A 115,343-nucleotide genomic window follows, 5' to 3' on the forward strand; every position below is an offset into this window, starting at 1 on the left:
TAGGCAGTACCCCTATGCTTACACCATAGGATCGGAGCGTGCGGTTTTGCGCTTTTATATTATGGATGTTAAAAAAGAGGAAAAAGATAAAAAGTGTAAAAAGGGGTTTCCACATCAGCCTATTTTTTTATCTGCGTTTAGTTTTTTCATGAGCATAGAGTAATCAATAAAATAAAGGACCCTTACTGAGATACTGTTGCTTTGAGGCAGATTACCCAGAGTTTCCACGTTCTTTAAATACCCGGGCCTTACAAACTCCTCATCACTGGCAATGTTATTTTTCCAGACAATGCTAATTTCACTGGCAGGGGCAAAGGTATAACTATAGACCATGTCAATATTAAAAGCATTGTAATTTCTATCTTCATTGCCAGAATAATCACTGTCTAAAAGCTGGCCTTCTTCACCCAGGGTATAAAACTCTTCGTATTCTGCAGCCGACCAGTAATGTCTCATTCTGAAGGTTAAGCCCATCTTATTATTAAAGGTATATTTGGTATTAAAGATATTATTGATGGTGTTGATATCACGTTTTCCAAAAGTGATCAGATCATCTTCATGATCGGCATAGCCGATATTACTTTGACTGTTACTCAGGCTGAGATAGGTAGAAAAAGCAAGTTTATTATTGATTCTGATACTAGGACTCAGGCTCAAATACAGACTTTCTTGATCTTCAAAATCGTAATCGGTATAACTTACCGAACTTCCGATCACAAAACGATTTCGGTTATCTGATCTCAGGTAAAATCTAAGCTGATTATATGAAGGCTCCACAATATAGCGGCCGTCCACACGAGGCTCAAAATAATCATAACGCTTGGTAGGAGCAGCTGCATAATTGAAACTGAAATCCATAAAGTTGCTTAATGTGCCTCGTACCCGGGCTTCCATATTAAAATTTGTGAATACGGAAGGCTCATATAATCTGCTGTAGGTAAAATCCAGGTCTGTATATAAGTCAAGGAACTGCCAAAACGGCTCGTATATGTTATAGCCTATATTTGCAGAAGTACGTATCTCATTATTGGCCCTTAAAAAGCCCAGGTCATTTGGGTCAAAAGTGTCGCTCTCAACATAATTCGTCAGACTTGCACGTAGGTTACCGCCGGTTTTAGCAACAGATAATGAATAGGAGTGACCAAATTCATTACGTCCATCATCCAGTCCATACTTCTGGCTAATGGCTCCTCTTCCGTATACAGCATAGCGATTTCCCTTGTTGGCAAGGCGAAAAGCTGTACCAGTTAGATTGGCATCATAATATGCTCCCTGACGAATCACATTGGTGTTCACAAAGCTTATGTAAGAATTATTTTTTAGATTCTGGTCCAGTGCAATCACATTATAATTGGTCAAGGGATCAGAAAGGACTTTTCTGCTCTCTCCTGTTTCATTGTCTTTGATAACCGCATGCATTTCGCGGGTAAGCCCATTAAATACGCCTAAGCCCAGACCTTTACTTGTACGGCCGGAGATTTTGGTAGCATTGATCAAAGAACTTTCCTGAGGGTTACTGAGCACCTCTTCGTTTTTACCTAAATCGTCATCAACATTATCATACAGCAAGGGCTTGCCCCCAACCCTTCTGGAATAGAAATATCCCCCTTTTTCAAATAGCTCAGTGCCTTCTTTAAAGAATTGTCGGTTTTCGTTAAACTGAACTTCAAAGGGAGATAGGTTTAATACTTTATTATCTGAAACAACCTGACCAAAGTCTGGGACCAGTATCATATCCAGGGTGAAAGCATCATTGATACCGTAACGAAGGTCCATTCCTCCATTAATACGTTTATTTAGTTGCGAGGGATTTTCAGCGTCGCCGGTATAGTGATCTACATATGTTGAAAGATAGGGAGATACTGACAAACGTATAGGAGACTTGATATTGGTGATACCACTAAGGCGGCCAAATTGGTTCACAAATCCGTTGACTTGCGGGTCAATTTTATTCCAGTAATTGTGTTCGTTTTTACGACGGATCGTACGACGAAAATTGACCCCCCACTCTTGAATGGGGGTTTTTGGAAAACGCAGTGCGGAAAGAGGAATTTCCATTTCTACGTACCAGTTAGTTTCATCTATGCTTACTGCGCTCAACCAACCTGCGTTCCAGCTTCTATCTGAGCCCATAGCTGTCCAGCGACGGTCAAACTGGACCCCGGCAGCTGATACGATAAACTCAAATGCGTTAATATCATCATCATAAGTATCAAAATACACTCCAAAAACATCTGAAAAACCGCTATAATCACGGCTGGTAAATTCCCGCATGATACTGTCGGCAGATACATCGTACAATACAGCACCTATGTAAATAGATGAATTATCATATAGTACACTTACCTCAGTAGGAGCAGAAGGGGCTTTTCCCGGATTAGGGCTTCGTTGAGTAAATCCACTTGCCGGACAAAGCACATGCTGCCAAACTTCATCATCCAGTATTCCGTCAATTTTTGGAGAACTATTAATACGTGTAGCGAAAAAGTCTTTAGGGAAATCATCGTTAGCGTACACGTTAACTCCAAAAAGCATAAAAAACGAAAAAGCCAATAAGGCAATGAATGTCTTTGACATGTGTTTTTATTACAACAAGGTTTACAACAAAGAAGGTAGAACGTGAAATTAAGCAGCTAATTTAGTCGCTGAACTCAACCATTGAGTTTATGCATAGATAAAGTAACTGCTTTGCATCCCAAGAAAGTAAAAAATCAGCTTTACTTCTATTGACAATAAAATATAATATTACACCCGTTATGTTGAAAATAATATTGACAAGTTGATGTAATATTGATTTCTAATTAAGAAATTTGCATGAATATAGTTTTTTTTGCAATTCCATGAAAGAAACGTCCTTAATATTATCAGTCGTTCTAAGCTTATCTTTTTTCACTCAGGCACAAACACTTAAAGTCGTGGACATTACTACTTCCCAAGGGATTCCAGAGGTTGTGGTATACTCATCTGACAGGACATTTTTTCTTCAAACTAATACCTCCGGAGAAGTGTATTTGGCTAATTTTACCAATTCGGATTCATTGTATTTTCAACATCCTGCATACCAAGATCTTGCACTGACCTTGGAGCGTATAAGAAAAGCAGACTTCGTGGTAAGTATGCGTGAGAAAGTGATTCAGATGGAAGAAGCAGTTATCACTGTAAACCGTTGGGAGCAGAAGAAAGCAGAAATTCCTCATCAAATCGTTTCCATGAAACCCTCTGATATAGCGTTTGAAAATCCTCAGACGGCCGCCGATTTATTAGACAGAACCGGGCAGGTGTTTGTACAGAAAAGTCAGTTGGGAGGTGGAAGCCCCATGCTCAGAGGTTTTGCTGCCAATGCTGTACTGATTGTAGTGGATGGTGTAAGGATGAATAACGCTATTTTTAGAGGTGGAAATTTGCAGAATGTCATCAATATTGATCCGACTATCATTGAAGAAGCCGAAGTAGTGTTTGGTCCCGGTTCGGTAATATACGGAAGCGATGCTCTGGGAGGAGTGATGGACTTTCATACGCGCACTCCTGCTTACGCAAGCAGCGATTCATTTGAAACAGAGACTTCAGCAATGGTAAGATACGCTTCTGCCAACCAAGAGAAAACGGGTCATATCGATGTTAGCCTCAAAGGCAAGCGGCTAAGTTCGTTAACGTCTTTTTCTTACAGTGACTTCGATGATTTACGTGCGGGCAGCCAGCATTCAGAGCAGTATCCTGATTTTGGAAAACGTTACAATTATGTAGTCCGTGCTCGGGGAGAAGATTCATTAGTGAATAATCCCGATGTAAATGTACAGGTCCCCTCTGCTTACAGGCAGCTTAATCTGATGCAGAAATTGCGTTACCGGCTGACAGATAAAATTGATTTGGTTTATGGTTTGATTTACAGCACTACATCAGACATTCCGCGCTATGATCGCCTGATCGTATATGATGAAAATGGCTTACCTGAAGATGCTGAATGGTATTATGGGCCGCAAAAATGGGCGATGCATTCTATAAAAGCCCGCCTTTATGATAAGAACCCTTTTTTTGATGAAGCCAAGCTTACCCTGGCTTACCAGGGGTTTGAAGAAAGCCGTAACGACAGAGGTTTTCAGCGTAGCGAGCTAAGACGCAGAGTGGAAAATGTAAATGCTTACACTTTAAATTTTGATGCTGATAAAGTATTCAACCAGTTTCATCATCTTTTTTATGGGATAGAAGTTGTTCATAATACAGTGGCATCTGAGGCATTGCGTGAAAATCTGAATACAGGAGCCCTTGAACCAAGTTCAACCCGCTATCCGGATGGCGGAAGCGACTATTCTACTGCTGCATTCTACCTTAACCACAAATGGAATTTTAATAAAAGGTTCACTTTAAACACAGGCTTGAGGTATAGTGGTGTGTGTTTAACATCGCGCTTCACCGATAGTTCTTTTTATAAGTTTCCCTACGATGAAATTAACTTAAAAACTGGTGCAATGAGTGGAAGTGCCGGTCTGGTTTTTCGTCCTGCTGAAGGTTGGCAGTTGAATTTTCTTCTATCCTCAGGTTTTCGTGCGCCTAATCTAGACGATGTAGGTAAAGTTTTTGACTCAGAGCCAGGAAATGTGGTGGTCCCGAATCCAAACCTTGGGCCGGAGTATAGTTATAATGTAGAAATAGGAGCCAGTAAAAGTGTGGAGAATAAGTTCAGGGTAGAAGGAGTCGTGTATTATTCCTCACTTAGGGATGCGATGGTGCGAAGAAACTTTAGTTTTAATGGTATGGATAGTATTGTCTATGATGGAGAAATGAGCCGTGTGCAGGCGATAGTCAATGCCGGTGAAGCTTATGTGTTTGGCTTTAGCATGAATGCTACTTACTCTATTCTGTCAGAACTTGCGTTATACGCTACACTAACGTATACAACAGGCAGAGATTTAGAAGAAGATGCTGCTTTAAGACATGCTGCACCTACCTTCGGAAGTACTGCAATAAAATACCAAAGCGGTAAATTCATAGGAGAATTTAACATCCGATATAATGGAGCAATTGTTTACCAGGACTTAGCACCTTCTGAGCAGAATAAACCCTATTTATATACAGAAGAGGGAGCATTATCATGGTACACACTGAATCTGACTACCAGCTATCAGCTTAACCAATACATTCAGATCAGTGGCGGATTAGAAAATATTCTGGACAAACATTATTGGCCTTATTCTTCGGGTATCGGGGCTCCAGGGAGAAACTTTGTTGTATCCTTGAGGACTATGTTTTGATCATAGTCCTCAGTGATTAGTACTTTAGGTGAAATTTTAAACCTGCATAAAAGTTACGATCAGGAGCGGGTTGATAATAACGCCCCCCAAATGCGTTAAGGTCATTCCCTAAGCTGTATTTTTCGTCAAGGAGGTTATTTATACCTCCGAAAATTTCAATATCCAGATCATCTGAAAGGGTAGCGCGATAACCCGCTTTGAGCAAAATCAACTGATAAGCATCAGCATAAACGGTGTTGGCATCATTGAGGGGGATCTCATCCGTGAAATTGAATGATCCATTGAGATATAGCCCGAAATTCGTTTTAAGTGTGGTAGCGAAGACCAGAATATTAGGGGCAACCCCCGTTAGGTCATTTCCGGAGTAATCTTGCAGTTCCTCGCCTTCAAACTTAGTATAGTTTTTAAAAACAAAATCATGCAGTGTATATGAAAGCTGAAACTCCAGATCGCTGACAAAACCAGACTGCTGTTGCAGTGCAAAATAAGTAAATGCTGTTTCCAGGCCTCGCTGGTCGGTTGAGCCGGTATTGGTAAACAAGACAGTACCTCGCTCGGATTGCTGCTGTACAATGGTTTCGTCTAGCTGAAAGTAAAAAGCGCTAATGTCAAAATTGAGCTTACCATTTAATGTATTACCTCTCAACCCTACTTCATAGTTTACGCCTTCTTCGGGATTTAGGCCTAAATTAATGCTTCCTTCATTGGTACGCACATCTTCAATGGTGGGAGGGGAGAATCCATAGCTGATGCTGGCATGAGCAGCTACGCTATTAAATTGCTTTGCTACGCCAATACGAGGAACCCACACCGGGTCAAATTCTTTGATCACTCTGTAAGCTGAATCTAAATTGTTATCTACCAATCGGTTAATGTCATAGTTCAGATGGTTGCGACTTACGCCTAAGGTCAGGAAGAAATCTTTGGGTAACTCAAACTCAGCTCTTCCGAACACAAGTGACTGACGGCTTCTGAGTTCGTCGTCGAAGTTGAGGGCGCCGGGATCACCGTAGTCATTTTCAAAATTTCTGGCCACATTGGTACCTGCCTGAATTTCTCCACCCAGCGTAAAGCGCGTTTCCTGACCGAAGACCTGGGTAAGATAATCAAAACGGGTACGTCCGCCACCAGCCATGCGGCTATCGCGCTTATAGTCCAGGTTAAAAGGGTTCTCAAAAAAGCTGAAATCCCCGTATATTGTAGTCAGGTTACTCAGCTTATCATTCCACTGATAGTCGTGGCTCAGGCCAAAAAGCAGGTATTCCTGATCAATGCCTGCCTCTGCTTCTTCACTACCCAGCACAAACTGATTTCCGGGGCGTGCCTGTCTGGGGTTTTCATTATACTGCTCTAGCGTAAGACCTCCAGGTATTTCATAAAAAAGGTTGGAATAAAGAAAGTTGGCTGATACTTCTCTTCTTTCAGATAGGTCAAATTTACCATGCAATTCAATGACATCCCTATCCAGCGCGGTGTGATCCCGATAGCCATCAGCTTCCTGATGTGCATATTTGAAGGTATAGGTGCCATTATCCGTAACCTGATTGACAGTAGTGGCATAGCGTTGCAAACCATAAGAACCGAGCACAGCCTCTGCGCCTATGTAGTCGTGTGCTTGTTGGGGGCTTTCACTTTGAATATTAATTATCCCCCCGGTACCTGCTCCGTATATACTTCCTGCCGGTCCTTTGATGAGCTCGATTTTACCCATATTAATAATATCCAACAGGTTGAAATTGGTACTGCCTGAAGGTTCGGTGAAAGGAATGTTGTTCCAGTATACTTTGATGTTTCTTACACCAAAAGGTGCTCTCAGCGTGCTTCCACGAACGGCAATGCGGTAACTGCCGGGAGAGCGTTCTTCCATACGTACCCCGGGAATAAGATTGATGGAAGGTAATGCTGAAGTCTGATCAAAGGCAGTGATCTGCTGAGAGGTAATCAGGGCTACTGCACCCGGTGTCTGAAGGAGTTTACGGTTGGCATCATACCCAATAACAGTGATTTCATTCAGTAATTTAGTCTCTACACTGTCTTCTTCTTGCGCAAGAACAAAAGGGATATAAGTAAATGAAATCAGAAAAAGGGTAAAAAAAACTTTCATGCTATGTTTTATAAAAATTAAAGCATGAAAGTAAGGTAATGATTAGAGAATTGGTAGTATGTCATATAAATTATTTGTTAATCTACTTTCCAGGAAATAGCCACTTCCTGTTTCCCAAACTCTTTGGCTTCTTCTACATTATTTCCCATGTAGATATCAATACGCTTGGTCCAGCGTTTGTTCATTTTATCTAAAACTCTATAAGTACCGGGAAAACCTTCTATTTTGACTTTGGTGTTATGTTCAAACCCTTCTTCCTCCAACAAATCACGAGAGACAGCGATAGCTTTCATTCCAGGCTTGAGTTGATCGCCCCAGGCAGCGGTGACAGGGTCGCCTTTTTTGGTTTGAGCCTCAACAGAATTATAGGCGGTAGCCGTAACTTCTACCGTTTTGGTTTCTGCACAGGAAACCAGAAAAACCAAAGCGATGAAGATGACAAAATTATGTTGTCTGGTAAAATATTTCATAGGTTTTATAAGATTGGTGTGTCGATACAACTACAAAACCCTTCTATTTGTTCAAAAAAGCGTTTTTTGTATCCCCCCCTGCATGATCCTGGGCGGCCTGAGATTCATTTTTAGCCTTTTGTTGAGATGGTCAACTAGATAAATGGCTAAGTCAATACAAAGGGTGTCTTCCGGTTGGTGAACGATGAAGTAAAGCTCTTGTAAGCCTTGCTCAACCCAATTACCAATACAACTTACCCATTGGTCAATTCTTTGATAATCAGTAGGGTGTAATGCATTGCCTACAAAGCGTACCATAAGTTTAGGATTCGTAAGCTGCATATGAATCACATCTCTTCTGCCTGCCGTATCAGTGATCACTGTGCTCATATTATTTTCTTCCAGGAGGTCAAAAGCTCTTTCTCTGATTCTACTGTTTTCAAACCAGGCCGGATGCCGCAGTTCTATAGCCAAAGGAATTTCACCGGGCCAATTGGAGAGATAGTCAAAAAGAGCTTTCCCATCATGTCGGGGTTCAAGTGTTGGGGGGAGCTGTAAAAAAGCTAAGCCTAACTGATCCTCAAAAGCGCGTAGCGCCTCCAGAAACAAATGGGTAGCGCGAATACCTTCACCAAAATCGCTACTGTGACTGATGACTTGCGGTAGCTTAGGACAAAATTTAAAATGAACAGGCGTTTTTTCCTTCCATTGCTCCACCATGTCTGTCGTCGGGATACGATAATGGGTAGTATTCATCTCAATGGTACTGAACTGCCGCGCATATTGATACAAATAATCTTTGGAAGTCGTACCCTTTGGATACAGTTTGCCCACCAGTTTTCTTTCTCCCCAGCGGGCCATGCCAATGTATATTTTTGTTTGAGATTGTGCTGCGGACTCTGTAAGTATCCGCTGCGTGCGATCCGCATCCTCGGGCAAGCTAAAGTCCACCCGGCTGATATCGCTAAGTTTTCCGAACTCCATACTGATCAAAGATAGTCATAATGATATTACTTGAATATAGCGCTTCTTGTTGTGAATAAACATCAAAGGCAGTAGTTTTACGCCTACTGCCTATGCGCTACTTTTTTATATGTACACTGCATTTTTTGCTCCTTAGCAAGCTACAGGCCCAGACGGCACAACCTTATGCTTTTGATTTTCTAAACTTCTCACCCTCAGCCAGAATTACAGCGCTGGGAGGTGTGCAGGCAGTATCAGCCAGAGATTCAAGTATCATTTCTCCCTCATTATGGTTCACCAATCCGGCAGTAAGTGAACCTTCCTTTGACCGACAATTGAGCCTTGGCTATCAGCCCTATTACGCAGATGTGGATTATGCAACACTTTCCTATAATCATAGAATAGGTGAGCAGGGCGCATGGGGACTGGGCATACAATACCTGAAATATGGAGAGTTTGATAGCTATGATATAACAGGATTACCAACAGGAACTTATCATGCACAGGAGTATGCTATTTATTTTAACCGTAGCCATCAATCAGGTCCTTTTCGCTTCGGAATCAACGCCAAGTTTATGACTTCTAACTTTGGGGCTTATGGGGCCTCAGCCCTTCTATTTGACGCTGGCGGAATGTTTATACATCCGAATTATGATTTTGTGATCGGCCTCGCTATCAATAATCTGGGGCTTTTGCTTAATGACTACACTTCAATGAGGCAAAGCAGAATGCCCACCGATCTTAAAATCAGCCTGGCTATCAAGCCGGAACACATGCCTTTCCGGTTTTATCTGACCGGCTTTCACCTGATCAATCATTATGGTGCCTACTACAGTCAGGATAACAATGAAAAGCCGGGATACGTTAACAAAATATTAAGACATTTGAGCTTTGGTGGTGAGCTTTTGCTAAGTAAAAGCTTTCATGTACAGGTGGGTTATAACCATCTTAAAAGAAATACGCTACAATTAGAACAATTAACCGGCGGAGCAGGATTATCATTTGGATTTGCGCTTCGCCTGCGTTTTATACAGCTTGAATACGCACGAGCTTTTTACCATGTTGGGGGAGGGTTTAATCACTTTACTTTAAACATGAATCTTAATAGACTAAATTTTAAACGAAACTAGTATATACATATCCATGATAGAAGCAAATTTGACTCCGAGACAGATTGTCGCTGAACTTGACAAATATATTATCGGTCAGCAGGATGCTAAAAAAAATGTGGCGATCGCCCTGCGTAACCGTTGGCGCAGAATGAATGTGAAGGATGAAATGCAGAAGGAGATTGTCCCTAACAACATCCTGATGATTGGTACTACAGGAGTAGGTAAAACAGAGATCGCCCGCCGCCTGGCCAAAATCGCAGACGCTCCGTTCACAAAGGTGGAAGCCTCTAAGTTTACTGAAGTGGGCTATGTAGGTCGTGATGTGGAAAGCATGGTGCGTGACCTGGTGGAGCAATCCGTGAATCTGGTAAAATCCCGAAAAAAAGAAGATGTACAGGAAAAAGCAGCTGAAGCAGTAGAAGAAATTATACTGGATGCGCTTATCCCACCTGTAAAAGGAAATACGCCTAAGTCTACTGCAGCTCGTATTGGTTTTGAGAAAGAAGAAAACGAAGAGAACCTGAGCGATGCTGAATTAAACCACAGGACCCGTGAGCGTTTCCGGGAAAAAATTAAAAACGGAGATATTGACGATCGTAAGATAGAAATCAATGTGAAGCAAAGTTCCTCTCCCGGTGTAGGCATGATCGGCGGCGGCATGATGGATGAATCTTCCATGATGAACCTGCAGGAGATGCTCAGTGGTATGATGCCTAAAAAGAACAAAAAAAGAAAAGTTACCATAGGCGAAGCCAAAAAATTGTTGCTGGAAGAAGAAGCTTCTAAACTGATAGATATGGATGAAGTGAAGGAAGAAGCAATACACAAGGCTGAGAATACCGGTATTATTTTCGTGGATGAGATAGATAAGATCGCTGCCGGAGGTGGCGACCGTAAAGGCAGTGGTGGTGCTGACGTGAGTAGAGAAGGTGTGCAGCGAGACTTACTACCTATCGTAGAAGGTAGTGCGGTCAATACTAAATATGGTATTGTGCATACTGACCATATTTTGTTTATTGCTGCGGGCGCTTTTCATGTGGCCAAGCCTTCGGATCTGATTCCTGAGCTCCAGGGGCGTTTTCCCATTCGTGTTGAGCTAAGTGATCTGACTAGAGAAGATTTTGCCCAGATTCTTCGTGAACCTAAAAACGCGCTTACCAAGCAGTACGAAGCACTGTTCACTGCGGAGAATGTGGAACTTAAGTTTCAGGAAGACGCGCTGGATGAGATCGCTAACATTGCTTTTCAGATCAACTCTGAGATAGAAAATATTGGCGCCAGAAGGCTGCATACCGTGATGAGCCGTCTGCTCAACGATTTTCTCTTTGATGTGCCGGACAAGATTGAGCCTAATTCCAAGCTTATGGTCAATAAAGATATGGTAAGAGAAAGGCTGGAAAACCTGGTGCAAAACAAAGACCTGAGTCAATATATTTTATAAAGTAGACATTGGAGAGTGGTTGGTCAGGCTTTGAAAATTAGCAGCTAAATAATTTACCGCTGCCTGATCAACCACTGTTCATCAATCATTACCCAATTCTTACTCCCAAACAATCTAATCCCCGATTTCCATGCAACACTACTTCATCACTGGCACCAGCCGAGGCATAGGTAAGTCTTTAACGGAGAGAATTCTGCAGCAGCCCAACACTCAGGTACACGGTTTTTCTCGTCATCAGGAGGTTGAGCATGAGCGCTACCATCATCGGAAAGCTGATCTTGCGGGTATGGATTGGCTATTGAAGAATATTGATGGTTTTTTCCCCAACTTACCTTCAGCAGAGCGTATTGTGCTGATTAACAATGCCGGTATGCTGGGAGAAGTCAAATATGTGGGTGAACTGGAAAATCAGCAGTTTGTTGATCTTTTTAACCTCAATATTACCGCCCCGGCTATGCTTATGAATCAATTTATCAAAACCTACCGCAATCAGCCGGGCAAAAAATTAATTATCAATGTAAGCTCAGGAGCAGGTAAATATCCGGTAGATGGCTGGTCGGGCTATTGTGCTTCCAAAGCTGCGCTGGACATGCTGTCGCAGGTGACAAAAGCTGAACTTACCAAAAGGAACTTGAGTAAGGGCTTTAAAGTATATGCTCTGGCTCCAGGAGTCGTGGACACCGCCATGCAGGGCGAAATCCGTGAAGTCTCACAGGATAATTTCAGCAATATTGAAAAGTTTATCAATTACAAAAAAGAAGGCACCCTGGATGATGCCTCTTTTACTGCTGAAAAATTTATGGAGTTGATCAACAATACTGAACGCTTTGAAGAAGTGTTGCAGGACGTAAGACAATACTAACTATTGCTGCAGCGTATAACTGATCCCCATTTCAAGTCCTCTCAACTCTGCCAATCCCCTCAAGCGACCAATAGCAGTATAGCCAGGATTGGTTTTCTTATGTTGGTCATCCAGCATTTTATGTCCGTGATCGGGGCGCATGGGTATCTGATAATCTAATCTGCCATTTGCCTGGCGTTTACGAATCTCTTTCACTACTGCTTTCACTACCTGGTACATATTGGCACTGCCTTCCAGATGATTAGCCTCATAAAAGCTGCCATCAGGCTCACGCTGAACGCTACGCAGGTGCAAAAAGTGAATCTTGTCACCCAGTCTTTCCACCATTCCGGCAAGGTCATTACCTGGGTGAGCCCCGTAAGAACCAGTACAAAAGGTGAGGCCATTAGCAGCTGAGTCAACTGCCTCAAGTAAGGAAACAGCATCTGCTTCAGTGCTGACTACGCGGGGCAGGCCAAGCAAAGGACGGGGTGGATCATCAGGGTGGATGGCCATCTTTACACCGCTTTCTTCTGCTACAGGAATGATTTTTTTCAGGAAGTAGGCAAGGTTTTCTCTTAGCTTTCCTTCATCTATCGCTTTATACAGATCCAGTTGCTCCTGAAATTCTTCCAGGCTATAGTTTTTATCAGAACCGGGCAGGCCGGCAATGATACTTTGCTGCAACGTTAGCTTCTCCTGATCGCTTAATTTACTGAGGTAAGATTTGGCTTTTTCCTGAGTCTCTTGATCGTATTCCTTTTCAGCACCAGGACGTTTCAGTATGAGCAAATCAAATGCTGCAAAGGCAGTAGTATCAAAGCGAAGGGCAGTGGAACCATCTTCAATCAGAAATTCAAGGTTGGTTCTGGTCCAGTCCAGTACCGGCATAAAGTTATAGCAGATGGTAGGAATGCCACATTGACCAAGGTTGCTGATACACTGCTGAAACACCTCTATGTACTTGTCTCTACGGGGGCCAGCTGATTTGATTTCTTCAGCTACCGGCACACTCTCTACTACATTCCAGACCAGGCCTGCATCTTCAATGATTTTTTTTCTCTCCTGGATAGCTTCAACGGTCCATACCTGTCCTACGGGGATCTCGTGAAGGGCATTTACAATTCCTTTTGCACCCGCCTGTCTGATATCTGATAGGCTCACTGAGTCGTTGGGGCCATACCAGCGCCAACTTTGTTGCATACTCATAGAAAAAATAAGTTTGTAAGTAATATTGTCAAATATATGGGATTCTTACATAGTACCAATTCTGAACGAAAATTGAAAAAAAATTAGAGGAGGGTTCAAAAAGAAGATGTATGAAATGCTATATAAACAAAGTAAAATAAAGTATGAGAAAATTTATACCGTATAGGGTGTGCTAAAACGTAAATTTTATTTCCTGTTCCCTACACAAAAGCATAAAATTTTATTTTCATAACATCTTTTCCTCCATCTCGATAAGTGTAAGTCATTCATTATTACCTATCTAAAGAAATATTGCGTAACTTTCCGTAGATATTTCATCAACCTTCCGGACCAAAAGAATGCCCGATGGGCACAATCAATGAAGGTAAGTATCGTTATTGAGTAAATTTCCGTTTCAACCTTACAACTTTTTAGCGCGCTATGTGTCATCATTGCAAAGACCAACCAACTATGTATATGAAAGCAACACCCTTTGCACTTTTGATCCCCTTGCTTTTAATGTTTGCATGTGAAGGGGAGCAGGCTGTGCCCTCTAACACATTGGGCAGTGAGATCGAACTGAGCATGACGGAGTATATTGATGCGGATCAACGGTCGCTTTCATTTAAATTTTTGACCCTGAAAGATTTTCCCTGCATCAATTATCGTATCAAGCATGATATGGTGGTTGATCAACAGGCTATAAAGATAGTGCTGGAAGAAGTTGAAGTTTCAGATGTCTGTCTTGATGCTATCGGCCCAGCCTCAGCTTTTGTGGATCTGGGTATGTTGGATGAGAAAGAGTATGACCTGCAAATACAGATGGGATCATCTTTGATCAATCATGGTACATTGTCAGTCAGCAAAGACGCTTATGAGCTCAACCTGCTGGAAAGTGAAGGGATAGAGTTGGCTGTTCCTAAGCTGAATCGCATTCCTGCCCAGGCAGTCTGGGGTACAATCAAATATACTGACGAGGAAAGACATAAAAAAGTAGCAGCATACTTTGAAGAAGCGATGGATATTGCTGGAGCTACTGACAAGAAGTTTTCTGAAGGTGATTATGGCTATTTTAAAGTAAGCTCTGAAGGTAAAATCACCCAACCCATAGAAGGCAACGAAGCAGTAAAAGAGCAGGCTTTTCTCTTTGACTTTGCCGGTAAGACGGAAGATCTGTTGCAGGTACTCCAGCGGATTAACAGCAGGTACAATGATGTGCAGCTTCGCTTCTACAATGCACAGGGGGAAGAATTTCGTAACTGGAATCTAAACTAATCCCAACTTACCCGGATTACCTTGGCTGAGATTCCCTGCTTCTCAAAAAAGTGTAGCCAGTAGAGCTGTTGCGCAGAGAGCTGGTCGCTCGGTGACTTCACTTCTATAAAACTATACGACTGTTCATCCCAGACAAAAAGGTCGGGAAAACCTTTGGTATTTTCTTTTAAATTTTTTGCCATCTCCATGATCACACTGGAGATCTGCTCCGGCTCCAGGCAATGATAACATTGCTCTACCAGCGGTAGCAGGCTTTCGTGCCATCCCATGATTGGATTACTCATGCCTGACTTACTTTCGTAATGGTGCCGTACAATATTCAGAAAGCGTTTGGGATGAATTAATACCTCAAGACGTTGTGTGATGGCTTTACTTCTCTTTTCCAGAAAAAGGGGCGTATAAAAATCCGATGGAACAGTTTGTAAGGGGTGGTGAAAACGCTTCACTGTCCTGGTCAAAGATGATATCCCACAGCAGCAGGCCGAAGAACCCTCTCCAAAGGTAATTTTCAGTATGTACACCCATCTGCCCGTGCTCCTGCAAGTATTCCAGTACACCTTGTTCCACATAGTTTTTATGTTCTTCTGACAGGCTGATGCAGTGGCTGTTCTTAAGGTAGTCCGTAGCTTTTCGTGTCCTCTTCTTTTTTTGTATCCGGTTACAAAAATCTTCAGCAAAAAACAGTTCATCAGCATTGGCGGGCTGTTTTTGTATCTTTTGGCACTGTGCTAAGGCTTCATCCAACCGGCCCAGCTTATGTAACAATCGTACTCTGCGTTCTCTGGCAGGGGGGAGATCAGTATATTGGTACACATGATAAGCCAGTTCAGGAAATAACTGCTGCTCCAGCATTTTGCCCAGCCGTAAGCAGAGCTTATCAAAGTGTGCCAGGGCGGTTTCGCTGATGTTTTCTCTCTGGAGATCAAGCTGAGAAAACCACGCTATAGATCTGATCGGCACCGAGCAGTAGCTCATCCCGCATGTACTTAAACTCCCGGTACACTTTAGAAAGCTTGAGCTTATCCTCTGCCTCAATCCTGCTCTTAAATAAAGCCTTCATTTTAGCCTGATCGTAGGCTTCGGTTTTGATGTATCCGATGTCCCGCACCACAAACTGCGTCATATCGCCATCCAGATGGCCAAAGTAAAGAAATTTAAGCATTTCCAGCTCCTCCTCATGGCCTACTCTGACGATCATTTCCTTCTCTTTCAACACTTTTAGTAAGTCGGCAGCAGAAGTAAGCTGTATCATCGCTATGATAAGCTCCGGCTTTTTGAGTTTTTTGACCTGCTTGAGCTGCTCTTTTTCAAGTACTTGCTTGCATAGGTCGGTAAGTTCAGCTTTGGTATATGTATTCAAAACCCACGGCAGCTCTACGACATGCTTAGGGTGCAGCCGACTAAAGTATTTTCTTCTTAGCAGGAGCGCCAATGCTTTCTCCTGATCTTCTATTTCAGCATAAGCAATTTTTTCCATGCGAAAATAACAGCCTCTTCGGTTCACCAGGCGAATAAACAGGCATTGCGCATCTTCGGGTAGCTTATTGTACCTTCTGATAAAACTTTTTTCTCCCTTGCTCAGCAGTTCACCATACAGGTGTTGCACATGTTTCAGCATAGCACTGAAATAATCCAGGTAATATTTTTCCGGTAGCTCTATAGGGGGGGCTTTCATAACTGCTGCTTTGTATTTCCTTTGAGTCTCAGGTTCTCGTAGGCCTCCAGGTCACTCAGTTGTATGTTGAGCGCATTGACCGAAATCTGTATCTCACGAATGGATAAGGCCAATGAAGCCATCAAAAGTAGCAGGCTGACACCAAAAACAATCTTACCAATAAGATTTTCTCCCGCAAAAATCAGGAACATGCAGAAGACACAGAGGAAAAGGCTGCAAATTCCTAATGCCTGCATGTTGCGAATCAGTACCACACGTTTTCTAAGGTTCTCTATCTGTCCCATCAGAAGCTGGTCAGGCTCAGATTTGTACTCGGAGTGAAGCTTTCTGATCAGGCTGGCAGTGGTCAGAAACCTGTTGGTATAAGCCAGTAATAGTAATGAAATGGCCGGAAACAGTAGGGCAGGGGTAGTGAGGCTAATATCTGACATATGGAAGAAAAAGTTTTTCTCTTCAAAAAGTTTCTTGTATCCAAAATAAGTGTTTCATTTTGTAAAATGTGCGTTAAACCTTACAGATTATGAAAACACTTCTCCTGATCAGGCATGCCAAGTCCAGTTGGGACGATCCCACTCTGGATGATTTTGACCGACCGCTCAATAAAAGAGGAAAAAATGATGCACCTAAAATGGGTAAGCGCCTGAAAAAAAAGAAAATTCACCCTGATCTGATGGTTAGCAGTACTGCGAAAAGGGCTAAAAAGACTGCACTAGCCATAGCCGGTGCATTAGACTATCCTGAAAAACATATCCAATGGAGAGACGAGCTTTATCACGCTGCTCCGGAAACAGCTCTGAAGGTAATGCAGAGGATTGATAATAAAGTGGAGCAGCTATTTTTATTCGGACACAATCCCGGTCTGACAGATTTTGCCAATCTCCTGTGCTCCACCTACACAGATAACATTGTGACTACTGGCATTTATGCTTTGCAACTGGACATCACAAGCTGGCAGGATGCACAACTGAACCAAAAAGCAAAGTTACTTTTCTACGATTATCCTAAGAAGGGGTGAGATAATTAAAGGTACAGGTTCCACGATGGGCGTTTCCGTTGCACGCAAAAGAGCACCAGATACAGTAAAAAAACTGATGGACAATTCATAAGCAAATGAAAGTCATCTATAAAATTACTTATCCTAATGGTAAAATATATATTGGTCAGGATATAACGACTACCTTGAATTATTTCGGCAGTGCAAACAGCAAACTCATTGAGAAAGATTTTACTAAAGAAGAGATGCATGATTTTACCATTAGAAAAGAAATATTGTGGGAATCTGAAACTGCTTCAAACCAAGAAGTGAATCTGATGGAAGTAGGATTGATAAAAAAATATGAATCAAATAACCCCAGAATTGGATATAACCAATGGCCAAAATTTAAGATGAAAGAAGAGAAGTAACATTCCATTACCTCATGACTAAAAAACTCTTCTTGCACATGAGTTATAAATGTGTGAAAATCAAACTCTCTATTGCTGACCGCAACCTCAACGCAGTTGGGAAGCATCTTGTCAAGTCTTAGCAACTGATTCTCGGGTGCTTTCGGATATATTCAAGCCTAAGGCCTTATCCTGTCTCATAATTTATCTGCGAAGCGAGAAGGTATCCATGGCAGAGTTGAGAGAAGATGGCCCACCCTCTCCACATGGTTTTTTCTCCAGGGAAGGGCTGCTTTTTAGTAGGCGTAAACCCGGCCAGGGCAGCGATGATGATCAATGCCTGCTGTACACTGAGTTCTTTTCTGCCACTATGCTTTTCTAAGACTTCTATTTGTAGCGGTTCAAATATTTTCTCTGCAGCTAATTGGGCACTTTCTGCTGCCAGATGCTTAAGCCAGATCAATTGCCAGGCTACAATACAGAGCATAGCAATGGCATGAGATAGTCGTGTGAAAGTATCAAACTGTAGCTTTTCTATCTGCATACCACTCTTCAGCACCATATGCCAGCGTTCAATCACCCATCGTTTCCGGTAATAATCTATCATCAGCAAAGCAGCAGCTTGATCTTCTATATTGATGGTAGTGAGTAAATACCATAGCAGAGGCGGTTCGCTGCGCGGTTCTTCTCCTGCCGGAGTATGTGTTTCTTGAGCTACTACCACCCATAAGTCAATATCTTCTCCTTTTTTATAAGTAGGGACAGGGCATGTGATCTTACCCCAGCTTACCTGCAGCTTAGCATTACGCTCTTTTCTCTTGCTGGTCCTGGGCAGGTAAACTTCTACTTTAGTAGTATTGGGAAAAACCACTTCTTTAAGAAGCATCTTTTCTTGCTCATAATGCACCTTTCGGTTGAGATGATGTGCCCTGAAGAGTAATTCTACATGTTTGGAGCGGCGAGCAGTCATGTACTCATAAAAATCAGATTCTCTGTCGGAGATTACGATCACCTTCTTGGCTTTAGCTAAATGCTGATCCACCCACTGTAGGGCTTCTACCCACCGATAACTCTCTTTTTCTTCTAAAGGATAAAACTGCACCTGCTTTGTACGTCCTGTGGATTGGGGAGGCCACAGCTTTTGTCCTACCAGGCCCAAAGCCGTTCCCTGCTCACTCAGAGCCATGGCCGTATGCAGGCAAAGCCCTGGATTTACATGACTGCCGCCTAAGTCGCCCAGACCTTCAGTAGCGACATGACTGGCATAATTCAAGTCTGTTGTATCCTGACTCACCAAAACCACATCCTGGTCGGCACAGCGCTTGCTCGTTTGCCTATAGTGGCCGTAGCTGACGTCTACTTCCTGTTTGGAAAATATCCGCCAGGCTGATTTACGGAAATTCTCTCCTACTGCACTACTAAAGGAAAGCTCAGGGTTAGCTAAAAGACGATCAGCCATCAGTGACAAACTCTTTGCCTCGCGTTTATCTTCTACTGCACTTCCCATAAACTCTTGCATGCCCCAACTCTCTTCCATCTGTTTACCTCCCTTTTTTTTTCAACCTAATTTACAACTTTTATAAGACATGAATAGGCCTAAGGCTTGTACAGTCCAGGCAAATATAGCAGCTTCACAAGCTCAACGGAATGTAGCTTGTGGTTTTTTGCTAAATCAATTAGACACAGGTTACAAACGTACACCATACTAGTGAAAAGAGTCATCCCGGCCGGGTTGCAACCCCGGATGGCCTTTGTTTATATAATAGTACAACTCACTTCTTCTGCAAAGCTACAGCTTCATCATCCCGGCCTTCCTGATCCATGAGGTCGCGGTAGACCTGATACCTTTTAAAGATTTCATTCACGTAATTATACGGTTCTTCGCCCCGGCAGTAGCCATGCTTCACCACCGGGTCAGAATAATATTCTTTCTGTGCTTTGAGCAGAATATATTCATCCACATTGCCTGTCCATACATTCGGATCTTTGTCATGTTTTTTCGCCAATGCCCGGGCATCACTGATATGGCCGGGGCCGGCATTATAGGTAGCCAGCACAAACTTGATTCGCTCCAAAGAGTCTGGCACATCTGAGTACATTGAGGAGAGCTTTTCCAGATACTTGACACCAGCTTCAATGGATTCATCAGCCTTGTAAAGATTATAGTCCCCCAGCTCCCGGGCAGTAGCAGGCATCAGTTGCATCAACCCAATTGCCCCAGCCCATGACTCAGTTTCAGGGTCAAAATGTGATTCCTGATAGATTTGCGAAGCCAGTAGCTTCCAATCCCAGCCCAGTTGCTCAGCGGCCTGTTGTATTTCATTATCGTATTCAGATATTTTTCCTCCTGTGAGTGAGAAGTAGTCACTGCTTACCCGGGTACGGAAGCGTTTCTGGTTCTTGTAGTATTTATTATAGATTACATAGAAGTCGGTACCTTTTTTCTCCTCTTCCAGCCAGGCATTGATGGCTGCTTTCAGCTTGGGAGAAGTCTTACGGACCATCCAGGCCTGCCGTTGGGGAAAACTTAGCGCGGTTTCTACATCCAGGTCCCGGTAATAGGTCTGGTTTATTTTGGCAATATCCTCATCAGCTACGGTATAGTCAATCTCCCCTTCAGCTACTTTTTTAATGATTTCGCTGGTTTCCAGCTTACCATCCATAGGTTCTACCTGAATATCACCCCCCATTTCCTGAGAGAGGTTAATGAGCCGGCGGTAATAGGAGGTATTCTTCCTGACATAAACAGGCTTGCCGATTAAGTCTAAGGGGTCGCGGATAATCTGTTGCTCAATTTCATGCAACTTCATTTTCCGCCACCCTTGTGGTTTGCGTTGTACCAGCACCTGACGGGTTACTGAATAATAGTTAGTGAAATCAACATGTTTTTTACGGGATTTGGTAATACTAAGGCTATGGGCGACAAGGTCCCCCTCCCCGGAATTCAGCATTTCAATAAAGTTGTCCAGGTTATAAGCAATCTTTATTTCCAGTTCAAGCTCAAGGTAGGCTGCCAATCTTTCCAGCAGTTCATACTCATAACCCATAGGCTGTCCGCGGTAAATAAAATAGCTGGTAGGACTATAACTGGAAATAGCAATCAGTTTGCCTCTTTCTCTGATCTCTTCAAGGTCAAAATCAACAGGTTCACTGTAGGTGATGTTATCCTCTGCTTCTTCACTATTGATGTCTTCAGCATCCTGAAGGGAAGTGGTACAAGAAAAAAGTGATACTAGCAGGAATAGCGTAGCGTACTGCCATATTTTATGGGGGCTCATATGCCATAGTTTAGGTGAATCATAGGGCAAGAAAAGAGCTTTCTTTTCTCACGCAACCACCTGAATATAGCTAAATGAGGGCTCAAAAGCTAATACAAGCTTTTGAGCTAACGGGTCTGTACTACCCAGTAAATATATGAGCTGTAGATGAGCAGGAGTAGCAGTCCTTCCAGGCGGGTAATCCTGCGCTTGAAATGCATCATTGGAAAAATGATGACAGTTATGCCCAGCATCCATAGCATGTCTTCACTGACTATGGTTTCATTGACATCAATAGGTTGTATTACGCTGGTGATGCCCAATATAGACAGGATGTTGAAGATGTTTGACCCTAATAAGTTACCTATCGCGATATCGGTAGCCTTTCTGAAAGCAGCGACAGTGGCAGTGACTAGCTCAGGCAGGCTGGTCCCTAGTGCCAAAACAGTAACGCCAATCACGCGTTCACTCACACCAAATGAAATAGCAAGAGATTTGGCACCATCTACAAACCAGTCAGAACCAAATGCAAGTCCCAGTGTGCCTAAAATGATGAAAGCTACATCTAACCAAACATTCTTAGAAGGTTTTTCGGGCAGGTCAGCTTCTTCCAGTATCTCCGCTCCTTTGTGGTTTTCCCTCCTTGATTTAATAATAATCAGCGTGGTATAAATAGTAAGGCAGAGGACAAATATTGTACCTTCAATAGCAGAGATCAGATAATCATGTATAAGGAAATAAAGGAACAATGAACTACCGATGGTCATGGGCCAGTCAATCTTGATGCTATCTCGATGAACAGGAACGGGGAAGATAAGTGCAGTGCAGCCCAATACCAATGCCAGGTTACAGATATTAGAACCTACTACATTACCCATTGCCAGGTCAGGGCTTCCTTCCAGTGCGGACTGTACACTAATAAACAGTTCGGGGGCAGAGGTACCAAAGGCTACGATGGTGAGCCCCACCACTAGCGGAGAAATTTTTACCCTTAAAGCAACGCTGGAAGCACCTCTTACCAAAAGTTCTCCGCCGACAACCAAAACAATCAGCCCAACAGCTAATAAGAAAAAAGAATAAAGCATGTAAGCTTGATTAAAGTTTAGGACCGAAAGAAAGATCGCCTGCATCGCCCAGTCCCGGAACAATGAAGGCCATGTCATTTAGTTTTTGATCTATAGCCCCGGTCCAGATAGAAAAAGGGATTTTAAGGTTTTGGCGTAAGTAGTCTATACCTTCAGGACTGGCTATGGCTGATACAATGTGCAAATGCTTGGGCTGAGCTTGATCCCCAAGCTGCTTACTTACTTCAGTGATAGTACTTCCGCTGGCAAGCATGGGATCAATCACGATTACATCTTTCTGGTGTATATTGGGCATCGTAAAATATTTAAGAGCGATCTCAAAACTATGATCGTCATGATGATCACGAAAAGCTCCCACAAAGCCACTGTCAGCCTGATCAAAATAGTTGAGCACTCCCTGGTGAAGCGGTAATCCGGCTCTCAGGATCGTGATCAGAATTGGTTGTTCCTCCAAAAGATTTATATCAGTGGTATCCAGTGGAGTTTGAATGCTCTGTTTTTGATAGTGTAGCGTCTTAGATAATTCATAAGCAAGTAGCTCACCTATCCTTTCCAGATTCCTTCGGAAACGCAGCCTATCATCCTGAAATCCGGTTTGCCTTACCTCAGATAAAAAATGATTCGCTAGACTATTAACCGCGTTTAACTCAAAAAGAGTAGTTTCTTGCATAATTCAAGACTTTATGAAAGGGGGCAAATATAGCGCTTTTTAGAAAAGCATTAAAACATCTTGCTTGTAGTATTTGTATTATTAACAGTGAAATTAACATATATATATACTGCTAAACTATTGCTATTCATTCAAAAGTTTTGCAAATAGCGGCAATTAAAAAAATAGCTGTTTTTATCCTGAAAGCCTGTTTTTTTGTAAATTATCTTGTCAACATATCACTACGTTTCCCGTAAGATTGAATCAGTGCATTACAATAATGACTTTTGAGTGAGCAAAAGACTAAGGATTGAATGAGTTACATACAGTTTGATAAAAAACAATTGGTAAACCTCGCTTACTCCCTGAGTAAGGAGGTAGTACGTTCAAATAGATCAGGCGCATATGCATCAACTACTATAAGTGGTTGTAATACCCGCAGATATCATGGCCTGCTAGTTGCCCCCCAACAGAAAATTTCCGGAGTACATGTTATCATCTCAACCTTGGATGAAACAGTAGTATGCGGTAATGCTAGTTTTGACCTGGGAGTACATAAATACCCTGAAGTATATAGCCCCAAAGGGTATAAATACTTGCGAGACTTTGTTGCCCAACCTATACCCAAATCTACTTTCCGATTGGGCGAGGTTGTGCTTACCAAAGAGAAACTTCTGGTTGAACATGAAAACCGTTCGCTGGTACGATACGTGTTGGAAGAAGCCAAAGAACCGGTAAAACTAAGGCTGCGACCTTTTCTGGCCTTCAGAAATGTTCATAAACTGGCCAGTGCTAATGATGAAATTAATCAGGCCTATGAACATATTGCCCAAGGCATCAAATTATGTCTATACGATGGTTATGATGACCTGTATATGCAAACTTCAAAGGAGCCGGAGTTTGTAGCTAAGCCGGATTGGTACTATTCGGTAGAATATATAGAAGACATGGAGATGGGTATGGAATTCCAGGAAGACCTTTATGTTCCCGGTTATTTCGAGGTGACAATGCAAAAAGGAGAAACGGTGATCTTTACCGGCGGTCCTGACGAAGTGAAAACTGCCAATCTCCTTCGCATGTTCAATACTCAGACACGTAAAAGAACAGAAAGAAATTCTTTTGAAAACTGTCTGAAGGTGGCTGCAGCGCAATTTATTCTCACGAGTAAAGGGAAAGGAAAATCCAGAAAGAATGACCGTACCGATGTGATCGCAAGCTACCAGCTTTATCGCAGAGGAGGAAGGGATGCTTTCATCGCAATACCGGGTTTGACTGTTTCTGATGATGATAATAAAGCATTTAAGGCGCTCCTGGATACCATGCTGAAAGATCGTAAGGGCCCTTTCTTTCCCTTCTGGGAAGATACAGATTCGGAGGCTACGTATGAGGCTATGGATGCACCACTGTGGTTTTTCTGGGCCCTGCAACAGTATGTGAAACGTACTGGTGATCGTGCTGGGGTGTGGAAAGCTTACGGTAAAGATATGCGGGAAATATTGGAAGCTTACCGGGATGGTACTGATTTTAATATCAAGATGCAGTCTAATGGGCTGATTAGTGGGGGAGTAGCAGGCAAAGCACTTACCTGGATGAATGCGTTTTCTGGTAAAAAAGCAGTCACTCCACGTATCGGTATGCCCGTTGAGATCAACGCCTTGTGGTATAATGCCGTTGCTTTTACCCTTGACATTGCCGGTCCTCGCTCTACCGAAGGCAAAAAAGTGATTGCTGAATGGACAGGAGTACCTGAGAAGATCAAAGGATCCTTTGTAGAGACATTCTGGGATGAAAAAAAGGGATACCTAGCCGATGTAGTGAACGGAAAGGAAAAAGACTGGTCAATAAGGCCTAACCAGGTATTGGCGCTCTCATTGCCTTTTTCTGCTCTTTCTGAAGAGATGAAAGGCAGTGTTTTGAAAAAGATAGAGAGCGAACTGCTGACTCCTCGTGGTTTAAGAAGCCTTTCTATCAATGACAAACAATATCAGGGTAAGTTCTTTGGTGACTTGGAGCAGCGTAACAAAGCTTATCATCAGGGTATGGCATGGCCCTGGCTGGCTGGCCATTATGTAGAAGCACTCTTAGAACATAAAGGAAGAAAAGCTCTGCCCCAGGCTTATGAATTATACCAGGGATTTGAAAGTGTGATGCGTGAACATGGCTTAAGTACCATATCCGAGATTTATGAAGGCGAAGAACCTTATAAAGCCTGCGGTGCTGTATCCCAGGCCTGGAATGTGGCTGAGTTGATTCGTATGGACAAAATCATAAAGGATTTTGATGAAGTCACACAGCCACTCACCATCTGATGATATTGAATTCTTAATCCCGTCTTTTTAGGCGGGATTTTTTTATGCTTTTCCGTTGTTATTTTCTAATCCATCCAATAAATGGTTTAGACCAGCCTCATAAGATGCGGTTCCCTTTTGCTTTAATAATTATATAAAAGTGTATACATCTGAAACAATATTTCCTGTCCTTTTTTGTATTGTTACAAGAGAAAAGGTGCTGATATCCTAATCTTAACTTGATACGCATACCATTAGAAACAATAACCAAACTTTCCAAACATGATTGAAAATAATGCCCCCCAGTGGAAACGCTTGTATATTCAGTCAAAAGTACCGGCAGAATTAGAGCATCTAGAGGAATTGGCAAACAACCTATGGTGGTCGTGGAATCATGAAGCCATCAATCTTTTTGCTAATATTGATGAAAAGAAGTGGAAGGAAGTTGGATACAACCCCATAGCACTGTTAGATGTGCTGGATTATGATGCTTATCAGAGGCTTCTGGGTGATAAGGAATTTATGAAGAAGCTTGATGCTATATTTAGTCGCTTCAAAGGCTATATGAATACTCCTGCCAAGAAGCATCCGTCCATTGCGTATTTCTGTATGGAGTATGGATTACACGCTTCTTTCAAGCTTTATTCTGGTGGGCTAGGTGTGTTGGCAGGAGATTTTCTTAAGGAAGCTAGCGATGAAAATGTGAACATGGTGGGTATAGGGCTGCTCTATCGTTATGGGTATTTTGGCCAAAAGCTGACTATCCATGGAGAGCAGGTAGCGCAATACGAACCCCAAAGGTTTACTTATCTGCCCATAGAACCTGTACGTGATCAGGCAGATGAATGGGTAAAAGTACAAGTTCAGCTACCGGGGAGAATACTCTCAGCTAAAATCTGGAAAGCAAATGTCGGACGTATTTCCCTGTATCTTCTGGATACTGATATTGAGGAAAATTCCGAAGAAGATAAGTTTATTACCCATCAACTTTATGGCGGGAACCAGGAAAACCGCCTGAAACAAGAGATTTTACTGGGTTTAGGAGGTATTCGTCTGCTGGATAACTTGGAAATAAAGCCTGAAGTTTTTCACCTGAACGAAGGACATGCTGCTTTTATTGGCCTGGAAAGATTGAGAAAATATGTGCAGGAAGGACTTACCATAAATGATGCTACTGAGCTGATCCGCTCCTCTTCCTTATTTACTACCCACACTCCGGTACCTGCCGGTCATGATGCTTTTCCTGAAGGTATGATGTGGCAGTATTTTAACGATTTTGCCAGTTCCATGAGTTTATCGTGGGAAAAATTTATTGCCTTAGGCCGTGTTAATCCCACGAATAAAGAAGAGGTGTTTTCCATGAGCAATCTGGCTTCCAAGCTTTCACAGGAGGTAAATGGTGTGAGTAAAATTCATGGTGATGTTTCCCGAAAAATGTTCCAGCCTCTCTATCCGGGCTTTGAGCCGGATGAACTGCATCTGGATTATGTAACCAACAGTGTACATTATTATACCTGGACTGCCGAGGCATGGCAGAAGCTTTATGCCAAAACCTTCGGGAAGAGCTTTGAAAAAAAACAGTCTGATGTAAAACTATGGGAAAAGATAAAGCAAGTGCCTGATGAAGAGATTATCAGGATCAAAAAGCACCAGAAAAGTATATTGATCAAGACGGTAAAACAACGTCTGGAAAAAAGCATGCGCGCTCGTTACGAGAGTCCCAAAAAAATCGTGGAAACTCTAAACGCGTTTAATGAAAATACGTTGATCTTTGGTTTCGCCAGACGCTTTGCTACTTATAAAAGAGCTACCCTACTTTTCAGAAATCCGGAACGTCTTGCAAAAATCGTGAATAATCCGAAAGCTCCGGTGCAGTTTATCTTTGCGGGTAAAGCACACCCGGCTGATAGAGGCGGGCAGGATCTTATCCGTCAGATCTATGAGATTTCTGAGCGTCCTGAATTCCTGGGCAAGATCATCTTTCTGGAGGATTATGACATGGAAATTGCCCGTGCTTTGGTACAGGGAGTAGACGTATGGCTCAATACCCCTACACGGCCGTTGGAGGCTTCAGGTACCAGTGGAATGAAAGCTACCATGAATGGCGTCATCAATTTTAGTGTACTGGATGGATGGTGGGCTGAGGGATATCGTCCCGATGCCGGATGGGCTCTTCCTGAGATACGCACGTATGACAATCAGGATACCCAAAATGAGCTGGATGCTGAAACAATATACAGCATACTGGAAAATGAAATTATTGCTGAGTACTATCATAAATATGAAGCAGGCCTGTCAACAACATGGATTGAACGTATGAAAAACGCGATCGCTTATATCGCTCCACAGTTCACCATGAAGCGGATGATGGACGACTACCATGAAAAGTTTTACAAGAAACTTGCGGAAAGAAATAAGATGATGCATAAAAGTAATTACAAACATGCCAAAGAGCTGTCAGCATGGAAAGCAAAACTCCAGGGGAATTGGAAAGATATACAGGTAGTGGAAAGAGATATTTACAACTTCGCCAATGCACCTTTACCCCTGGGCGAAGATATTAAGGCAAGCATTGTGTTGGATATCGGAGAGTTGTCTCTTGAAGATGTTTCAGTAGAAATGCTGATTGCCAGAAGGGAAGACAATCGTATCAATATTATCTCTAAATATGAGATGGAAAAGCATAAAGTGAAGAAAGCAGATCTTGCTGAAAACGGAAATGGAGTAAGTGGAAATTTAGTGAAGTATAGCTGTAGCAAACAGGTTACCTTTGCCGGGGTATATGAATACGGCTTCAGGGTATTTCCATCCAATACATTACTGGCGCATCGTCAGGATTTTAGCCTGATCAGCTGGATATAAGCTTTATCAGTAGCTGCGATCAAAAAAGAAAAAGCCGCATTTTGTTAAAGAATGCGGCTTTTTTTATATCCTCTTAATGTTAAAGTGATTAAAAGTGAACGGCTACGCCTATAGTACCATAACCAAACGCTCCTCGTCCACCTTCAAAATAAGCACCGAATTTATCATTGAATTTGTATTTAAATCCTAATACCGGGCCAAAGACAAAGTCAGTGTCATTGGCATAATTATAACCACCAAATGCATCACCATCAAAGCTTTGGAATTCAAGTCCAACAATTAAAGTTACATAAAAGTCAAGTTTCTCCTCATCTAAATTAAGGTCTAAGGCCTCGTTTACTAAAGGAACATAGTGAAAAGAACCTCTGGCACCCACAGAGAGGAAGCTCCAATTGTAATCATAATTATTGGACCAGTTGTAACCCCAGCTAGCATATCCGATGTAAGGGCCAACGCTGAAATTTTCATGAATGCCAAATTCAAGGGCAGCATTAATTGGTGGTACATTAACAGACCTTGCTCCTACAAAACCGTAGCCATAGTATCCAAAACTAATCCCGGCAAGGAAGATTTTGTCACCTTCCTGGTAGGCAAGGCCATCATTGGTTTCTACCCTGACAGTATTCTGAGCCATAGCAGAAAAGCAGAATAAGGTAAATAAAGAGGTTAAAATGAATAGTTTTCTCATAGTTATGTTTGGTTAATTCTATGGTGAAAGTTAATGATTTTCTTATGAAATATCATCATTTCATTACACAGCAGCAAATATTTGCTGCTGTGTAATGAGCTATTTACAGATTAGTTTCTCCTAATTCGTTTTCCTCAAAAGTGTTTCCGGCATCTATTATCTCCTGTGTAGTTGTCAGTTGAGTATTAGCATCATCTGTGACAACTCCATTGTTCTCTATATAGATGCCATAGCCCAATAAACTGTTGGTAAACGAGCTGTTGGAAATTGCCACTTTCCCTCCATTTTCAATACCTACATTAGCTGCGTCCACACCAAAACCAAATCCAGCTGTTCCACCATAAGATACGCTTACAAAATCCAGCTTATTAGCAGAGGTATTGGTAAAGAATACTATGCCCAGCCATCCATCTGCCTGATCACGGGCAGTGAATGTAATGACGCTGTCAGCAGTACCCACTGCTTCCAGAGAGCCATCGCTACCGGAAACTTCTACCCGTACATCCTGATTAAACTCGAGGGTTGCACCTGGTTTAATTATCAGGTCATTGTCTATATCTAACTTGCCACTAACGTAATACGGTGTTTCATCAGCGAAGGCAGGCAGTGTTTGTGGGGCATCTCCCGAGGTTAGCGTTGAACCAAAGATCTCTACACTATTATCTCCATTTCCGCTGAAGGTAGATTGATGATCCAGTACGCCAGCCGTTGCGATAGGCAAGGCAATAGGAAAGCCACCGTTATCTGTAAAAGTATTAAGGCTGAATTGATCAATAACGCCCCCTTTTTCTACAAAAATACCATAGTCACTGACACTATTGCTAATGGTAGAGTTGGTGATTTTGATTTCTCCATTACCTTCAACTCCTATGTTGGCTGACTCAACACCAAAGCCAAAATTACGATTACCCCCGTATGAAATAGTTGTATAATCAATGGAGTTTCTACTGTTGGTAGTAAAGAAAATAATTCCTCCCCATCCATCAGCTTGCTCTCTGGCCGTAAGTACCACATTGCTGGCTTCAGTACCTTCAGAAGTGAGGTACCCATCACTGCTCACCTCTATATAGGCATCCGGATCACCCTCAATAGATACACCAGCCATGAGTTTAAGTCCTGAGTCTACATCAAGTTTTCCTGACAGAAAATATGGTGTGCCATTAGATAATGCAGGGACAAGCATTTCTTCATCTTCATTGAGTGTAGTACCTAAAATTTCTACGGTATTGTCTGTATTATCCGTAAAGGTTGAATTCTCATCCAGGTTGCCTACCTGATTAATCGGAAGTACAATGGGGTTTCCATCATTGTTTTCTAAAGCATTGTTACCTGATTCACGAAGTAGTCCGCCACTTTCTATAAAAACACCATGATTAAAGCTGTTGGATACTGTGGAGTTTGAAATTTTAAACCCTCCTGCAGACTCTACGCCGATGTTTGCAGCCAACACACCGAAGCCAAAATCATTTTGCCCACCATATGATATATTAGCATAATCAAATTCATTTTGAACATTTTCGTTAAAAAATATAATTCCATCCCATCCGTTTAATGAATCTTCAGCAGTTAGTACGACTAAACTGTCTTCCTTTCCAACTGCCACCAAAGCTCCGCTATTTCCGGTTATTGTTAATCCTCGGTTGGGCTCAAACATCACTTTTACGCCCGGTGCTATGGTTAACTCTTCTCTGACACTGATATCAGCGATTACATAATAATCGGGTAGAGCAGGATTTTCAAACACATTAGCCCAGGTAGTAGCAATGTCTATATTCTCTTCAATCACAACGGGGTTAGCTGTTGCCAGTAATGTTACGGTAGTAGAATTAGTATTTCCTTCAGGATCTTCCACCGTAAGCTGAACTGTGTATTCACCTACTAAATCAGTTGTAAAGTCTGCCATATCACCATCTTCATTAGGGGTAACAGTAGGAGTGCTTCCATCAGGGCTTTCAGTAACCGCCCAGGTGAATGTCAGGTTTTCAACATCTGTATCGGGGTCGGTGCTGCTGCTGCCATCAAGTAAGAATGCGGTGTTGATTGTAACCTCATTATTTTCATTGGTTTCACTAATCTCATCATTCTCTTCATCGCGTATGATTGCCACTGGTGGTTCTCCAGCAGCTTCTTCAGCTTCAATGATGAGCTCGTCAAAAACTGGATCATGCACATTGTCATTAACTGTAAGGCGAAGGGTATAATTGCCAACAACATCTGGTGTGAAAGTAGCTGCTAACGAAGAAGCGTTGCTTACTGAAGCAGAACTGCCCTGCGGTGCAGAAGTTACACTCCAGGTGGTGGTGAGCGCATCACCATCAGGGTCAGATGCCGTGCCATTAAGTTGTACCGAACTATTTACAGTTGCGGTAACATCCTGACCAGCATTAACAGTAGGAGGTTGACCAGGTAGTTCTTCATCGTCATCTTTACTACAAGCTGAAAATATCAACAGCAGAGAGAGTACTAGATAATTTAGGTTTTTGATATTCATCATGAGTGAATTATGTGATATAAATAATTTATTAGGTGCAATTCATTTCTTTATGCCTCAGAAAAAGCTTAGGTAAACAATTAAAAAAAACTTTTTTCCGCGTTTACCTTTTAAGCATTGAAATCATAAATAAGAAAACTCGGTTGGTTACTCTTGGCAAACAGATTTAAATAAGCTTTTATGAATACTGAGCAAATAGATTTGATTGATCGTTATTGTAGAGGTACATTAAGTGAGATAGACAGACGGGATTTTGAAGCAAAAATTAATCAAGACCCCAATCTCAAAAAACAAGTACTGCTACATGCCGATCTCATTGAAGGTATACAGCGACATTTTAATGGTGAGCTAAAGTCTATGCTCAAGCAGTCTGATAAACCTGACAACGAAAAAAAGAACAACAGAAAATACTTTTTTTATAGCCTTGCTGTGGCTGCCACAGTTTCTCTTTTTTTGGTTCTCGGGTATGTACTAATGAATAATGCTTCTCCTACCAGGCTCTACCAGGCACATTATCAGGCTTACCCTAATATTGTAAACCCAGTAGAACGTTCAGCTTCAGATGATAAAAAAAACTATTTGGATAATGCTATGCGGGCTTATGAGCAGGCTGATTACCAACAGGCGGCATCCTTATTTGAGCAATCTGAGGAGCCATTATCATATTCATATAAATTTTATCTGGCCATTAGCTATATAGAACTTTCCAGGCACCAGGATGCATTGCAGCTTTTACGAGAAGTACAAAATTCAGATGAAAAAGCTTATTACTACCCTTCTTTATGGTATCAGAGTATGTCCTTTCTTGCGCTTTCTGATGCAGAAAACACAAGAAAAATGCTGGAACAATTAAGCGAAAGCCCAGATAGCTACTACAGCAATAAAGCAGAGGAAGTACTGGATGAGCTATAAAAAAAGCGCATGGATAAATGCGCTTTTAAAGATTTTTTCTGGGCTGCTTAGCTTAAGGAAGAAGGACTTGATTAATCACATGAATTACGACCCCATTCTCAACCAGGTTATTGGCAGGGAACTGTAAGTTGGCATTGATTTCAGTAGCAGCATTATTGTCATTTAAGGTAATCGTGCCATTATCTCCCTCTAAGGTCACTGCCAGGTTTCCGTTTAAGGTAGTAAGCGTACCAGCCTCAAAATCAGGAGTAAATAGAATACCGTCAGTAACGACATGCTTCTGCAAAATAGAAGATAAAACTGAAGGGTCAATCCTGGCTGCCTCGGCTTCAACGCTGTCAATGGTAGTGATGATACCTGCACTTTCAAAAGCAGCATCTGTAGGCATAAAGATGGTACGGTTGCTGCCCACATCAAAGGAAGTTTCTTCTAAAGCCTTTCTAAAAATAGTAAAGGAAGAACCACTTAGCGCTTCCACATAGTCAACCATATCTGTCAGGGGAGCAGCCGGCTTCAATACACCGCCCAGATGAACTAATCGTCCATTATTTGCAGGATAGTTAAAATCAACTGTTACCCTGCCATTCAGATAAGTAGCGCCATCAGAAGTGTTGGATACATAGAGTGTTTGACCGCCTAAGGTAGTAATAGTTCTTCCGGCAGAAGCGAGGTCAACATTTCCGTCTAAAACATGGTAATTGGCTGTCTGAGAGACGTTTTCATTAGATACAAAGAAGAAGTCATCAAATGCAGAGTTAATAGGAGCCAGAACTGTATAAGGACTACTGCCGCTGAGCGTGCTCAATAAACCTGTGCTGTTAAATACGTTGTTAATCGTAGAAATTCCTCCATCAAGATTTTGTACACCAATAATGTCTCCCAATGTAGAGGTTAATCCTGCAAGGCTACCAAAAAGTGGTGCCAGGCTGGCTACTCCGGGAGGTAAAATTACTTGGTTAGTGATGTGCATATAGCCGTTAGAAGCAGCAACCGTATTGACAACGACAGTACGGAAAGGCTGTGTATCGGGATTGATCAGGGTGGAATCCCCTTCACTTTCAAAACTCATCTGAGAAACACTCAGGCTGGTAATGGTTGAATCCAGTTCATTTGAATTCAGTGCGATATTTGCCACCACATGATAAAGAATCACGTCAGACAGGATGTCACCTCTCAGCTCGGACATCGTCTGTAAGCCAAGTGTATTCAACAGATTGGCAAAGGCCTCATTATTTGGTGCAAATAGTGTGTATTCTCCCGTAGTGAGGCGTGTTGCTAATGGGTTGCTGGAACTTGGGGTGCCAATAAGTGCTGCAAGACTATCCAGTCCTTCGGTATTGCTCAACACTTCAATCAGGTTATCGTCAGGGCGTGGTGGCTCTCCGTCATCATCGTCCTTACAGCTACTGAAAATGATTGAAGAGCTTAGCAGGCATATGAAAAGGAAATGTAGCTTTCTAAGAGTAAAGGGATGTTTCATAGGGGTAAAAACTGGAGATGTGGGTGTTCAATAGATAAATTAACAAAGCTTAATATACACTTTTGTTATAATTTCTTATTCATTTGCTTCTTAATTTTCCCAAAAATTCACGTATTTGTCTGGAACTTTACAGCTTTACAGCCTGAAATTTTATTAATTCATGCCAAGGCAATAGAAGCTATGGAAATACGTAATATATACAGATTTACTGATAAATTGATCATTAACTTTTATATTATGATCAAGATTATAATTACACTGCACTATACTGACTAACCTCATTAGTAATTTACAGTAATCATGATTGCAAAGGCTTAAACCACAGTAATTTGAAAAGAAATTTACTACTCTTCATTGCCGTATGTTTAAATTTTTCTGCCTGGGCTCAAAGTAGAGTGATCAGCGGAAGAGTAAGTACTGAGGTAGACAATGATGCGCTGCCGGGTGTAAACATTATAGTACAAGGGAAAGGTACCGGAACTGTTACTGATATTGATGGGAACTACTCGCTAAATATTGAGGAAGGTGATGTAGTGCTGGTATTTTCCTATATCGGTTATCAGACCAAGGAAGTCAATGTCGGGAATTCCAATACCATCAATGTGATGTTGATAGAGGATAATGCGCAGCTTGACGAAGTGGTGGTTACCGGTTTTCAGGAAGTAGAAAGAAAGCTTTTTACCGGCTCCGCCAGCCGTATTGAAATGGCGGAAATCAGAAGTCCCGGTATGGTAGATGCCAGCCGAATGCTGGAAGGGCAGGTAGCCGGAGTGACGGTGGATAATGTCTCCGGTACCTTTGGTACCGCTCCCAAGATTCGTATTCGTGGCAATACTTCCATCAACGGGGACAACCAACCCCTTTGGGTAGTGGATGGAGTGATTCTGGAAGACCTTACCAATGTAAGCGCTGACGATATCATTACCGGAAACACCAATACGGTACTGGCCTCTTCTATTGCCGGGCTCAACCCAGATGATATTGCTTCCTTTGAAGTGCTGAAAGATGCATCTGCCACTGCCCTTTACGGAACCCGAGCTAAAAATGGAGTGATTGTCATTACAACCAAAAAGGGTAGAAGTGGGGCATTACGTGTCAATTATTCGGGAAACTACTCTTTCAGGCTAAGGCCCAGCTATAATCAGTTTGATATCCTCAACTCCGGGGATGAGATGTCTATCTACCGCGAGATGTACGAAAAAGGACTGGTAGACATCACCACTTCAGTGAGAGCACAAAATTATGGCCCATTAGGAAAAATGTTCTCCCTTATCTCCGAGCATGAAATCCCCTGGGGAATTAATGGCACCCTAAACGAAGAGTTTCTCAACCAGTACGAAAATGCCAATACCGACTGGTTTGATGTCCTCTACAAAGATGTCTCTTTACAGCAACAGCACTCCGTTAGCCTTACCTCAGGAACAGAGAATTACAATAGCTATTATTCGCTCAGCTATCTGAATGACAACGGGCAAACTGTAGCTGATAAAGTAAAGCGCTTTTCCGGAACGGCTCGCAACACCTTTTACTTCTCCGATCGTTTTACACTGGATACCAAGCTGAATGCCAGCTTCCGTCAGCAATCATTACCGGGAACTACCGACAGAGATTTTGATCCTATTACCGGTAGGTTTAAGCGTGATTTTGATATTAATCCCTTCAGTTATGCCATCAATACCAGCCGGTCCATACGGCCTTATGATAGCAATGGAGAACTGGAGTATTTTCGCAGAAATTATGCGCCATTTAATATTCTGGAAGAGCTAAGCCTCAATTATATTGACGTGCGGGTAGCAGATATCTCCGCACAGGCAGATTTTAATTTTAAGATTCTGGATAATCTGACTTTCCGCAGTACAATGCAGGGGAGATATGCCGCTACTAACAGAGAGCACATCATACACGAGTGGTCTAACCAGGCCGAAGCTTACAGAGCAGATGGCACCCAATATATTCAGGATGCCAATCCACTACTCTATCAGGATCCGGATGAACCCGGCTCTCAGCCCAAAGTAGTTTTGCCGGAAGGAGGTTTCAACTACCTGGACGAAAGTGATCTCCTGAACTTCTACATCAGAAATAGTGTGGAATGGTCAGAAACATTCGGTCAACTTCATCAGGTAAATGTTCTGGGAGGACAGGAAATTAAGTTTACCGATCGTTCTTCCCGTAGTGCCGATGGAATCGGAGTAGTTTATGAAAACGGGGGCGTGGTCAATACTGACCCTGATATCATAGAGTTTCTTAACCGACAGGGTGTAGATTTTTATTCCCTCTCGGAAGACCGTGAGCGTTTTGCCGGTTTGTTTCTTAATGCCGGATATTCATTCAATGATAAGTATGTGGTGAATGGTACAGTGAGGTATGATGGCTCTAACCGGCTGGGAAAGAGCCGATCTGCCCGATACTTACCTACCTGGAATGTGAGTGGAGCCTGGAATCTTGATCAGGAGCGCTTCCTCAATTTGCCTTCAGTAATCAGCTATTTAAAAATCAGAGGTACCTATGGTCTGTCAGCTAACCTTGGCCCTGATGTAAGTGCTTTGCTCAATCTACAGTCAGATGTCACGCTAAGGCCTACCGATAATGAATCTTACCTCTATATTGAAGATCTTGAGAATCAGGATCTTACCTGGGAGAAACTTAATGAACTTAATGTCGGTATGGATTTCGGTTTACTCAATGACCGTATTACCGGTACGATTGATTATTTCAAGAGAGATGCTTTTGATCTTATTGGCGTTTTGCAAACCAGTGGGGTAGGTGGAGTGGCATATAAGCTAGGTAACTTTGCCGACCTACAGGCCAATGGTTTTGAGTTTTCAATCAATACGCTGAACTACCAGGATCAGAATTTCTCCTGGTCTACCAACTTTAATATTGGCTATACCAAAGACATTGTTACACGTCTGGACTTCGGCCCTCGTATCGCAGATGCTATATCTGCCCAGGGTGCTCCCCTGCTTGATGGTCCAAGAAGAGGTATCTATTCCACTAAATTTGCCGGTCTGGATGCCAGAGGTATTCCTACCTTTTATGATCTTACCGGTGAGACTGTATATGACTATAATTTGCAGGAAAGAGACAGTCTTGAAAAGATACTACAGTACGAAGGGCCTTCCGAACCTCGGGGTGCAGGTGGACTGACCAATAATTTGCGATACAAGAATTTCTCACTGAACGTATTGTTTTCCTATAAGTTTGGGTATAAAATCAGGCTTAATGATGCTTTCTACCCTAACTATACTGATTTTAGCTCGTTTTCAAAAACTTTTGTTGACCGCTGGGTAGTACCTGGAGATGAAGAGTTCACCAATATTCCAGTTATTCTGGATCAGAGGATTGTGCAAGGCGATAATACTGCACAGTACAGAAATGCCTACGATTTATACAATAAGTCTACTGTAAGAGTAGCAGATGGCGGTTACGTACGCCTAAAAACGGTAAGGTTGACTTATAATCTTCCTCAATCACTGGCAGGCAAGATAGGAGCCAGGACTGCTACTTTGGGAGTGGAAGGGCAAAACCTATGGCTGGTGTATTCGGATGAAGCCCTGAATGGGCAGGATCCTGAGTTCTTCTCGGCAGGTGGAGTTGCTTTCCCTCAGCCACGCCAGGTTACTTTTACTTTAAATGTTGGATTTTAAAAAATGATCAGGGGCAATAAATATATGAAACAGCTTTTTGGGTTGATGGTACTTTTGTTAGCGGCTACTTCCTGTGATGACTATCTGGAAGAAACACCAGACAACAGAGTGGAACTCAATACTTTGGATAAAGCAGCACAATTACTTACCAATGCGTACTCTGAGGGAGGGTATAATTTTGTAGAGTGGATGGGTGACATGGTAACCTACACACGAGGTACCACCAAAGAAGACCAACATAACCAGGCATATCAGTGGCAGGAAGTTGATGAGCTTTTTCAGGATTCACCAACTTTTTACTGGAATGAAACTTATGAGGCTATCGCACATGCCAATGAAGTATTAGCGGTAATTGATGATCTGCCCGGTGATGATGACCAACGCAATGCAGTGAAAGGCGAGGCACTCCTGACACGTGCCTACGGACATTTTATGTTGGTTAATTTGTTTGCCAAACACTATGATGAGGCGTCAGCAGCCAATGACCGTGGCATCCCTTATGTTATGGAGCCCGAAACTGAATTCATTAAACAATATGAAAGACTAAGCGTAAAGGCAGTATATGACAGGGTAGAAGATGATTTACTGCAAGGTTTGGAACTATTAGACGGATCATTTTATGCCAACTCAGGAAAATATCATTTTACCAGAAATGCTGCACTGGCTTTTGCTTCCCGCTTTTACCTTTTCAAAGGGGACCTCAACAGTTGTATAGATTATAGTAGTCAGATGCTGGGAGCGAATCCTGATGTGTTTGTAAAAGACCTGGCGGCACTGCTGGAGGAAAGAGTAAATACTGAAGACTATGTCAGGTTATATACTTCTCCTAATGATCCCAGTAACCTGCTTCTGATGCGAAAAATCACCAACTTCCACCTCACAGTAGGGTACTGGCCGGATGACGAGGTTTACAGCGGAAGGATTTTTGGCAATAACCCCTTTGATGCTACTGATCTCAGGGAAGACCCCGCTTATGTAAGGGGAGATAATGGTCTAAGTGCTACCCGTTTTGAGTTCCTTTTTGAGAGAAGCAGCCTAACCTCAGGAGTAGGTTTTAACTATACCATTGTGCTTCCTTTTCGTGGTGAAGAAGTTCTATTGAACAGGGCAGAAAGTTATGCCAAACAGAACAGGGTGAATGAAGCTTTGGCAGACTTACAAACCCTCTGGAATAAAAGGTACGACAGTCCGGTATCGCTTACATTAGAGGAAGTACAACGGTATGTAGGTGAAGATGACCCACGCATCGCTTTGCTTATCTACATAGTAGAAATAGAAAGGCCTAAAGAATTTGTACATGAAGGCTTGCGCTGGTTTGATATCAAACGTTATGATATTCCTGTCACGCATGAATTAGAAAACGGCTCTACCATCACCCTGGAAGCTGAGGACAACCGAAGAGTATTACAGATACCGGAAGCGGCCCAGGACGTAGGTGGTTTAGCTCCCAACCCAAGATAATTTACAGGCATGAAAAGTATACAATATAAAGCGCTGATATTCTTGATGATGGTACTCGCTTCGGCTTGCTATCAGGAAGATCCGGTTGAGAAAGAAATCACCCAGGCAGAAGCCTCAACCGATCCCTTAGATCAGTTGATTCAGACCCGTTTTTTGGATGAGTATGGCGTTGCGGTTCGTTATCGCTATGTAGACCGCTATGTAGACCCTACCAAAAGGGTTACACCTCCGCGCAAGGAGTTGGTAGAACCGGTGCTGGACTTTCTTACCCGATTCTGGATTGAGCCTTATATTCAGGTAGAAAATGGGGAAGAATTTTTTAAGAACCATGTGCCTGCCGAGGTTATCCTGATAGGCTCTTTCATTTTTAATGATGATGGCACTGTGACATTGGGCACGGCAGATTCAGGAGCAAGGATCACTTTGACAGAAATTAATAATATTGATGAAGAAGATCCGGACTGGATTTTCCGGCAGTTAGGAACCATTTATCATGAGTTCGCCCACATCATTCACCAACGCTACAATCTTCCGGCAAATTTTCAGCAGATATCACCCCAGGGCTATACTTCACCCGGTTCCTGGTTTAACCTTACTGAAGATGAAGCCTTAAGACGTGGGTTTGTATCACCTTATGGAACCAGTTCGTTTAATGAAGATTATGCCGAAATAGTAGCTCATATTCTGTTTGAGCCTGACTTTTACGAACTTTATATCAACGAAGAAGAAGATTGTAGCGATATAGCATGTGTAGAGAGAAATGAAGGGAAAGCGTTGATTCGCAGTAAATACAATATGATTATAGATCATTATGAGCAGAGTACCGGGGTTGATCTTTTGGAGGTTAGGGAAATTATTCAAGCTAGACTTTAATATGAGGAGAATTTTATTGGCGATAGGCCTTACTAGCCTGCTGATGGCTTGTCAGAATGATGATAATGTATTTGATGAAAGTGCGGACGAGCGTGCTTCCATGGCAATTACAAATTTGAAATCTCAGCTGACCGCACCTGCCGAGGGTTGGCTGTTGCGTTACAGACCGGAGAATGAATCCGGAAGCTATTATGTGTTGCTAAATTTTGATGAAGAAAATAATGTGCGTATCAGGACGGATTTCGGTATTAATGATGGAGAGTTTTACGACCAGACCATTACCTACAGGATTGATAATTCACTCGGGCTTGAACTAATCTTTGAAAATTATTCATTCTTCAGTTTTCTCTTTGAACTTGACAATGCCTCTTTTCTGGCAGAGTATGAGTTCAATTATGTAAACGAAACCCCGGATGGAGCATTGGTTTTCAGAAGTAAGACAGACCCCTCATCTCCTACAACTTTGGTTTTTGAACCCGCCACCGGGAATGAAGAAGCTAATTTATTGGGCAAAGAATTATCCAATAACTTAAACATGCTTTCAGAAAATGCCTTAGCCAGATTTGCTACTTCTTACCGCCTCAGCTATTCTAACCGCGATATCGTAATCTATCTATCTTTTGAGAGCTTCCTGCGTACCATCAACTTTACTTTTGTATCCCCTGATGGTTCTGAGGAAGGGCAGGAGCTTGACTTTGCTACCTCTTATACAGTGGAGAATGATAAAATTATCTTGGACGAAGCTTTCTCAGGCAACTTCTTCGGACAGGAAATATCTATTCCCAGTATCAGTTTTGGTGAACTTAGCGATGTGGATTTGACAGTTTGCGGAGAAACTACTGAAATCAATGAATATAGCGCCTCTATCAATTCAGCACCTGCAGTTTTGGAAAATGCAATCTTCGACCCCAACGGAGCGAATTTGTTTGAAAAAGCTGAGTTTTTCTTTAGCGTTAATCAGAACATATTTGATGAGAGCGGCTCACTAGGGGCACAAATTGAAGAAGATGTTGAAGGGTCTCTGGCGATGATTTTATACTATGACCAAACACCATCTGACCCTTTTTACGCTTTAGGTTTTTTTATTGTAAATGAAAGTGGTACAGTAACTCGTGCGCTGAGAGAGTTTACGCCTACACTTGATGGCAATCAATTAAAACTGGAGTATGCAGATGATTTTACGGTATTACAAGACACTACTGGTACCTTCAATGAAGCGAATGTAGACAAATACCTGAATTGGTTCAATGAAGGTGAAGGTGTACGTATTTACAAAGTAGATGATAATGTTTACGAGCTTTATAATACCTGTAATGACATGAGTTTTGTCTTCCTGTATAACCAATAATTCTTTAAGGTAAATGTAACTGCTGAATACAAACAGCGGCAGGTATATGAGCTTCGTTCCCCCTTGGGCTTAGTTTTCCGGTATTTGCATCTCGCTCAAAAACCACCACATTATCATTGTCACGGTTAGCTACGAAAACAAATTCCCCCTGGCTATCCATACAAAAATTTCTGGGGTGTGCTCCCCCTGAACTTTCATGGCCTACATAAGATAATTTACCTGTGTCAGCATCAATCCCATAAATCGCAATACTGTCATGCCCCCGGTTTGAAGCATAAACAAATTTACCATCAGGAGAAACATGGATATCGGCGGTAGTATTTTGAACCTCAGTGCCTTCCGGCAAAGTAGGTACCCGGTCTGTTGCTTTTAGGGCGCCGGTTTTTTGATCCACTGTATAAGCCGCGATAGTAGAAGATAATTCTTCCATAGAAAACGCCAGTTTACCATTAGGATGAATTGTAAAGTGCCTCGGCCCGGCACCAGGCGTACTGGCAGCGTAGGGAGTTTTAGCAGGACTGAGCTTACCCGTTTTACGATCAGGCTGATAGATCATGATTTTGTCCATGCCCAGGTCAGAAACATAAAGCCAGTCCCCATTTTCTGAAGGAATAGCAGAATGCGTATGCGGCTCCTGCTGACGATTAGGGTTTACGCTGCTTCCCTCGTACTGAACCATATCGGTGGCCATTCCCAGGCTTCCGTCAGGGTTTATCGGGTAGACCGAAATGTTTCCTCCACCGTAATTGGAGACATACGCCAGTTTACCCATGGGGTCAATGCTTACATGACAAGGTCCTGCTCCGTGCGACGATTGTTCGTTTAGTTTGCTTAGCTCTCCACTCTCACTATTGATACGAAAAGCAGTGACCGTTCCGCTTTTATCATCTTCATTCATGCCCTCCCGATACACTGCGTAAAGAAATTTACCGTTAGGATGGATTGCCAGAAACGAGGGACTTTGTTTATCTGAAACAGTCTGTAATTCGTTGAACTGGGCAGTAGCTCTGTCAAATTCCAGTACGTAAATACCTTTGCTACCGCGATCAGAATAGGTGCCCACATAAAACAACTCCTTGTCAGAAGACTGGGAATTTGCGCTAAAGTGCAGCGTGAGTAGCGTACAGGTAATAAGGAAAAATGTGATTTTCATAGGTTGTGAAGTTGATTACCTCAAATTGCAAAGTAGAAGCAAATTTGACAAGCGTAAAGAAAAATAATAAGCTGGAAATTGAATGTTGATAACTGAAGGCTATAAACCAGACTACTGGCTACTGCCGAATAATATTGAACTCTACCCGGCGGTTGAGCTGTTTGTCTTTCTCAGTTTTTTCCTCTACAATGGGCTTGGTACTGCCATAACCGATTGCTTCTACCCGACTGGCATCTAGCTTACCGAATTCTACTAAATATTCTTTGATCGCATCAGCTCGTCTTTGTGAAAGGTCCAGGTTAAGGTCAGGATTGCCATCGGAGTCGGTATGCCCTTCTATTTTAAGCATAAAATCAGGGTTATCCAGCAGGAAGTCTATGATTTTGTCCAGGTCAGCGAACATAGAAGTTTTAAGCTCAGCCTTTCCATTGTCAAATTTCATGTTCTCAAATTTCAGGCGACTGCTGACTGAAGCTACTTCACGGTGAAACTCCTTATCACCGTTCAAAAAGAAGATTTCTTCAAGACGGAAAAATTCATCTCCCTGGATAATAATGAGGTAATTGTTCTCATTGATCAGCTCAAACTCAAAAGAGCCATCCGGTTTCAGAAACTTAGGAGCTACCTCAACCCCATTATCCAAATCTATGATAGACACAATACCATTAGAAAAGGGCTTACCGGTTTCCTCATTGCGCAGTGAGCCTTTAAGGTTAGTAGTAGCCAGAGGTTGGGCCTCCATAGGCAGGGGAAAGGAGTAAAGATCAAGATTTGCCATTTTATCTTCCACAGAGCGGGCATAATACAGGTTCTGTGATTGAGCATCTATGGTAAAATAAAACTCACTACCTTGTCCGTTGACCAGCGGCCCTATATTTTTTGGCTCTCCCCAGATATTATCCAGCCGGTTGGATTTATAGATATCAAATTCCCCAAAATTAAGGAGGTGGCCGTTAGAGCTGAAGTAAAACACATGATGTCCAGGGTGATAAAAAGGGCTAACTTCACTACCCCTTGTGTTGATAACAGGCCCCATATTCTGAGGAGCAGACCATATTCCGGTACCGGTTTTATGGGTAAAGTAAATATCTGTCATCCCAAAACCGCCAGGTCGGTCAGAGACAAAAAATAAAGTGTCACCACTATGTGAAAAGGAGGGGTGGGAGTCCCAGTAAATACTATTGATTGCTTTTCCAAGATTTTCTGCGGTACTCCAGCTACCGTCCTCCTGCATTTTGCTTATGTAGAGGTCGCAACTTCCTAGTCCATCCGGGGAGCTACAACGCGTAAAAACCAACCTGTCACCCTGGGGACTGATGGTTGCAGAACCTTCGTTATAAGGTGAGTTTACTGGCGTTAAAGGTTTGGCAGGCGTCCAGTAGCCGCTTTCATTGCGGCTAAACATCAGGTCTTCATTTTCTCTTTCACTCAATCCCTGTTTGATAGTATTCCTCTTGGAAGTAAAAAGCATCATAGCATTATCAGGGCTTAATGCCGGACCATAATCACCCGCATTGGAGTTGATCTCATTGCCCATATTGAGATACACACCCTGAGGGGGACGCAAAGTATCTATCTCCTTACGAAATTCTACTAGTTCATAGTAGTATTTTAGGGGTACATAATTTTCTTTGTTTTCTACAGGTAGCTGGTTTATCTCATCTTTTATCAGGCTCATGTCCATGCCGTCACGGTAATGCTTCAGTACCAGCTTATAGAGTTGAATGGCTGCCAGTGTGTCACCCTTCTTTGCTTCCAGTGATGCCAACTGCCAAAGTAGTTGATTGTCTTTAAAAAAATTTTCAACACCGAATTTGCTTACATATTCGTAGAGGATAGGGTACAGCGCTTCATCATTGTCAGAACCGCTATATTTTTTGATAGCCTGTAAATCCCGCTTATCTGAGTAATAAGGAGTTCGGTTGATATTGGGGAAGCGAATTAACTTACGAATTCTTTTTTGTTCAGCGATACTGCTGCTATCCTCCAGGCTAAGGCTTTCGCTTACTGCCCGGAGCTGTGCATGTGCTTTCACCACCGTAAAAGAAAGAAGCACTAAACAAATGAAAAGTCTTGACACCATCTAGCCTGCAAATTCTGACAACATGCCCTTAGTAACAATTAAAAGCGAAAATAATTTCAATTTGTAAGAATGCAGCATGTTTTCAAATTGAACTGCTTATTTATTATAGGTTAGATATGCCTAAACTACGGCTAAGCACTAAGTAATGGCATAGCGATTGCCATTTACTATACATAGTGGTATAGATAAAATAACTACATATAATATGCCAAAATGGCATAAAACGTGGGATATGAAAGATAATACTATGTTTGAATCAATATTATTGAATGAATTACATGAAGGAGAATCAAATGACCTTATTCATCTCGTTACCAGCGACGAGAATGAAGATGATGATATAAAAGAAATGCCGGAGGAACTACCCATCCTCCCTATACGCAATACTGTACTTTTTCCCGGGGTGGTTATTCCTATTACTGTGGGAAGAAAAAAATCTATAAAGCTTGTAAAAAATGCTTATGAGAAGGGTGACCGTGTGATAGGTGTGGTAGCACAAAAAGACAGTGATGCCGAAGAACCAGACTCTGAAGATATTTACAAAGTAGGTACAGTTGCTAAGATTATTAAGATGCTTGTATTACCTGACGGTAGTACCACCATCATCATCCAGGGCAAGGCACGATTTGAAATTACTTCTGTACTCAAAGAAGAACCCTACATTACCGCAAGCATTTCAGTCATTGAAGAGCACTTTCCTCCTCGTTCAGAAAAGAAGGTGGTTGCTACGGTACAGTCATTAAAAGAGGCGGCAACAAAAATTTTAAAGCTCAATCCTGAAATTCCCCAGGAAGCACAGGCAGCCCTGGACAATATTGAAAGTCCCAGCTTTTTAACGCATTTCCTGTCCTCTAACATCAGTGCGGATGTCGCTGATAAACAGAAATTACTGGAAACCAATGATGGTTTGAAGAGGGCAAAGCAGTTGCTGGAATACATGTACAAGGATATCCAGATGCTTGAGATACGGCATGAAATCCACAGTAAAGTACATTCTGACATTGATCAGCAGCAGCGCGATTACTTTCTGCGCCAGCAGATGAAAGTCCTGCAGGATGAACTGGGCGACGGAGGGCTGGATAAGGAAATGGAGAAAATGCGTGTGCGAGGCGAAAAGAAAAAATGGCCTGAATACGTTGCCAAGCATTTCAATAAAGAGCTGGATAAGCTTTCCCGCATGAATCCTATGGCTGCCGAATATCCGGTATCTTTCAATTATGTGGAGTTTTTGCTTGACCTGCCCTGGGAGCACTACTCTAAAGACAGCCTTGACCTGAAAAAAGCGAAGAAAATACTGGATAAAGATCACTATGGGCTGGAAAAAGTAAAAGAGAGGATCATAGAGTATCTGGCGGTACTGAAGCTTAGAAATAACATGAAAGGCCCGATACTTTGTCTTTATGGCCCTCCCGGTGTCGGTAAGACCTCACTGGGTAAATCTATCGCCAAGTCACTCAACCGAAAATACTGCCGCCTTTCACTGGGAGGAGTAAGCGATGAGGCTGAGATTCGTGGTCATCGTAAAACTTATGTGGGAGCGATGCCTGGCAAGATTATCAGTAATCTCAAAAAAGCAAAAACCGGCAATCCGGTATTTGTACTGGATGAAATTGACAAGGTAAATTCAGACTTCAGAGGCGACCCATCTTCAGCTTTGCTGGAAGTGCTGGACCCTGAGCAAAACGATACTTTCCTGGATAATTACCTGGAGGTAGAGTATGATTTATCAAACGTACTGTTTATCGCCACTGCCAACTCTCTGGATACAATCCACCACGCCCTGCGTGACCGGATGGAAATCATAGAGATTACGGGCTATACCATTGAAGAGAAGATAGAAATTGCTAAAAAGCACCTTGTGCCCAAGCAGCGCAAAGAGCATGGACTCAACGCCAAGCAGGTTACGTTTGACAGGAAGGCTCTTCAATCTATTATTGAGAATTATACGCGTGAGTCAGGTGTAAGGAGTCTGGAACGAAAGATCGCTACTGTGATCCGGAATATCACCAAATCCATTGCCCTGGAAGAGGAGCATTCTCCAAAAATCACTGCTGAGGCAGTAGAAAAGATCCTGGGTGCGCCGGTTTTTGATAAAGAAATCTATGAAGAAAACGAGCTGGCAGGTGTGGTCACAGGATTAGCCTGGACCCAGGCAGGGGGAGAAATTCTGTTCATAGAATCAAGCTTGAGCAGAGGTAAAGGTAAGCTAACCCTCTCCGGTCAGCTGGGTGATGTGATGAAGGAGTCTGCTATGACAGCGCTGTCATACCTGAAATCCAATGCTGAGCAGTTAGGAATTAATTATAAGGTGTTTGACAATTATGACTTACACTTACACATCCCGGCTGGTGCCGTACCCAAAGATGGTCCTTCAGCGGGTATCACGATGCTGACTGCCATGGCCTCAGTGTACACGCAGCGAAAGGTGAGAAACAAGATGGCTATGACCGGAGAAATCACCTTGCGAGGAAAAGTAATGCCGGTAGGTGGTATTAAGGAGAAAATTCTTGCCGCCCGTCGTGCAGGCGTTAAAGATATCATCCTTTGTGATAGAAACCGCAAGGATGTGGATGAAATAGGTGAGCAGTATACCAAACAGCTCAACATCCACTATGTGCGTACTGTGGATGATGTTTTGGAATTGGCACTGTTAAGCAAGAAAGTAAAAAATCCTATCCAGTTTGTAACCGAATAGGATTACACACTATACTGATTTTGTAAAGCGGAGGTTGAAAGCTTCCGCTTTTTTTATTTGTTTGCTTCTGCATTTAGGTAATACGCGCCTTCTATTACAATAGACTGACCTTCAAGAGATTCAGGGTTCATGATCTGAGTCAATTTATTGTATTCCGCTCCAGTTTGCACATGCCTTCTCACAAAAGCGTCGCCTTCATTAACATACACATAGTACTCATCATTATCTCTGATCAGAGCGGATTGAGGGAGAGCAGCCACACTATCCGCAGACAGGAAGATTTTGGCATTGGTGTACATGCCGGGTTTAAAGTAATCTTCAGGAGAGTTAATATCCACATGAACGCTAAAGGCACGATTTTCATCTTCCATTTTCTGGCCGATCAAAGAGACTTTCCCCTCAAAACTACGCCCGGCATTTTCGTTCAGGCTATAAAACACACTTTGCCCTATGCTTATCTTTGGGATATCTTTTTCAAACACATTGAGGTCAAGGTGCATGTGCGATTTATCAATCAGCTCATACATGTTTTCCTGGCTGCTCACAAATTTACCGCGGTTGATATTTACGGCTGTAATGTAGCCGCTGATGGGAGCATGTAAGGCAATACGGGAGCTGATGCCTTTTTTTTCAATATTTTCAGGACGAATACCAACATACTTTAGTTGTGCGGCAGTACCCATCAATTGAGCCTGTAGAGACTTGAAATTTGATGCTGATTCTTCCAGCCTTTTACGGGCAGAAGCATCTCCGCTGGAAAGTGTTTTTTGCCTTTCATATTCTTGCTCAGCGAAAGTTAGCTTGCTTTGGGTGTCCAGGTAAGCCTGCTGAAGCTTTATGTATTCAGGGTGACTTAGTACAGCCAACAGAGCTCCTTTTTTGACAAAATCTCCGGGAAGGAAATTCACTCTTTCTACGAAGCCACCTATTGGTGCGTTCACAGTGACGATGTTTTGTGGTGGAAGGGTAATTGTACCACTGCACTCTACAAAGTCTGAAACCATTTGCTTCTGTAACGGACCTAATTTGATCTCTGCCAGCGCTATCTGCTCGTCATTTAATTGGACACTACCGGATGTAAGCTCGGCAGGAGTGCCTACTTCGGCAGCTTCCTGGCTCTCTTGCGCCCTCTCCGAGCAGGAGAGAAAAAGAAAAGAGAGTGTGATTGCATATATTATTTTCATGGCAAGTTTCTTTATTGGTAAAACTCTAAATTGATGACAGCCTGATTGTACTCATTTAAGCTGCTGAGGTAATCTATTTTGATTTGTATAGCCGTGGTGATACTTTGCAGGTAACGGAAGTAATCAATCTCACCCTGGGCGAGCTGTAAATTGGCTGTATTTAAAATTATTTCTGCCTGTGGTAAAGCAGTTTCTGTATAGTAATTGAGTTGCTTTTCGGCCTGGCTTAACTGGAGGAGCAGCTTATCAATTTCCTGCGCTACATTGTACTGCATGTATTCCATACGGTTGAGTGCCTGTTGTTCCTGTATTTTGGCACGGCTGATTTTACTTTTCTGGGGGAAAAACCATACAGGAAAAGCGACGCCTACCTGCCAGCCTTGAAGGTTTTTAAGCCTTACTTCACTGTCACTGATGTTTTGCTTGAAGTAAGCCACCGAAAGTTCTGGGAAAAACATGCTGCTTTCCAGCTTGACCAATGACTGACTTAAGTTTAGCGTTTTCTGGCTCTTGTCTACCAACAAGGTATTGGTACTATTTGCTAATGACTCTGCCTGAAAGTCAATGGCTAGCAGTGTATCCCCATCAGGAGATATTTGTCCCAATTCAGAATGGTACATCAGTTGTTTAAGCGTATTCTCAGCGATTCGGACTTGGTCTTTTTGCTTTACCACAGCATTGCGGGCATTAGAGTACTGACTTTCGGACAAAGTTTTTTCCAGTAGGTCACTGTCACCACTTTCATAACGGAGCTGGACCTTCTGGCTGTAATCTGAGTACAGATTCAACTCCTCTAGTCTTTGTTGCAAAAGCTCATGCTCATACACCCACTTGTAGTAAGCCGATTTAATTTCCTTTTCCAGCTGCTTCTGTGCTAAAGCCAGCTCGGTTTCATTGAGCGCAATTTGCTGGTTGACATAATTGCTTCTTTGCCCATGCGCAAGCAGTGATCCAAAGGATTGATTGATCTGCCACATGGGATCCTTCAGTTCTGAGTTGATTTGTCCATACTGATAAGTAAACTCTGTGGAAGGCAGTTGCAACACACTACCTTTCATTTTTTGTGCACTTAGTACTTCCAGTCGGGCATTGTTTACGGATGGGTGGTTTTCCAATCCTACTTCCAAAGCCCGGTCTAGGCTCAAGATAGCTGGTTCATTCTGAGCCTGACTGGCAAAAGGCAGACAAAGCAGGAGCAATACACCTAAGCCACTTTTATTAATGCGTGGAGCCTGATTGAAAAGTATATAGAGAATCGGAAGCACTACTAAAGTAAGCAGAGTTGCGGTGATCAGTCCTCCGATCACTACTGTAGCCAATGGCTTTTGTACTTCGGCTCCGGGAGAGGTAGAAAGTGCCATGGGTAAAAATCCAAGTGCAGTAGTTGCTGCTGTCATGATCACCGGACGCAGGCGGGTAAGCCCTCCCTTGATCACTACTTCTTTAAGATCAGTGATACCTTCTTCACAAAGTTGGTTGAAGTAGCTGATCAGCACAATACCATTGATGACTACAACACCAAATAAAGCAATAAACCCTACTCCCGCTGAAATGCTAAACGGCATTTCCCGTATCCATAGTGCTGTGATCCCTCCGATAGCGGAAAGAGGTACTGCAGTAAAAATCAGAATGGCATATTTGATAGAGCCAAAAGTGAAGTACAGCAGGATCAGTATCATCAGAAGGGCAATTGGAACGGCAACGCTGAGCCGGGCTTTGGCAGCCTGAAGGTTTTCAAAGTCACCGCCATAACCAATGTAGTAACCAGGCTGAAGGGCTAAATTGGCATCCAGTTTTTGTTGGACCTCTTCCACCAGACTTTCTATATCGCGGTTTCTGACATTGATCCCGATGGTGACTCTTCTTTTGGTATCCTCCCGGGAGATCTGCATCGGTCCTTCTTCGTATTCTACACTGGCTACCTGGCTTACCGGCAGATGTGTGCCATAACCATTATTGATGTACAATTGCTCCAAGTTTACATTTTGCCGGTCAGTCTCATTCAACCTCACCACCATGTCAAACTTCCTTTCTCCCTCAAATATGACTCCGGCAGATTCGCCCGCATAAGCTGCCCGGATGAGGGTGTTGAGTTCTTCAATATTGAGTCCATACTGGGCAATCTTCTGGCGGTCATAACGGATCATCAGTTGAGGTAGTCCTTCAACCTGTTCTACCTTTATGTCCGCGGCTCCTGGTATATCTCTGATGATAGCTGCCGCCTCATTGGCCCTGGCGAAAAGTTCGTTCATATCTTCTCCATATATTTTGACTGCGATGTCGGTCTTTACACCGGAAATCAGCTCATTGAAGCGAAGCTGAATAGGTTGGGTGAAGTCAAAACTGGCTCCCGCCACTACGTCCAGTTTTTCTTTCATCATGGCCACCAGTTCTTCCCGGGTTTCGGCAGTTACCCATTCATCCTTATCTTTCATAATGATCATGATATCGCCATCTTCAATAGCCATAGGGTCAGTAGGTACCTCGGCTGTACCGATTTTAGAGATCACAGCCTTCACTTCAGGAAAATTATCCAGCAGGATTTTTTCAGCTTTACTGGATGTTTTTACGCTTTCCTGTAGTGAGCTACCCGGCAGAATCGTCATCTGCATCGCGAGATCACCTTCTTCCAGCGTGGGAATAAACTCCCCTCCCAGGCGTGTAAAGCTGAATACACTTAGCAGGAATAAGACAAAAGCCAGGGCAACTACGGTTTTCTTATAATCAAGAGCTTTATCCAGTACCGGCAGATATACTTTCTTGAGGGTGTCAACGATTTTGTCAGAGATGTTCCTTTTATGTTTGATATCTTTCTTCAAAACCAAGGAAGCCATCATGGGGACATAGGTGAGAGACAAGAGCAACGCGCCCAGTATAGCAAAGCTCAAGGTCTGCGCCATAGGACGAAACATTTTACCTTCTATACCAGTCAGTGTTGTAATGGGTATCAATACCAGGATGACAATGAGTACCCCAAAAGCTGCTGACTTAAATATATTCTGAGCTGAATGATTTACTACTTCATCCATTTCGGTTTTTGATAGTTTTTTGCCCAGGTAACGGGTATTGAGTATATGGAGGACAGATTCTACAATAATCACTGCACCGTCCACTACAATGCCAAAATCCAGGGCCCCCAAAGACATCAGGTTGGCCGACACGCCAAAGGCCCGCATCATAATGAAGGCAAAAAGCATGGAAAGCGGGATGACTGAAGCCACAATTAATCCTGCCCTGAAGTTGCCTAGCAAAAGGACCAGTACAAAAATAACGATAAGGCCGCCTTCTACGAGATTATTTCTTACCGTTTTGATCGTTCTGGCTACCAGGTCAGAACGATCCAGATAGGGGACTATCTGTACTCCTTCGGGCAGTGATTTTTGCACCTGGGCAATTCTCTGGTGGACATTGTCAATTGCCTCGGAAGAGTTGGCATCTTTCAGCATCAGGGTGATCCCTCCAACCGCTTCTCCCTTTCCGTTTTTAGTCATGGCACCAAAGCGTTTGGCAGAACCAAACCGAACCTCTGCCACATCCTTCACGAGGATAGGTAGTTTGTTTCGCACATCAATCACAATATTTTCAATATCCTGAATCTGACTGATCAGCCCTTCAGCCCGGATGTAATAGGCATTACTATTCTTTTCAATATAACTTCCTCCGGAATTCTGGTTATTCGCTGCCAGTGCATCAAACACATCGGAAATGGTTAATCGGTGGCTTTTGAGTTTGGCAGGGTCAAGGGCTACTTCATATTGCTTAAGGTATCCTCCAAAACTGCTGACCTCTACAATTCCTGAAATGCCGGACAATTGTCTTTTCACGATCCAGTCTTGAATAGTACGCAATGACATGGCATCGTATTTGTCTTCAAAGCCTTCTTCTACCTCCAGTGTATATTGGTAAAGCTCTCCCAGTCCGGTAGTGATTGGCATAAGTTCAGGGCTACCTAAACCTGCCGGAATCTCGGCAGCCGCAATGGAAATTTGTTCACCTACATACTGGCGGGCAGTCATGGTAGGTACATCCTCCTCAAAGACAATAGTAACCACTGAGAGCCCATAACGGGAAATAGAGCGAATCTCCCTGACATCCGGAATGTTGGCCATGGTGATTTCTATGGGATAAGTAATAAATTTCTCTACTTCCTGTGGAGCTAAAGATTGGGATACTGTAACAACCTGCACCTGATTGTTTGTAATATCCGGGACAGCGTCAATAGGGAGCTCTTTCATGGAATAAATACCAAATCCGAGTAGAAAGAGCACCATAAGGATGACAACAAATTTATTGTTGACCGAGAGGTCAATGATCTTTTCAAACATGACAAGAATATGTATGGGTAAATAGAATGGTGCGTCACTTCAACAATGGCAGTTGAATGAAGCATGAACAAAAACTGAAAGGAGTGATTAGGTGTGGGGCGGCGCTCTAAGGGGAGCATCTTTCAAAATAAATTCAGCAAAGAGCTTGGGAGAAGCCTCAAGAGCAGTATAGGCCTTCTCTTCCTTGGTTTCTGTATTAAAATGAAGCAGGGTATGTAAAAAAGCCTGAGCTACAAACAGAAATGCAGGAAGGTCCTGTTGTGCTTTGTTGAAATTTTCAAGGTGGTTGTCTCCCAAATCCTGTGAAAATACACTATGCAGCAGGTTAAGAATACCACTATCACAATTTAATGCTTCTACGCCGAGAATAAATTCATCACCACTGATTTTCTGATGGGTATGCGGAAATACCGAATGCCCCAATATTAAAAAGCAAGCGAGAAACAATGGTAATATGTTGAACTTACGTAACATTTTCTGAAGCAGTGGGCTGTGCATTAATTCAGTGAATCAATGTAAGCATTTAAACAAAATAACCGTATTTTACTTTAGATAAAAGCAAGTTGCACAATTTATAGAGGATCTAATTAGTAGCCCTAACATCCAAATGCATGCGTAAGAAATCTGTGATCATTGGAAGCATTGCCATTGGGCTGCTTATCACCTTACTGATAGGAATCCAACTCTTTGTAGCCTTCTGGATCAAACCCGTACTGGATGCAGTCTTCAAAGAATCGGTGAGCTATTATTCTTCGGGCTTATATAAGGTGACTTATAGTAATATGGGCATTCATCCTTTTCAGCAGACAGTAACATTCAAAGAATTTCAGCTTACTTTTGATAGTGCACGTGTAGAACAGGAAGACAGCCTCAAGAGCAGAAAGTGGGTGTCGGCTAATGTAGGTGACTTTGAACTCGGGCTAGGCAACTTTTGGCGAATGATACCACAGCGTTATCTACTGGTAGAAGAGCTTAATATTAAGTCACCACACCTTACTATTTATGACTATTCATCAAATAAAGTAAAGAAGAAGAAAGACACAGTTAATCTAGATAAGATTCAACAGTTTGATGCGCATGCGCTCATTGAAGAATATTTTGACTCCTTGGATGTTGAGCAGTTGAACATTAATGATGCAAATATCAAATGGGTAAACCGGGTAGAAGAGCAGTTACCCTTTAACTTGGGAGATATCAACGCTAATATCAGGAAACTTCATGTTGACTCCAGCACTGTGAATCGTAATTATGGATACCCTTATGCCAAAGAGTTTGTACTCAAGGTTGAAAATTCCTCATTTACCACGCCAGACAGTTTATATACATTTAAACTTGGCATGGTACAGGCTGACCCGGTGGCAGAACAGCTTATTGTTGAGCGCTTTTCTGTAGAACCTCAAAAATCTCTGTACCAGTTTGCACGTGACATCGGACATCAGGCAGACCGGATCAACTTAAACGTTGCCAGGCTTGATATGGAGCAGATAGACCTGCATTACCTGGTAAGTGATCTGGCATTTTTGGTAGGAAAAATCACCATAGAAGATGCAGATTTATCAGTCTTTAAAGACAAGCGACTGCCCGAAGCTCCACAGGAAACCAAACCTATGGTGCAGGAAGCGATAATGAATATCCCTATTCCTTTTAGATTGGATACACTTCAGCTGAAAAGAGGGCATATTGAATATCAAGAACAAATTGAAGATGCCCGTGAGCCTGGGACCATTACCTTTGAGGAGCTGTACATGAGTGCATATCGTATTACTAACCTGGATAGTTTGCGAGCGCAAAACTTGGAAGTTGACGTCCAAACCAGGTTTATGGGCAAAAGTACCATGGATATTCATTTCAACTTTCCGCTTAACAGCCCGAACAATCAGCATTATATACAGGCGGAAATGTACGAAATGCCCTTACAAAGTATGAATGTAATGCTGGAAAATACTGCCTTTGCGAGTATTGAAAGTGGCTATGCTTATGCTGTGAAATTCAATATTAGCGCCAATGAAAAGTCGTCAAGCGGTGACATGCATTTTGCCTACAAGGACCTTAAAATTGCGCTTATCAATAAAGACAATCCTGATGATCCTAAGCTTAAAGAAGTGGTAGGTTCTATTCTTGCCAATGCTTTTGTCGTTAAAACAGATAACCCCTCCAGCAATTCTCAACCTTTACGCATTGGAAAAATTAATTTTGAACGTGACCCCAATAAGTCTGTATTCTCCTACTGGTGGAAATCGCTCCTGAGTGGAATGAAAGGGAGTATGGGGCTGCGCGACGAAATCCCGGGAGCAAATTCTGAAGCCAGTAAAGGAGATGAGAAGAAAGGCTTTTTCAAGAGACTGTTTAAGAAAGACAGTTCAGAATAGGAGAGACTACAGATAAGTCCGGCGGCAGCTTTTTTCTCTATTCCGGTATAGCTATAGCAGGTAAAGGTCTTACAGTTATGGTCTTTTGTCTAATTATCCGGTGTCCTTCCTTGCGGTTTGTACAATTTCCTTATTTTTGAGGCTCTACCCAAACCCAAAGAATGATGGAAATGAACAAAGCATCACAGGATCAACTTGATGGCCCTCCTTTTTTTAAACGATGGTCAGGTATGTACTGGCTGGTTATAGGCAACTTAGTTTTTCTCATCATTTTATTTTATCTCCTCACCGCCTATTATTCATGAGCACCATAGACTGGATTATTCTTTTCGGTACATTAATGTTTATTGTAGGTTATGGTGTTTATAAAACGCGTGGTAGTAAAGACATTGAAGGCTACCTGAAAGGTGGAAATAGCATGAAGTGGTGGACTGTAGGGCTTTCAGTCATGGCTACCCAGGCCAGTGCGATCACTTTCCTTTCCACCCCAGGTCAGGCATTTGAAGATGGAATGCGTTTTATCCAGTTTTATTTTGGCTTGCCCATCGCCATGATTATCATCTCGGTCACCTTCATTCCTATTTACTATAGACTGAAGGTATATACCGCCTACGAATACCTGGAGAGCCGATTTGACCTCAAAACACGCACTCTGGCAGCGATACTTTTTTTGATACAAAGGGGGCTTGCCGCCGGAATTACCATTTATGCTCCAGCCATCATTCTTTCTACTATACTTAACTGGAACCTGAACCTTACCATTATCATCATTGGCACGCTGGTCATTATCTATACTGTGAGCGGTGGTACAAAAGCAGTGAGCCAGACCCAGAAGCAGCAAATGGCCGTGATGCTGGGAGGGATGATCATTGCCGCCTTTGTGATCATTGATCTGTTGCCTGAAGATGTTTCCTTTGGAAATGCCATGGATGTAGCCGGTAATATGGGACGTTTTAATGTAATTACTTTTGACCTGGATTTTTCTAACCGCTATAATGTATGGTCAGGCTTGACCGGAGGTATGTTTCTGGCGCTATCCTACTTTGGTACTGATCAGTCGCAGGTACAGCGCTATCTTTCCAGTAAGTCGGTAGCACAAAGCCGCCTGGGCTTGCTGATGAATGGGCTTTTGAAAGTGCCGATGCAATTTTTAATCCTATTCGTTGGCGTTCTTGTTTTTGTATTCTACCAGTTTTACCAGCCACCGGTATTCTTCAATGAGGCAGTAAGCCAGCAGATAGTTCAAAGTGAGTATGCTGATGACTGGAAGGAACTGGAAGAAAAACATAGTGCTACATTTGAGCAAAAGCGAGAAGAGATCAACGGCTTCCTGCAGGCTTCAGAAGCGAATGATGAAGCAAAGATGACTACAAGCAAGGACGCTGTAAATCAGCTTACTGAAGAACAAGCCGAGATACAAAATGAGGTCAAACAACTGGTAAATCTGGCTTTGCCCTTAGCTGAAACAAAAGATACCGACTATGTATTTATCAGTTTTATTATGAATCACTTTCCTACCGGATTGATAGGCTTGTTGCTGGCGGTTATCTTTTCAGCAGCCATGTCTTCTACCGCTTCCGAACTCAATGCTTTAGGTTCTACCAGTGTAGTGGATTTGTACAAAAGGTCATTTAAAAAAGAAGGATCACCGCGCCATTATCTCAATGCTTCGCGCCTTTTTACCTTGGCGTGGGGTATTCTCGCCATCATTTTCGCCGCTTTTGCCTCGCTCGCTGATAATCTGATTGAGTTTGTCAACATCGTTGGCTCCATCTTTTATGGTACAATACTGGGGATCTTTTTAGTGGCGTTTTATATCAAATATATCCAGTCTAATGCGGTATTTATTGCTGCCTGCATAGCCGAAGCTACAGTGATGTACCTTTTCTTCACCACAGAAATAGGCTTTCTCTGGTTCAATGTCATCGGTTGTGCGTTGGTAGTGTCTATTGCCCTATTCATACAACTAATGATCGGTAAACCAAAAGCTGCTCAAAATTAGAAAATTAAAAAGGAGATAAAGGTTTCTGATAAACCAAACACTAACAATACAAATGCATATATATTTCCTAAAATAAATATTTTGACCAGTGTCTTGAGCCCTCCTTGTTGGTATACCTTTTGAAAAGAAATAAAAATATAAATGGTAATCAATGCCTGAAGCGCCAGGTACACCCATACTCCGCTCATAATGCCCCCAACATCTACCAGTAGATTGATGAGCAGAAGTACACTTGTCAGAAAAAAAGCAAACGAATGTAGGTGAATACCATGAATCAGGTGGTTCATATATAGGTGTTTGTGCCTGAAATAGAGAAGCTTGAGTATGAAAGCAAAGAGAGGCAAGAGCATAAACATCATGATTGGGGCATTCTGCATGACATAGGCAACAAATACCTCAAAATCCTGGCGAACTACCTTGCGCAACTGCCTGAACGCTAGACTTCCAAAATAAGAATCCAATCTGACATTGATCTCACCAAAAGATCGTAATGAATCCAGGGCTTCGTAGTCTGATAAAGTCTCATCTTCCAGTATAGAGCCCATAATTTCCCACTGATTGATGACGACTGAATCAAGCGGGTTAGAAAGGGAGTCTTGCAGTAAAGCTACATTTGTATCCTTACTACTTTCTTCGGGAACTATATTATCGGTTAACCACAGCGTACTGAGAAAAAAGAAAACTACACTAATGATGATGTACAGCCGCAGAGGGTGTACATAACTGACTCTTTTGCCTTCGTTGAAACGTAGCGTAAGAAAGCCCGGTGCTATGACGAAGGGTTTGATACTTCGGGCAAAATTGGTATCAAATGAGAAATAGTTGATGAAAAACTCTTTCACCAGCGTTCCAAATGATACGTTCTGGTCATTATTCTCCTGTCCGCAGCGAGGGCAGTAATGATAAATTTCATTGAGTGATAGCCCACAGTTGAGGCAATCTTTCGTTTTTCTACGGATTCGCATACTTTAAAATCAAAAGGATGGCAATTCTGATCCTCCCTTAACAGCTAGCTTTGGTCATTCCTCAAGATCATCCACCTCAATAGTTTCCAGAATATCTGCCAGGTCATCAAAATCCTTGTAACCGGGTTTGATTTCGTCTCCTCCTTTCAGGGCTATTCCTTTGAGAGGGTGATTTTCAATGGTTTCCAGCACATTTTCCTGACTGAGTCCAAAGCCCAGCAGGATGGGATATTTACCAGCAAGCTTCAATACTTTTTCTAAGGCTTGGGGATCCGGATTTTCCTCTGAGTTTTCAAGGAGGAAATAAGTAACATCCGGGGCTGTGTTTTCCAGTAGTTGTTCCAGAGACGCTACCTCCTGGCTTTCCAGGTCAATTTTCAGAATGATAGGTACTTGTAGTAAATTCAAAGAAGGTAAAAACTCAGGCCGCGTAATCTGCAGATAATCCACTTGCGGGTATTGCTGCAGAATCTCTCTGATTTGCTCGGGTTCGCTTTCGTCAAACTCAGCTGCGAAAGCCACACCTGAAATCCATTCGGCAATGGCTGTATACTTGTCAGGACCCATAAAATTTGGATCCTGAGGTTCAAAGCTAAAGCCTAGTATATCTACTATCATCCCAGCGCAATAGCGGGCATCACTCAAATTATTGATTCCACCTATTTTTACGAATGTTTTTAAAGCCATAGTAATTTTATTGATTCAAATAAGAAAAATTCTTAAACAATAAACTTTTTTATATCGTTTCTCGTAACTAGAAAGCAATTTTATATTAGGTAAATTAAAAAAAACAAATCTAACAGAATGGCTGTAGAACTTATAGAAGATTCAGAATTTCAGGAAAAATTGAAGCAGCAGAATAAAGTAATTGTAAAATATTATGCGGACTGGTGCGGTAGCTGTAGGTTATTCAAGCCCAAATACAGGCGTTTGTCTGAAGATCAGCGTTTTGATGATGTGACTTTTCTGGATGTAAATGCAGAAAAGAACCCTGAAGCCAGAAAAGCGGCAGGCGTCACTAATCTGCCTTTTTTCGCAGTTTTTAAAAATGGTGAACTACTGGATTCGGTAGCTTCCAGTAAAGAAGAAGCCGTTGTAGAACTCATTGAAAAGTTAAACTAGAAAAAGCTGATTAAATATTATGAAAATAGCTGTTGTCAAGAAGTTAGTAGAAAATCAATCCCTGGAAGACTTAATATCGGCAGAGGAAGCATTAGTTGAAGAGCAGCCTTTACCCATTGAGGTAAATGGAGAAGATGAAGGAGAGAAACTGACACATATTCTGGCTGCCATCTTTATCCTTGAAAGAATGAAAGACGAAGGCGTTGATTTTAAATCCGCACTTAGAGAATATACCAGAAGAGTTAGAGAATCTATTAGTTGATGTACTGATGGTTCTCATCAAATGCATATAACGGGCTTATGGTCCGTTATTTTTTTGTCTTTTTATCACATTGAGGCGCATTCCCTAAAATATTTGCTGGAATGTCAGGTTACTACTGTAAATTGGCAGCAACAATAATTCAATTTTACATTGCGAGTTTTCAGCCCTATCGTCCTTATTATCATAGCTTTTGTAAGCCTGTCAGCATGCGAGAGCGAGACTATCCCTCCCCAACAAAGCCGTTTGGGCATTGATTATTTTCCTTTGGAAGTAGGTAGATACTCCATTTACAAGGTGGAGGATATAGCATATACCCTGGTAGCTGAACCTGATACACAGCAGTACCTACTCAAAGAAGTTGTGGCTGACTCTTTTCCCGGGCAGGGGGGCGAAACTATCTATAGACTGGAGCGTTTTACCAGTACCACTGATTCAGGTTTCTGGGAACTGGACTCCGTTTGGACCGCCAGGAAAAGTACGCAGCGAATTGTGGTAGTAGAAAATAATGTTCCCCGGATTAAGATTGTCTTTCCAGCTAGCTTTGGACAGCGCTGGGATGCTAATGCGCTGAACAGTCGTGAGGAAACAGCATACGAACTAAGGAACACAAGTCAGACGTTACTAGATGAGGTAGATAGTCCGCTAGACAGTCTGATGTTGGAAAATATGCTTACTGTTGTCCAGGCACAAAGCCAGGATACTATTATTAACAGGATTGAAGCATCGGAAACATATGCGGAAAATCTGGGGCTCTTTTATAAAAAATCGCTTAGATTACATTACTGTGCCAGTGAACCAGAATGTATAGGTTTGGGGATACTGGAATCAGGGCGTATCTACCGACAAACCTTAATTGCTTACGGTCATGAAAATAACTAGACAGCCCGCTCGGACTTCACGCTTGATAAACCATAGCTCACTTGCTCTTCTCAGATTATTTTCAACCCTCCTTATAATGCTATGTTGTGGAAGCTGGGTGCTGGCCCAGGAAAGCCAATATGTAGTGTTCTTTTCTGATAAAGATACCCTTGCCTATGATTTGGATCGCCCTGAAGAATATTTATCCGTTCGTGCGATAGAAAGACGTTACAAGCAGAATATTCCTGTTACATATTCTGATTTTCCGGTAAAAGAGGATTATCTGAAACAGCTAAGAGAGCTGGGAGCTGAGGTATATTACAAAACCCGTTGGTTCAATGGAGCACTCATAGAAGCCACGCCTGAAGAATTAGAGAGCATTCTGGCTGAGAATTTTATTGTGGGTTCCGAACTGGTAAAGCCCAGAGGCAGGGGGGAACGTAGAAAATCAGGCTCATCAACCGGAAAGTCCAGAAGAACAAGAAAGCAGGAAGAACCTCTTGAACAACTGCTCAATATGGAGCAAAACGATATGTTGGGCATAGATGAAATGCATGAAGACGGCTTTAATGGTGAAGGTATGTTAATAGCAGTTTTTGATGGGGGCTTCAGAGGCGTTGATACGGTTGCTTACTTTCAGCACATCTATGAGGATGACCGTATGCTGCCCGGTTATGATTTTGTAGGCAATAGCCCTGATGTCTATCAGTACGGCCAGCATGGTACTGAAGCACTATCCTGCATTGGGGCATATTTGCCGGGTGTGCTGGAAGCAGGTGCATATGGCGCTGACTATATGCTTTGTGTGACAGAAGAGGTAAGTTCAGAATACAGAATTGAGGAATACAATTGGTTATTTGCTGCTGAATATGCCGATAGTACAGGTGCCGACATTATCAGTACATCACTGGGCTATACCACTTTTAATGATTCCGCTATGGATTATAGCTATGAAGACCTGGATGGTCAAAGTGCAGTGATTACCCGTGCAGTGGATGCAGCTACTGACAGAGGGATTATATGTGTAGTAAGTGCTGGAAACGAAGGCTCGGGCAGTTGGCATTATGTATCTCCTCCTGCTGATGCCCAGGACATCCTGGCGGTAGGGGCGGTAAGCCGTACTCGTGATAAAGTATCATTCAGTTCTTATGGACCTTCTGTAGATGGCAGAGTTAAGCCCGATGTATCTGCTTTAGGCTTACAAACGGTGGTTGTTGACGCTTCCGGCAATGTAGTAACTTCTAACGGAACCTCTTTCGCCGCACCTTTGATTGCTGGATTTGTTGCAGGCGTATGGCAGGCTATTCCTCATGCTACCAATGTTGAAATCATAGAAAAGATTCGTTTTTCTGGTGATATGTCCCTCACCCCGAACAATGAAACAGGCTATGGTATTCCTGATTACAATAGGCTGATGGATAATTACCTGACTCCTATAGAGGACATGCCGCAAAAGCATTATTATAAAGTGTATCCCAATCCGGTAGAAGATAGTGATCTGATCATTGAGCCTTCTAATGGAAATTTTGAAGGGACATTGCACATCAATTTATACAGTCCTGAAGGTAAACTTATGCTTGAGAAAAATGTAGATGAATTCAAACGCAATTCACTCACTTTGGACATGGATGGCCTTTCTCAGGGTGTTTACATTATGCATATTTTGTCAGCTTCGGTTTCTGATACGCTTAAAATTGTTAAGTTTTAAATAGCTTTTTCAGTTGCGCTAAGGGCTGTCGTATTGAATATGCATTGTATCATGCGATGGAAAAAATAAGCTATTTTAATTCTATCTCTTATTTATCCGACCTAGCTTTGTAGCAAAGCAAATCATCATGAAAGATACCGCAATAGCTCCTTCTGTATTAGCCGCTGATTTTGCCAACCTTCAGCGAGATATAGAGATGCTGAATGAAAGTGAAGCCGACTGGATTCATGTGGATATCATGGACGGAATCTTTGTGCCGAACATTTCATTCGGCATACCCGTTTGTCAGGCGATACAAAAACACGCGAAGAAACCGCTGGACGTGCATCTGATGATCAAAAGTCCCGATGACTTTCTGGAAGCATTCAAAGATGCCGGAGCAGACCGTCTTACTGTGCATTATGAAACGCTAAGCCATTTGCACCGTACAATAGGCAAGATCAAAGAACTGGGCTGTAAAGCCGGAGTAGCTTTGAATCCTCATACACCGGTAAGTGGGTTAGAAGATATCATACACGAATTAGATCTGGTGCTAATCATGTCGGTAAATCCGGGTTTTGGAGGGCAGCAATTTATTGAACACACCTACAGCAAAATACTAAAGCTAAAAAAATTAGCTGAGGAGACGCAGGCTGACATCTGGATAGAAATAGACGGGGGAGTAACTGATCAGAATGCAAGTGCTTTGGTAAAAGCAGGAGCTAATGCGCTGGTGGCAGGAAGCTTTGTCTTTAAATCTCCTGAACCACTTTCAACTATTTCTGGCTTAAAAAAAATGACTGCCAGCAAGCAAAGAAATTAGCATAGAGATGCGTTTTGCAATTATCTTTTCTTTTTGTCTTTTCCTTCCAATATCACTGATTTTTGCCCAGGAAGCAGTAGTAAAAGGAGTAGTATTGGATTCCACTGCTTTAGGCATTGCTGAGGTTAATATTCAGGTGGTGGGCAGTGGTAAAGGTACGACTAGCGATTCAAGCGGAAATTTTCAGATCAGGCTTTCCCGAGGTACTTACGAGCTTCTTTTTACCCATTTAGAATATCATTCACGTTCCCGGCAGCTCACTGTTTCAGCGAATGATACCCTTGATATGACTGTGATTATGCAGGCACAGATACGTGTTTTGGATGATGTAGAGGTAAGTGGCCAACAGGATGAATCATTAAGAAGAGAAGCAGGTATCATGACGATAGAGCCTAATGCAGCTCAGGTGACGCCTTCGCCTTTTGGTGATTTTACCAAAGTGCTGGCTACTTTACCTGGCGTGGTAAGCAACAATGAGCTTTCCTCTACATATTCTGTTAGAGGAGGTAATTTTGACGAGAATCTGGTATATGTCAATGATATTCCGGTCTACCGCCCTTTTCTGGTAAGTGCCGGTCAGCAGGAAGGACTCAGTTTTATCAATCCTGATCTGGTAGGTGCCGTCACCTTTTCTTCTGGTGGGTGGCAGGCAAAGTACGGAGATAAGTTGTCTTCTAACCTCAATGTTACTTATAAAACCCCTGACAAGACCAGGGCATCGGCAAGCCTGAGCTTGTTGAATGGCGGAGTTCATGTAGAAGGAAGCAGCAAAAATAAAAAAGTACGCTATCTTATCGGAGGACGCTATAAGACTGCTCAGTATCTGCTCAATACGCTGGAGACCAACGGAGAGTATTTACCCCGATTTCTGGATTTGCAGTCATACCTCAGTTTTGACCTGGACGGTGATCCTGATGTGAACAAGACAGAATTGGGCATTTTGGGTGCTATTTCCGATAATCGCTATCTGGTAAGACCGGAAAGTAGAGAGACCACCTTCGGTACTTTGGATGAACCCTTTCGTCTCTTTGTAGGCTATGTGGGGCAGGAAGTGCTTGATTATCGTACTTATCAGCTGGGACTGAAACTGACACATCGTATCAAGGACTGGTGGACGACCAAACTGATTTCTTCTCGCGTATCTACCCGTGAAAGAGAATATTTTGACCTTGAATCTGGCTACCGCCTATGTGACATTGATATTATGCCCGGTTCTCAAAGCTTTAACCGTTGTGCTACTGTTCTCGGCATCGGTAGCAACTATCGTCATGCCCGAAATAAGCTGGAAGCGGAAATCATCAATTTGGAAAACCGCCATGCTATGAGCCTGGGCAGTAGCAATACGCTGGAATTCGGTCTGGGTTATGCTAATGAACGAATTGACGATATCGTAGAACAGTATGCTTTTAGCGACTCTTCCGGTTATTCTAATATTTACCAGAGCATCAACAATTCCTTAGACCTGAACTCCCATCGTTACTTTGCTTTTGTACAGAATACTACCGAGTGGAATGAGGCGCATACTTTCAATTACGGTCTACGGGTCAACTACTGGACAGTAAATCAGCAGTGGCTCTTTAGTCCCAGATTTCAGTACTCTTACAAGCCGATGGGATTAGGGGATGTGGTTTTTCGTTTTGCCGCCGGAATGTATCAGCAACCTCCATTCTACCGCGAGCTTAGAGACAGGCAGGGTGAGTTGCATACTGATGTGCTGGCACAATCCTCAGTACATTTGATTGCAGGAATGGATTACCGCTTCAGCATGTTCGGCAGAGAGTTTGCCTTACTTTCAGAATTCTACTACAAACACCTCAGCGACGTAAATCCCTATGATGTGGATAATGTGCGTATTCGATACTATGCCGATAATAATGCTACAGCTTACGCAACTGGAGCAGATTTCAGGATCAGCGGTGAGTTTATCCCCGGGGCTGAGTCATGGTTCAGCCTGGGCTTCTTACGGACCCGGGAGGATATTGAAGGTGATGGTTTAGGCTACATCCGTCGTCCGGCTGATCAGCTGGTGAATTTTGGGGTTTTTTTTCAGGATCATCTTCCTAACGATCCCAGTACACGGGTATATGTGAGTTTCTTATATGGTTCAGGCCTGCCATTTGGTCCTCCCGAAAGTGTTGCGTACAGAAACTTCCTGGATGGACCTGACTACAAAAGGTTAGACCTGGGCTTCTCAAAACAGTTGAATTTCAGGAAAGAGAAAACAGAGGAGAACAGCTTTTTCCGCTCTCTTTGGCTTGGACTGGAAGTGCTGAATGTACTGGGAGCAGACAATACTATTTCTTTCAGTTGGATAGATGACGTACAGGGAAGGCAGTATGCTGTACCCAACCGGCTCTCAGCCCGCTTTATCAATCTCAAACTGATTGCTCGTTACTAGGCACTCAGGCTAACAGTAGCTTCTGCGTAAACGTATGGAAATCCTGCAAGTGAGTAGGGGTGAGTTTCAGATGAACATGTTTGCCTTTAAGCAGAGCGGCCTGCAGGATCAGCTTCCTGAATGCGATCAGTGAAAGGAGTCTTTTGCTTAATGCCTGATCAATAATCTTGTTTTCTACCAACTTCTCAAATATATAAGGTGGATGATTTTTAGTCTCTTCCTGGGTCTGTAGACTAACAAACTGGTTTCCCAATGCCAGGCAGGCTTTACAGGCTTTATCCAGCAACTGTAGTAAGTAATGATCCGCAAAAGTAGGAGAGTAGTTTTTTTGCGCCAATCTCTGTTCAAGCTTTACAATGGTGTCACGTAAGATAATAGCTCTTTTTGTCAATAAATCTTCACTCATAAGCATCTGCTTTACGGCTATGCAGCTAATAATGGTTTTGGTAGAAAAATAGCATGTAATAAAAATACAAAAATATTAACGTTTTTCATGAAGTGAAGGCTGTTATTGCTATAAAAAATGAGTTTCTGATAATATTCAGTATAAGCTTACCCGGCTACCATAAAAATTCGTATGCGCTTAATAAAGCTTATTTCGGTATCAATTTTGCCAATATTTCGTTACAAATCACCTTATTGAAATTTTCACTGAACCATGCAATCCCATATCAAATCACTTCCATTGTTCATGCTTATCGCATTGCTCAGCTTTGGCTGCGCCAAGACCGTAACCCGGGTAGATACCAACTCCGACATTGACCTGAGCGGTCGCTGGAATGACGCTGACTCCCGTAGGGTAGCTGAAGCGCTTTCTGAAAGTGTAATTCAGAGTGCCTGGAGAGAAAATTTTACCAACTATAATGGCAGAAAGCCGGTGGTAATTGTGGGGCTTATGACCAATAAAAGCCATGAGCATATTGAGGCAGAGACCTTCATCAAAGACATTGAACGAGAAATGATTCGTAGCGGAACTGTGAGAGTGGTACAGAACAGTGTTTTTCGTGAAAAGCTGAGGCAAGAACGTGCCGACCAGCAAGAGTTTGCTTCTCCTGAAACCGCCAAAAGGTGGGGCGCAGAGTTGGGTGCCGACTTCATGATGTTCGGTACGATCAATTCAATTGTAGACTCTGAAGGTAAACGTCAGGTCACTTTTTACCAGGTAGATTTGGAACTGGCTAACCTGGAAACCAACGAAATTGTATGGCTGGATGGCAAAAAGATTAAGAAGTACATCGTCAACTGATACTAGTGTTGAAGTCCAATTCTTGATTTAAACCATTTGAAGTAATGCTTCATGAAACTCTTCTTTAGAGTAAGATATATCTGCTGGCTGAGTATTTTCTTTCTCTGCTTTTCCTGTGCCTCCTATTATCAGATGAACTATAAGTTCAACCGGTTTTTTGAGGAAGGAGAGATAGAAAAGGCGGAGAAAGTATTGGTAAACAGCAAAAAAGCTCCTGAAAGCAAAGCCAAGCTCTTATATTACCTGAACAGAGGACTGGTTTCTTCGCTACAAGCTGAATACGAAGAGAGCAATCAGTTTTTTGAAGAAGCTTATAAGCTGGGCGAAGATTTGCGCAATAATTACTGGAATACGGCTTCCTCTCTGCTGATCAACCCCAACCTTACTTATTATACGGGTGAGGATCATGAGCTTTTGCTGATCCATTACTACAAAGCGCTGAACTTTCTGAGGATGAATGACACGCAGTCCGCTCTGGTAGAATGCAGACGTCTGAATGTCAAACTTCAAAAACTCAGTGATAAGTATAAAGCTAATGTATCAGGCAAAACAGGAAAATACACCCGGGATGCCTTTATTCATAATCTTATGGGCATCATCTACGATGCGGATAAAGATTACAATAATGCATTTATCGCTTATCGGAATGCAGTAGATATTTACCAGCAGGATTACCAAGCTATGTTTGGCATTGAAGCACCTGATCAGCTTAAGCAAGATTTACTTAGAACCGCCTACCTGATGGGTTTTGAGAATGAGTTGAAGCGTTACGAAGATCTGTTTGGAATGAAATATCAACACGAAAAGCAGGAGGGAGGAGAACTGGTGTTTTTCTGGAACAATGGTCTGGGCCCGGTAAAGGATGAGTGGAGTATCAATTTTGCCCTGGTGCGGGGGCAAGGAGGAGTGGTTAACTTCACCAATGATGCCCTGGGATTGACCTTCCCTTTCCAACTGGAAGATGAAAAGGAGTATGAAAAGAAAAATCTCAACAATGTAGAGTTTATAAGGGTAGCTTTTCCAAAATATGTGGAAAGGCCTATGGTTTTTGATCATGCGTATTTGTCATCAGGGCAAGGTAAAAAAGTCATGCTTGAACAGGCTGAAAATATAAATGGCATTGCTTTTCAGACGCTACAGCAGAGAATGTTGAAAGAATTTGGCATCTCTTTATTGAGAGTGGCTATGAAAAAGGCTGCCGAATACAGTGTCCGCAAAGAAAATGAAGATTTGGGTGCAGTGATCAGCCTGGTGAATGCCATTACCGAAAAAGCAGATACCCGCAACTGGCAAACCATTCCCCACAGCATTTACTACGGCAGAGCAAGGCTAGCGGAAGGACAACAAAATATCAGTCTTCACTTACATGGAAATAGAAATGGTCACGTACGTGATCATGATTTTGTAGTAGACATCAAAAGAGGAAACACCACCTTCCAGACCTTCCACTCTCTGGATTCTGATTTTTTGGTGCGATAAATTACAACACTCAATCTATTGCTTTTAGCTTTATAAGCGCTTCAGATGCATGCTGTTCTTCTAAAGCCATCCTAAAGCACTGGTGATATGCTAATTTGTTTGCCTGTACGTTCATGAATGCAAAAACAAGATAAGAACTGGCTTTCATAAAAGCTCCCCCACAATCTGAAGCTTCAACAATTAGCTTAATGGTGTCTGAGTTTTCTCCCTTAAATAATTCTTTTGTTTTGAATTCAATTATGTAGCCCCATTTCAAACTATGATTTGTTTTCACTGTATACTCGTAATCCTCTATGGATATAACTCTTCCTAAAAATACAGTGGAAGATTTAGCAAATGATTCTTCCAATGAAGGTTCTTCTCCATCGCAATCACATGCAGAAGAAAAAGTTGCGAATGCAAAAAGACTCAAAGCAGTCAGAATAAGCTTTGTTTTCATGGTTTTCTATTACACCATAAAACCATCAAGCAATAATATCATTCACTACCTTGCCATGCACATCGGTCAGGCGGAACCTTCTGCCCTGATGTTTGAAAGTCAGCTTTTCGTGATCTACGCCCATGAGATGCATTAAAGTCGCCTGAAAATCGTGCACATGTACCGGGTTTTTGGCAATGTTGTAACCGAACTCGCAAGTCTCTCCATAAGTAAAGCCTTTTTTCACACCTCCACCGGCCATCCAGATAGAGAAGCAACGAGGATGGTGGTCACGGCCATAATTGGTTTCTGTCAGTCTACCCTGAGAGTAATTGGTACGTCCGAATTCTCCACCCCAGATCACGAGTGTATCTTCAAGAAGGCCTCTTTGTTTCAGATCCATTACCAGTGCGGCAGATGCCTGATCGGTGCTTTTAGCCTGTATTTTGATATCATTGGGCAGGTTTCCGTGCTGGTCCCAGCCCTGATGGTAAAGTTGTACAAACTTCACATCTCTTTCTATCAGTCGTCGGGCCAGCAGACAGTTGGCAGAGTAGGTGCCGGGAATACGGGATTCGGGCCCATACATATCGTAGATATAATCCGGTTCTTTGGAGATGTCCATCGTTTCAGGCACTGAGGTCTGCATTCGGTAAGCCATTTCATACTGCGCAATGCGGGAAGATATCTCCGGATCTTTTACTTTTTCGTACTGAATCTGATGTAGTTCTTTCAGATAATCCAGCATTCTTCTTCGGCTGTTCTTTTTCAATCCGGGCGGATCATTGAGATACAGCACCGGATCTTTGCCGGAGCGGAACTGTACTCCCTGATGTAATGAAGGTAAAAATCCGCTACCCCAAAGCTTGGCATACAAAGGCTGTCCTCCTTCACGTCCGCGCGAGAGTAATACGCAGAAAGATGGTAAATTATTGTTATCACTGCCCAGCCCCCAGCTCACCCAGGAACCTATAGACGGCCGGCCGTTCTGTTGCGAGCCGGTCTGGAAGAAAGTAATGGCAGGATCATGGTTGATCGCTTCGGTATACATGGTTTTTACGAAGCAAAGCTCATCTACCACCTGAGCTGTATGAGGCATCAATTCACTGACCCAGGCTCCGCTCTGACCATGCTGCTGGAAGTCAAAAACAGAACCAGCCATAGGAAATGATTTCTGGTGAGAAGTCATCCCCGTAAGGCGTTGGTTACCCCTTACAGAGTCAGGTAGCTCCTCGCCTCTTCTTTTCTGGAGCAGAGGTTTGTAGTCAAACAGTTCCATTTGAGAAGGCCCCCCACTTTGAAAGAGGTAAATTACTCTTTTGGCTTTGGGAGCAAAATGCAACTTATCAAGCATGCCGCCGCCATCGGAAGCTATGCCTGCCATGCTTTTAGCCGGATTTAGCAGAGAAGCCAAAGCTACGCCTCCTAAACCTAAGGTTGACCTGGTTAAAAAATCCCTTCTTGAAACAATGTCCTGATGACAATAGTCACTCATGTTTTGTTGGTTAAATGTTTGCAGTTTCAGGTTAAAAGTTCGTTTTCTAAACTTCTAGCTTTCAACATGTAACTATTAGCAATTATCTTTTAAAAATGGCTTCGTCGTAGTTTACCAGTGTGTTGGCTACTACGGTAAGCGCTGCCAGCTCCGGGCTTTCCAGCTGTGGATCAGGGGGGTGCTCGCCCACTTGCAAAAGGCTGTCAGCACTGGTAGGGTCACTTTTAAAGGTCGCCAGTTCTTCTTCGTACAATCTTTTCAGTAGATCAAGCTCACGAGCATCGGGCATACGGCTGGTCAATGCCTGAAAGCCATAAGACAGTTTTTCTTCTGTGGCTTCACCCCCTTTTTTGATCATACGTTCGGCCAGCAAACGGGAGGCTTCAACATATTGCGGGTCGTTCAGGAGAACAAGCGCCTGTAGTGGCGTACTGGTTTTTTGCCTTTTGACAACACACAGATACTTTTCAGAAGCATCAAAACTGATCATAGAAGGTGGAGGAGAACTCCTTTTCCAAATCGTATATAATCCGCGCCGGTATAAGTTTTGACCAGAATCCTGCACATATTCGGTCACATTACGGGTAGCCAGCTCTTTCCAAAGTCCTTTGGGCTGGTAGGGCTTTACACTTGGCCCACCAATGCTATCAGCCATTAATCCGCTGACGGCCAATGCATTGTCGCGTATCATTTCAGCAGGCATACGGTAGCTGGGGCCTCTGGCCAGCCATAGATTCGCAGGGTCCTGCTTCATTTTCTCTTCCTCAGCTACAGATGACTGCTGGTAAGCGGCAGACATGACCATCAATTTAAGTAATGCCTTTACGTCCCAGCCCGACTCACGAAATTCTACTGCCAGCCAGTCCAGCAGTTCCGGGTGGGAAGGTAATTCGCCCTGATTACCATAGTCGTCGGAAGTGTTTACCAAACCTCTTCCAAAAAGCATTTGCCAGTAGCGATTTACAACTACCCGCGCTGTAAGGGGATGATCTTCATGGGTAAGCCATTTGGCCAGGCCAAGCCTGTTTTTCGGCAGGTCCTCGGGCATTGGCATGATGAAGTCAGGTAAGCCGGGCGTAACTTCTTCAGTACGCGCATCATAAGCCCCCCTGTCCAGAATATAAGACTTGCGCTTATGCCTGCGCTCTTTCATCACCATAACCTCGGGCTGATCGGTCATGATGCTATTTTCATTTTCTCTCACCTTAGTAAGGGTCGCACGCTGCTTCTGATATTCCTGGTTAAAGTTTTCAAGGTAGTAATCCATCAGATAATCCTGCTGATCGGTAGCCATAAAAGGCTTCAAATTTGTAGATTCATCATACAGATTGCTGACTTCCGGAGCACTTAGCTTGGAGTCAAAAACCATAAACTCATCAACAATAGCACCATCCAGAGATTCTTCAAAGCGCTTTCCGATACGCAGATTTGCAAATCCTCCCCAAGTGTCTCGCTCTTTGCCATAGCGGAGGATACTTTGTTTCAGATCATCAGTAGCGACTGTCAGCGGAAGATCCTGACCGTTGGCATAAACTTTCACTCCACTGGCCTGGCTTGAACCATCATAGGTAAGCACGAGATGATGCCACTCATCAGGAGTTAGTTTATGTCGGGTGTGCACTTCGATTCCATTGGCGGGATAGGTGTGATTAAGGCTGGCAGAGATTGTCCCATCTTCCCTAAGTATAAAATCATAGCCCCGGTTACCATTGAATAAACCTCCTGACCTGGAAAAAATAGGGCCTTCCAGGCTATCTTTTAGTGGTTTGAACCAGATACTGATAGAAAAAGGCTCATGCCGGTCAAAGAAGCCTATTTCTTCTCCCATATCTACATAACTGTCACCCACTAATTTTAAACCTTGACCAAATTTTGCTTCTACAATTTCAGGTTCCTGGTCCTTCTGATTGACCTCCATATAGGCAGGCTCATTCTGATTGGCGAGATTTCGAAACTTATCATTCACCGGTTTATCCAAAGGGTAATGGCCTATTGCTTTGCGGACTTGTATTTCAGGCTTCTCCGGTAAAGCAGCGCGCCACTTCTCAAACTCATGTTTATACGCCTGGTTTTCTGGAGAAACATGCTTTTCCAGTTCAGTAATTTTTTCCTCAATAAAAGCCAGCTGTTTTTTCGCTTCCTCGTTGGTAAGGATGAGGGTAGGGCTTGCTTCTCCCATATAGGGAATTTGGCCGGCTTCATTAATGTTGTTGAAGAAGGCGAACATTTCATAGTAGTCCTTTTGCGTGATGGGATCATACTTATGGTCGTGACAGCGGGCACACTCATAGGTGAGTCCCAGAAAGGCTTTGCCTAAAGTGTTGGTTCGGTCGGCCACGTATTCCACACGGTACTCTTCGTCTACGATACCGCCCTCCTGGCTTTGCAGATGGTTACGATTAAATCCGGTGGCCAGGATCTGTTCATGAGTGGGGTTGGGAAGCAGGTCACCGGCAAGCTGCCAGGTGATAAACTCATCATATGGCAGATTTTTGTTAAATGCCTGGATCACCCAGTCGCGCCAGGGCCACATATTGCGCATGCCATCATCCTGATAACCGTGGCTGTCGGCATAGCGGGCTACATCCAGCCACTCGGAAGCCATGCGCTCTCCGTAATGCTCAGAGTCCAGCAGCCTGTCAACCGTCTGCTCATATGCCAGAGGTGAATTATTGTTAAGAAAGCTTTCCAGCTCTTCTACCGTGGGGGGCAGGCCGGTAAGGTCGAAGCTTAACCTTCTGAGCAGAGTTGACTTCTTAGCTCTTGCAGCAGCTTGCCACTGCTTATTTTCCATTTTGGCCAGTACGAACTGATCTATTTCATTCTTCGGCCAATCTGTATTCTGTACTTCAGGCACTGCTGATTTTTCCGGTTTGATAAACGACCAGTGAGGCTCATATTCAGCCCCTTCTTCTATCCATTGCCTGATAAGTTCAACTTCCTCTGCCGTGATTTTTAGATTTGACTCAGGAGGGGGCATCATGGTTTCCGGATCGGTCGAGCTGATCCTACGGTACATTTCACTGTCTTCAGCATCACCGGCAACGATAGCATAATGTCCGGGTTTTTCAGCTAATGCAGCAAAAGCTCCTTCAGGGGTATCCAGTCTCAGTTCTGCTTCTCTTTTATTAGCATCCGGGCCATGACAGGCAAAGCAGCGGTCAGAGAGTATAGGTTTGATATCATAATTAAAGCTGATCCCATTTTTGTTTTGATGCCCCTTTTCTTTGTCGTATTGGCAGGCAGCGAAACAAAGAGGACATAGGAGAATAGTAATAAATCTCAAAAATGAATACATGCTGAATAATAAAAATTTCGAATTCTAAGCAGAAAAATACTGATTATTATTACCAATTTCTAACGTTTTAACAGGTTAAACGCATTAAAAGTACAAGAATAACATGTAAAGCGTAGCTTTGCCGGATGAATTGGCAAAAGTTTTTTGATAGTGTGCCTGATTTCAGGATAAATCGGCGTAAGAAGCACCAATTGGTGGATATTTTAGTGATAGCCTTATGTGCTATTGTAAGCGGGGCTGACGATTTTGAAGAGATTGAGGCTTATGGGAAACGTAAGGAGTCATTCTTAAAGGGGTTTTTAGATTTACCCAATGGTATTCCATCTCATGACACTTTTAATCGGGTGTTCAAATACATGGACAAAAATGCCTTTGGTGAATGTTTGTATAGTTGGTCTAAAGAATTGTTGAGGTTTATTTACAGTCATATCACCCAAATAAATGTGGATGGTAAAGTGCTCCGAGGTACGGCCAAGGCAGGGTTCAAGAAAAGTGGCATCTGTATTATTAGTGCTTGGGTGGCTGAACAGCATCTGGTTCTAGGACAAGAGAAGGTAGATACTAAAAGTAATGAAAAAATGGCTATTCCCGAACTGTTGAAGTCCTTAGCTCTGGAAGGCTGTTTAGTGAGTAGTGATGCGGCAGGCTGTCAAGTAAAGAATGCCGACCTGATTGTTGAAAAGGGTGGAGATTATTTGATAGCCATCAAAAAAGATCATAAGCATATTTATGAGCAGATCACAGATTGGATGGATAGAAGAAAGATATATTTGCCAGTGGATGAGTGGGTAGATTTTGGCAGTGGCAGGATAGAGCGCAGAAACTGCTATGTTGAATCTAACCTTAAATTACTTGATGACTTGTCAGCATGGAAGCACCTAAAGTCAATCGTAATGATAGAAGCCCACAGAGAAAAAAATGGCAAAACGACCTTAGAGAAACGTTTCTATTTGAGTAGCCTGAAAGCCTCTACTAAAGAGTTTAACCAATTAGTCAGAAATCACTGGAGTATCGAAAACCAGCTTCATTGGAAGTTAGATGTTATCTTCCGAGAGGACAGTAGCAGAACTAAATCGGGGAATGCGGCCGAAAATTTAACTACCGCCCGTAAGCTAGCCTTGCAACTTCTCCATCAGATCAAAGATAAAGAAAGTATTAAGAACAGAAGGAAAATAGCAGGGTGGGATGACCATTACCTAATTCGAATCCTCCAGAGATTAAATCAAAATTAAATGCGTTTAACCTGACGTTTTAACATCAATATTAATTCATTGACAGGATAAGCACCCCTAGGGGAGGAAAGTATGGATATGTATATCTTGGGAAGCTTGCCGGGATCATTCCATGCCTAAGCAAAAAAATATAATGTAAGTAATAGGCAGGTTGGCATTTCAATAATGTTATATTTATATGAAAATTTGTAAATATCTTTTGTGAAATATAATATCAAAGCATGTCAGTTCGTGTCGCCATCAATCACTACACCGCATATAAATATGAGAGACCTATTGAGCTTTCACCACAGGTAATCCGTCTCAGGCCGGCTCCACATTCACGCACCACCGTAAAAGGGTATTCTCTTAATATTAAGCCAGACAATTATTTCATCAACTGGCAGCAGGATCCCTTTGGCAATTATCTGGCAAGAATTGTTTTCCCGGAGAAGATAGATCATTTTATCGTGGATGTAGAAGTGCTGGCCGATATGGTGGTGATCAACCCTTTTGATTTTTTTGTGGAAGAATATGCTGAGAAGTTTCCATTTAGCTATGATGATCTCTTAAAAAAGCAGCTTCTCCAGTATCTGGAGATACAGGAGAAAGGGCCATTGATGACCCAGTGGGTAGAAAAAGCAAAAAAATTACAACAGGAAGAAGATGTAACAGTGATTTACCTGGTGAAGCTTAACCAAATGCTCAATCAGGATATCGGCTACCGCATACGAATGGAGCCGGGTGTACAAACTTGTGAAGAGACACTTAGTACTGCTTCGGGCTCCTGCCGCGACTCAGCCTGGCTGCTGGTACAGATCATGCGTCACCTGGGGATTGCGGCACGCTTTGCTTCGGGCTATCTCGTGCAGCTAAAATCCGATGAAAAAGCATTGGATGGTCCTTCCGGACCTGAAGAGGATTTTACTGACTTGCACGCCTGGACAGAGGTCTACATACCGGGAGCCGGTTGGGTAGGACTGGACCCTACCTCCGGTCTTTTTGCCGGAGAGGGGCATATACCTCTTGCTTGTACGCCTGACCCTCAGAGCGCGGCCCCTATTTCTGGTTCTGCCGAAGTAGTGAAGACTGAGTTTGAGTTTAAGAATACGGTAAAGCGGGTAATTGAGAAACCCAGAGTCACCAAACCCTATACTGATGAGCAGTGGAATAAAATATTAGAAGTTGGTAAAAAAGTAGATGAGCAACTCATGGAAAATGATGTGCGCCTGACCATGGGAGGGGAGCCCACCTTTGTTGCTATTGACAATACTGATGCTCCCGAGTGGAATTCTGCCGCTGATGGTGAGCATAAGCGTTCACTTTCCAACAAGCTGTTCCATAGACTCAAAAAGCACTTCGGTAAAGGGGGAATGATGCAGTACGGGCAGGGAAAATGGTATCCGGGTGAGCCGCTTCCTCGCTGGAAGCTGGCCTGCTACTGGAGAAAAGATGGCGTTCCTATCTGGCGGGATGATAGCCTAAACGCAGACCTATCTAAAGATTACGGATTTGATATCTCTCATGGTGAGGCTTTTACCCATGAACTGTCACAGCAAATCTACATAGACGCTAAACATATCAGACCAGCCTATGAAGATCCTTTTTACTTTATCTGGGAAGAAGGGAATCTGCCACTGGACGTTGATCCTCTGGAACTGGATCTTAAATCACCCCTGGAAAGACAAAAGCTGGCGGAACTGTTATCCAAAGGACTTGATGAGGCAGTCGGTTATGTGCTTCCTTTGCAGTGGGATTTTGAATTGCGCAACTGGCAGAGTTGCCGCTGGAAGTTCCGAAGAAAGCATCTATTTCTAGTCCCCGGCAATTCACCGGCAGGGATGCGTTTGCCCTTGAATTCTATCCAAAACCTGGCAGAGAACGAAGAGGTAAGACCGGAAAGAAGCTTGTTTGAAGAGGTGGGAGACCTGCCAGGACCCTCTGCTGATGAAGGCGAAGCGCTAAAATACAATACTTCCGAAAAGGTGTTTAAAACTACTTTGGTGGTTGAGGTAAGAGAGGGCAAACTATTCGTGTTTTTGCCACCGATTACACATTTTGAGCATTATCTGGATTTGGTGTACGCTATAGAAAACAGCGCAAAAAAATTGAACATACCTGTACTGATTGAAGGCTATGATCCGCCTTCAGACAATCGTATCCAGAAATTTATGATCACACCTGATCCCGGTGTGATAGAAGTGAATATTCATCCTGCCTCCTCCTGGAAAGAGTTGCTACAGAATTATGACATCCTCTACGAAGAGGCAAGACAGTGCCGTCTGACTACAGAAAAGTTCAATCTGGATGGACGACATACCGGAACCGGGGGTGGTAATCATGTGACCCTGGGCGGAAATACGCCATCGGACAGCCCACTCCTGAGAAGGCCGGATGTGCTAAGGAGTTTCGTGACTTACTGGCAACATCACCCTTCTTTATCATACCTGTTTTCCACCCAGTTTATCGGGCCTACCAGCCAGGCTCCTCGCGTTGATGAAGGCAGAGATGAGATGTTATATGAACTGGAAATTGCTTTTGCCCAGATTCCTTCGTTAAAAGAAAGCGAAGTCCCCTTTTGGTTGGTAGATCGCCTCTTCCGCAACCTCCTGGTAGATATTACAGGAAATACGCACCGGGCAGAGTTCTGCATTGATAAGCTCTATTCTCCTGACTCCAGCAGTGGAAGACTGGGTATTCTTGAATTCAGGGGGTTTGATATGCCCCCTCATTACCGCATGAGTATGGTGCAGTTTCTTCTGCTCAGAGGCTTACTTGCCTGGTTTTGGAAGCAACCTTACCATCATCAGCTGGTGCGTTGGGGGACCGAATTGCATGATCGTTTTTTACTACCTCATTACTGCTATAAGGACTTATCCGATGTGGTGAGTAACCTGAACAGTGCCGGTTATGCTTTTAGTATGGACTGGTTTGAGCCTTACTTTAGCTTCCGTTTTCCTTTCCTGGGTGAGTTACAGGTTGATGGTATTCATATAGAGTTAAGAATGGCGATTGAGCCCTGGCATGTGTTGGGAGAGGAGATGTCAAGCACCGGCACTGCTCGTTTTGTAGATTCTTCATTGGAAAGGCTACAGGTTAAAGTAAGCGGTTTGACGGAGTCACGTTACCATTTGCTTTGCAATGGCAATAAGATGCCTTTAAAAAGTACAGGGGTAAAAGGCGAATATGTGGCGGGAATACGCTATCGTGCGTGGCAGCCCCCCAGTGCTTTACATCCTACGATTGGCATTGATACCCCCTTGGTCATTGATCTGTATGATAGCTGGAGCAAAAAATCGGTGGCAGCCTGCCAGTACCATGTGTCACATCCGGGAGGCAGAAGCTATGATACTTTCCCAGTAAATAGTTATGAAGCAGAATCCCGGAGGATATCGCGCTTTTTTGACTTTGGACACTCTATCAATTTGGTAGAACCCAGGGTAAACCAGCCACAGACGACAGGAAGGTTTGTGACTCGTATGAATATATTACCGGAGTATGTTGAACAAAGTGAAAATATTAATCCTGAATATCCCCATACATTAGATTTAAGAAGGAATAAACGTGTATACTAGCAGTTGTTTTTGAATTAGTATGATAGAAACATATAATACCCAACAGCAGGATTTGGGTCAATTTTATGACGAACTCATTGGGCCCAATGGCCAGGTTCGTCCTCAGTGGGAGAAAATTGCTGCATCCTTTTATACCCTGGGACCAGCTCAACTGAAGCAGAAAGCAGCTGAAGTAGCGCAACTTCTGAGAGAGAACGGGGTAACCTATAATACTTATGGCGACCCAGATGGGATGAACCGTCCCTGGAATCTGGACCCCATTCCCATGGTTTTCAGCACCCAGGAATGGGAGTTTATTGAAAGAGGTATTAAGCAGAGGGCAACCCTCCTGAACTTAATACTCAAAGACTTGTATGGACCGAAAAAATTAATTCAAGAGGGCTTTCTCCCTCTTGAATTAATTTACAGGCACGGTGGATTTCTTAGGCAGGTAGACAAACCGGATGAAGATAAAGACCTCCTGATCAATTATGCAGTTGACCTTGCCAGAGGGCCCGAGGGCAAACTCTGGGTTTTGCATGACCGTACCGACACTCCTTCGGGAATTGGGTATGCCCTGGAAAACCGGGCCGCCATGACGCGGGTATTTCCTGCTTTGGTGAGGGACAATAAAGTCCAAAAAATCACACCTTACTTTCAGGTGTTCAAAAATACCTTAAGCACCCTCTCTTCAGGTGGAGGTGAAAATCCTCGTATCGTATTGTTATCATCGGGGCCCGCTTACCGTACCTATTTTGAGCACGCATACCTTTCTTCTTTTTTAGGTTTTACCCTGGCGTTAGGGGCAGACCTTACCATGAGCAATGGCAATATCTGGCTGAAAACATTGGATGGCCTCAAGAAGGTAGATGTCTTACTGAGAAGGGTAAATGATATTTATTGTGATCCTCTGGAGTTTGATGCCAGCTCAACCATCGGCATAGTTGGCTTGATGGAGGCTGTACGCCAGGGAAAGGTAGCAGTGGCGAATCCGCTGGGCACAAGAATACTGGAAAACCCTGCGATTATGGCATACCTTCCCCAAATATGCCGTCACTTATTAGGAGAAGATCTTCTCATTCCATCGGTATCTACCTGGTGGTGTGGCCAGGAGGATGCAAGGCAGCATGTGTTTGACAATATGCATCAGCTCATTATTAAAAATGTGTATCGGGATGAGCGTAATGCCCCCTACATAGGGGCTGAGTTGAGTGAAGAAGAAGCTTTGAAACTCAAAAAAGAGATTAGTCAGAACCCATGTTTGTATGTGGCCCAGAATATGGTCAACTTTTCTACAACACCCACCCTAATTCACGGCAATTTGGAAGCCCGTAATGCTGTGCTGAGAAGTTTTGCTGTCAGGGATACAGCGAATGAGGAGTATGTAGTCATGCCGGGAGGTTTAGCCCGAAGCTCTTCTAAAAAGGGTGTTTTTGTGCTTTCTCGTCAGTCCGGAGGAATCAGTAAGGATGTGTGGGTAGTGGGTTCCAAAGTTCCTGAAAAGATTACAGTAAGTACCAATCATGATGTAAGACAACAAGAAGTACTACTACCCAGCCGTACCGGAGAGCATCTTTTCTGGATGGGCAGGTATCTGGAGCGTTCTCTAAGTACCATCAGGCTTTTCAGGATTATCCTCAAAAAATTCAATGAGTCAGATAATGAACAAAGCGTAGAGAAGGATGACACCCTTAGCACGCTGCTCACCACACTCACTACATTGACCGGTACACAACCTGGTTTCAATGAACATAAGACCTTAGTCAACCCGGAGAAGGAATTGATAGATGTAGCCTCTAATCCCAAGCGTGTGGGCTCTCTCTCTCAGTCATTGGAGTTATTCTTATCCAATGGTTATTCAGTGCGGGACAGGCTAAGCCTGGACACCTGGAGGATTTTGGATAAAATATCTTTCCTGGATAGAAAACTGAAAAAAGATGATGTGAATCTGGGAAGTATTTATCACCGTCTGGATGACCTGATTGTGCACCTTATGGCTTTCAATGGACTTAACCTGGATAATATGACGCGTGAGCCTTCATGGAGGCTCCTTAACATCGGGCGAGCCATTGAAACTTCCATCCGAACCAGCCTGATGTTACAGAATACGCTGACCATAAAAAGTGATGAGGAAAAGGAAAAAGCTATTATGGAATTGGTACTAATGGCTAATGAAAGCCTGGTAACTTATCGCTATCAATATCGCTCAACACTGGAGCTTTCGGCAGTGCTAAGATTATTGATTACTGAGGAAAGGAACCCTAAGTCAATTGCGTATCAAATTGCCAGTATAGAAGAGCATTTAGCCAATATGCCAAATCACCCTCAGCATAGCGCATTGAGTCCGGCGGGAAAAAAACTTCTTCAGGCGCTTACCGATATCAGGCTGGTAGAAATTGATTATCTGATCGCAACACAAAAGAGTGAAGTAATCAGAAAAAATCTGAATGTGTTTTTTGAGAATATTATCCAGCTATTGGAAGCGGCGGCAGACCATATTTACGAGGATTATTTTAGCCCTACGCAAAACCAATTTGCGTTTTTGAAAACAGCTAAACTTCCTGAGATATGAAATACAAGATCGTACACCATACCATTTATGTGTATGACGCTCCGGCCATTATGTGCCATAATCTGGTGTATCAAAAGCCTATACTGATGGGTTATCAGTCCGTATCTAAGTTTAAATACCATATAGAACCGGAACCGGAATACCTGAGCATACGTAATGACTTTTTTGAAAATGAAGTGATATTTTTCTCAGTGCTCAGAAGTCACTCACGACTGGATGTTGAGGTAAAAAGCCATGTGGAAGTTACCCCACCAGCCTATGCTTCATTGGACTTTAGCCAATCTCTTAACTGGGAAGCCGTTGTGAACTGGTTACATAGTACTAACGCACCGCTGAACGTCAGGCAGTTTTTCATGGAGTCCAATTATGTCAAGTTTATTCCCGGCGTGAGGGAATATGCCATGCTTTCATTCACTCCTGAGCGACCAGTATTGGAAGCAGTAATGGATCTGACTTCTCGCATATTCAGTGATTTTAGCTTTACGTCCGGCTTCACTGATGTCAGCACGCCTCTGGAAGAAGTTTTCAAAGAAAAAAAAGGCGTGTGTCAGGATTTTGCCCATTTTCAGCTGGCCTGTCTCCGGTCGGTAGGTCTGGCTGCCCGCTACATGAGTGGTTATATTGAAACCCTGCCTCCTCCGGGGAAAACCAAAATTAGTAGGTGCGGATGCTTCACATGCCTGGGTAGCGGTATATGTGCCCGACATTGGTTGGGTTGAATTTGATGCTACGAACAAGCTGGTAGTTAAAGATCAGCACATACGTGCAGCGATTGGTAGAGATTTTACCGATATCGTACCGCTTAAAGGGGTGGTGTATAGCGGAGGAAGTCAGCAGATGAATGTGAGCGTAGATGTGAGAAAGGAAGAAGTAGTTTGAGCTTTGATGATTTTTTCTGGAGGCTGTAAACTTTAATGAAATGCAGGCGATCAGGCTTCAAAAAGCGTTAAGCAACAGCTTTTCACAGTTGGCTTAAGTATTTCCTGCCTATTGTAATGATGATACATGGACTGGTTGGTTGACAAGTTGTAGAATGAGATAAATTAACTTTTTCAGGAAGTGTAGTTATAAAATAATAAGCTGATATATTACTATAAAAAGTAAGGTGAATAGAAGTTTTTTCTTAAAGTTTATTATTTTAAGAAAAATCAATCAACTATCAACCAAACCAAATGCCATGAAAAATGCTTACAGGCATTGCTATGTTTTTTTCATAGCTTCAGCCATTCTTTTTGTGAGTTACTCTCACAGTGCAGTCGCACAAGCTAAAAAGGGCAAGTACCATAAAATTGACCCTGCTTTGTTAAACATTAATGATACCGAGGGTTCGGTATCGTCCTCTTCTCCGGCCTTGCAGTTTAGTCCAAAAAGCCAACAGTCACCACCGAGTAATGCCAAAACACTCGCTTCTACTGACGACGCAAAGTCAAAAGAGCTACGCCCGCTCAGTCATAATGTAAAAATGGTTTTGGTGGATGGGCATGTCGCGATTGAAGCCGTTTCTATAGGTAAAACACAGGAGTTATTATCGGAGCTGAAAAGCCTGGGTATCAAAAATGAATCCTCTTTCGGGAGCATGGTCTCTGGCCTATTACCAGTAGATAAAGTGGAGCAGTTGCAGGGCTTGAAATATTTGCGTTTTGCCCGCCCTACCTATCTTAAAACTAATATTGGGGCCACTACCTCTCAGGGAGATCAGGTGATGTTTTCTGACCTCGCCAAAAGCAAATACAAAATCACTGGTGAGGGAAATAAAATTGGTGTATTGTCTGACAGCTATAATACATTGGGTGGCGCCGAGGCAGGCATCCAAAGTGGCGATCTGCCGGGTGAGAATAATCCTAATGGATATTTTCATCCTGTTCAGGTATTAGAGGATTTATTACCGGGTGAAGGTATAGATGAAGGCAGAGCGATGATGGAAATTATCCATGACGTAGCCCCTGGTGCTGAGCTAGCATTTCATACCGCCTTTTTGGGCCAGGCAAGTTTTGCTCAGGGCATAGTGGATCTAGCGGATGAAGGCTCTGATATCATTGTAGATGATGTGTTTTATTTTGCCGAGCCCTTTTTTCAGGATGGTATTATTACGCAGGCTGTAGATATCGTATCAGATAGAAACGTATCTTATTTTTCGTCAGCAGGTAACTCTGGCAGAGATTCTTATGAGGCGGAATTCAGGCCGGTAACTGATGAAATTGTGCTTCCCCTTCAAATCGGAGAAGATGTATTTCCATCAACTTATGTGTTCCACGACTTTGATCCGGGGCCAGGCGAAGATATTTTCCAGGAGATAGCTTTTGACCCGGGTTCAAACTCATTCACCATAGCTATGCAATGGGATGAGCCCTTCGCTTCCGTTTGTGAAGGATGTCCAGGTTCAAGTTCAGACCTGGACGTTTTCATTGCTTTAGAGGAAGATACTGAAACTATTTTGTATGATTTTTCCTCTTTCTTTGGAAATCTGGATGGCGACCCTATAGAATTTACCTCATTTGGTTTCAATAATAGCGAACCGATAAGCCTGTATCTTTTGATAGGGAAGTGGGTAGATGGTGAAGCAGGTGAGGCTCCAGACCCGAATATCATTAAATATATAAGCTTTGATGGCGGAACTATCATGGATGACCCTACCTTCTCATCTACCTGCGTGGGACACTCCAATGGTGAGAATACAGTGGCAGTGGGAGCGTCTTTCTTCTTCAACAACCCGTTGTATTTTTCTGATATTGACCGACCCATTATCAACAGCTATTCTGCTTTTGGAGGTACACCTATACTTTTTAACACTAAAGGAGAACGTATTGAGGCTCAAGTAAGAAATAATCCTGACATAACGGGGCCGGATGCAGGCAATACAACCTTTTTTTTTCCCGGTTTATTCATTGGCTTTGAAGTACCAGGCACTACAGAGCCCGATGAGTTTCCTCAGTTTGCAGGTACTTCTGCCTCTGCGCCCCATGTAGCCGCAGTGGCTGCTCTGATGAACGATATTAATGGAGAACGTCTGCATAATACTGACATCAATAAGGTATTGATGCAAACCGCTACGGACATGGATGACCCCTTCACTCCAGAATTTGATGAAGGATATGATTTTAAGACAGGTGCCGGTTTTGTGAATGCCAGAAAAGCTATTGCCAGTGTAGCACCTTTGCCATCAGTAGTGTCATTTACCCTGATCAACGTAACTACCGAGGAGGAAATAGGTGAGTTGGGCGATCGCATTGAGCTTTCCCAGATAGAAGGGGGCATGTTTAACATCCGTGCTGATGTCATTGATGGTAAATCCTCCGCCAGAAGCGTGTTATTTGAATTGAGTGGTGACGAAATGATGGATCAGATAGAAAATATTGAACCTTATGCCCTTTATGGTGACGATAAGCATGGAGATTACTACGAAGGTAGCTTACCCATTGGTCAGTATACACTGAAGGCAACACCTTTTACCGAAAGCAAGGCGGAAGGTATGGAAGGGTACGATCTTAGCGTGTCTTTTGAGGTTACCCTATCTCCTGTAGCCAGCTTCACTTTATTTGATGCTGATACGGATCAGCCGGTAGAAGAATTAGAAGATGGTACGGTGATTAACTTACTGACCACACCTAATCTCAGTATTGTTGCCAATCCTGAATTTGAAGACTTTAACGGTAGTATTGTTTTTTACCTGAATGGTGAACTTGTACATACAGAAAACTATGCACCTTACGCCATAGGTGGAGATAATAAGGGAGATTTAGCCTCTTTTGATATTGAGCCGGGTGAGTATACATTAACCGCAATGACTTTTACTGAGAAGGATGGCGGGGGTATGCAGGGAAGCTCTACCTCTGTTGAATTTAAAGTAGTGGAAGAGTTGGAGGTAACAGCTCTCGTATTGGTAGACAGTGACCTTGACCAGGACCTGATCGCATTGAAGGATGGTATGATAGTACCTTTAGATGTTTCCCCGAATGTTAATATTAAGGCGGAGGTCAATTCAAGCATGGTAAATAGTGTAGAGTTTAGGGTGAATGGTGAGGTCTTTAATGTCGATAATGATGCCCCTTTCGCATTAGGTGAAGAAGAGGGGGGGGATTATAAGGCGCTTGATTTACCACCCGGTGAATATACGATTACCGCTGTTCCCTTTGGCCGGGAAGGGGCCTTGGGTAGTATAGGCATAGCCCATACTGTATTTATTGAACTGGAGAATAATTTTGCAGTAACAGACTTTGAACTCTGGGATGCGCGTAATGATGTAAGCCTTGGCACCTTGGAGTCAGGAGCCTTACTTGATTTAGCCACATTGCCTGCCCTTAGTATTGAAGCCTTGGTGGATGATCCTGAGGATGTAGGAAGTGTTGAGTTTATTTTGAATGATGAAAGAGTGGCTATTGAAAATTACGCTCCCTATGCCATCGGTGGAAATGACGATAATGACTATAGACCCTATCCGTTCAAAGTAGGAACATACATACTCACTGCTATTCCATACAGTGCTATGGGGCTTAAAGGTATACAGGGCGATTCTCTGACCATCTTCTTTGAAGTCATAGACAGTGAGGAAGACGTATCTACCGAGAATCTGCGACTCGTGGCTTATCCCAATCCGGTAGCTTCAGAACTCAATCTAAGCATAGAGCACCCGAGCGCACGCCTGTCATACTATGCTATTCTGGATAATCTGGGAAGAACACTAAGTGAAAATTATGTGGACCAGCTCAGTACTGTAAATATTGATGTACAACCTTATCAGTCTAAGTTAGGAAGTGCAAAGCTATTTTATGTAAAAGTGATTACAGACCGGGGAACAGTCAGGACATTCCCTATCAAAAGGGAGTAAGAAAAGTATTAGCAAGCGATATGTAAAAGGGAGAGTTACGATTGGTAATTTTCCCTTTTTTTATTAGAGATGAGCTAAAGAATTTCTAAAATGTGAGTCCCTATGGATTAGTGTACAGGATACAAGTTTTCCAGCTCTTCCTGTGTAAATAAGCGGGAACGGATGATAAACCGTACGCCCATAGGAATTTCCAGAGAGAAGCTGGAGCCTCTGCCCTTAGTAACATCAACGGTGAGTTGGGTATGCTTCCAGTATTCAAACTGATCACGAGAGATGAAGAATTTGCAGCCATATATATCGCCCAGATAGATATCACTATCTCCGGTTTTAAATTCATCAGCTTGATAACACATCGGAGAAGACCCATCACAGCAGCCACCACTCTGGTGAAACATCAGATCTCCATTTACTGCTCTAAGCTCGTCTATTACCTCTTTGGCTTTATCACTTACCAATACCCGGGGTACATATTCCTGTTTCTTTTCAGTGATCGTTTGGGACATGATTGTATGGGTTTAATGTATAATGCTGTTGTTTCCTTCCAGAACTTTAATAGTAAAACAGTAAATCAAGCCTAATGTTAGGCCTGACTTACTGAGTGAATCAATCGGTTATACAAATACTTGAGATAGGATCATTTGTCTAGAAAAAACCTTTAGGGTTTTTGTCGTAAGAAACCAGCATATTTTTGTTCTGACGATAATGATCCAGCATCATCTTATGATTTTCACGACCTATGCCTGATTTCTTATAACCTCCAAAAGGCGCATGAGCAGGGTAGTCATGGTAGCAGTTGACCCAAACACGCCCTGCCTTGATCTGCCGGGATACTTTGAAAGCTTCGTGCATATCACGTGACCATACGCCAGCGCCTAAGCCGTAAAGTGTTTCATTGGCTATCTGAATGGCATCAGCCTCATCTTTGAAGGTAGTGACAGAGCAGACCGGGCCAAAAATCTCTTCCTGGAATACTCTCATCTTATTGTGCCCTTTGAAGAGTGTAGGCTGAATGTAATAACCTTCTGCGTAATCCCCACTCATTTTATAGGCTTCGCCACCAGCCAGTACTTCAGCTCCTTCTTCTTTGCCGATGCTCATGTAAGAAAGAATTTTCTCATACTGATCATTAGAAGCCTGGGCTCCCATCATGGTTTCAGTATCCAGCGGATTACCCATCTTGATATCCTTGGTACGAGCAATCACTCTTTCTATAAATGGCTCGTAAATAGATTCTTCTATAAGAATTCTGGACGGGCAGGTACACACTTCACCCTGGTTAAGGGCAAACATCACAGCCCCTTCTATACATTTGTTCAAGAACTCATCGTCTTTATCCATAATACTTTTGAAGAACACATTGGGGGATTTTCCACCAAGTTCCAAAGTAACAGGTATGATGTTTTCCGATGCATACTGCATGATCAAACGACCGGTAGTAGTTTCTCCTGTAAAGGCAACTTTGTTGATACGGGGCGAAGAGGCCAGGGGCTTACCCGCTTCAGGGCCGAAACCGTTAACGATATTCAGCACACCCGGAGGAACTACATCTTTAATCAGTTCCATCAGCATGATGATGCCGGCGGGAGTTTGTTCAGCAGGTTTTACGATGGTACAGTTACCCGCCGCCAAGGCAGGAGCGATTTTCCACGCTGCCATCAGCAGGGGAAAGTTCCAGGGGATGATCTGCCCAACAACACCTAGTGGCTCATTTACATTGTAAGAAACAGTATTAGCATCTAGTTCAGCCAGCGAGCCTTCTTCCGCGCGGATTACACCCGCAAAATAGCGATAATGGTCAATGGCAAGAGGAAGGTCAGCCGCCAGGGTCTCTCGTATAGCCTTACCGTTATCCCAGGTTTCCACAGCCGCCAACATCTCCATATTCTCTTCCATGATGTCGGCGATCTTGTTCAGCACCTTGCTCCTTTCTGTGGCCGAAGAATTGTTCCAGGAATCTTTGGCAGCATGCGCAGCATCAAGGGCCAATTCTATATCTTCTTTGGTAGAACGCGCAATCTTTGTAAATGGCTTTCCATCTACCGGTGAGATATTCTCAAAGTAATTTCCCTTGACAGGAGGTACAAACTTACCTCCGATGAAGTTGTCGTACATCTCCTTGAACTTAGGCTTATTGTGTATCATTTTATCAATATTTTTTGTTGTAAATATCAATTCAATAATAGCTATTCTCGTTTTTAATTAATATTGACAATCTATCAAAAAGTAGCTATTTTGTATCAAGCCTATCCTAAATGTATTTTTTATGAGCGATCAACTTTTGGAGCAGATCAAACCTGAGCAGATTATTGAAAACCGAAAGGTTTATAGTGGTGAGCAGGCTGAGTTGTGTGTTTACGAGACATATCAGGAAGCCGAGTTGGTGAACTTCGGACGCCTGGATAATCCTGTACTTTTGTTTATGCTGAATGGGAAAAAGGTAATCCATGAAAGTGAGCAAAAGCAGCATCATGTCTTTGACTTCACTCCCGGTGAATCTTTGGTGATGGCTCCTCAGGAGTTGGTACAGATAGATTTTCCCGATGCCAGTCCCGATCATCCCACCCGCTGTCTTACCCTTGAGATAGGCAAAACACTCATTAGCGATACTCTGAGTCAGCTGCAGGAAGAACTAAGCCATGGGGTCCAAGATGAAGTCTTTACTCAGGATTCTCTACAGTATGAAAGCGTCACAGATGCCAGAATTAACAATGCAATACACCGCATATGTAGTTACTACACTCAGACTTTAGACAGCACTTCTCGCAAACTGCTGATCAGCCATACCCTGCAAGAACTTATCATATTGATGATGCAAACCAAAGCAAGGCATATCCTGCTCAGCAAAAAAAGTAATGAAATGCCACGCATGCAGCATGTGGTGGATTACATCATGAAACACTTAGAAAAGGATTTGAGTGTGGAAGAACTGGCGGAGAAAGCCTGTATGAGCAAACCTACTTTTTATCGTTACTTCAAAAAAGTATTAGGCTTATCCCCTGTGGAGTTTGTCAACCGTAAGCGGATGCAGATCGCCAAACAATTGCTGTTACAGGAAGATAAAGCGGTAAGTGATGTCTGCTATGCGGTGGGCTACAACAGCACTTCGCACTTCATCCGGTCCTTTAAGAAACAATATGGCTGTACGCCCAAGCAGTACCAAAAATCTTATTTTTAGATAAACATCTGCCTCTTTTCATCGCTTTGGTTTTATATTAGCATTCCATTAACCAAAGCAAATTCATGTCAAAGGAATCAAATGCTGAAACAGATATATTAATCATTGGCGCAGGGCTTTCCGGACTTACTGCCGCCAATTATCTCAAGCGCTATGGTTATCATGTGAAAATCCTGGAGGCAGATGATAGGGTAGGGGGACGTGTCAGGACCGATCAGCTTGAGGGCTTTTTGATGGATCGGGGGTTTCAGGTCTTTCTTACTGCTTATCCTGAGGCCAAAGCAATGCTGGATTATGATGCACTAGACCTGAAGTCCTTTATGCCCGGGGCTATGATCTTTAAGCATAAGAAAGCTTTTGAAGTTGCGGATCCTTTACGTGAACCGTCTTTGGCCCTCAAATCTTTATTTTCAAGCGTAGGCACGCTGGGAGATAAGTTCAAGATCCTTTCACTGGCACAAAGGCTGAAGAAGATGAGTGTGGAAGAGATCTTTGTGCAGCCTGAGATGAGCACGCTGGCCGTCATACAGGAGTATGGCTTCAGTGAAAAGATTTTACGTTATTTCTTTCAACCTTTTATGGCGGGTATCTTTCTGGAAGATGGGCTGACTACCTCAAGAAGAGCGTTTGATTTTGTATTCAAAATGTTTACCGAAGGTGATGCCACAGTGCCTGCGCAGGGTATGGAAATGATCCCCAAACAGTTGGCCGCTAAACTGGGTGAAGAAAACATTCTTTGTAAGCAGAAAGTAACGGATATCAGCGGTAATCAGGTGACGACTGAGTCAGGGCAGATATTTTCTGCCAGGACAATTCTTCTGGCTACCGACCCTCTTGGCTATGTGAATAAATTCCTGGAAAAGAAGGAGGTCATCAACAAGTACCATAGTACCACCAATCTGTACTTCAGCGCTGACAAGCCACCCATATCCAGGCCAATATTGGCTTTGAATGCTGCAGGCGATAAGCTGGTCAATAATGTCTGTGTGATGAGCCAGGTAGCGCCTACCTATGCCCCTGAAGGACAACATCTTATTTCAGTTTCTATCAACGGTTATCAGAAAGCTTCTGAGGAAGAGCTGATACTTAACATAAAAGATGAACTGTCAGACTGGTTTGGTAGTGAACAAACCGAAAGCTGGAATCACCTGCGAACCTATAAAGTAAAGTATGCCTTGCCCAATCAGGATAGTGTGACCCACGAGGTTGATGCTGAACAGCTCAAACTCAAAGATGGACTCTATACAGCCGGTGATTATCTGCTCAACGGTTCAATCAATGCTGCTATGCGCTCCGGTCGTATCGCTGCCGACGTAATTCGTGAGGATATGATTGCAGGTGGGTAGTAAAAACCCAACTCACCCAAAGTCTGTGTCTCACCTAAAGTATATACGCAACTGGCTTCAGTCTGATACTGAGGCTTTTGCAATGATGTCAAGTCTGAGAATTGACATTATAATTTACGCTTCAGTGACACACTGAAGCGAGGATTGTCTCTCAGACCCAAACTTAGCGATGACAAATAACAGCTTAGAGAGTAGCTGCTATGTCTCCCCATTGGTTTTGTACTTCAAAAGGATTATGCAGCTTCTGAGAGCGACTAAGCCACTAAGCTCCATCACAATCAAAGTCATTGGGGCAATAGTAGTAGTAGATGCTTTGGCCTTCAAACTTTGTCACCTTAGCCATCTTGTAAGCAGCGGGAGCCATGGGGTAATAACTAATTCGTATCTCGGATAATCCGTCTACATTTGTGATAGTTTCGGGACTTTGGCGGATGAAATGTGCGGCCTTCGTATAAAGATCTATTATTTGCGCTTCCATTTTCAGGTTCTCCTGCTCATACCGCTGCATAAGGTTGACCAATTCCCTGGCTTCTGCTTTCGCTGCCTCAGCATTATTTTCAGCAAGCGCTTCTCCAATATTCATATAAGCATTGACTACCACCAGCAAGCGATCTTTCAGCCTCTCTGGTACGGACTCTGTAGAAATATTGGCAAGCGTGTCAGTCGGATCATAATCATAGCTTAGCGTGTCACTTAACTGCCTTTCGTCCGGCTCATCTCCGCTCAGCTCTACCTCTGCCCTGTGCTTCTTCATTCAGGCGCTGTCCGCAGGCCACAGCCAGCAATGACAGTAGCATAATGAAAGTAAATGTATATGATGCCTTGTTTATACCTGGTGTTTATCTGATGAAAGAATATTAGCTTTGATACCTTTCTAACTTTGTGATGTTGAATCTGTTTGAACCGTTGGTTGGTTACACCTTCAGCACTTGGGCAATTCTGGCCAGAGTCGTAAGCTCATAAAACAAAATAGTGTGAAAATATCTGATGCCATCAACTTAATAAGAGATGCGGAAATTGACCATTCCAATCCATCCATTTGGGCAGATCTGGGCTGTGGCAGCGGCACGTTTACGCTCGCACTCGCTCACTTATTGGCTGAAGGGAGTACTGTCTATGCCATTGATAAGCAAAGCCAAAGGATCAGCAAGCCTGATCATGAAGTAAATATCGTCTTTCGGCAGGCTGATTTTGAGCGTGATGCATTGAATTTATCTCCTCTGGATGGCTTACTGATGGCCAATGCGCTGCATTATATGGAAGATAAAGAAGCATTGCTCAGCCGACTGCTGCAATATATCAGGCCGGGAGGAAAATTGCTGTTAGTAGAATACGATACCCTGAGGGCTAATCCCTGGGTGCCTTACCCCATAGACTTTCAGCACATGGAAAGCTTGCTACAATTGTTGGGTATGGAGCGGGTCGTGAAGCTAGGAGAGCGTCGCTCTTTATACAATGGCAGCCAAATGTACGCCTGCCTCGCCGAAAAAGGAAAGTAAGTGAAGTATTCTGTCGCTCAGCTCAGCAAGCATCATAATGAATGATGCACGCGTTACGCTGCGCTAATCTCGCGCCTTATTAAACTTGCAATAAAAAGCTGGGCAAAAAGTTAAGCCGCTTTTTGGTATGGATTGAACCTGCTACATTAGATTGGACAGTAAGTTAAACACGAATTGCTAATTTTACTGCTAATGAAAAGAGAAAGCCGACGCGGCGCGGAAGAAACTTTGACAAGGAGTTCAAATTAATGGCAGTCCCCGAGGCCCGGTGAAACTTTGTCTTGCCGGTAAGTCCACAAAGGAAGTTGGTGAAGAGCTTGGTATTAGAACAGAACTGGTCAGACGGTGGAAGCGTGAACATGAGCAATACCAAGAAGGTAGTTTTTCAGGCCATGGAAATGCGAATATGACTGCTGAGCAGATCGCGCTATTTGAACTTGTAATTGTGTAGCATAAAACTTTCTGCCCTAAAATTCAGATCAAATGCACTATTTTTTTTATTCATTGACCATCATATTTTTATCGTGGGCTGTTGGAGAAATTGTAAATAATAAAACCAAAAACACAAGCTGGTATAAAAACTTTAAATCATTGAATTTTATACAAAATAGTAAGGTGGAAAATGTGATTGGTTTAAAAATGTTTAAATGGCTTTTGACTAAAACAATTTTAACAAAATTTAATCCAAAATTGAGATTAAAAAAGAAAACCTCAGGCGGATTGATATTCATGAAACAAGAAATGACGAATGCTGAAATAAGTCATTTAATTGCTTTTTTGTTAGTAAATATAATTGGATTGGTAATTTGGGTTTTTGTAAATAGTTTATTTGGGATAACAACTATTCTATTAAATATTCTCATGAACTTATACCCTAGCTTACTTCAGCAACAAAACAAGCGGCGAATAAACAAAATTTTAACTTCTCGCAACTTTAGGTAAGCACGCATATTTACAATTGTGGCCCTTCAGCCCCATCCTGGTCTGTGCCCCTCCGCTTCGGACGTTGCCACGCTTGGTCCACCCAGACCTGTTATTCAAGCATAGATAGTATTCATTTAGCCATGCGTTATCAGGGTAGTCAGTTCATAAATTCCCGCAGGCCATTGAAGCAGGTATATTTTGGACTACTACTATTAAGAGTATTGACTCATCATGAAAGGAACCGGTTTTCAGAGAGAAAATAGCAGTTTATGCGTTGGTATCATGACAGGCCGGACCTACCCCAATGGTAAAGATATGGCTATCAGTGTTTATTTCAGATTCGTATGTCTCTGCTGAGAACATGATCGGCTTATCGCCAGCATTTGCTCATCTATATTTGATCGCTGTAAGCGATTGAGAGTATAGCCAAAGTATCTTTCAACAGGCTAACTTTTCATTATGGAGCGCAATGTTTGTTGTGCTAGATACTACATGTTGCCCAGGCAGTATAAACCTTCTATCTTGCACAAATCAGCTAAGCAAAAATGCTATTGAAAGGTAGACAGCGCCTAAATGTATAAGAAGCAGTAGCCTTTAGCTTTGCAGTTAACAAATTACGAGAGAATAATTTATGAGATACATCTATCTGTTTTTGATATTCATTTTTTTGGTCACGCTATTTTCCTTTGTGGTGGAAGAAGATGCAGTACCTGTGCGAGAGATCAAAGTGGAGGCCCCCTTTGATGTTCCAAACATAACAGTTCCTGATTTTAGCATGAGTGAAAGCTTTCCCATCACAGATTTTGGGGCGGTGCAGGGAGATAAAGACAAGACTTCGCAGGCCATTGCCCATGCCATAGATGAAGCCCATAAAGCGGGAGGAGGAATAGTAGTAGTCCCTGAAGGAGAATGGCTGACCAAAAAGATTCATCTGAAAAGTAATGTGAATTTGCATTTGAATGAGGGGGCAGTGCTTCTTTTTTCAGAAAAGCCTGCAGACTATTTACCTGCTGTACATACTACCTGGGAAGGGATGGAGTGCTATAATTATTCTCCTTTGATTTATGCCTATGAGTGCGAGAATGTCGCCATCACCGGACAGGGAGAGTTAAAAGCAAAGATGGAGGTATGGGAAAAGTGGTTTGCGCGTCCTCCGGCTCATATGAACAGTCTGAAGAGGCTCTACAATCTGGCAGCTAAAGATGTTCCGGTAGAAGAAAGACTGATGGTCAATGACTCTTCTCATCTTCGGCCTCAGTTTATTCAGTTTAATCGCTGTGAGAATATTTTGCTGGAAGGTATCAAGATCACCAACAGTCCTTTTTGGGTCATTCATCCTTATCTGTCAAAAAATGTTGTGATCAGAAACGTGGAAGTGTTTGCGCATGGGCATAACAATGATGGCGTAGATCCTGAAATGAGTCAGAATATGCTCATAGAAGACTGTGTGTTTGATCAGGGAGATGACGCTATTGCAATCAAATCAGGTCGTAATCAGGATGCCTGGAGACTGGATACACCTTCAAAAAACATAGTGATGCGAAATTGCCTGGTAAAAAACGGCCACCAACTGGTAGCCATTGGCAGTGAACTTTCGGGCGGTATTGAAAATGTGTTTGTTGATAACTGTGAAGTAGAAGAGGGAGCGCAACTCAACCATTTGTTATTCATCAAAACCAACGAGCGTAGGGGAGGCTATGTCAAGAATATTCACGTAAGCAATATCAAGTCAGGTAAGATTGACGCAGGCATACTGGGGATAGAAACGGATGTGCTATACCAGTGGAGAGACCTTGTACCGACCTATGAGCGGCGCCTTACGCCTATCTCAGACATATACCTGACTAATGTAGCCTCTAAAGATGTGACATTTATCTCCAGAATTCTGGCACAGGAAGAACTACCCGTAAAAAATATATGGCTCAAAAACGTGTCGGCAGTCAAAGTTGAGGGGGAGAATTTGATACATGAAAATGTGCAAAATTTCCATCGGGAGAATTAATACATGCTGAGGCTTTTGTACTATGCATTAAAAACAGGAGGCAATAGAGGAGTTGCATGCTATCTATTTCTAAGCCGCGCTATCTACTGCTAATGGCTGTGTTTGACCTGAATTTGACGATAATTGAACTTCACATGAAAGACCGATTCTTCCAGCATATCAATAAGTTCATGGCTTTTGACAAAGATGATTTTACGGAAGCCCTTTCCTATTTTCAATACAAAGAAGTGGACAAAAAGGAAATGCTCATGGAAGCAGCTTCAGTATGCAGACAATGTTTCTTTGTGTTAAAAGGTTGTCTTCATATGTATTTTATCAATGATAAGGGAGTAGAAAAAAACATTCAGTTTGCGATTGAAAACTGGTGGATGTCTGATTACCTGGCCTATCAGCATCAGCAAAAGACGGGTTTTTATATCCAGGCAGCAGAAGCCAGTGAACTGCTTTGCCTTGACTACGATAAGCAGAACCAGCTATTAACAGCCTTTCCCCAGCTGGAGTCATATTTCAGGCAGGTATACCAGATTGCCTATGGTGCTTCCATTATGCGGGTAAAATATCAGTTTGACTATTCCAAAGAAGAAATATTCTTTTCCTTCAGTGAACAGTTTCCGGAATTTGTACAGCGTGTCCCCCAGTATATGATTGCCACCTACCTGGGGCTCACGCCTGAATATGTGAGCGAACTGAGAAAAAAGAAACGATCTTAAACCAGCTTAATTTTATTGGAGTCGCTGCCCTTTACCTTTGCTTCATATCAAACCTATCAAGCAAATGGAAAAGAGAATTCAAATAGATGCATTAGAGCCTGAAGCTTATAAGGCCATGTTCGCATTGGAACAATACCTGCAAAAAAGTCAGCTGAGCAGAGCCCATAAAGAACTCATCAAAATTAGGGCTTCCCAGCTCAATGGCTGTGCTTTTTGCATCAATATGCATAGCCAGGATGCGCTCAGATACGGAGAGAGCGCCCAAAGGATATTCCTCTTAGATGCCTGGAGAGAAGCCGGGCTTTTTACTGAGGAAGAAAAATGTCTTTTGCAGCTTACTGAAGAAGTGACCCTGATTCACCAGAGAGGCTTATCTTCTGAGACGTACAAAAAGGCAGTTGAATTGCTTGGGGAGCATTACTTAGCACAGGCCATTATGGCTATTACAACTATTAATGCCTGGAACAGGCTAGCTATCAGTACACACAAGCCAATAGCAGACTAAGTTTTGGTCCTTATGAGAACGGTATATATCCTTATTGCTTCACTCTTGTGTATGTGTGCCTGTAGTGTAGAAATTAAAGAAACACATTCTGGCAGTATTGACGCTAAGCAGAAAGTAATAAAGAAAGGCCTGCCCGTAATTGGCTTGTTGATGTATGAGGGGGTACTTACCACTGAAGTTACAGCTCCCCTGGATGTGTTTTCCAAGCCTTCTGTAGAGGGTGAACAGCTTTTTAATGTCATCACCATAGCCCCGACCGATGCTCCCATCCTAAGCGAAGAAGGCTTGGTGATGCAAGCGGATTTTACTTTTGAGAAAGCACCGCAGCTGGATGTGCTCTTTGTACCCAGTGCCTACGATATGCATTCACTGGTGCGAAATGAAGAAATCCTTACATTTATTAAAGCGCAAAATCAGTATACAACCTATACGGTAAGTAATTGCGCCGGTGCCCAGTTGATAGGTGCGTCAGGGATTGCAGATGGGAAGAAGATCGTAACCTGGATAGGAGGAGGAAAGGAATTGCAGGAGAATTATCCAGCGTTAAAAGTTCAGGATGACTTATCAGTGAGCTATGTAGAAGACGGTAAATTTCTATCGGCGAATGGTAATTTAGCCAGTTATATCTCTTCCCTGGAGCTGTTGGAAAAGCTGACGGATCAGTCTCATAGAAAATTTGTAGAATCTTATCTTTATCTGGACAGGCTACAGCAATGGAAATAACGGTGAGGCAATGTCCTGATCAAAATAATGAGGAAAACCCGCCATATCTCTGAAATTTGGCGGGTTTTATGTCCCATTACTGATGTTAAACTATTACTTACTCCACCAGCGGAAGAATTTCAATCTTTCTGAAGTCAACCGGATGGCTTTCACTTTGCAGTGAGATGTAACCGGAGCTAAGCATCTGACCGTCAACCTTTAAGGCTTCATCGTAACCGCTTACGGTGCCACCGCCCATCTGGGGCTGCTGATAAGAGAGTACGGTATCTCCGTTGACCAGATGATGAATAACTGAGTCTCCCAGTACTACTACCTCAGCAGTTACCCACTGATCACCTCGGTAGGTCTCTGAGCTGGAGCTGATACAATGCTGGGTAACTAATTCGTCATCCATTACTACATTGGTACCGGGAGTGCAGAGGTTACAGGTAGTACGCTCCCCTTCTTCCGGTCCGCCCAATAACTGCACTTCAATAGAAATAGGAAAATCCTGCTCTAGTCCCATGGTTTCAGGAGCCTGCCCATGTACCATGATGCCACTGTTACGCCAGGCCCAGCCTTCACCCTTGGGTGCCTGCTCACCCACAAAGCGGTACTCTACCCTGAACTTATAGTGAGAGTAAGGCTTTTCATAAAAGATGTGACCGTATTGTTGCGCGAAGTCATCATATTGGTCATAACGTACCTTCATCATTCCATCTTCCACCCTGAAAGTATTGTTATAGTTATCATCCAACGCATGACCTCTTATTTTTACTTTCCAGCCACTAAGGTCTTCTCCATTAAACAGGGAAATCCATTCTTCATCAGAAGTAGTAGTATTGCTTTCGGATTCAGTGCTGGCTTGGGCTTGCTCCTGATGGTCTTGGCTGGGGCTGCACCCCCAAATGAATAAAAGAGTGCTGAATGCTAAGGCTAAGGTTTTCATAAGTGTAATAAGTGAGAATATTAATCTTGGTGATAGTATGAAAAATAAATGTCATGCATCACATGGAGAAGCATGACATTTGATAATGATTTTGAGAAGCTCGCCAGAGGAGATTAATCCATAGGATGATAATCTACCACAAAGGCATCTTCCAATACCCCTAAAGATCCAAGTAGTTCACCAAATTTTTTGTGCTCAGGATGGGGCAGGTAGGTGTCACGGGCAGCGGCATCTTCAAAAGTAAGGGTGTATACATGCGTGAAACCCATATTCTTACCCTCCGGACTATTGTTAATACCATGCTCAAAAGAAACGATTCCCGGAATCGTATTTTGAAGGTCGCGAAAAGCATCAGTAACTTTCTTGATGTCAGCATCGGAAGCATCCTCCTTGTATTTGAAGACTACTACATGTCTTAAAGTATCTTCTTGTTGTTGCATATGAATGATGAATGAGCTGGCGGTAATTGCCAGAATTAATGAAAGTACAATTGAAATCTTTTTCATGTTTCTACAGTAGCTTAGTGTTGATGTGAAGGCAAGTTATTATTTTTTGCTAAAATTTCTAACAATGAACGGTATGGCTCCTGAAAAAGCTGAGCTTTCATGAAAGCCTGAGCCAGCCCAGTATTATAAGCTTTACCTTCAACGCAATGTCTCTATCTTCACATGATTATCGGAAAGCCTTTCGCGGATGGATCAGACCAGGCTGGGCAACAGCAATTGTACTCCTGTTTGTTTTCAGTAGTGTTAGGTTTGTTTTGGTGCTCCAGGCCAATGTAAATGATAACTACCAGTATATCTCTTACTTTTTTGTGATGATGATTCTCCTTCCTTTTGTCTGCCTGAACGGGCAAGGGCAAAAATCAATAGGCATTGATAAAGTAAGTAGCTGGAAGGGAATAGGATGGGGGGCGTTTTTTGGGGTAGTAAGTTGTACTTTGCTATTTGGCTTAATGAATTGGTTTTACGGCAAAACAGATGCAAATGCATTCACATATATCTCCCATACGTATAAGGAGTTACCTGAAGTCATGGATAGCCAAAGCCGCCTGATGTATTTTGCAATATTTGCAGGGGTCAGCATGCTTTTTAGCCCTTTGGGGGAGGAGTTATTTTACCGAGGGCTTATCCATGAAAACATTGCTTTTGAAGTAGGTCACAACAATGCCAGTGTGATTGACAGCCTGGCATTCAGCCTGGTTCATCTTTCTCATTTTGGTATTGTTTACCTTGATGGAAGCTGGCAGTTCTTGTTTTGGCCATCCATCTTGTGGATGTTGGGCTTATACATAAGCTGTAGACTGTTTTATTTTGCGAGAGTGTTGAGCGGTACAATTTTAGGAGCTATCGTAGCACACGCTTCGATGGCTTACTACATCTTTTACCACATTCTTGGGTAGGAAGTCTATGAGCTTTAGTCATGTTCATTCCCTTTGTAAATCCACATGGGTTGAGTTGCGCCTGCTTTTACAAAGCCACACTTTTCATAGAAGCGAACAGCTTCTTTGTCGGCGGTAAGCATTTGCATGTGGAAATGTCTGTATTTCTCAGCCATCCGCTGCATGATCATCTGACCAATCCCAGTACCCTGATAATCTGGATGTACCAATAGATGCGGGTAGTATACTACGAGATGACCATCGGAAATAGCATTGCCCAGGCCTAGCAGGGTTTCACCTTCCCAGGCTGTCACCAGGCTATGCGAATGCATTAAGCCCTGATACAAAGCCTCCGGCTTATCTGCCGCTGACCAGTCATTAGCGCGGTAAAGTTCAATGATCAGTGGCAGAGGAATATTTCTATCTTCGGAAAGCTGTGCAGGCATGCGTTTTTTTGGGCTAAATGTACTAGTTTTGAGCGAGAAACAGTTGGAAGTCAGAAGCAGGAAAACTTCTAACTTCCTGCTTCTTTCAATAAAGATCAAAATATGAATAAGCCTCAGCAGCACAAAAAAGTATTTCTGGATCATGATGGAGGAGTAGATGATCTGCTTGCTCTCTTGCTTGTACTCTGCATGGATGAAGTAGAGCTTATTGGTGTGAGTGTTACCCCGGCCGACTGTTATGCAGAATATGCGGCAGAATCTTCACGTAAATTTATGGATTTGATGTTGGCAGAGCCGGTGGAAGTAGCTATCAGCAAGGCCAGGGGCATGAATGCTTTTCCTGAAGTGTGGCGTGCCCAGCCGCAGATCATCAATGCTTTTCCGCAACTGCTTAATATGAAAAGCATACGTTCACTGCTAAGTGAACGGGAAGCCAGCGACTTTATCATTGAAATGCTGATGAACAGTTCTGAGCCGGTATCATATCTCATGACAGGTCCAAGTACTACGCTGGTAAACGCCTTACAAAAAGAACCGGCGATCAAAGAAAAAATCAGCGAAATCATTTGGATGGCGGGAGCGGTAAAAGTGCATGGTAATGTCCGTACCTATACACATAATGGTGCTGCAGAATGGAATGTGTACTGGGATGCAGCTTCTGCACAATGGCTGATAGAACAAAACCTGCCTCTTACCATAGTGCCCCTGGATGCTACCAATCATGTGCCTGTCACTTTTGATTTCTTGGAAAAAATGGCCGCACAGAAAGAGTTTGAGGTCTCTAACCTGGCTTCTTTCTGCTGGGCCATCACGGTAAATACCATTCCCGGCTATGATTATCTCTATCATATGTGGGATGTGCTATCCGTTGCATATGCCTCAAGGCCTGATTTTTTCAGTTCAAAGAAGATGGAGCTTCAAATCGCACAGAACCTGCCCAACGAAGGGGAAACCTATGAAGCGCAAGGCTCTGGTAACTGGGTGAATGTGGTCACTGATGTAGAAAGAGAGCTCTTTTACGATTATCTCTTGCAGCAATCCAGGAAGAACTTTATTCAACCCTAGCTTTGCGCCAGCATGGGAAAAAGTTGGCGTATGTCTTCATCTGTTACTTTACGTCCGTACTCACATACTTCAAATGCTTCAGCGTACTGAATTTTCTCTGACGCTGTATTTCCGTACCAATGAGACAGAGATTTTCTGATTTCATCAGAAGGTTTTTTCGTCCACTGTTCTTTTAACCATTGTATCCGGGCATCTTTATCCAGAGGTACATGATCCAGTATGCCCGCTATCCAGGGGAGCCATTCATAAAACTGTGATCGGTGAGCGTCAAGTGAAAGAATTTTGTGCTCATAGGTTTCGTCTATGCTCACTGCGATGTCCGGACGAAAAGGGTAGGGTTTCTGAAAGTGGTCCTGAAAGTAGAGGAAGAGCGGGTTTTTACGTAAGGGAGCAACTCCCGGGACTACATTGGGTACCATCACCATATAGGCGGCATCCTGAACCAACTGACTGGTATAGCGGTGGTCGGGATGGTAATCGTTAGGCCGGTGAGTAATCACGATATCGGCTTCCCACTCTCTGATGCGCTGAATAATACGGCTGCGATTCAGTAAATCCGGTGTCAACTGACCGTCATGATTGTCCATAATCTCGTAAGCTACCCCTAACACTTGAGATGCCCGGATACTTTCCTTGCTGCGGCAGTCAACCAATTCACTTCCCTGCATCACATGATGACCGGCATCACCATTGGTTACTGAAATAAACTTGACACGATGACCCAGTTTTGAAAAAAGCGCAGCTGTACCGCCACCATATACCTCACAATCATCAGGGTGTGCTCCTATAAAAAGTATGTTCATGGGTTAAATAAAATTACAAATTGAAAAATTAAAGATTAATAATTGAAGGCTTGTGTTTACTTGTCAAAAATAATCTGAGCTAAGCATTCAAGGCCTGATGAGTTTTACTGTATCTCCTACTTTTATCGTACCGCTTTGTATAATTCGTGCAGTGATTCCTCCATGACCACGAATGGCATTATAACCTCCTTCGCCCAGGTTCTCTTCCATGCGGGAGCAGGGTTGGCAGAGGCCGGTCATCTCCAGTATAGCTTCCCCTATCTGAAATCGCTGACCTTTAAGCGCTAACAGGTTAATGCCTTTGACCATGATGTTGCGCCTCAACAGAGCGGGATCCAGTTTATCCTCATCAAGAAATGACGCTACTGCATTCAGATGTTCCTCATTTATCAGTGTCACCTGCCGCTTACCATTAGCCCCGCCCCCATAATGATCACCTACCAGCCCATGCGCCTTATCCGCCAACACACTTTCTTTTTCTTGCAGCTGACTTCTTCTTTCCGGCCTTATACTTATCCAACTGACTTCTCCTGCCTGGGGAAGTGTATTTAGCAGGTCTCTGATCGTGACACCTTCTTTTCGCATAATTTTTTGGCTTGATATGCGACGAATTTACTAAAAAGCAAGACGTTTTGGCAAGAATATAGCACAAGATGAAAGATGTATAAAGAATAAGTAAGAAGGTAAGACGTTGTAGGATTAGATTTTTATGAAACAAGGTGTAGGAGTAATCATTTGTGTCTGTCTGTTAAGTTTTCAGGCGGCCGCGCAGAAGTATAGTACCGCCTTAGGGCTAAGGTTTGGAAACCAGAATTACGGCATTACCGTAAAGCAGCGGATATTTAAAACTGTAGCTGTTGAGGGTTTGATGACTGCCGGAGAACGTGAACTGCTGGGCACTTTCTTGGTAGTTAACCATTTTCCAATATTAGGCAGAGGCTTAAATGTCTATGCGGGAGGTGGAGGCCACCTGGGAGGGCTGAAAGACTTCGGGCCTGTGCTGGGCATTGATGCCATGATAGGACTTGAAGTTAAGCTGCCATTTATGCCGCTTACAGTTTCGGCCGATTTTAAGCCTGCTTACCATATTCTGCATGAAGACTGGTTTGACGCAAATACAGCGGTTTCGGTTCGTTATATCATCGGTAAGGACACCAAAAAGCAGCGGGTGAGAAAGCGGGAAAAGAGGAAGCGCAAAAAAGAACGAGCCAAACGCAAAAAAGAACGCCTGAAAGAAAGAGAGAAACGAAGAGAAGAACGGGAAGACCAAAGCTTCTGGGAGAGAATAGGGTTAGATGGCTTATTTGGCAAAAAGGATGGTTAATATGATTGTCAGTTTTATGACAAACTTTTTCGCTAAAAATGGAGTATTTATAGTATGAAAAATGCGAAACTATATTTACTAGCAATATTGGCCACTTTTGTCACCGCCTGTGGCATAAATAGCCAGGCCCAAAAGGACGACAGCAATCATTCTCAAAGGGCAGATGAGCAGGATCGCTCAGGAAAATATATTGGTATCTGGGAAGATGAGATGCAGGGAGAATATGAATATCAGTTTTCTGAAGAAGAATGGAAAGCAAAATTAAGCAAAGATGAGTTCTATATTCTTCGTGAAGCAGGAACAGAAAGGGCATTTACCAGCCCGCTGAATAAAATTAAGAAGGCCGGTGTTTTCTACTCGGCGGCTACCGGTCAGCCCCTGTTTACGACTTCCACAAAATTTGAGTCCGGTACAGGATGGCCCAGTTTTTATGAGCCTATTGACGAAAAAGCAGTGGTCCTCAAAGAAGATAATGCCTACGGAATGACCCGCATAGAAGTTCTGGACAGTAGCAGCGGTTCTCATCTAGGCCACGTTTTTCCTGATGGCCCTAAACCTACCGGACTACGCTACTGCATGAATGGAGATGCCATGCTGTTTGTAGCCAAAGGTGAGGAGCAGCCAGCACTTGTAAAAGAATATCTGGAGAAGCATCCTGAAGAAAAACCTGAAATTTAATCTGCGAACAGTGTAAGCAATTCATCCGGTTGATGGATGAGATATGAAGGCTTTAGCGATGCTAAGGCCTTTGCTGTATGAGCCCCCCAGCTAACGGCTACCATGTCTATACCCAGGTTTTTTGCGGCTTCTATATCTCGCATCTCGTCTCCTATGTATACGAGCTCTTCCGGCCTAAACTGTTTCTCCCTCATGATTTTACGCAGGACTCTGCTCTTGCCAAAGATGTTACTGGACGAATAAATAAAATCAAAAAAAGGGAGCTGGTTTGTTTTGAGAAAACACTCTACATTACTGGGTGTATTTGAAGTAAGTATGCCCAACCTGAATAACTGGCCCAGCAGAGGTAAAACCTTTTCCATTTGAGCAAATGGCTTGATCAGGTGAACCTCCTTTTGAAACTCTCTCTTGACCCGGGATGCGATGATTGGAATTTTGAGCAATGGCACTTTAAGTTCTTTAAAAGCCTCCAGGGTGGATTTACTTCTGAATCTGGCAATGTCTTCTTTATCAAGCTTTGAGAAGCCATACTCCTCGGCTAAGGTATTACTGATTTCCAAAAGCCGGTACAATGAATCGGCAATTGTTCCATCAAAATCAAAGAGGAGAGTTGTTTTATTTTGCATGAGGTTTTAGTGTAGAACAATGCTACCCAACTCAACAGTTAAAGCACTTTACTTATCTTATTCAGGAAGCTTACTGAATGGGTATAGCCTGAACTCTAAATTAACAATATCATTCTTTGATTTACTACTTACGTCAAGGTAAAATGAGAAGAAACCTCTCACTAATTTCTTCTCAAATTAAATGTTTTTACAATTATTAAAGTAATTTTCTGAGTAAGCCACCTGACCTTCTGTAGCCACGGCCTCCGCTAAGCATTCCTATTACAGAACTTAGTCCGCCTCCGCCTCTGCGGCGAGTAGCTCCGGCTCCCAGCAGGCTGCTCAGCAATCCTCCCCTGCGATGTCTTCTTCCCATTGTGCCTTTCATCAGCATAGAGCCTACCAGTCCGGTTAGTAAACCTTTTACCGGAATATTACGGCTTTCAAATTTTTGTTTAAGCCCTGTACTTTCCAAGAATCCTTCTTCGGAGGTATCCTGATCCTGAGTGGATGCAGCCTTGTCAACATACTCATAAAGCGCATCGTACTGTTCTTTGCTCACCCCCAGTTTATTGGCCATATAAAGGATTTTTTCCTTTTCTTCCTCCGAATAGTGTCCATCTGCTTTAGCAAATGATATGACATCTACGATAAAAGAATATTTGAGCTCACTGTTGGTAAGATAACTTAGATAACTTTCAAAGCCATCATTGCTAGGGCTTTTAGCCTCTTTTATCACTTCTGCTTTGTCCGCTTCTGATAATTGGGCATCATCGCATAAATCTTCCAAAAATTCTACTTCCTCAGCTGAGGCAGAATCTTCGGGAGTAGCCATACTTGCAACGGCAGCCAGGTAGGCCTTTTTTTCCTTTTCAGGATAATCTTTTAACGAATGCTTTTCTTTGAGTTCCATGACGTGATATGTTTGTTTAAAAAATGAAAGAGACATTTTGCTATAAGCACTACTAATGCTCAATAGCATAGATACTTCTATAGGGAGAAAAAATTAAAACCCTCAAAAATCTATCAAAGATATTTATTGATAATATGCTTTCTCCCTGATTGTTTGTAATAAATGAAAAAATCAAGTCAAATAGTCAGTACTCAGTATCACATTGGATAATTTGTTCAGCTTGTATTCAATGTATTTAAGGTTCAGTAAGAGGAGGGCACCCGCAAGACCAATGTTTTTGTTGGAGTTATACAACATAATGGCACCGGCAAATCCTACCATTCCGCCGGCGAAAATCATAGGCTGTCCCTAATTACTATAATCTTTAGTAGCGAGAAATATACCTCCTGCAATGACGATAGAGTAACCGATAGCGGAAGTAAATATACCTCTTTTGAAACGTTGATGAGAAAGCCTGAGATTGGCCTGCGTAGCTTCCAGTTCTACTTTCATATTCATGATTTCTCGCTTAAGAGAGTCAAACTGTGCGTTATTTTGTGCTTGTACATGCAAGCCCGAACCCAAATATACAAACAAGAAGAATAGAAAGATTTTATGAGTCATACTGCTTGTCCTGGTAATTCAATCAGTTATTAAGATATGGTTTTACTATTGATTTAACCAACTTTTAAAATCATTAACCCTTTCCCTGCTTACAATCATATCAGTAGGCCCGGGATGAGCAGTGAGCACCTTCAGCCGGCCATTGACATAGCTCTTCACCTCAGACAGCGCATCTACATTCACTATAAATTTGCGGTTAATTCTGAAAAACTGCCTGGGGTTAAGAAGTTTGTTCTCCAGTACTTCCAATGTATAATCTATGATATAACGCCTCGTATTTCCACTGGGGATCAGGTAGGTCGTTTTCCCATCAGCATAAAATAGCGCAATGTCCTCTGCGGCTGTGCTGATGTAATTGTCACCTATCTTGACCAGGAACCTTTTCTTATAGGAATTATTAAGCTGGTTTTGCATATGATTCAGTACCTCCTCATAGGTGTGTGGTCTTTGATGATAGTGTCTGTACCGGTTAAGGGCAGCGCATAATTCCTTAAAGTCAATAGGCTTGAGGAGGTAATCAATGCTGTTTACTTTAAATGCTTGTAAGGTATACTTTTCGTAAGCGGTGGTAAAAATGATGGGAGTATTTATATCAAGCTGTTTAAAAATATCAAAACTACTTCCATCGGAAAGCTGAATATCAAAAAAAGCAAGATCTACTTCTTCCCCTGATCTGAAAAAGTCTACAGTATCTTTTACAGAGTCCAGGGTAGGGTGTACAAAAATGTGTTTATCGTAATTTCTAATTTGTTGGCTTAGCAGTTCACTTGAAATGGGTTCATCTTCAACAATTAGTACTTTCATAAATCAGGCTGTTTAAATAAAGGCAACATCACCACAAAATGGGTTTTATTTTGCTTGACTACCACACGCTTGTGCGTCATGTGTTGGTATCTGAGTTCAATATTGTTAAGCCCTAATCCACCGGACATTTCTATCTGAGGCTTAAGTTGTAAGTTGTTCTTTACTACCAGAAACTCATTTTCAATGAAAATGTCTATTTGAAGGGGAGTTTTTTTTGAGATGATGTTATGTTTTACTGCGTTTTCCAGCAGAAGTTGAACCGAAGCGGGGGGAATGTGATAAGCCTGTTGATCTAGCTGATTTAAGTTTTTTTGAATATTTAAAGGCTTTCCAAAGCGGATTTTCAATAGAAAAATGTAAGCATCAATAAATTCATTTTCAGCCGAAAGTGTGACTAACTTCTGGTCATTATTGTATAGCAAATAGCGATAAACCCTGGAGAGCTGTTGAATAAATTCAGAGGCCAGCGCTGTGTCTTTGGTGATCAGACCGGAAAGTACGTTAAAAGAGTTAAATAAAAAGTGGGGGTTGATCTGGTTTCTGAGCGCTTCAAACTGTGACTCGGCATGCAATGTCTTTAGCTGTTCAGCTTCAAGCCTGGAGTCTCTTAATTTTTGACTAAAATAGGTGATAGCATGTAAAGTATGCAGAAATAAGTTGATTCTGAAAGCAAAGGCAAGACTGAGCTTGAGCTGGATAAATATATTGGTATTCTCCACCCCAAGTATTTCTGGTACTAATGTTCCAAACATGATTGCGATAAACGTTACATGTACCAGGCTTAAGAAGAAAAAAGGAATAAGAATATGAATTCTTGTGGGAATACGGACTTCTAAAGGTAGGAGTAGCCCGGACAAGAAGCGGTTACTTTCCCAAACCAGTAAGACTATGCTAAGGATTGATAAAAAGAGGAGAGTCGGTGAGATGGGGCCACTGAAAAGTCTGTCACCTTCAGTAAACAGAATATTCAGGTAAGAGTAAATCGCTAAGAGAAGTATGTAAATATATCGGAAGCGATTGCTGAACATTGAGATAAGATAATTATGCAGGTACCATATCAGTACCTGCATAAATCTAATTATTATTCAGGAAGTAACACCTGATTGATCACATGAATCACACCATTGGTTGCTAAAATGTTTACGTCAATAACTTCCGCATCAGCACTGGCTTCATTGAGGTCAGCGATAGTTACCGGATCAGCTACAGTTACAGTGATGTCGGCACCACCGGCAGTAGTTACTGCTCCGCTGGCGAGATCAGTTGAGAACACCGGGGCAGGTACTACATGATACAATAAGACAGCACGTAGTAAAGCAGGGTCAGCATCTTCTATTGCTGCTACATCCGCAAAACCTGCATCAATAAATGCCTGATCGGTAGGCGCAAATACGGTATAGGTACCATCTTCACTGCTTAACAGCTCTACCAGACTACCTTCAGTATCATCAGCATTCTGTAGTGCCGCAAGTAATAAAGTGAACTGAGGACTGTCTGCATCGCTCGCAGCAGCCACCACAATTTCAGCAATAGAACTCATCGGTGGTACAAGTACAGCATCAATCACATGTACTACTCCGTTAGCTTCTTCCAGGTCAGGGAGAATCACCTGAGCGTATCCATTTAAGAAGATACCATCTGCTCCATTATTGCTGATATAAATTTCTTCACCAGGGCCACCTTCGTCATTGTCATACAAACTCGGTGCTGATGATGGTCCGGCACCAATAGCTGAGGAAGGTACTGTTGCACCCAATACATGATATAACAGTATTTCATCCAGTAGCTCTGAAGCCAATAGCGCGGCAGCATCCGTAAAGTCGCTACCATCAATATAAGCAGTAAACGCATCATTGGTAGGCGCAAAAACGGTTAGGGTGGCATCAGCATCGGTAAGAGCACCTTCAAGTTCGGCTGTTTCTACTGCTGCCAGGAGGGTAGTAAAGCGACCTTCAGGATCAAAAACCGCTGGTTCTAAAACTGTACCCAGGCTATTAAGAATAAAAGAAGGTACAAGTACGGCATCAATGACATGTACTACACCATTGCTTGCCTGGATATCCGCTAAACCATCCACAACATTTGTACTTCCATTAATGGTAGTTCCATTTATGCTTAGGCTACTGCCTTCTAAAGTTTCTTCTGATTCAGTAAGCTCTGAGGCGGTCTTAGCAGCAGCAAGGACATGGTATTGTAAAACACGTTCCAATACATAATCAGGAACATCGTCCAGGCTGGCATAAGTATCTCCGGTAGCAGTAGTCAGTGTTTCCAAAAGGGCTGCAAACGCATCATTGGTAGGCGCAAAAACAGTCAGGTCAGCAGATTCGTCGCCAGCAGCATCAATCAGGCCAGGTACTCTACCCAATGCAGCTACTAGTGTACTTAAGGCATCGGTTTCTGAGGCTATTTCTGCAATGGTCTGGGGCGCAAGCTCAATCTCAAAGCCTTCGGGTACCAAAATCTGATCTATGGCGTGAATCACACCATTGGTAGCCATAATATCAGCTTCAATGACTGTTGCATTATCAACAGTTACTGTGCTACCATTAATCCCTATGGTTACACTTTCACCACTTAATAGTGTTGGAACACTTTGACCATCAGTCAAATCTCCTGAGGTGGCCTCCAGGGCTGCAACATGGTACTGTAGAATCTGCACCAAAGATTCCTCGCTGATATCTTCTAACGCATCTACGCCATCGGTATTCGCTAGCAAATCTTCAAAAGCAGCGTCTGTTGGCGCGAATACAGTAAAAGGACCTGTACCTGACAAATCATCATCAAGTCCGGCAGCCACGACTGCACTTACTAATATTTCAAAACGATCATCTCCCTGAGCGATCTCTACAATATTTTGTGTAGGTTCCGGATCAGTCATGCCTCCATTATCATCATCCTCATCACATGCGGTAAACAATAGTAGGCTGAGACTGAATAGGCCTAAGACGTAAAATAGGCACTTAAACTTAAAAATAGATTTTTTCATTATTCTAAGGGTTAAAAAGAGTTTGGTGAATAAACATACCCTTGGAACGAACGGAATAGATCTACAGCAGACAGAATAGGGGTGTACTGTACTGCATTAGGATTGAGTTGTTGAATAAAAATAGCGAATTGTTAAACAATAATTCAGTTATATAACGGATTTATCAATGGCTTGTAGAATAATATCGCAAGATTCTTTAACTTCTTCTTCGCTAATTGTCAGAGGTGGAGCTATCCGCATGGCATTGTCACAATAAAGAAACCAGTCTGTAAGGACCCCTAATTCAATAGCCCTGTCAATGATGGGCTTCAGGGTTTCAAATGAATCAAATGCCAGTGCCATCATCAGTCCTTTGTTACGAAACTCCTTAATTTTTGGGTGCTTCAGTTGTTTTTTAAAGAGGTGAGCCTTGTGTTCTACCTCTTTGTGGAGTTTCTCACGCTGTATAGTTTTCAGGGTAGCCAGAGAGGCCGCCGCACTTACAGGGTGCCCGCCGAAAGTAGAAATATGGCCAAGTATGGGGTTCTCACGCAGGCTTCCCATAATTTCGTTTGAAGAAATGAAGGCTCCCAGGGGCATGCCGCCTCCCATCCCTTTGGCAGAAACTAAAATATCAGGTACGATTCCATAATGCTCAAACGCCCAGAATTTACCTGTTCTTCCAAATCCTGCCTGTATCTCATCCAGAATTAGCAGCGTCCCCGTTTGGTAGCATTGCTCTCTGAGTATTTGAAAATAATCCTTTTTTGCCACCCGGACCCCAGCTTCACCTTGTACAGTTTCTATAATGATAGCAGCGGTATGTTCATTGATTTGATTGAGATCATCATAATTACCAAAGCGAATATGTTTTACTCCCGGCAGGAGGGGACGGTAAGCTTGTTTAAAGCCTTCATTACCGCAGACGGATAATGAGCCCTGGGTGGACCCATGGTAAGCGTTTACGCAGGATATTAGTTCGTGGCGCCCGGTGTATCTTTTGGCCAGTTTAAGGGCTCCCTCAACCGCCTCACTTCCTGAGTTAACAAAATAACAAATATTGAGGGGGTCAGGAAGGGTATTGGAGAGAGCTTTGGCAAGCTTTACCTGAGGAGATTGTACGAACTCACCGTATACCATGAGATGCATATACTTATCAAGCTGATCTTTTACAGCTTTCACTACATCAGGATGGCGGTGACCAAGATTACTTACGCCTATTCCGGAGATCAGGTCGATATATTTTTTCCCTTCTTTATCGAACATATAGACACCTTCTGCCCGCTCAATTTCAAGCATTAGCGGAAAATGAGTAGTCTGCGCTACATGATCCAAGAAAAGTTGACGCTGTGAAATGTTACTTGTGATGCTGTCTCCCATTCAGTCACTTGCTTTTTGTACAAATTTAATATTTTCATGCTAAGCACGAAATTACTCAGGGCTTGAATTGAGCAATAATTATGAACAATTTCAGGGAAAAAGAGGGATATAAAGCCAGGGAGAGTTTATATCACTATTTAGAGACGCTTATTTTCTTACGAATACCTTTTGAATTCTTTTAAGCATTTTCTTCTCTTTGTTCCAGAAGAAAGTAAACTGCCCGAAGATAGCCCCATAAAATAAGAGCAAAAACTGATAGGCAGGCATCACAAAGGCGATGTAAGTCACAGTTTTCAGCCACATACTGGTGGTTTCATCGAAACCAATCCATCCGAAGAAAGCTTTTCGGACAAATACCACTGTGCTTCCGGTGAGAGAAAAGACGAGCAATACGATCAAGACCTGATAAATACTGTTCAGCGCCCATTTGTCTTGCAGTTTTGATAAAAAACCTGTCTTTGTTTCAATTACTTCTTCTTTCATATCTTGATTTTTCTCCAATTTAACCACCAAAGCTAAGCACAACATGCCGGACAAAAAATGATTATCGTCAGTTTTTCATTTTATTGAATAATGATGAATGGTTGATGGTTAATTAACCATTATTCAATACCGGTCATTAAATTGTATTACTGAAGAGCGCAGACTCAGGTTTATTTTTCCACATGCGGGCGTCTAATGCCATACAAACATTGCGGAGAAAAGGTTTACCTTTCTCAGAAACTTCTATGAAATGATCTTCTACATGTATAATTCTGTCTTTGGTCATTTCTGTTAGTCTATTCAGCGCGAGGTCCAATATCTCATGCTTACCCTCTTTTTTATCCCAACTGGTGCGGAAATGACACATCAGGTTGAGAATATGCTGACGGACTACAAGGTCTTCTTCGGTTAACAGATGTCCCCGGTAAACAGGCAAATGCCCCTCATTTACGCTTTTCATATAGGCCTCTACCGGTTTGATGTTCTGTCCGAAAGCTGTCCAGGTATCGCTGATGGATGAAGCTCCCAAGCCTATCAGGAGTTTGGTAGAAGTAGTGCTGTAGCCCATAAAGTTGCGGTGCAGTTTGCCCTGCTGGCTGGCGATGTAGAGCGAGTCACTTTTTCTGGCAAAGTGGTCCATCCCGATTTCATGGTACCCGTTTTCTTCTAACATCCCTTTGCCCATCTCATAAAGGTTTCTCTTTACTTCATTTGTTGGCAGATGTTGTTCATACTTCTTCTGAGCAGGCTTTAGCCAGGGTACATGCGCATAACTGTAAAAGGCGATGCGGTCAGGTTGAAGCCGCAGTGTTTTTTCAATGGTATCTTTTACAGTAGCTATGGTTTGGAGAGGTAAACCGTAGATCAGGTCAAAATTGATAGAAGTATAGCCAATTTTTCTGGCCAGTTCGGTGACTTCCTTTACCTTTTCAAATGGCTGAATACGATGCACTATTTTTTGTACTTCCGGATCAAAATCCTGTATGCCCAGACTCAGGCGGCGAAATCCTAAGTTGTACAGCACTTGCATATGCTCAGCAGTAGTATTGTTGGGATGTGCCTCAAAACCCATTTCCGCTTCGGTACTTAATTTTCCCTGCGCCAGTAGGGTCTGAATAAGTATTTGCAGGTTTTGAGGGCTGAAGAAGGTAGGAGTGCCACCGCCCAAATGTATTTCTTTGATGAGGGGTTTTTCACCCAACAAGTCTGTATACATCTGCCACTCTTTGAGCAAAGTATCTATGTATGGCATTTCAACGGCATGATTGACTGTGATGCGGGTATTGCAACCGCAGTAGGTACAAAGGCTTTCGCAATAAGGCAGATGAACGTAAATGCTCAGTCCATCTTTTTTGCTTCCCTCATAAGTCGCTTTGACTTTCGCTTTCCACTGCTCTTCGCTAGGAGGTGTTTTATCCCAGTAGGGTACTGTAGGATAGCTGGTGTAACGAGGCCCGGGAACGTTATATTTTCGGATGAATGAAGTGTTCATGATTGTAAGAATTTTGACAAGCGATGGGACGGTTCGCCTTGGCGATCAGTCCTATTGCAAGGAATTATATAATTTTGATAGCATTAGAGTTTATTCTGTTTTTCTTTTATAGAAACAAAAAGAACATATAGCACATTATTATTGTCATTTCGGAGTGCATCCATCGTGGAGCGACGGAGAAATCTTTACCACCCATCCTATCCTATGACTTTCATAGAGGCTAAGATTCCTCCTTGCGTCGGGATGACCAATTCAATTTATTTTGATCATCCAAACTGTAAAGAATCAGAACAATGTCTATTAGTGACACATTTCAATACCGGCATGTTGCTCGGCAGAAATATTAGGGCTGGCAAATGGAATGTCCAAGGAGAGTCCACGAAGGATAAAGATTACTCCCATGGCCACTATCATGATTGGCATGGCAGCCCTGATTTTGTTACGGATGCCCAAACTGATCCATTGACCAAAGAAGCCGATCAGCAGCATCACTGGCCAGGTGCCCAACCCAAAGAGTAGCATGTAGGCAGCACCCTCAGCAGGGTTTCCCATAGCAGTGGCTCCAGCAATGCCCAGGTAAACCAGGCCACAGGGGAGGAGTCCGTTGAGGCTGCCAATCAAAAACGTGGAAGAGTAGGAACGTTTAGCAAAGAGCTTTTGCATACGCATCTTCACCTGTGAAATTCCTTTAGAAATCAGATGGTTAGGACTTAGCTTGTGGATAAAAGCAGCCGGAAGCGCCACACTTAAAATTACCAGGATACCTAATCCTACTGATACAGATTGTTGAAATCCAGCCATTACAAAGCTTTGCCCCAGCAGGCCAAAGAGAGCGCCTATCAAAGCATAAGTGCTGATGCGACCGGTATTATACAGTAGGCTGCCAATCAAGCGGCGGCTATTGGTATTTTTGTGTATCGGTAGTGCAAGTGCAATAGGACCACACATGCCGATACAGTGAAAACTGCCCAAAGCTCCAATCGCAAAAGCTGTGAATAGAAAATCCATGGCTATTTGATATAAAGGGATTCTTCTACGTAATAGTCTTTAACTCCATCTGTCCAGTCTACTTTCACTTTATAGTAACCTTTAAGCAGATCACTGGTAGGTATCCATTGACGAAGTTTGGAATCTACAGCTATCTTTGTGTTTACATCAAATCGTGCATCTGAAGGGCGAAAAAGATTGATTTCTCCCTCTAGTTGATGATTCAACTCTTCAGGAAACTGTACCATGAGCTGCTGATTTTCCTGAATGAATGTTATTCGCTCATTAAGCGCATGGCTATTGTTGATCTTGTCAATCTGCTGCTGGTATTGAATCTCCTGCTTGTAGTAGTCTTCAGCCACCAGATCTATATTTTGCTGAAAGCTTTTGACTACCAGGAAGACAATGAAAACAACAAATACAGAAAACGCGAAAACTATTTTATATCCCCAGTTCATTTTTTATTTGTGTTATAGTGCGTTTGTGCTAAAGTGTAATGGTTCTTGGTGTTATGGTTATTGACCGCCACGGAGTGGTGATGTACTCGGGAAATTTTAACTATAACCCTTAGAACCATGAACGCTTCTAATTCGCTGGTCCAAGAAAATTTGTGTTTACTTTTTCAATTAACTCTTCTCCGGAATACACGCCGATTACGATCTCAGTTTTCATCTTTTCAATTTCCTTTCTGTCAAAGATTACAAAGAGTGCACTTTCGGCTACACCCTGCTTTTCCAGAAATAAATTTTTATTACCTACCATCTGAATACTTCCCTGCTCATCAAGCAGTTCAAGGTGAATGGGCATATCATCATTGGTCTTATTGATGATCTTGATGTTATACAGATTGCTGATTTTGTTATCTCCCTGATCCTGGTAAAGCATACCAGGTGTTCTCAAGATGCTGGTTTCTACGTCGGTTCGCAGCACCAGCAAGCCTCCTAATACTCCCGCTAAGAATACCAGTACCACAGAATAAGCAATGCTGCGGGCGGTGAAGTGAAACTTTTTGCCTTCCGCGATATTTTCTTCTGAAGCGTAGCGAATGAGTTTCTTAGGCAATCCCACCTTTTCCATAATGTTATCGCAGGCATCAATGCAGGCAGTACAATTGACACATTCCAGTTGTGTACCGTTGCGGATGTCAATTCCGGTAGGACAGACCTGTACACACTGATGGCAGTCAATACAGTCTCCTTTACCTGCTTCATCACGATTTTCTCCTTTTCTGAACTTAGCCCGGGGCTCGCCTCTTTTATAATCATAAGCAACTACTACGGATTTGCGGTCCAGCAATACCCCTTGTAAGCGTCCGTAGGGGCATACATTGGTACACACCTGTTCTCTGAATTTGGCAAATACGAAATAAAAGACGAAGGAGAATAACAACATGGCGCTGAGTCCTCCAATATGCTCAGCGGGCGAATCAGTAACAATATTTTCCAATTCCTCTATTCCAATGATATAAGCCAGAAAAGTGTTGCCGATCAGAAAGGCAATTGCAAAAAAGATAATGTGCTTGGAAGTTTTCTTGATTATTTTTTCCTGGTTCCAGGCTTGTCTGTCCAGCTTTCGCTGAGCGGTATAGTCGCCTTCAATCCAGTACTCAATACGCCTGAATACCATTTCCATAAAAATGGTTTGAGGACATACCCATCCGCAAAATATACGCCCATATACAACGGTGAACAGTATGATAAATACGACCAGTACCAAGGTGGCAAATACAAAAAGATAAAAGTCCTGAGGCCAGAAAATTTGACCAAAGATGACAAACTTTCTTTCGAGAATGTTGAGCAGGAGCAGTGGCTCTCCATCAATCTTGATAAAAGGTCCGGCAAACAGAATTGCCAGCAATACGACGCTGACTAAGGTTCTGGCATTGTAAAATTTTCCCCTGGGCTTTTTAGGGTAAATCCATACACGCTTACCGGAAGCATCCACTGTGGATATCCGGTCACGGAAGGAAACTTCTTCATCACTTTGTTTATCAATTGCTGCCATTTATTTACTCTTTACTTTACTGTTGAAGCAGCTAAAGAGCTCGCTACACGCAAGGCTCTTATTAACTGTTAGTTCATGGCCATTTCATCACGCTCGTACAGCTCTCCCTGGGGTTCTTTAGGATTGGGTGGATTACTACCTTCCAAGGTGATGATAAAGCTGGAAATGTCCTGCATCTGTGTAGGTGATAATTGACTTTCCCAGGGGATCATACCCTTAGCAGGCACACCATATTTGATGGTTCTGAAAATATCACTGATGCTGCCACCATGTATCCAGTACTTATCAGTAAGATTCGGGCCAACGCCGCCTTCACCCGCCTGACCGTGACAGGGAGCGCACATTTGTATAAAAAGCGTCTGACCATTGGCCAGACGTTCTTCCGCCTCAACAAAGGTTACATTTGATTCGTCAACATTAGCGCCAGCAGTAGCAATGTAGGCTTCCACTTGAGCTTTGGCCTCAACCATTTCTTTTTCATATTCCGCACCCTGGAGGTCTCCGGTATCAAACACATGGTAGTGAAGCAGGTAGGCAACACCAAAAATAATGGTGATGTAAAACATGGCTTTCCACCAGGGAGGAAGATTGTTATCCAGTTCTACAATACCATCATATTCATGATCAGTCATGATTTCTTCTTCGCGCTCTACCGGAACGGCATCATTCCACCTGGTAAGAATACGTTCCCAGAGGGTTTTGTCAACTTCCTGCTCGGAAGCTACTTCGTTATCCACAGCAGTTTCAGGATTGAGCACTCTGTTGGAAATCACTTTCACTACGACATACATGGTGATAACTACCAGTAGCATGATCACTTCAAGTGCCAGTACACTCCACACCAGTACTT

General features: G+C 42.8%; 93 protein-coding genes (2 of these 93 cut by a window edge). 44 read left to right on the top strand and 49 right to left on the bottom strand.

The genetic code is table 11. From position 1 onward, the window contains the following. Positions 1-115, bottom strand: the start of a protein-coding gene (locus OKW21_RS05650; protein ID WP_277478126.1) for a P1 family peptidase. The gene continues 1,019 nt to the left of window position 1, outside the view; the window shows 115 of its 1,134 coding nt (coding positions 1-115); its start codon is at positions 113-115; its stop codon lies off the left edge, out of view. Continuing rightward, positions 115-2,577 (bottom strand): DUF5916 domain-containing protein, encoded by a 2,463-nt coding sequence (locus OKW21_RS05655; protein WP_277478127.1) that lies wholly within the window; start codon positions 2,575-2,577, stop codon positions 115-117. Before OKW21_RS05655 ends, OKW21_RS05650 begins: the two co-directional genes overlap by 1 nt. Before the next feature lie 263 nt (positions 2,578-2,840). On the opposite strand from OKW21_RS05655, the gene OKW21_RS05660 reads away from it, so the two are divergent. Then, positions 2,841-5,249, top strand: coding sequence for a TonB-dependent receptor plug domain-containing protein (locus OKW21_RS05660; protein WP_277478129.1), 2,409 nt, complete (start codon positions 2,841-2,843; stop codon positions 5,247-5,249). A gap of 16 nt (positions 5,250-5,265) precedes the next feature. On the opposite strand, the gene OKW21_RS05665 is transcribed toward OKW21_RS05660, so the two are convergent. From OKW21_RS05665 to OKW21_RS05675, 3 genes are all read right to left on the bottom strand, one after another. Next, positions 5,266-7,353 carry a TonB-dependent receptor family protein gene (locus OKW21_RS05665; RefSeq protein WP_277478131.1) on the bottom strand — a complete coding sequence of 696 codons (2,088 nt, stop codon included), beginning with the start codon at positions 7,351-7,353 and terminating at the stop codon, positions 5,266-5,268. 77 nt (positions 7,354-7,430) lie between these two features. After that, the gene (locus OKW21_RS05670) at positions 7,431-7,823 is read right to left on the bottom strand and encodes a 3D domain-containing protein (RefSeq protein WP_277478133.1); all 393 of its coding nucleotides are present in this window, start codon (positions 7,821-7,823) and stop codon (positions 7,431-7,433) included. 51 nt (positions 7,824-7,874) lie between these two features. Further along, the gene (locus OKW21_RS05675; RefSeq protein WP_277478135.1) at positions 7,875-8,786 is read right to left on the bottom strand and encodes a DUF72 domain-containing protein; all 912 of its coding nucleotides are present in this window, start codon (positions 8,784-8,786) and stop codon (positions 7,875-7,877) included. A gap of 92 nt (positions 8,787-8,878) precedes the next feature. Here OKW21_RS05675 and porQ point away from each other — a divergent pair, with 92 nt between their 5' ends. From porQ to OKW21_RS05690, 3 genes are all read left to right on the top strand, one after another. Beyond that, complete coding sequence (gene porQ, locus OKW21_RS05680; protein WP_277478137.1) at positions 8,879-9,895, top strand: type IX secretion system protein PorQ; 1,017 nt, start codon at positions 8,879-8,881, stop codon at positions 9,893-9,895. Positions 9,896-9,908: 13 nt separating this feature from the next. Next, positions 9,909-11,318 (top strand): ATP-dependent protease ATPase subunit HslU, encoded by a 1,410-nt coding sequence (hslU, locus tag OKW21_RS05685; RefSeq protein WP_277478139.1) that lies wholly within the window; start codon positions 9,909-9,911, stop codon positions 11,316-11,318. Between the two features lie 130 nt (positions 11,319-11,448). After that, positions 11,449-12,180 (top strand): SDR family NAD(P)-dependent oxidoreductase, encoded by a 732-nt coding sequence (locus OKW21_RS05690; RefSeq protein ID WP_277478141.1) that lies wholly within the window; start codon positions 11,449-11,451, stop codon positions 12,178-12,180. On the opposite strand, the gene uxuA is transcribed toward OKW21_RS05690, so the two are convergent. Next, complete coding sequence (gene uxuA, locus OKW21_RS05695; protein ID WP_277478143.1) at positions 12,181-13,368, bottom strand: mannonate dehydratase; 1,188 nt, start codon at positions 13,366-13,368, stop codon at positions 12,181-12,183. A gap of 456 nt (positions 13,369-13,824) precedes the next feature. Here uxuA and OKW21_RS05700 point away from each other — a divergent pair, with 456 nt between their 5' ends. Then, complete coding sequence (locus OKW21_RS05700; RefSeq protein ID WP_277478146.1) at positions 13,825-14,622, top strand: hypothetical protein; 798 nt, start codon at positions 13,825-13,827, stop codon at positions 14,620-14,622. On the opposite strand, the gene OKW21_RS05705 is transcribed toward OKW21_RS05700, so the two are convergent. The 4 genes from OKW21_RS05705 to OKW21_RS05720 are packed head-to-tail and all read right to left on the bottom strand — an operon-like array spanning position 14,619 to position 16,728. Further along, positions 14,619-15,068 (bottom strand): VRR-NUC domain-containing protein, encoded by a 450-nt coding sequence (locus OKW21_RS05705; protein WP_277478148.1) that lies wholly within the window; start codon positions 15,066-15,068, stop codon positions 14,619-14,621. The two genes, OKW21_RS05700 and OKW21_RS05705, sit on opposite strands and share 4 nt — an antisense overlap. Then, positions 14,992-15,597 carry a PDDEXK family nuclease gene (locus tag OKW21_RS05710; RefSeq protein WP_277478149.1) on the bottom strand — a complete coding sequence of 202 codons (606 nt, stop codon included), beginning with the start codon at positions 15,595-15,597 and terminating at the stop codon, positions 14,992-14,994. Before OKW21_RS05710 ends, OKW21_RS05705 begins: the two co-directional genes overlap by 77 nt. Continuing rightward, positions 15,545-16,297, bottom strand: coding sequence for a PDDEXK family nuclease (locus OKW21_RS05715; protein WP_277478151.1), 753 nt, complete (start codon positions 16,295-16,297; stop codon positions 15,545-15,547). The genes OKW21_RS05710 and OKW21_RS05715 overlap by 53 nt, the downstream gene beginning before the upstream one ends. After that, a complete protein-coding gene (locus tag OKW21_RS05720) occupies positions 16,294-16,728 on the bottom strand; it encodes a DUF2721 domain-containing protein (protein WP_277478154.1) in 435 nt (144 codons plus the stop codon). The genes OKW21_RS05715 and OKW21_RS05720 overlap by 4 nt, the downstream gene beginning before the upstream one ends. Positions 16,729-16,817: 89 nt before the next feature. On the opposite strand from OKW21_RS05720, the gene OKW21_RS05725 reads away from it, so the two are divergent. Both OKW21_RS05725 and OKW21_RS05730 read left to right on the top strand, forming a co-directional pair. Continuing rightward, complete coding sequence (locus OKW21_RS05725) at positions 16,818-17,312, top strand: SixA phosphatase family protein (protein WP_277478156.1); 495 nt, start codon at positions 16,818-16,820, stop codon at positions 17,310-17,312. Between the two features lie 95 nt (positions 17,313-17,407). Next, positions 17,408-17,701 (top strand): GIY-YIG nuclease family protein, encoded by a 294-nt coding sequence (locus tag OKW21_RS05730; protein WP_277478158.1) that lies wholly within the window; start codon positions 17,408-17,410, stop codon positions 17,699-17,701. 166 nt (positions 17,702-17,867) lie between these two features. Here the strand turns inward: OKW21_RS05730 and OKW21_RS05735 are convergent, their stop codons facing one another. From OKW21_RS05735 to upp, 4 genes are all read right to left on the bottom strand, one after another. After that, positions 17,868-19,217: an IS4 family transposase gene (locus OKW21_RS05735; RefSeq protein WP_277478160.1), complete on the bottom strand. Its 1,350-nt coding sequence runs from the start codon at positions 19,215-19,217 to the stop codon at positions 17,868-17,870. A gap of 235 nt (positions 19,218-19,452) precedes the next feature. Continuing rightward, positions 19,453-20,958, bottom strand: a complete 1,506-nt coding sequence (locus tag OKW21_RS05740) for an MltF family protein (RefSeq protein ID WP_277478162.1) — start codon at positions 20,956-20,958, stop codon at positions 19,453-19,455. Positions 20,959-21,065: 107 nt separating this feature from the next. Then, positions 21,066-22,022: a calcium/sodium antiporter gene (locus OKW21_RS05745; protein WP_277478163.1), complete on the bottom strand. Its 957-nt coding sequence runs from the start codon at positions 22,020-22,022 to the stop codon at positions 21,066-21,068. Between the two features lie 10 nt (positions 22,023-22,032). Further along, positions 22,033-22,692 (bottom strand): uracil phosphoribosyltransferase, encoded by a 660-nt coding sequence (upp, locus tag OKW21_RS05750; RefSeq protein ID WP_277478165.1) that lies wholly within the window; start codon positions 22,690-22,692, stop codon positions 22,033-22,035. Between the two features lie 293 nt (positions 22,693-22,985). Here upp and OKW21_RS05755 point away from each other — a divergent pair, with 293 nt between their 5' ends. Then, positions 22,986-24,980 carry an amylo-alpha-1,6-glucosidase gene (locus OKW21_RS05755; protein WP_277478167.1) on the top strand — a complete coding sequence of 665 codons (1,995 nt, stop codon included), beginning with the start codon at positions 22,986-22,988 and terminating at the stop codon, positions 24,978-24,980. Between the two features lie 261 nt (positions 24,981-25,241). Continuing rightward, entirely contained in the window at positions 25,242-27,821 is a 2,580-nt protein-coding gene (gene glgP / locus OKW21_RS05760; protein ID WP_277478169.1) for an alpha-glucan family phosphorylase, read from the top strand. An 88-nt stretch (positions 27,822-27,909) separates the two neighbouring features. On the opposite strand, the gene OKW21_RS05765 is transcribed toward glgP, so the two are convergent. After that, positions 27,910-28,509 (bottom strand): hypothetical protein, encoded by a 600-nt coding sequence (locus OKW21_RS05765; protein WP_277478171.1) that lies wholly within the window; start codon positions 28,507-28,509, stop codon positions 27,910-27,912. A 103-nt stretch (positions 28,510-28,612) separates the two neighbouring features. Beyond that, positions 28,613-31,003, bottom strand: a complete 2,391-nt coding sequence (locus OKW21_RS05770) for a PKD domain-containing protein (RefSeq protein WP_277478173.1) — start codon at positions 31,001-31,003, stop codon at positions 28,613-28,615. A gap of 177 nt (positions 31,004-31,180) precedes the next feature. Here OKW21_RS05770 and OKW21_RS05775 point away from each other — a divergent pair, with 177 nt between their 5' ends. Beyond that, positions 31,181-31,912: a tetratricopeptide repeat protein gene (locus tag OKW21_RS05775; protein ID WP_277478174.1), complete on the top strand. Its 732-nt coding sequence runs from the start codon at positions 31,181-31,183 to the stop codon at positions 31,910-31,912. A 52-nt stretch (positions 31,913-31,964) separates the two neighbouring features. On the opposite strand, the gene OKW21_RS05780 is transcribed toward OKW21_RS05775, so the two are convergent. Further along, a complete protein-coding gene (locus OKW21_RS05780) occupies positions 31,965-33,392 on the bottom strand; it encodes a fasciclin domain-containing protein (protein WP_277478176.1) in 1,428 nt (475 codons plus the stop codon). Between the two features lie 329 nt (positions 33,393-33,721). Here OKW21_RS05780 and OKW21_RS05785 point away from each other — a divergent pair, with 329 nt between their 5' ends. The 4 genes from OKW21_RS05785 to OKW21_RS05800 are packed head-to-tail and all read left to right on the top strand — an operon-like array spanning position 33,722 to position 40,721. Further along, on the top strand, positions 33,722-37,039 hold the full coding sequence (locus OKW21_RS05785) for a SusC/RagA family TonB-linked outer membrane protein (protein WP_277478179.1): 3,318 nt from the start codon (positions 33,722-33,724) through the stop codon (positions 37,037-37,039). Between the two features lie 24 nt (positions 37,040-37,063). Continuing rightward, a complete protein-coding gene (locus OKW21_RS05790) occupies positions 37,064-38,500 on the top strand; it encodes a RagB/SusD family nutrient uptake outer membrane protein (protein WP_277478181.1) in 1,437 nt (478 codons plus the stop codon). A 9-nt stretch (positions 38,501-38,509) separates the two neighbouring features. Next, positions 38,510-39,373 carry a substrate import-associated zinc metallohydrolase lipoprotein gene (locus OKW21_RS05795; RefSeq protein WP_277478182.1) on the top strand — a complete coding sequence of 288 codons (864 nt, stop codon included), beginning with the start codon at positions 38,510-38,512 and terminating at the stop codon, positions 39,371-39,373. A gap of 1 nt (position 39,374) precedes the next feature. Further along, positions 39,375-40,721: a DUF4302 domain-containing protein gene (locus OKW21_RS05800; RefSeq protein ID WP_277478184.1), complete on the top strand. Its 1,347-nt coding sequence runs from the start codon at positions 39,375-39,377 to the stop codon at positions 40,719-40,721. Positions 40,722-40,725: 4 nt separating this feature from the next. On the opposite strand, the gene OKW21_RS05805 is transcribed toward OKW21_RS05800, so the two are convergent. After that, a complete protein-coding gene (locus OKW21_RS05805) occupies positions 40,726-41,874 on the bottom strand; it encodes a lactonase family protein (protein WP_277478185.1) in 1,149 nt (382 codons plus the stop codon). A gap of 118 nt (positions 41,875-41,992) precedes the next feature. After that, complete coding sequence (locus OKW21_RS05810; protein ID WP_277478188.1) at positions 41,993-43,957, bottom strand: OmpA family protein; 1,965 nt, start codon at positions 43,955-43,957, stop codon at positions 41,993-41,995. A 232-nt stretch (positions 43,958-44,189) separates the two neighbouring features. Here OKW21_RS05810 and lon point away from each other — a divergent pair, with 232 nt between their 5' ends. Continuing rightward, positions 44,190-46,652 carry an endopeptidase La gene (gene lon / locus OKW21_RS05815; RefSeq protein ID WP_277478189.1) on the top strand — a complete coding sequence of 821 codons (2,463 nt, stop codon included), beginning with the start codon at positions 44,190-44,192 and terminating at the stop codon, positions 46,650-46,652. A 53-nt stretch (positions 46,653-46,705) separates the two neighbouring features. Here the strand turns inward: lon and OKW21_RS05820 are convergent, their stop codons facing one another. The 3 genes from OKW21_RS05820 to OKW21_RS05830 form a co-directional block, all read right to left on the bottom strand. Further along, positions 46,706-47,836, bottom strand: a complete 1,131-nt coding sequence (locus OKW21_RS05820; RefSeq protein ID WP_277478191.1) for an efflux RND transporter periplasmic adaptor subunit — start codon at positions 47,834-47,836, stop codon at positions 46,706-46,708. Between the two features lie 11 nt (positions 47,837-47,847). Beyond that, complete coding sequence (locus OKW21_RS05825; protein ID WP_277478195.1) at positions 47,848-52,161, bottom strand: CusA/CzcA family heavy metal efflux RND transporter; 4,314 nt, start codon at positions 52,159-52,161, stop codon at positions 47,848-47,850. A gap of 87 nt (positions 52,162-52,248) precedes the next feature. Next, positions 52,249-52,635 (bottom strand): hypothetical protein, encoded by a 387-nt coding sequence (locus OKW21_RS05830; protein ID WP_277478197.1) that lies wholly within the window; start codon positions 52,633-52,635, stop codon positions 52,249-52,251. A 137-nt stretch (positions 52,636-52,772) separates the two neighbouring features. On the opposite strand from OKW21_RS05830, the gene OKW21_RS05835 reads away from it, so the two are divergent. Next, positions 52,773-54,530 carry an AsmA family protein gene (locus tag OKW21_RS05835; protein WP_277478199.1) on the top strand — a complete coding sequence of 586 codons (1,758 nt, stop codon included), beginning with the start codon at positions 52,773-52,775 and terminating at the stop codon, positions 54,528-54,530. 301 nt (positions 54,531-54,831) lie between these two features. Then, positions 54,832-56,532, top strand: coding sequence for a sodium:solute symporter family protein (locus tag OKW21_RS05840; RefSeq protein WP_277478201.1), 1,701 nt, complete (start codon positions 54,832-54,834; stop codon positions 56,530-56,532). Here the strand turns inward: OKW21_RS05840 and OKW21_RS05845 are convergent. Together OKW21_RS05845 and trpF are read right to left on the bottom strand one after the other, a co-directional pair. Continuing rightward, on the bottom strand, positions 56,529-57,497 hold the full coding sequence (locus OKW21_RS05845; protein ID WP_277478203.1) for a DUF3667 domain-containing protein: 969 nt from the start codon (positions 57,495-57,497) through the stop codon (positions 56,529-56,531). The genes OKW21_RS05840 and OKW21_RS05845 overlap by 4 nt on opposite strands. A 54-nt stretch (positions 57,498-57,551) precedes the next feature. Then, positions 57,552-58,184, bottom strand: coding sequence for a phosphoribosylanthranilate isomerase (gene trpF / locus OKW21_RS05850; RefSeq protein WP_277478205.1), 633 nt, complete (start codon positions 58,182-58,184; stop codon positions 57,552-57,554). A gap of 117 nt (positions 58,185-58,301) precedes the next feature. Here trpF and OKW21_RS05855 point away from each other — a divergent pair, with 117 nt between their 5' ends. From OKW21_RS05855 to OKW21_RS05880, 6 genes are all read left to right on the top strand, one after another. Then, the gene (locus OKW21_RS05855) at positions 58,302-58,619 is read left to right on the top strand and encodes a thioredoxin family protein (protein ID WP_277478207.1); all 318 of its coding nucleotides are present in this window, start codon (positions 58,302-58,304) and stop codon (positions 58,617-58,619) included. A 19-nt stretch (positions 58,620-58,638) separates the two neighbouring features. After that, positions 58,639-58,881 carry a DUF6952 family protein gene (locus OKW21_RS05860; RefSeq protein WP_277478209.1) on the top strand — a complete coding sequence of 81 codons (243 nt, stop codon included), beginning with the start codon at positions 58,639-58,641 and terminating at the stop codon, positions 58,879-58,881. Positions 58,882-59,031: 150 nt separating this feature from the next. After that, complete coding sequence (locus OKW21_RS05865; protein WP_277478211.1) at positions 59,032-59,760, top strand: hypothetical protein; 729 nt, start codon at positions 59,032-59,034, stop codon at positions 59,758-59,760. A 76-nt stretch (positions 59,761-59,836) separates the two neighbouring features. Then, positions 59,837-61,447, top strand: coding sequence for a S8 family serine peptidase (locus OKW21_RS05870; protein ID WP_277478213.1), 1,611 nt, complete (start codon positions 59,837-59,839; stop codon positions 61,445-61,447). Between the two features lie 127 nt (positions 61,448-61,574). Further along, complete coding sequence (gene rpe, locus OKW21_RS05875) at positions 61,575-62,249, top strand: ribulose-phosphate 3-epimerase (protein ID WP_277478214.1); 675 nt, start codon at positions 61,575-61,577, stop codon at positions 62,247-62,249. 7 nt (positions 62,250-62,256) lie between these two features. Beyond that, complete coding sequence (locus OKW21_RS05880) at positions 62,257-64,647, top strand: TonB-dependent receptor (RefSeq protein ID WP_277478216.1); 2,391 nt, start codon at positions 62,257-62,259, stop codon at positions 64,645-64,647. Positions 64,648-64,651: 4 nt separating this feature from the next. Here OKW21_RS05880 and OKW21_RS05885 read toward each other — a convergent pair whose 3' ends face one another. Next, positions 64,652-65,053, bottom strand: a complete 402-nt coding sequence (locus tag OKW21_RS05885) for a hypothetical protein (protein WP_277478217.1) — start codon at positions 65,051-65,053, stop codon at positions 64,652-64,654. Positions 65,054-65,305: 252 nt separating this feature from the next. Between OKW21_RS05885 and OKW21_RS05890 the strand changes: the two genes are divergently transcribed. After that, positions 65,306-65,893: a penicillin-binding protein activator LpoB gene (locus OKW21_RS05890; RefSeq protein WP_277478219.1), complete on the top strand. Its 588-nt coding sequence runs from the start codon at positions 65,306-65,308 to the stop codon at positions 65,891-65,893. Positions 65,894-65,944: 51 nt separating this feature from the next. Beyond that, positions 65,945-67,372, top strand: a complete 1,428-nt coding sequence (locus OKW21_RS05895) for a COG3014 family protein (RefSeq protein ID WP_277478221.1) — start codon at positions 65,945-65,947, stop codon at positions 67,370-67,372. 10 nt (positions 67,373-67,382) lie between these two features. On the opposite strand, the gene OKW21_RS05900 is transcribed toward OKW21_RS05895, so the two are convergent. The 3 genes from OKW21_RS05900 to OKW21_RS05910 form a co-directional block, all read right to left on the bottom strand. After that, a complete protein-coding gene (locus tag OKW21_RS05900; protein WP_277478223.1) occupies positions 67,383-67,811 on the bottom strand; it encodes a hypothetical protein in 429 nt (142 codons plus the stop codon). 25 nt (positions 67,812-67,836) lie between these two features. Beyond that, positions 67,837-69,285 carry a DUF1501 domain-containing protein gene (locus tag OKW21_RS05905; protein ID WP_277478224.1) on the bottom strand — a complete coding sequence of 483 codons (1,449 nt, stop codon included), beginning with the start codon at positions 69,283-69,285 and terminating at the stop codon, positions 67,837-67,839. Between the two features lie 82 nt (positions 69,286-69,367). Next, entirely contained in the window at positions 69,368-72,571 is a 3,204-nt protein-coding gene (locus OKW21_RS05910; protein ID WP_277478226.1) for a DUF1553 domain-containing protein, read from the bottom strand. Between the two features lie 137 nt (positions 72,572-72,708). On the opposite strand from OKW21_RS05910, the gene OKW21_RS05915 reads away from it, so the two are divergent. The 6 genes from OKW21_RS05915 (at position 72,709) to OKW21_RS05940 (ending at position 84,745) form a co-directional block, all read left to right on the top strand. After that, positions 72,709-73,815, top strand: a complete 1,107-nt coding sequence (locus OKW21_RS05915) for an ISAs1 family transposase (RefSeq protein WP_277478228.1) — start codon at positions 72,709-72,711, stop codon at positions 73,813-73,815. 221 nt (positions 73,816-74,036) lie between these two features. Next, on the top strand, positions 74,037-77,369 hold the full coding sequence (locus OKW21_RS05920; protein WP_277478230.1) for a transglutaminase family protein: 3,333 nt from the start codon (positions 74,037-74,039) through the stop codon (positions 77,367-77,369). A gap of 19 nt (positions 77,370-77,388) precedes the next feature. After that, entirely contained in the window at positions 77,389-79,920 is a 2,532-nt protein-coding gene (locus OKW21_RS05925; protein ID WP_277478232.1) for a circularly permuted type 2 ATP-grasp protein, read from the top strand. Beyond that, positions 79,917-80,639, top strand: a complete 723-nt coding sequence (locus OKW21_RS05930) for a transglutaminase family protein (RefSeq protein WP_277478233.1) — start codon at positions 79,917-79,919, stop codon at positions 80,637-80,639. The genes OKW21_RS05925 and OKW21_RS05930 overlap by 4 nt, the downstream gene beginning before the upstream one ends. Then, entirely contained in the window at positions 80,617-80,799 is a 183-nt protein-coding gene (locus OKW21_RS05935) for a hypothetical protein (RefSeq protein ID WP_277478235.1), read from the top strand. Before OKW21_RS05930 ends, OKW21_RS05935 begins: the two co-directional genes overlap by 23 nt. A 298-nt stretch (positions 80,800-81,097) precedes the next feature. Then, positions 81,098-84,745: a S8 family serine peptidase gene (locus OKW21_RS05940; protein WP_277478237.1), complete on the top strand. Its 3,648-nt coding sequence runs from the start codon at positions 81,098-81,100 to the stop codon at positions 84,743-84,745. 107 nt (positions 84,746-84,852) lie between these two features. On the opposite strand, the gene OKW21_RS05945 is transcribed toward OKW21_RS05940, so the two are convergent. After that, complete coding sequence (locus OKW21_RS05945) at positions 84,853-85,248, bottom strand: DUF779 domain-containing protein (protein WP_277478239.1); 396 nt, start codon at positions 85,246-85,248, stop codon at positions 84,853-84,855. A gap of 139 nt (positions 85,249-85,387) precedes the next feature. Further along, positions 85,388-86,887, bottom strand: coding sequence for an acetaldehyde dehydrogenase ExaC (gene exaC / locus OKW21_RS05950; RefSeq protein WP_277478241.1), 1,500 nt, complete (start codon positions 86,885-86,887; stop codon positions 85,388-85,390). A 121-nt stretch (positions 86,888-87,008) separates the two neighbouring features. Here exaC and OKW21_RS05955 point away from each other — a divergent pair, with 121 nt between their 5' ends. Both OKW21_RS05955 and OKW21_RS05960 read left to right on the top strand, forming a co-directional pair. Then, positions 87,009-87,920 (top strand): AraC family transcriptional regulator, encoded by a 912-nt coding sequence (locus OKW21_RS05955; RefSeq protein ID WP_277478243.1) that lies wholly within the window; start codon positions 87,009-87,011, stop codon positions 87,918-87,920. 65 nt (positions 87,921-87,985) lie between these two features. Further along, positions 87,986-89,266: a protoporphyrinogen/coproporphyrinogen oxidase gene (locus OKW21_RS05960; RefSeq protein WP_277478245.1), complete on the top strand. Its 1,281-nt coding sequence runs from the start codon at positions 87,986-87,988 to the stop codon at positions 89,264-89,266. 262 nt (positions 89,267-89,528) lie between these two features. On the opposite strand, the gene OKW21_RS05965 is transcribed toward OKW21_RS05960, so the two are convergent. Continuing rightward, positions 89,529-90,020 (bottom strand): DUF3347 domain-containing protein, encoded by a 492-nt coding sequence (locus OKW21_RS05965; protein WP_277478247.1) that lies wholly within the window; start codon positions 90,018-90,020, stop codon positions 89,529-89,531. A 220-nt stretch (positions 90,021-90,240) separates the two neighbouring features. Between OKW21_RS05965 and OKW21_RS05970 the strand changes: the two genes are divergently transcribed. From OKW21_RS05970 to OKW21_RS06000, 7 genes are all read left to right on the top strand, one after another. After that, positions 90,241-90,765 (top strand): class I SAM-dependent methyltransferase, encoded by a 525-nt coding sequence (locus OKW21_RS05970; protein WP_277478249.1) that lies wholly within the window; start codon positions 90,241-90,243, stop codon positions 90,763-90,765. A 268-nt stretch (positions 90,766-91,033) separates the two neighbouring features. After that, entirely contained in the window at positions 91,034-91,216 is a 183-nt protein-coding gene (locus OKW21_RS05975) for a hypothetical protein (RefSeq protein WP_277478251.1), read from the top strand. Positions 91,217-91,248: 32 nt separating this feature from the next. Further along, positions 91,249-91,707 (top strand): glycosyl-4,4'-diaponeurosporenoate acyltransferase CrtO family protein, encoded by a 459-nt coding sequence (locus OKW21_RS05980; RefSeq protein ID WP_277478253.1) that lies wholly within the window; start codon positions 91,249-91,251, stop codon positions 91,705-91,707. Between the two features lie 613 nt (positions 91,708-92,320). Then, entirely contained in the window at positions 92,321-93,691 is a 1,371-nt protein-coding gene (locus OKW21_RS05985) for a glycoside hydrolase family 28 protein (protein ID WP_277478255.1), read from the top strand. A 134-nt stretch (positions 93,692-93,825) separates the two neighbouring features. Beyond that, the gene (locus OKW21_RS05990; RefSeq protein ID WP_277478256.1) at positions 93,826-94,401 is read left to right on the top strand and encodes a Crp/Fnr family transcriptional regulator; all 576 of its coding nucleotides are present in this window, start codon (positions 93,826-93,828) and stop codon (positions 94,399-94,401) included. A gap of 64 nt (positions 94,402-94,465) precedes the next feature. Then, positions 94,466-94,906 carry a carboxymuconolactone decarboxylase family protein gene (locus OKW21_RS05995; RefSeq protein WP_277478258.1) on the top strand — a complete coding sequence of 147 codons (441 nt, stop codon included), beginning with the start codon at positions 94,466-94,468 and terminating at the stop codon, positions 94,904-94,906. 12 nt (positions 94,907-94,918) lie between these two features. Beyond that, the gene (locus OKW21_RS06000; RefSeq protein WP_277478260.1) at positions 94,919-95,629 is read left to right on the top strand and encodes a DJ-1/PfpI family protein; all 711 of its coding nucleotides are present in this window, start codon (positions 94,919-94,921) and stop codon (positions 95,627-95,629) included. Positions 95,630-95,726: 97 nt separating this feature from the next. On the opposite strand, the gene OKW21_RS06005 is transcribed toward OKW21_RS06000, so the two are convergent. Both OKW21_RS06005 and OKW21_RS06010 read right to left on the bottom strand, forming a co-directional pair. Further along, entirely contained in the window at positions 95,727-96,557 is an 831-nt protein-coding gene (locus tag OKW21_RS06005; RefSeq protein WP_277478262.1) for a 3-keto-disaccharide hydrolase, read from the bottom strand. A 113-nt stretch (positions 96,558-96,670) separates the two neighbouring features. Next, positions 96,671-97,063 carry a Dabb family protein gene (locus tag OKW21_RS06010; RefSeq protein WP_277478264.1) on the bottom strand — a complete coding sequence of 131 codons (393 nt, stop codon included), beginning with the start codon at positions 97,061-97,063 and terminating at the stop codon, positions 96,671-96,673. Positions 97,064-97,209: 146 nt separating this feature from the next. Here OKW21_RS06010 and OKW21_RS06015 point away from each other — a divergent pair, with 146 nt between their 5' ends. Continuing rightward, a complete protein-coding gene (locus OKW21_RS06015; RefSeq protein ID WP_277478266.1) occupies positions 97,210-97,959 on the top strand; it encodes a CPBP family intramembrane glutamic endopeptidase in 750 nt (249 codons plus the stop codon). Positions 97,960-97,973: 14 nt separating this feature from the next. On the opposite strand, the gene OKW21_RS06020 is transcribed toward OKW21_RS06015, so the two are convergent. Next, entirely contained in the window at positions 97,974-98,384 is a 411-nt protein-coding gene (locus OKW21_RS06020) for a GNAT family N-acetyltransferase (protein ID WP_277478268.1), read from the bottom strand. Between the two features lie 102 nt (positions 98,385-98,486). Here OKW21_RS06020 and OKW21_RS06025 point away from each other — a divergent pair, with 102 nt between their 5' ends. After that, on the top strand, positions 98,487-99,449 hold the full coding sequence (locus OKW21_RS06025) for a nucleoside hydrolase (RefSeq protein ID WP_277478270.1): 963 nt from the start codon (positions 98,487-98,489) through the stop codon (positions 99,447-99,449). On the opposite strand, the gene OKW21_RS06030 is transcribed toward OKW21_RS06025, so the two are convergent. Together OKW21_RS06030 and OKW21_RS06035 are read right to left on the bottom strand one after the other, a co-directional pair. Continuing rightward, a complete protein-coding gene (locus tag OKW21_RS06030) occupies positions 99,446-100,252 on the bottom strand; it encodes a PIG-L deacetylase family protein (protein ID WP_277478272.1) in 807 nt (268 codons plus the stop codon). The two genes, OKW21_RS06025 and OKW21_RS06030, sit on opposite strands and share 4 nt — an antisense overlap. An 87-nt stretch (positions 100,253-100,339) precedes the next feature. Beyond that, positions 100,340-100,837, bottom strand: coding sequence for an MOSC domain-containing protein (locus tag OKW21_RS06035; protein WP_277478273.1), 498 nt, complete (start codon positions 100,835-100,837; stop codon positions 100,340-100,342). A gap of 124 nt (positions 100,838-100,961) precedes the next feature. Between OKW21_RS06035 and OKW21_RS06040 the strand changes: the two genes are divergently transcribed. Both OKW21_RS06040 and msrB read left to right on the top strand, forming a co-directional pair. Next, entirely contained in the window at positions 100,962-101,576 is a 615-nt protein-coding gene (locus tag OKW21_RS06040; protein WP_277478275.1) for a hypothetical protein, read from the top strand. A gap of 54 nt (positions 101,577-101,630) precedes the next feature. Then, positions 101,631-102,254, top strand: a complete 624-nt coding sequence (msrB, locus tag OKW21_RS06045) for a peptide-methionine (R)-S-oxide reductase MsrB (RefSeq protein WP_277478276.1) — start codon at positions 101,631-101,633, stop codon at positions 102,252-102,254. On the opposite strand, the gene OKW21_RS06050 is transcribed toward msrB, so the two are convergent. The 13 genes from OKW21_RS06050 to OKW21_RS06110 form a co-directional block, all read right to left on the bottom strand. Further along, positions 102,251-102,880, bottom strand: coding sequence for an HAD-IA family hydrolase (locus OKW21_RS06050; protein WP_277478278.1), 630 nt, complete (start codon positions 102,878-102,880; stop codon positions 102,251-102,253). The two genes, msrB and OKW21_RS06050, sit on opposite strands and share 4 nt — an antisense overlap. Positions 102,881-103,076: 196 nt before the next feature. Next, positions 103,077-103,772 carry a tellurite resistance TerB family protein gene (locus OKW21_RS06055; RefSeq protein ID WP_277478280.1) on the bottom strand — a complete coding sequence of 232 codons (696 nt, stop codon included), beginning with the start codon at positions 103,770-103,772 and terminating at the stop codon, positions 103,077-103,079. 348 nt (positions 103,773-104,120) lie between these two features. Then, positions 104,121-104,375: a hypothetical protein gene (locus OKW21_RS06060; protein WP_277478281.1), complete on the bottom strand. Its 255-nt coding sequence runs from the start codon at positions 104,373-104,375 to the stop codon at positions 104,121-104,123. A 45-nt stretch (positions 104,376-104,420) separates the two neighbouring features. Then, entirely contained in the window at positions 104,421-105,179 is a 759-nt protein-coding gene (locus tag OKW21_RS06065; protein ID WP_277478283.1) for a LytR/AlgR family response regulator transcription factor, read from the bottom strand. Then, entirely contained in the window at positions 105,176-106,249 is a 1,074-nt protein-coding gene (locus tag OKW21_RS06070) for a sensor histidine kinase (RefSeq protein WP_277478285.1), read from the bottom strand. The genes OKW21_RS06065 and OKW21_RS06070 overlap by 4 nt, the downstream gene beginning before the upstream one ends. A gap of 11 nt (positions 106,250-106,260) precedes the next feature. After that, positions 106,261-108,168, bottom strand: a complete 1,908-nt coding sequence (locus OKW21_RS06075; protein WP_277478286.1) for a fasciclin domain-containing protein — start codon at positions 108,166-108,168, stop codon at positions 106,261-106,263. Positions 108,169-108,315: 147 nt separating this feature from the next. Then, on the bottom strand, positions 108,316-109,503 hold the full coding sequence (locus tag OKW21_RS06080; protein WP_277487613.1) for an aspartate aminotransferase family protein: 1,188 nt from the start codon (positions 109,501-109,503) through the stop codon (positions 108,316-108,318). Between the two features lie 171 nt (positions 109,504-109,674). After that, on the bottom strand, positions 109,675-110,010 hold the full coding sequence (locus OKW21_RS06085; RefSeq protein ID WP_277478288.1) for a DUF6787 family protein: 336 nt from the start codon (positions 110,008-110,010) through the stop codon (positions 109,675-109,677). A 136-nt stretch (positions 110,011-110,146) separates the two neighbouring features. Next, positions 110,147-111,502, bottom strand: a complete 1,356-nt coding sequence (hemN, locus tag OKW21_RS06090; protein WP_277478289.1) for an oxygen-independent coproporphyrinogen III oxidase — start codon at positions 111,500-111,502, stop codon at positions 110,147-110,149. A gap of 300 nt (positions 111,503-111,802) precedes the next feature. Then, entirely contained in the window at positions 111,803-112,510 is a 708-nt protein-coding gene (locus OKW21_RS06095; protein WP_277478291.1) for a sulfite exporter TauE/SafE family protein, read from the bottom strand. A gap of 2 nt (positions 112,511-112,512) precedes the next feature. Beyond that, positions 112,513-112,947 (bottom strand): FixH family protein, encoded by a 435-nt coding sequence (locus OKW21_RS06100; RefSeq protein ID WP_277478293.1) that lies wholly within the window; start codon positions 112,945-112,947, stop codon positions 112,513-112,515. A 127-nt stretch (positions 112,948-113,074) separates the two neighbouring features. After that, positions 113,075-114,493 carry a cytochrome c oxidase accessory protein CcoG gene (gene ccoG / locus OKW21_RS06105; RefSeq protein ID WP_277478298.1) on the bottom strand — a complete coding sequence of 473 codons (1,419 nt, stop codon included), beginning with the start codon at positions 114,491-114,493 and terminating at the stop codon, positions 113,075-113,077. Between the two features lie 68 nt (positions 114,494-114,561). Beyond that, positions 114,562-115,343 carry the 3' portion of a cbb3-type cytochrome c oxidase N-terminal domain-containing protein gene (locus tag OKW21_RS06110; protein ID WP_277478300.1) on the bottom strand. 127 nt of this gene lie beyond the right edge of the window, so only the last 782 of its 909 coding nucleotides appear in the window; its start codon lies off the right edge, out of view; the stop codon is at positions 114,562-114,564.

The sequence above is a fragment of the Catalinimonas alkaloidigena genome, assembly GCF_029504655.1.
Taxonomy (GTDB): Bacteria; Bacteroidota; Bacteroidia; order Cytophagales; family Cyclobacteriaceae; genus Catalinimonas; species Catalinimonas alkaloidigena.

Coding starts and splice junctions, on each gene's coding strand:
- OKW21_RS05800 (WP_277478184.1), top strand. CDS start 39,375: ATGAGGAGAATTTTATTGGCGATAGGCCTTACTAGCCTGCTGATGGCT.
- upp (WP_277478165.1), bottom strand. CDS start 22,692: ATGCAAGAAACTACTCTTTTTGAGTTAAACGCGGTTAATAGTCTAGCG.
- lon (WP_277478189.1), top strand. CDS start 44,190: ATGAAAGATAATACTATGTTTGAATCAATATTATTGAATGAATTACAT.
- OKW21_RS05790 (WP_277478181.1), top strand. CDS start 37,064: ATGAAACAGCTTTTTGGGTTGATGGTACTTTTGTTAGCGGCTACTTCC.
- OKW21_RS05755 (WP_277478167.1), top strand. CDS start 22,986: ATGAGTTACATACAGTTTGATAAAAAACAATTGGTAAACCTCGCTTAC.
- OKW21_RS06015 (WP_277478266.1), top strand. CDS start 97,210: ATGTCTCTATCTTCACATGATTATCGGAAAGCCTTTCGCGGATGGATC.
- OKW21_RS05895 (WP_277478221.1), top strand. CDS start 65,945: ATGAAACTCTTCTTTAGAGTAAGATATATCTGCTGGCTGAGTATTTTC.
- OKW21_RS05795 (WP_277478182.1), top strand. CDS start 38,510: ATGAAAAGTATACAATATAAAGCGCTGATATTCTTGATGATGGTACTC.
- OKW21_RS05725 (WP_277478156.1), top strand. CDS start 16,818: ATGAAAACACTTCTCCTGATCAGGCATGCCAAGTCCAGTTGGGACGAT.
- OKW21_RS05805 (WP_277478185.1), bottom strand. CDS start 41,874: ATGAAAATCACATTTTTCCTTATTACCTGTACGCTACTCACGCTGCAC.
- porQ (WP_277478137.1), top strand. CDS start 8,879: ATGCGCTACTTTTTTATATGTACACTGCATTTTTTGCTCCTTAGCAAG.
- OKW21_RS06100 (WP_277478293.1), bottom strand. CDS start 112,947: ATGAACTGGGGATATAAAATAGTTTTCGCGTTTTCTGTATTTGTTGTT.
- OKW21_RS05820 (WP_277478191.1), bottom strand. CDS start 47,836: ATGAAAATAATATATGCAATCACACTCTCTTTTCTTTTTCTCTCCTGC.
- OKW21_RS06085 (WP_277478288.1), bottom strand. CDS start 110,010: ATGAAAGAAGAAGTAATTGAAACAAAGACAGGTTTTTTATCAAAACTG.
- OKW21_RS06025 (WP_277478270.1), top strand. CDS start 98,487: ATGAATAAGCCTCAGCAGCACAAAAAAGTATTTCTGGATCATGATGGA.
- OKW21_RS05840 (WP_277478201.1), top strand. CDS start 54,832: ATGAGCACCATAGACTGGATTATTCTTTTCGGTACATTAATGTTTATT.
- OKW21_RS05740 (WP_277478162.1), bottom strand. CDS start 20,958: ATGAGCCCCCATAAAATATGGCAGTACGCTACGCTATTCCTGCTAGTA.
- OKW21_RS05960 (WP_277478245.1), top strand. CDS start 87,986: ATGTCAAAGGAATCAAATGCTGAAACAGATATATTAATCATTGGCGCA.
- msrB (WP_277478276.1), top strand. CDS start 101,631: ATGAAAAATGCGAAACTATATTTACTAGCAATATTGGCCACTTTTGTC.
- OKW21_RS06040 (WP_277478275.1), top strand. CDS start 100,962: ATGAAACAAGGTGTAGGAGTAATCATTTGTGTCTGTCTGTTAAGTTTT.
- OKW21_RS05700 (WP_277478146.1), top strand. CDS start 13,825: ATGAAAGCAACACCCTTTGCACTTTTGATCCCCTTGCTTTTAATGTTT.
- OKW21_RS05965 (WP_277478247.1), bottom strand. CDS start 90,020: ATGAAGAAGCACAGGGCAGAGGTAGAGCTGAGCGGAGATGAGCCGGAC.
- OKW21_RS06055 (WP_277478280.1), bottom strand. CDS start 103,772: ATGGAACTCAAAGAAAAGCATTCGTTAAAAGATTATCCTGAAAAGGAA.
- OKW21_RS05780 (WP_277478176.1), bottom strand. CDS start 33,392: ATGAAACATCCCTTTACTCTTAGAAAGCTACATTTCCTTTTCATATGC.
- OKW21_RS05860 (WP_277478209.1), top strand. CDS start 58,639: ATGAAAATAGCTGTTGTCAAGAAGTTAGTAGAAAATCAATCCCTGGAA.
- OKW21_RS06095 (WP_277478291.1), bottom strand. CDS start 112,510: ATGGATTTTCTATTCACAGCTTTTGCGATTGGAGCTTTGGGCAGTTTT.
- OKW21_RS05920 (WP_277478230.1), top strand. CDS start 74,037: ATGTCAGTTCGTGTCGCCATCAATCACTACACCGCATATAAATATGAG.
- hemN (WP_277478289.1), bottom strand. CDS start 111,502: ATGAACACTTCATTCATCCGAAAATATAACGTTCCCGGGCCTCGTTAC.
- OKW21_RS05905 (WP_277478224.1), bottom strand. CDS start 69,285: ATGAGTGACTATTGTCATCAGGACATTGTTTCAAGAAGGGATTTTTTA.
- glgP (WP_277478169.1), top strand. CDS start 25,242: ATGATTGAAAATAATGCCCCCCAGTGGAAACGCTTGTATATTCAGTCA.
- OKW21_RS05810 (WP_277478188.1), bottom strand. CDS start 43,957: ATGGTGTCAAGACTTTTCATTTGTTTAGTGCTTCTTTCTTTTACGGTG.
- OKW21_RS06075 (WP_277478286.1), bottom strand. CDS start 108,168: ATGAAAAAATCTATTTTTAAGTTTAAGTGCCTATTTTACGTCTTAGGC.
- OKW21_RS05925 (WP_277478232.1), top strand. CDS start 77,389: ATGATAGAAACATATAATACCCAACAGCAGGATTTGGGTCAATTTTAT.
- OKW21_RS05945 (WP_277478239.1), bottom strand. CDS start 85,248: ATGTCCCAAACGATCACTGAAAAGAAACAGGAATATGTACCCCGGGTA.
- ccoG (WP_277478298.1), bottom strand. CDS start 114,493: ATGGCAGCAATTGATAAACAAAGTGATGAAGAAGTTTCCTTCCGTGAC.
- OKW21_RS05955 (WP_277478243.1), top strand. CDS start 87,009: ATGAGCGATCAACTTTTGGAGCAGATCAAACCTGAGCAGATTATTGAA.
- rpe (WP_277478214.1), top strand. CDS start 61,575: ATGAAAGATACCGCAATAGCTCCTTCTGTATTAGCCGCTGATTTTGCC.
- OKW21_RS06010 (WP_277478264.1), bottom strand. CDS start 97,063: ATGAAAAAGATTTCAATTGTACTTTCATTAATTCTGGCAATTACCGCC.
- OKW21_RS05855 (WP_277478207.1), top strand. CDS start 58,302: ATGGCTGTAGAACTTATAGAAGATTCAGAATTTCAGGAAAAATTGAAG.
- OKW21_RS05720 (WP_277478154.1), bottom strand. CDS start 16,728: ATGTCAGATATTAGCCTCACTACCCCTGCCCTACTGTTTCCGGCCATT.
- OKW21_RS05690 (WP_277478141.1), top strand. CDS start 11,449: ATGCAACACTACTTCATCACTGGCACCAGCCGAGGCATAGGTAAGTCT.
- OKW21_RS05710 (WP_277478149.1), bottom strand. CDS start 15,597: ATGAGCTACTGCTCGGTGCCGATCAGATCTATAGCGTGGTTTTCTCAG.
- OKW21_RS06035 (WP_277478273.1), bottom strand. CDS start 100,837: ATGCGAAAAGAAGGTGTCACGATCAGAGACCTGCTAAATACACTTCCC.
- OKW21_RS05990 (WP_277478256.1), top strand. CDS start 93,826: ATGAAAGACCGATTCTTCCAGCATATCAATAAGTTCATGGCTTTTGAC.
- OKW21_RS06065 (WP_277478283.1), bottom strand. CDS start 105,179: ATGAAAGTACTAATTGTTGAAGATGAACCCATTTCAAGTGAACTGCTA.
- OKW21_RS05715 (WP_277478151.1), bottom strand. CDS start 16,297: ATGAAAGCCCCCCCTATAGAGCTACCGGAAAAATATTACCTGGATTAT.
- OKW21_RS05915 (WP_277478228.1), top strand. CDS start 72,709: ATGAATTGGCAAAAGTTTTTTGATAGTGTGCCTGATTTCAGGATAAAT.
- OKW21_RS05985 (WP_277478255.1), top strand. CDS start 92,321: ATGAGATACATCTATCTGTTTTTGATATTCATTTTTTTGGTCACGCTA.
- exaC (WP_277478241.1), bottom strand. CDS start 86,887: ATGATACACAATAAGCCTAAGTTCAAGGAGATGTACGACAACTTCATC.
- OKW21_RS05825 (WP_277478195.1), bottom strand. CDS start 52,161: ATGTTTGAAAAGATCATTGACCTCTCGGTCAACAATAAATTTGTTGTC.
- OKW21_RS05940 (WP_277478237.1), top strand. CDS start 81,098: ATGAAAAATGCTTACAGGCATTGCTATGTTTTTTTCATAGCTTCAGCC.
- OKW21_RS06060 (WP_277478281.1), bottom strand. CDS start 104,375: ATGACTCATAAAATCTTTCTATTCTTCTTGTTTGTATATTTGGGTTCG.
- OKW21_RS06000 (WP_277478260.1), top strand. CDS start 94,919: ATGAGAACGGTATATATCCTTATTGCTTCACTCTTGTGTATGTGTGCC.
- OKW21_RS05930 (WP_277478233.1), top strand. CDS start 79,917: ATGAAATACAAGATCGTACACCATACCATTTATGTGTATGACGCTCCG.
- OKW21_RS05830 (WP_277478197.1), bottom strand. CDS start 52,635: ATGTTACGTAAGTTCAACATATTACCATTGTTTCTCGCTTGCTTTTTA.
- OKW21_RS06030 (WP_277478272.1), bottom strand. CDS start 100,252: ATGAACATACTTTTTATAGGAGCACACCCTGATGATTGTGAGGTATAT.
- OKW21_RS05660 (WP_277478129.1), top strand. CDS start 2,841: ATGAAAGAAACGTCCTTAATATTATCAGTCGTTCTAAGCTTATCTTTT.
- OKW21_RS05735 (WP_277478160.1), bottom strand. CDS start 19,217: ATGGAAGAGAGTTGGGGCATGCAAGAGTTTATGGGAAGTGCAGTAGAA.
- OKW21_RS05980 (WP_277478253.1), top strand. CDS start 91,249: ATGCACTATTTTTTTTATTCATTGACCATCATATTTTTATCGTGGGCT.
- OKW21_RS05730 (WP_277478158.1), top strand. CDS start 17,408: ATGAAAGTCATCTATAAAATTACTTATCCTAATGGTAAAATATATATT.
- trpF (WP_277478205.1), bottom strand. CDS start 58,184: ATGGCTTTAAAAACATTCGTAAAAATAGGTGGAATCAATAATTTGAGT.
- OKW21_RS05665 (WP_277478131.1), bottom strand. CDS start 7,353: ATGAAAGTTTTTTTTACCCTTTTTCTGATTTCATTTACTTATATCCCT.
- OKW21_RS05835 (WP_277478199.1), top strand. CDS start 52,773: ATGCGTAAGAAATCTGTGATCATTGGAAGCATTGCCATTGGGCTGCTT.
- OKW21_RS06070 (WP_277478285.1), bottom strand. CDS start 106,249: ATGCAGGTACTGATATGGTACCTGCATAATTATCTTATCTCAATGTTC.
- OKW21_RS05890 (WP_277478219.1), top strand. CDS start 65,306: ATGCAATCCCATATCAAATCACTTCCATTGTTCATGCTTATCGCATTG.
- hslU (WP_277478139.1), top strand. CDS start 9,909: ATGATAGAAGCAAATTTGACTCCGAGACAGATTGTCGCTGAACTTGAC.
- OKW21_RS06020 (WP_277478268.1), bottom strand. CDS start 98,384: ATGCCTGCACAGCTTTCCGAAGATAGAAATATTCCTCTGCCACTGATC.
- OKW21_RS05885 (WP_277478217.1), bottom strand. CDS start 65,053: ATGAGTGAAGATTTATTGACAAAAAGAGCTATTATCTTACGTGACACC.
- OKW21_RS05770 (WP_277478173.1), bottom strand. CDS start 31,003: ATGATGAATATCAAAAACCTAAATTATCTAGTACTCTCTCTGCTGTTG.
- OKW21_RS05655 (WP_277478127.1), bottom strand. CDS start 2,577: ATGTCAAAGACATTCATTGCCTTATTGGCTTTTTCGTTTTTTATGCTT.
- OKW21_RS05775 (WP_277478174.1), top strand. CDS start 31,181: ATGAATACTGAGCAAATAGATTTGATTGATCGTTATTGTAGAGGTACA.
- OKW21_RS05745 (WP_277478163.1), bottom strand. CDS start 22,022: ATGCTTTATTCTTTTTTCTTATTAGCTGTTGGGCTGATTGTTTTGGTT.
- OKW21_RS06005 (WP_277478262.1), bottom strand. CDS start 96,557: ATGAAAACCTTAGCCTTAGCATTCAGCACTCTTTTATTCATTTGGGGG.
- OKW21_RS05675 (WP_277478135.1), bottom strand. CDS start 8,786: ATGGAGTTCGGAAAACTTAGCGATATCAGCCGGGTGGACTTTAGCTTG.
- OKW21_RS05845 (WP_277478203.1), bottom strand. CDS start 57,497: ATGCGAATCCGTAGAAAAACGAAAGATTGCCTCAACTGTGGGCTATCA.
- OKW21_RS05995 (WP_277478258.1), top strand. CDS start 94,466: ATGGAAAAGAGAATTCAAATAGATGCATTAGAGCCTGAAGCTTATAAG.
- OKW21_RS05900 (WP_277478223.1), bottom strand. CDS start 67,811: ATGAAAACAAAGCTTATTCTGACTGCTTTGAGTCTTTTTGCATTCGCA.
- OKW21_RS06050 (WP_277478278.1), bottom strand. CDS start 102,880: ATGCAAAATAAAACAACTCTCCTCTTTGATTTTGATGGAACAATTGCC.
- OKW21_RS05870 (WP_277478213.1), top strand. CDS start 59,837: ATGCTATGTTGTGGAAGCTGGGTGCTGGCCCAGGAAAGCCAATATGTA.
- OKW21_RS05765 (WP_277478171.1), bottom strand. CDS start 28,509: ATGAGAAAACTATTCATTTTAACCTCTTTATTTACCTTATTCTGCTTT.
- OKW21_RS05880 (WP_277478216.1), top strand. CDS start 62,257: ATGCGTTTTGCAATTATCTTTTCTTTTTGTCTTTTCCTTCCAATATCA.
- uxuA (WP_277478143.1), bottom strand. CDS start 13,368: ATGAGTATGCAACAAAGTTGGCGCTGGTATGGCCCCAACGACTCAGTG.
- OKW21_RS05670 (WP_277478133.1), bottom strand. CDS start 7,823: ATGAAATATTTTACCAGACAACATAATTTTGTCATCTTCATCGCTTTG.